This is a genomic window from Maccoyibacter intestinihominis (genome assembly GCF_040096355.1).
Lineage (GTDB): Bacteria > Bacillota > Clostridia > Lachnospirales > Lachnospiraceae > Maccoyibacter > Maccoyibacter intestinihominis.
Genome location: NZ_JBBMEX010000003.1, coordinates 1 through 115,343, shown reverse-complemented (window position 1 = coordinate 115,343; position 115,343 = coordinate 1). Strand labels below are relative to the sequence as shown.

Sequence of the window (115,343 nt, the reverse complement as noted above, 5' to 3'; positions counted from 1 at the left end):
GGAGCTGATGTGGACGATTACACCTATGAAGCCTTGAAGCTGTTCATGCTGGGGGCGATTACAAGGGCATTTAAGCCCGGAAGCAAGTTTGAAATCATGCTGTGTCTGGTAGGCGGTCAGGGGGCTGGCAAATCCACCTTCTTCCGGCTGCTGGCAGTCCGGGACGAGTGGTTTTCCGATGATTTGCGGAAGCTGGACGATGATAACGTGTACCGCAAGCTGCAAGGTCACTGGATAATTGAAATGTCGGAAATGATGGCAACCGCCAATGCCAAGAGCATTGAGGAAATCAAGTCCTTTCTAAGCCGCCAGAAAGAGGTTTACAAAATTCCCTATGAAACTCACCCGGCAGACCGCCCCCGTCAATGCGTGTTCGGCGGCACTTCCAACGCCCTTGACTTTCTCCCCCTTGACCGTTCCGGCAACCGCCGATTTATCCCGGTCATGGTGTACCCGGAGCAAGCCGAGGTTCACATTTTGGAGGACGAAGCCGCTTCCAGAGCCTATATCAGCCAGATGTGGGCGGAAGCAATGGAGATTTACCGAAGCGGCATGTTCAAGCTGTCATTCAGCCCAGCCATGCAGCGGTATCTCAAAGAACACCAGCGGGATTTTATGCCGGAGGACACCAAAGCCGGGATGATACAGGCTTACCTTGATAAGTACACCGGGGAAACGGTCTGCTCCAAGCAGCTCTACAAGGAAGCCTTAAACCACACCTTTGATGAGCCGAAGCAATGGGAAATCCGGGAAATCAACGAGATAATGAACCAGTGCATTACCGGGTGGAACTACTTTTCCAATCCGAGGATGTTTGCGGAATACGGCAGACAAAAGGGCTGGGAGCGTGAAATCCCGGCAACGGACACCGACAACCCGCCCGAAAAATCTATGGACGGTTTTGTGGAGGTCACAGAGCAGATGGAGCTTCCATTCTGAAAATGACAGCCCGTTGCCGACTTCGTTGCTATCCCGTTGCCGAGCCGGTTGCCGGGGAAAATCCCTTATTTCCGGGCTTTTTCCCTCTCTGACAACCAAAACAACAGAAAAATAAAAGAAAAGTATAAATAGTAATCAACGCCAGATTGAGATTGTTTGCAAGGTCTTTTGAAGCCCGTTGCCGGACTTCGTTGCCGACCGTTCTCTGTCTGGCTATTTTCATGTATGGAGGATAACTGCCTATGGCGAAAAATAAGACCAAGATTGAAGTGACAACCGTATTTGACGGGGAACTGGACGCCACCGATGTGTTCGTCAGCCTGATTTCCCAGAAATACGGCAAAACAAATACAAAAGAATATCTTGCTAAAAAGAAAGATTTGAAGTATAATGAAGATGAGGTTCAACAGAGCCAGATACCGTCTGGATTGTGTGGGTAAATGGCTATGATGAACGAAATGGAATACAGAACAATCGGTTCAGCACTTGCCGGGGGCTATCGTGCGGCGGTCTATTGCAGGCTGTCAAAGGACGATGACCTGCAAGGCGAAAGTGCCAGTATCGCAAACCAGCGTGATATGCTGGAAAAATACTGCGAAAAGCAGGGATGGGAGGTTGTGGCAGTCTATCAGGACGATGGCTTCACAGGTCTTAATATGGAGCGTCCTGATTTACAGAGAATGTTGAGAGCCATTGAGCGCAGGCAAATCAACCTTGTCATCACGAAAGACCTCAGCCGACTGGGGCGTAACTATCTGCAAACCGGGCATTTGATTGAGGACTTTTTCCCAAGAAACGGTGTCCGCTATATTGCCATGAATGACGGTATCGACACCCTGCGGGATAACAACGACATCGCCCCGTTCAAGAATATCCTGAATGAGATGTACAGCAAGGATATTTCCAAGAAAGTCCATTCCTCTTATCTTCTGAAAGCGCAGAAAGGACAGTTTACCGGGTGTCTTGCCCCGTTTGGGTATCGGAAAGACCCGGAGGACAAAAACCATCTGCTCATTGACGAGGAAACCGCCCCGATTGTGCGGCTGATTTTCGGATATGCCCTGAACGGTCATGGTCCGAACTATATCCGCAGACGGCTGGAGGAAGAAAAAATCCCCTGCCCCACATGGTGGAACCGGGAACGGGGGCTTCGCAACACCCGAACCAAATGGGAAAAGAAAGACCCGGAAAACGGGCGGTATATGTGGGACTTCTCCGTTATCAAAGACCTTTTGATGAATCCCGTCTACACCGGTGCGATTGCTTCCCAGAAAAAAGACTACCGTTTCAAAATCGGCACAATTGGGGAAAAGAAGCCGGAGGACTGGATTGTGGTGGAGGGACAGCATGAACCGCTGATTGACCGCATGAGCTTTGACATTGTGCAGAACAAGCTGAAATCCCGCCAGCGTCCGGGGCAGACCGATGAAATCAGCCTGTTTGCCGGATTGTTAAAATGCGGCGAGTGTGGGAAGTCGCTGACGGTACGCTACACAAACGCAAAACATCCCCAGCGGATTTATTCCTGCAAGACCTACAACGCCTTTGGAAAGAACCACTGCACCCAGCACCGGATTGACTATGACACCCTTTACAGCCATGTGCTGCGGAAAATCCGGGAATGTGCCAGAGCTGCCCTGATGGACGGGGAAGCGGTTGCCGACCGCCTGACCAATACCTGTGAAGCAGAGCAGCGGGAACAGCGGGAAGCAATGGAACGCTCCCTTACAAGGGACGAGGAACGGATTGAGGTTCTGGACAAAATGGTCATGCGGCTTTATGAGGATATGATTGCAGGGCGTATCAGTGAGCAGAATTTCAACACCATGCTGGAAAAGACACAGACCGAGCAGACGGAGCTTAAAGCAAAAGTGTCCGAGGGCAGAAAGCGGCTGTCTGATGAAGTCCAGCTTGCCAATGACGCAAAACAATGGGTGGAAGCCATTCAGGAATATGCCAACATCACAGAGCTGGACGCAGCCACCCTTAACCGCTTAATCAAAGAAATCGTCGTGCATGAACGCATTGACGAAGATAAAACAAGACACATTTCTATCGAAATTCATTTTAATCTCAAACCCATCCCGGAGGTGGAACAGGTCACTGCCTGACCTGTCCCGCCGGGACGGTTCTCTTAAAAACACCATATAGATTTTTTGTACGCCGCCGCCCGCCATCGAGCAGAGTTTTACACCTAATTGGGGATAAAACAGCTCATGGCAGGCGGCGGTGTCGTTCTGATCGGCCTTCAGCTTATCCCTCTGCTGTCCGGCCTGTTCAGCTAAGTGTCACCCGTTGTCCCTTTTTCCAGAAAAGGAGCTGATGTATGGACTTTATCATCGACGCAATCGTTGAATGGCTGAAAGGTCTGCTCGTCGATGGTATCATGGGAAATCTGGACGGCCTTTTCGATAACGTCAATCAGAGCGTTGGCGAGATCGCCACACAGGTAGGCACGACCCCGGCGGACTGGAACGCCGGGGTCTTTTCCATGATACGACAGATCTCCGAAACTGCCATTCTGCCAATCGCCGGGGTCATCCTCACTTTTGTTATGACCTATGAACTGATACAGATGCTCATAGAACGCAACAACCTCCATGAAGTTGACACATGGATGTTTTTTAAGTGGGTGTTCAAAACCTTTGTGGCTGTGATGATCCTGACGAATACCTTCAATATCGTGCTGGCGGTCTTTGATGTGAGCCAGCATGTGATACAGCAGTCAGCGGGCATTATCCAGAACGGGACAGAGATCACGCCGGATGTGCTGGACAGTCTGCGGACAGAGCTTGAAGCGATGGAGTTAGGCCCTCTGTTCGGACTCTGGCTACAATCCTTCCTGATCCAACTTACCATGATTGCCTTAAACATCGTGATCTTCGTCATCGTATATGGCCGTATGATTGAAATTTATTTACTCACAAGTTTAGCGCCTATCCCGTTTGCCACAGTCCCCAACAGGGAAGCCGGACACATGGGGCAGAACTATTTCCGCTCCCTCTTTGCTGTGGGCTTTCAAGGCCTATTGATCTTAGTCTGTGTCGCCATCTATGCGGTGCTGATCCAGAGTATCGCCACCGACGGCGACCCCATCGGGGCGATCTGGGGCTGCGTGGGATATACGGTGCTGCTGTGTTTTACCTTATTCAAAACAGGCAGTCTTGCAAAATCCATCTTCGGCTGCCATTAAGAGACTTCGGGCCATGCTGACCCGAAGCGGAAAGGAGGCGGTATGCCTCGGCGTTACAAACAGGGTGCGGACGGACAGCCGCACCCGGCTTTCTATGGAAAGCTCCCCGAAGAATTTTCTAAAGCAGACACCATGCGCTTTATGGTGGAAACCGATCTGAAACTGTCCGGGTGCGTATCGGCGGACACGCTGGCGGCACTCCGGGCGGAAGGCTATGACTACAAGGACGGGAACCTTGTTCCCGCCGGAAAGGAGAAAACCATGCAGGAAAAGGTTGCAAACACCACCCCGGCCGCACCGTTGAAGCTGGATGTAAGCGTGCGGGTCATCGAACCTGTGAAAAATCTGATGGGCTTTGCCAGCGTGAAATTCAATGACTGCTTTGTGGTGGAAAATCTGAAAATCGTACAGGGCAGCAAGGGCCTCTTTCTTGGGATGCCCAGCCAGCCGGACGGCAAAGGCGGCTATCGGGATATGGCCTACCCTGTCACAAAGGAGTTCCGGGAACAGCTCAATACTGCTGTTCTGCAAGCCTATGAGGCAAAGCTGGAACAGATGGCGGAGCGCGGCTCTGTGGGGCGTGCGTCCATCAGCGACCAGCTCAAAGCCGGAAAAGCGGCTGCCGAACAGGCAAAGGCAGAACGGCCTCCGAAGGAAAAGCCCAGCCGCAGCGCAGAGCGTTGACCTCGGGCCATGCTGGCCCGAAGCAGAAAGGAGGCGGAAACCATGCCACGCAAACGGACGGGCTATGACGCAGCCTGCTATTACGACGGAAAACTGCTGGGCCGCTGTACCAAAGCGGACAGCGATGCCTATACCCTGTTGATGAACGCCTGCGGCGGGGACGCCGCCCGTGTCCTGCGGGAATACGCCTACTTTTCCCCGGAGCTGAAGGCCATCTTGGAAAAGGCGGCTCTCATGCAGGCGGACCGGAACCGGACGGGCGGAATGTTCCATGCGCCGAAAAGCTCCCCGTGGGGCGAGGTGCAGAGCTGTGAAGTTCTCTGTCCGGGGGTGTTTCTGGTATCTACCGCCAGCCACGGCGGAACGATGGTGGCAAACGAGGTAGCCGCCGTTCTCTCCCCAGCGGCCAAAAAATGCGGCTTCAAGGACAAGGGCTATATCTGCTATGAGGAGGACGCACAGGAAAGCGTAGTGCTCCGGGAGCTGCTGGACAAAAAGCTGTGGAAAATCCCTGACCGCATTAAGGACAAAGGACAGTTTGAAGAAAAACTCAATCAGTCCATCCGGCAGTATCACCCCGAATACTGGCGGGCAAGGCAGAGCGGACGAGAGGCCGCCGAAGCTGCCCGCAGCACAGCCCCGGCCAAAGAGGCCGCAAGATAACCTCGGGCCATGCTGGCCCGAAGCAATAAAGGAGGTGTACCAAAATGGCCTATGTGCCAGTACCAAAAGACCTTTCCAAAATCAAGACAAAGCTGGCCTTCAACCTAACGAAGCGCCAGCTTGTTTGTTTTTCCAGCGCGGCGGCGGTGGGCCTCCCGGCTTACCTGTTTTCCCGTGGCAGTATCGGGAACAGTGCCGCCATGTTCCTGATGATCGGCCTCATGCTCCCGTTCTTCTTTCTGGCTATGTATGAGCGGGACGGCCTGCCGCTGGAAAAAGTGCTGAAAAACATCATCCGCACCCGGTTCCTCTATCCCCGGGTGCGGCCTTACAAAACCGAAAACTTCTATGCGCTGCTTAGCGCAAGAAAGGAGGCGCAGCCGATTGCGAAACAGCAGAAGGGCCGGAAAGCCCGCAGGCAGAAAGCCTGAAAAGCAGGGCCTTACCGGCCTGTTCACGAAAGGAAAGAACATTCCCACCACCGCCCAGCAGACCCTCCCTTACCGGGAAATGTACCGGGACGGAGTGTGCCGGGTAGCGGACCGCTATTACACCAAAACCATTGAATACGAGGACATCAACTACCAGCTCGCACAGTCCGAAGATCAGGCGGCCATCTTTGACGGGTGGAGCGCCTGCCTTAACTACTTTGACAGCAGCCTTCCGTTCCAGCTTTCCTTCCTCAACCACCGGAGCCGCCCGGGCAGCCGGTACAGCGTGAACATCCCCATGCAGGACGATGATTACAACAGCGTCCGGTGTGAGTATGTGGAAATGCTGGAAAACCAGATCGCCAAAAGCAACAACGGCATTGTCCGCACAAAGCTCCTGACCTTCGGCGTGAACGTGGACGACCTTCCCACCGCCAGGGCAAGGCTGGAACGTGTAGAGGCGGACATTTGCGGGAACTTCAAAAAGCTGGGCGTCAAGTGCCGCTCCCTTTCGGGGCTGGAACGGCTGGAGCTTCTTCACGGGCAGCTCCACCCCGGCAGCGGCTCCCCCTTCCGGTTTTCATGGGATATGATCCCCAAAACCGGGCTTTCCACCAAAGACTTTATCGCCCCGGACAGCTTCGACTTCCGTTTCAGCCGTCTGTTCCGGGTGGGGACGACTTGGGGCGCCGCCTCCTACTTGCAGATTTTGGCCTCGGAGCTCTCGGACAAGCTGCTGGCGGAGCTTTTGGAAATGGATGCGGAAATGACCATCACTCTCCATATCCAAACCGTCGATCAGGCCGCCGCCGTAAAATCCATCAAGGCCAAAGTCTCCGACATTGACAAGATGAAGGTGGAGGAACAAAAGAAGGCAGCCCGGTCAGGGTACGACATGGACATACTTCCGCCCGACCTCGTAACATACAGCAACGACGCAAAGACCCTTCTGGAAGATTTACAGAGCCGGAATGAAAGAATGTTCCTGCTGACCTTCCTTGTGGTAAACATGGCCCCGACCCGCCGGGAGCTGGACAATGACCTGTTCACGGTGTCCGGTATCGTCCAGAAATACAACTGCACCTTGAAGCGGCTGGACTTCCAGCAGGAGGATGGTTTTCTTTCCAGCCTTCCGCTGGGCCATAACGGCATTGAGATCAAGCGCGGCATGACGACAAGCTCCACGGCCATTTTCGTTCCCTTTATGACGCAGGAGCTCCGCATGGATGGCGAAGCCGTCTATTACGGGCTCAACGCACTTTCCCATAACGTCATCATGGCAAACCGGAAGAAGCTCAAAAATCCCAACGGCCTGTTCCTCGGCGTGCCGGGCTCCGGCAAATCCTTTGCCGCAAAGCGGGAGCTTGTGAACGTGTTCCTTGCCACCCGTGACCGGATCATTGTGGTTGATCCGATGGGCGAATATTCGCCCCTTATCAAGCGGCTGGGCGGACAGGTCATCGAGATCGCCCCGGACAGCCCCCACCACATCAACCCGATGGACATTGATTTGAGCTTCGACGAGGAAAACCCGATGGCGCTGAAAGCCGACTTTATTCTGTCGCTGATGGAGCTGATCGTTGGCGGCAAGGACGGCTTGCAGCCGGTGGAGCGTACCGTCATTGACCGCTGTGTACGCCAGATGTACCGGGAACACTTGCAGGACCCGGAAACAAGCAAAATGCCGACCCTCCAAACCCTGTATGACCTGCTCTGTTCCCAGCCGGAGGGCGAGGCGGTACGGCTGGCAACTGCCCTTGAAATTTATGTGTCGGGTTCTCTTAACGTGTTCAACCATGAAACCAATGTGGACTTGAACCGCCGTTTGGTATGCCTTGACTTAAAAAAGCTGGGGGCCGGGCTTCGGACGATTGCCATGCTCATTATGCAGGACTTGGTAAACTCGCAGGTGTCCATGAATTTCCTGCGTGGTATCGCTACATGGTGCTACTTCGACGAGTTCCATGTGCTGCTCCGTGACCGTCTGACGGCAAGCTATTGTGTGGCGATCTGGAAAATGCTGCGAAAAAAAGGGTGCGTTCCGAGTGCTTTAACGCAGAACGTAAAGGATTTTCTGGCAAGCCCAGAGATTGAGAACATCTTTGAAAACTCGGACTTCCTTGTGCTGCTCTCGCAGGCACAGGGGGACCGGCAGATTTTAGCTAAACAGCTTGGGATCAGCCCCCACCAGCTTTCCTATGTGACCCATACCAATTCCGGCGAAGGGTTGCTGTTCTTCGGGAATACCACCATCCCGTTTGTTGACCGCTTCCCGCAGAATACCGAGCTGTACGCCATTATGACCACCCGCCCGGAGGACAAAAAACAGGAAATGAACCGGGCATAACACACTTCGGGCCATGTTGGCCCGAGGTTTGGAAAGGAGGGATACGTCATCGGAAAGAAACCGGACAAACGGAATTTTCAGAGGCCGGGGCCGACGGAGGATACCGGGGGCAATCGCCCCGGACCGGCTGAACGGGAAGGACCTTCCCACGCACCATCCCGGCGTCTGCGGTTTGAGGACGAGGATACCGGACAGGACAGCCCTTCGGGCCATGATGGTCTGAAGTCCAAAAGCGGTAAGTTTCAAGAGGACAGCCGGAAAAGCCGTCCCTCTGACCGCATGAGGCAGGAGGATGAAGCGGACGGGCCGCAGGATACCGGCAAGGCACAGGAGCCGGAGGGCTCCGCCGAGAAGGTCGGGAGCAAAAAGGGCAAGTACCAGAAAGCACAGGCAAAAGCGGAACACACCGGGGAAAAGCTGGGAAAGGCCCGGGAGAAACTGGACAAGACCGAGGCAAAACGGGCAGCGAAGAAGCCGCCGGGGCTTGCAAAAAAGGCAGTCCGGGGAGCCCGTACAGAAGCGTGGTTCTATGTCCACAACAAGATACACGAGGTTGAGCATGAAAATGTGGGTGTGGAAGGAGCCCATAAATCCGAGCTGGCCGCAGAGGCCGGAGCCCGGAAACTGACCCGCTATGCCAAACGCCGCTGGCGGGAACACCCAGCCCGGAAGGTGGCAAAGTGGGAACGGAAGGACATAAAAGCCCGGGCCAATGTGGATTTTCAGAAGATGGCCTCCGAGCACCCGGAACTTGCCAGCAATCCGCTTTCCCGTGTGCAGCAGAAATGGAAACTGAAACGCCGGTATTCCAAAGAGGCAAAAGCGGCTGCAAAACAGGGCGCAAAGGCCGCAAAGAAAACCGCTGCCGCTTCGGGAACTGCGACCCGGCGGGCGGCGCAGTTTGTGACCCGTCATCCCGTGGCGGTGCTGGTCCTGCTCCTGCTGTTGCTGCTCTGTTTTCTTGTGTCGGCGGTAAGTTCCATTTTCCCCACGCTTGGCAGCGGCCTTGCCAATGCGTTATCCGGCACCTCCTACGCCTCGGAGGATACGGACCTGCTGGGGGTGGACGAGGACTATACAGCGTTGGAAAACGAGCTGGCGCAGACGGTGGCGAACATTGAAAGCACCCATCCCGGCTATGACGAGTACCGCTATTCCGTGGACGAGATCGGCCATAACCCCTATGAGCTGGCATCCTATTTCTCTGCAAAGTACCATGTCTATTTCCGGGAACAGGTGCAGGACGAACTGCGGGAGATTTTCGAGGCACAGTATGAGCTGACCTTGACGGAGGAAGTCGAGATACGCTACCGCACCGAAACCAGCACCGACCCGGAGACCGGGGAAACCACCACCGAGGAAGTCCCCTATGAGTATTACATTCTCAATGTGACCCTCACAAACAAGACGCTGCCTGCCGTGATCCTGCCGAGGCTTAACGAACAGCAGCGGGAAATCTACACCGTTATGCAGCAGCTCAAAGGCAACAAACCCTATCTGTGGGAAGGGATTTACAACGGCGGCGAAGATACCGGCCCCAGCTATGAGATACCCGGCGAGGCGCTGGATGACCCGGCTTTTGCGGCGCTCATGGAAGAAGCCACAAAGTACATCGGCTGGCCCTATGTGTGGGGCGGCTCCAGCCCGTCCACCTCCTTTGACTGTTCGGGCTTTGTCTGCTGGGTGTACACGGCCAGCGGCGTCCACAACCTGCCCCGTACCACGGCGCAGGGCATTTATAACCAGTGCGCTATCATTTCCCCCTCCGAGGCAAAGCCCGGCGACATTATCTTTTTCACGGGAACCTATGACAGCCCCGGCCCTGTGTCCCATGTGGGGATTTATGTGGGCGACGGGATGATGCTCCATTGTGGTTCGCCCATCCAATACGCAAACATCAATTCAAGCTACTGGCAGACACATTTCTATGCCTTCGGGCGTTTGTGAGCCAGAGGAAAGGAGTCCTTGCATGAACAAGATCGACAAGCTCGATAAGGAACTGGAAAAAGCCCGGGAGAAGGCTGCCGAGTGGCAGGCCAAAATCCGGGAGCTGGAAAAGCAGAAACAGGAGGAAGAAAACAGCCAGATCGTGCAGGCGGTGCGCTCCCTTAAACTGACGCCCGCCCAGCTGATGGCATTTCTGAATGACCCCAAAAACAGCCTTACCGCTTCGGGCCATACTGACCCGAAGCCGGAGGCACCCGAAAAGGAGGACACAGCCCATGAAGAAAACTAAATACCGCAGGCTGGCGGCGATGGCTGCCAGCCTTTTGTGTTGCCTGATCTTTACGGTCCCGGCCTACGCCCAGAGCAGCGAGCCACAGCCGGAGACAGCTCCCGCCCCGGCGGAAACCGAAGCGGAGCCGGAAACACAGAACCCCTTTACCCCGGACGGGACGGGAACCGTGGTGGACAACGCCACCGACGAGGACGGTAAAGAGTTTTACACCATTACCACAGCAGACGAGAGCGTGTTTTATCTGGTGATCGACAAACAGAAAACCAGCGAGAACGTCTATTTCCTCAATACCGTTACCACAGACGACCTTCTGCCTCTTGCCGAACAGGGTAAGGAACCGCCCAAAGAAGTGACCCCGGAGCCAGAGCCAAAGCCCACCGAACCGGTGGAGGAAGTACCGGAATCCGAGCCGGAGAAAAAGGACAGCCCCCTTCTCTCTCTGCTCCTGATCGGTGCGGTGGTGCTGGCCGGCGGTGGGATTGGTTACTATTTCAAGATTTACAAGCCGAAGCATGAAGCCCCGGATTTGGAAGATGATTACTGCGAATATGAGGACGGGGAGCTGGAGGAGATCTCAGAGGAACCCGATGACGAAGATACCCCGCCATGGGAGGAAGATACGGAGGAATGAGAATGAATTTTACAAGCAGCCCTTTTGAACGAATGATGAAGGAAGTACCGCACCCCGGCTGGAACAATGACGACCCTTGTAAGGGATGCCGTTATTACAAGGAGTGCAAAGGAAAGAAAAAACAGTGCCGGAAGAAGTTCCGGGCGCTGATCGTGGAGCCCCGCCCTTCGGGCCATCGTGGCCCGAAGTCTTAAATGGACGCCCGGGAGCTGACCCGTGACGAGAAGAAGAAAATCCGCACTCTGGTCACGGGGATGTGCGCCAACTATGACCGGGAAAGCGGCCTGTGCCTTCCTCTTGACTGTGCCTGCTATATGCTGCACAAGTGCTGGACAGGGGCGTACTGCCGTTACTTCCGTGAGGCTGTCCTGCCCCTTAACCCAGAGCTTCAAGCGGCGCTGACAACGGAAGGCATCTCCCCGGAGCTGCGGGCCTGTGCGGTCTGCGGAAAGGCATTTTTGCCCGAGGGGCGTCAAGCCTACTGCTCCGACGCCTGCAAGGCCGAAGGGAACCGACGGAAAAGCCGGGAACGCATGAGGAAAATGCGGGAGAAAAGGCCGGGCGGCTGTTACGATTTGCCGCCTCCAAAGGCTTGACATTCCGGGCTTTTTTGAGGGTGTTTCCGGGGTGGGAATATCTTATTACATTCCTCCCCGGTCTGCCCTCTTATTTCGTAACATCCAGCACTTCGGGTCATGTTGGCCCGAGGCACAGAAAGGAGGAATCTCTTGGAGACAGTACAAGGATATGTGATTTTGAAAGCTGCCACCTTTGAAACCGGACACGGCTTTGCGCTGGGGCATAATCCGGGAGCGCCGAGCCCCTTTGTGACCTGGCAGTTTACCGAGGGGGAAAACGGCCATCGGGATTACTACTGGGGCCGCTATGGAACCAGTCAGGCGTGGGCGCAGAGGGACTTTGACCGCCGGGTGGACGACTATCAGCAGTTTTACCATGCGGCGGTCAAGCATACCGAGCTGGGACCGGAGGGCGTTTACCGCTATTATTCCACCCAGCGGCCCGTGGACATAGGAACTTACCCGAAGCCGCCGGATAACCAGCCTCTTTCCATCGTCAACTACGATGATGACAGGCGGCGTCCTGTGGCAGACGGCAGGCTGATGGCATGGGGCGAACTGACCTACGCAAAGCCGCTGACCGAAAAGCAGATGGAGGATTATGAGCTGAAACCAGCACCGGGCAATCCTGACCGGGTGCGCCCATCCATTACTGCCCGGCTCAAAGATGAAACCAGAGGGCAGGAACCCCCGAAGGAACCCGGCCAGAAGCGAAACCATAAAAACCATGAGGAACGATAAAGGAGGATCGCCATGCACGAAAAAGACAACTATCTGAAAACCGCCGAGCTCTCCACAGAGCAGAACTGCAACATGATCGACGGCGTACCCAACAACACGCCCATCCCGCCCACGCCCCCGGAGTTGGACGCAAAACCGCTGGATAAGGTAAAGGAGCCCAAAGAACGCCGGAAAGGCCGGGAGCTGGAACGCTGATGGAGAACCGCAAGCGGAATGTCCATCTGCACGTCATGGTAACACCGGACGAGCTGGCGGCCATCCATGAGCGGATGGCCGAGGCGGGCATTTCCAACGCCGGGGCTTATGTACGGAAAATGGCTCTGAACGGGTATATCCTGCACATCGACCTTACGCCCGTAAAAGAGCTGATCTCTCTGCAACGGCGCTGTTCCAACAATCTCAATCAGGTCGCCGTACACGCACACACCTATGGCGTGTACCCGGAGGAAATCGACGGATTGAAGCGGGACTATGAAAAGCTGTGGGGCGAGGTGTCAAAGGTGTTGCGGGAGCTCTCCGAGCTGGTGGCAAAGTAAGACGAGGGCGGCAGGCTTCCGTTACGGGGCTTGCCGCCCTGCTCTTTTTTTACCACTTCGGGCCAGTATGAGCCGAAGGTTTGGGACAGGATTTACTAATCTTTCGCAACATTTATGTCCCCGGGCAGGCATGATAAAATAGAGGTAGGAAGGATAGATAAAGGAGGTTTTGAAGATGAAGATACTGCTGAAAATATTGGTTGCTCCCTTTGCTTTAGCGTTGTGCCTTCTGGCGGCTCTGCTGGTGTTCCTGTTTGATATTTGTGCCGTCCTGCTGACGATTGCCTCTGTGATCCTGACGGTGCTGGGTGTCGCTCTCTTTTTCACGCCGACGCCCATAGGCGGGATTGTATTTCTGTTTCTTGCCTTCCTTCTTTCGCCGTATGGACTGCAAGCGGCGGCGGGCTCCCTTCTTTGGGCGCTGGACGGAGGCAAATCCGCTCTGTACCGGTTTCTGGCAAGTTAAGCAGCCTCGGGCCATACTGGCCCGAAGTCGGGGCGGTCTGAATGGGCCGCCCCTTTCTCATGGAAAGGAGGAATGATTTTTGGCTACCACAACTTTGTTACAGCGCCATGCGGGCGAAGGCGAAACGATTGCTGAGGCTATCCGGGATTGTCTGGACTATGGCAAGGACCCGGAGAAAACAGAAAGCGGAAAGTATATCTCCGCTTATGAATGTGATCCGGCCACCGTGGCGGACGAGTTCCTTTTGGCAAAGGCCAGCTATGCCGCTATGACGGGCCGGGAACAGAAGAAAGAAAATAATGTGCTGTGCTATCAGATACGACAATCCTTCTATCCGGGCGAGATCACCCCGAAGGAGGCGAACCGTATCGGCTATGAGCTGGCTATGCGCTGGACAAAGGGGCGGCACGCTTTTATCGTTACCACGCACACCGATAAGCAGCACATCCATTGTCACATTTATTACAACTCCACCACCCTTGACTGCGCCCGGAAATTCCGAAACTTTTGGGGCTCCAGCTTCGCCCTTCGGCGGCTCTCTGACAGGCTGTGCCTTGAAAACGGGCTGTCCATTGTAGAGAACCCGAAGCCCCGGAGCAAGGGCAAGTATCGGAACTATGGAGAGTGGCAGAAAGACCGGAAAGGGCCGCTTTCCTATCAGGACAGGCTGCGCCTTGCCATTGATACTGCGTTGGCGGAACGCCCCGCTGATCTGGACGAATTTCTCAATTTGATGAAGCGGGCCGGGTATGAGGTCAAGACGGTTCGGGGCGGCGGTATCAGCTTCCGGCTGACCGGGCAGGGACAGGAACGCTTCACCCGTCTGCGTGCCTCCACGCTGGGGGACGGCTACGACTTGCAAGATGTTCTGTCCGCCATTGAGGGCAAAGAAAAACGCCCCGGGCGCTCGGAGCGGAAAATCAGTCTGGCGGTGGATATTCAAGCAAAGCTGGCTGCCGGTAAGGGGCCGGGATATGAACGCTGGGCGAAGGTATTTAACATTAAGCAGATGGCCGCCGCTCTTGCCTATATACAGGACAATAACCTGACCGATTATGAGCAGTTGGCACAGAAAGCCACCGAGGCGGCAGACCGTTTCCATGTTATTTCCGAACAGGTCAAGCAGACGGAGCAGGCCATGAAAACCAATGCCGGGCTAAAGGCCGCAACGGTTCAGTATGCCAAAACCCGCCCAGTCTTTGAGCAGTATAAGGCGACGAAGTACAGCCGGAAATTCCTTGCGGAGCATGAGGCCGCCCTTGAACTGTACCGGGCTGCACAAGCGGAAATGCGCTCTCTGCTGGGCGGGGCGAAGCTCCCTAAAATGGATGTGCTGAAGGAGGAAGGCCGCAAGCTCACAGCAAAGAAAAAACAGCTCTATGGAGAATACCAGAAGGCACGACGGGATATGCAGGAGATCGTCACGATCAAGGCGAACATTGACACTCTGATGGGCTACACCGAGCCGGGAAGAAAGCAGGAAAAGGAGCGTTAAGGTTATGAAAATAAGGAGCAAAGCGACGCTGACACTTCGGGCCATGTTGGCCCGAAGATACGGGTTTGGGGCGAGCCCCAACAAGCCGCCTTTGTGCCACTTGTGGCCACAGAGGCATTGCTTGCCACTTAGCGGCACCCCCGAAAATGGCGCAAAAAAACAGAGGCCCTTATTCTGGAACCTCCGTTTCTCTGGCTTTCTTAATGCCCTCGGCTGTGGCTTCTATTACAACAAGCTCTTTTTCATTCATAGAATTTAGGAGCACATCAATGTGCTTTCTGCAAGAGCTTGACCTTGCCCCTCCGTCCGCATGAATAAACTGGTCAACTGAAACGTCAAACATGGTAATGAGTTTAACAAAAAGGTCGAAACTGGGATACTGACCTTTGTTCTCAATATTCATAATGGTACGGGAGTCACGGTCTACTAATTCCGCAACATAGGCTTGTGTCCATCCCTTTTCTTCTCTGGCTCGTTTGAGAGCCGCCCCGAGGCCGTGAAAGTCAAACCTTCTTTCTTCTTGGTTCATTCTCATATCACCCTATATCATTGTACATTTCGGGTCTGGTTATGAGAATGTAATGAGATTTTACACAAAGTAGTATTTCATTTCATCAATATGCAGCCTCCAACTTGTACTGTTCGAGATAAAGAACTATAATGTACTCTGTGGAGGTGCGAAATGGACTATATGACATTGAAAGAGGCCGCCGAGAAGTGGGGCGTGACACCTCGTAGGGTAAATTATTATTGTGCTGGTGGGCGTATCCCCGGCGCTGTGAAAATGGCCGGTGTTTGGCTGCTCCCTAAAACTGCGGAGAAGCCGATTGATGGTCGAACAAAACAAGGAAAGGTAAAAAAGTATGAGTAATATATTACTTCTTGAAGATGATCTAAGCCTGATTAACGGGCTTTCTTTTGCTTTCAAAAAGCAGGGATTTGAATTAAATATCGCCAGAACGCTCAAAGAAGCGGAGGAATTGTGGACAGACGGAAAATATGATTTGTTGGTGTTGGACGTATCTCTGCCAGATGGGTCTGGCTTTGAATTTTGCAAAAGAGTTCGACTTACATCAAAGGTGCCAATTATTTTTCTGACGGCTTCGGATGAGGAAACAAGTATTATTATGGGGCTGGATATTGGAGGTGATGACTATATCACAAAACCGTTCAAACTGGGGGTTCTCGTTTCAAGGATTAACGCCTTACTTCGACGTGCAAATTCTTTTCAAACAGCAGACACAGAATTGCAGTCGAATGGCATCAAAGTTCTTTTGCTGCAAGGACAGGTTTTCAAAAATGGGGAGCTGTTGGATTTGACTGCCGCGGAATACAAGCTACTGTGCTTGTTTATGAGAAACCCAAGCATGGTGCTGACAAAGGGACAAATTTTAGATAAGCTATGGGATTGCGACGGGAATTATATCGACAGTAGTACCCTTACGGTCTATATGCGTCGGCTTCGTATGAAGATCGAGGATAATCCAAGTGAACCACAAATGCTCCTGACTGTTCGAGGTATGGGATATAAATGGAATATTATCGGGTGAGGTACAGAATGAAGATACTGGCAAATAAAGAAATCAAAAATCTATTTCTTTCGCTTTCACTGGTTTTTGGGGTTACATTTCTCTTAGCCGAGGTTTTTCTATGGCTGTCATATCGACGGCTTTCTCTGTTATTGCTAATCCTTTTTCTATTGGCTGGCGGTGCTGTATGGGCAGTCTGCTTTGTATATTTTAATCGGCAAAATCAGATCATGGAGCAGGCGATATTACAAATCAATGCGTATCTTGATGGTGATCGCAATGCCCGTATTGAATGTGACAATGAGGGCGAATTGTACCGACTGCTTCATTCCATCAATTCTTTAGCGGCAGTGTTAAATGCCCATGCAGATAACGAGTTACGAGAGAAAGAGTTTTTGAAAAATACAATCTCCGACATTTCACACCAACTGAAAACACCGCTGGCAGCACTCAATATTTATAACGGACTCCTTCAAGACGAGGATATAGAAGTGTCCTCCGTGAAAGAATTTGCGGGTTTGTCTGAGCAGGAACTTGACCGTATCGAAACACTGGTGCAAAGTCTGCTCAAGATTACAAGATTGGATGCCGGAGCCATTGTCTTGGAAAAGAACGCAGAAAATGTTGCAGATATGATGCGGGATATTGAACTGCATTTTGCATATAGAGCCAGACAGGAAAAGAAAGAAATCATTCTGTCTGGCTCGGATCATCTTTCTCTTTTTTGTGATCGTGATTGGTTGAATGAGGCAATCGACAATATTGTGAAAAATGCGTTTGACCATACAGAAAGTGGTGCAACAATTCGTGTTGCGTGGAACGAGTTGCCGTCTGGTGTCCAAATTGTGATAACGGATAATGGATGCGGCATCCACCCAGAGGATATACATCACATCTTCAAGCGGTTTTATCGCAGTCGTTTTTCTAAGGACAAGCAAGGGATTGGACTGGGATTACCTTTGGCAAAGGCAATCGTTGAAGCACATAACGGCACCATTGAGGTTGACAGCGAATTAGGTATCGGGACAACTTTCACAATGAATTTTCTGATTCCTACAAAATTGTAGGCTGGCTGTAGGCTTACAGTAAGATTCAGGTGCTATTCTCTCACACATAGGCAGGACAAACAAAGACAGCCTGCCTATATCGCAAAATCATTCAGAAAGAGGTGTTTACACTATGAACTTATTAGAAGTCAAAAATATCAGTAAGACCTATGGCAACGGAGAAACCGCTGTCAAGGCATTAAAGGATGTCAGCTTTTCTGTTCCAAAGGGCGAGTATGTGGCAATCGTCGGGGAATCCGGTTCTGGTAAAAGTACACTGCTGAATATGATCGGTGCTTTGGACACGCCAACATCTGGCAAGGTTCTGATTGACGGCAAGGACATTTTTGCCATGAACGATCGAAAGCTGACCGTTTTCCGCCGGAGGAATATCGGCTTTATCTTTCAGGCGTTTAACCTTATCCCGGAGTTGACGGTGGAACAAAATATTATTTTTCCGCTGTTGTTGGATTATCAAAAGCCGGATAAGAGATATTTGGAGGAACTGCTGACGGTTTTGAATTTGAAAGATCGTCGTAATCATTTACCCAGTCAGCTTTCCGGCGGTCAACAGCAGAGAGTGGCGATTGGCCGCGCATTGATTACCCGTCCTTCTCTGATTCTGGCAGACGAGCCAACAGGAAATTTGGACTCACAAAACAGCAGTGAGGTCATAGCATTGCTCAAAGAAACATCGAAAAAATACGAGCAGACCATCATTATGATTACCCATAACCGCAGTATTGCGCAAACGGCAGACCGGGTATTACAGGTATCGGATGGTACTTTGACTGATTTTGGGAGGTGCCGTGAATGAAAAGCTATCTTAGTCTTATTCCCATCTCCGCTAAAGTTCATCGCCGACAAAATCGTATGACGCTGCTTTGCATTGTATTTGCTGTGTTTATGGTAACAGCAGTATTCAGTATGGCAGAAATGGGTTTTCGGATGGAACAGGCCCGATTGGTTGGTAAGCATGGAAGTTTCTCTATTGGAGACTTGCTCGGCAGTTCCATGGGGCAAACCCTTCTTTCTGTTGCGGTTGTTCTGTTCCTGCTGATTTTGATTGCAGGCGTTTTGATGATTTCCAGCAGTATGAACAGTAGCGTTGCCCAGAGAACCAAATTTTTTGGAATGATGCGTTGCATTGGTATGAGTAAGCAGCAGATTATTCGGTTTGTTCGTCTGGAGGCATTGAACTGGTGCAAAACGGCTGTACCCATCGGTCTTATTTTAGGGGTTGTTACAACATGGGGGCTGTGTGCGGTACTGCGCTTTGTAGTCAGAGAAGAATTTTCTGATATTCCCCTCTTTGGTATCAGTATTTTTGGCATTGCCTGCGGTATCTTTGTTGGACTGATTACTGTACTGATCGCCGCAAATGCTCCGGCGAAACATGCCGCGAAGGTATCTCCTATCACAGCGGTGTCTGGAAATGCAGACCACGGAAAAACAATGCGTCATTCCCAGTATACAGGATTCGGAAAGATTGAAGCCCTTCTCGGTATCGGCCATGCGGTCTCCGGGAAGAAAAATTTATTCCTGATGACAGGTTCTTTTGCACTTAGCATCATCCTGTTTTTGAGCTTTTCTATTATGGTCGATTTTGTGGATTACCTGATTCCTCAGTCGGCTGCCACATCAGATATAGATATTGCAAGTGCTGACGGTAATACGATTCCTTGGGAACTGCTTACAACCATCCGCGAAATGGATGGAGTGAAGGAAGTTTACGGGCGTCGTAGTGTATTTGATGTTTCTGCCAAACTAAACGACGACACCAACTTTTCTGGCACAGTCGATTTGATTTCTTATGACGATTTTGATTTACAATGTCTGAAAAAAGACAGTGCTTTGAAAAGGGGGAGTGATCTGTCCAAAGTTTTTAGGGACAGCAATTTTGTTTTGGCAACATCCGATCAGGACAGCACATGGAAAATCGGTGACACTGTTCAGATTGGGGATGAAACCCTTACCATAGCCGGACTGTTAAAAAACGACCCATTTAGTGAGAATGGATTGACAAATGGAAAGCTCACATTGATTACCTCTGATGAAACATTTGTCCGTTTGACAGGAGAGGAAGGTTATTCTCTTGTGCTGATACAAACAACGGGAGATGTTACGGACGAAAATGTTCAGGCAATCCAGAATTCCGTAGATCAAACATATAGCTTTCAAGATAAACGCGACGAGCGCACTACGGGAACTTATATGGCTTTTGTTTTCTGTGTTTATGCGTTTTTGGCAATTATTGCACTGGTAACGGTAATGAACATTGTCAATAGCATTTCCATGAGTGTGTCTGCCAGAATGAAGCAATATGGAGCTATGCGGGCAGTAGGAATGGATGAACGGCAAATGACGAAAATGATTGCCTGTGAAGCATTCACCTATGCTGTTTTGGGGTGCGTTGTTGGTTGTGCTATTGGCTTGCCGCTTAGCAAATCGCTGTATGATTTCCTTATTGCAGGGCATTTTCCATCTGCTGTGTGGCAGTTCCCAATTATCTCTTTGGGCGTTATTCTTCTGTTTGTCTCGATTGCGGCAATCGCAGCTGTATATGCTCCGGCAAAACGAATTCGCAATATGTCGATTACTGCAACCATCAATGAATTATAGTTTCATATGTTAATCTGCCGGACGACGGCAAAAGAAAAAAAGCCGTCGTACAGCAGACACATTTTCACGCGCCTATGAAGCGGCGGCTTTGATTTTCAGAGCCGCCGTTTCTTTTCGTCTACCTTAAAATAACGACGACCTAACACCGTGTAAATCCACGGCGGCATATAAGGAGGATTGCCGCCGTGTCTATTTTTGCCTCTTTTCATAGTACCCATGACCTACATCAATTAAAAAAAGCATAGCGCCCCCTCCGGGACAGTCTGGTTATGAATGTGAAATCAGACAGTACATAAATGAATATGTAACTTCATGCGTTCGTGTGGCTTCATGCCGCCCGGGCGCTTTTGTGTTCTTATGGGGCTGCTTCGGGTCATGTTGGCCCGAAGTCATTCCCCGGTGCCGCTCCCCGCCGCCTTCGTTTCGGTCACTCGTCAACCAACAACCGAAACGGAGGTCAATATGGCTATTATCAATTTGCGGGACTATTACCCATTCTATACATCAGATTGCTTCATGGAAGTATCGGAAGAAGTTGCAGAAATGTTCAAAGAGTTTGATCGTAAAGAGGCTGCCTACCGGCTGCGTACATACCGCCACAAAGCCTACTATTCCCTTGATCGGGATGACGGGCTGGAGCATGAAGCTGTCTTTGTTGCCTTATCTCCCCATGAACTGTATGAGCGGAAAGTGACCATGCAGGAGCTTCACGCAGCGATTTCCAGTTTGCCGGACAAACAGGCAAAACGGATTTATGCTCATTTCATTCTCGGCATGACCAAACAGGACATTGCCCGGGCAGAGGGCGTCCATGAAAAAGTGGTTCGTGTCGCAATCGAGCGAGGTCTGCGGCGCTTAGAAAAAATTTTGAAAAATTCTTTGTAAGGCGTACCGATTTAGGCCGGAAAATGAAATGGCTTATGAGAGGCAAAACACTTCGGGTCACAATGGCCCGAGGTTCAGACAAGCCTCATGCAGATTGAAAATCGAATAAAAAGACACCCGGATACGAAGGGGAACGCGCTGTGTGACAGACCCGCCATGACCTCGGATTTCAGAGAATACAGTCTTTGTAAAACTGAGCGAGCGAACAGGTCCATGCCATAGGTGGGGCAAGGCTGGCTCCACCGGAACAGGCGCAGAACCCGGATACTTGCGTTTAGTCACAGTCCGAGCGTTGAAGCGGTCTTGCAAGCCGTGAGCCGTCGCAGGCAATGAGAACGCCTTGCCATCAGAATGGGGAGAGTTGAAATACTATGGGGCATGAAGCCTATGCCCGTCCGGTGTGTCTGAAATGAAGTGAAAACCTATGGGGAGCCCCCGGCAATGCTGTCTGATGATAGGCCAACCGATCCGGTGTGGCTCCCCATCTTTTCAAAAAAGGAGCATTTTATGGGAAATGCGTTTGGAATGATCCCCGGCTTGGAACCGGACGAATGGAGCAATGACGCCTGCCGTGGTTATGTCATTATGGCAATGGAGAACTGCGGATTTTCAAAGAAGGATATACGGCGTGTTGTGGGGCAGCTTTATGAAGTATTCGACCTCAACAGCGTGGAGGATGCCAAAGAAAAGTACCTTTCCAGTCCTTACTGACCTCGGACCACATTGACCCGAAGTGGAGAAAGCTCAAAGGGCGGCACCTGCTGGGTGCCGTCTTTTGACATTTCCCCACGGGACAAGTGGGAAAGGCTGGCATATACACGCACTTTCGCAAAGGAGGTTTTCAATGACGCAAGCTGTCACTTATGAACGAGAAACAAAGTCTGTCGCATTTCAAGGGAAGATCATTGTGCTGGAAAGCCTCACGCCGGTACTTCCCCCGAAGGAGAAAGCACAGCGCAAAAAAGAAATTGAGCGTTGTCTTTATGAGGTGTTCCGCAAATATGGAGACAGATTTCCCTAATCATTCGCAACATTGTTGTCCGGGGCTGCTGATGGTATAATATAGTTGTAAGGTTGGTAGCTCCATTCCAACAAGGAAAGGAGCCCAATATGGAATTTATCAGAGAAGATTGTATTTACGCAAGACAGTCAGTAGACCGCAAGGACAGTATCAGCATTGAAAGTCAGATCGACTTTTGCAAGTATGAATTGAAAGGTGGGAGCTGCCGGGTATTCAAGGACAAAGGCTATTCCGGTAAAAATACGGACAGGCCGGAGTTTCAAAAGCTGCTGGGCGAGATCCGCAAGGGAAAGGTCAGGCGGGTCATCGTGTATAAACTGGACCGTATAAGCCGCTCTATTCTGGACTTTGCAACGATGATGGAGCTGTTTCAAGAGTATGATGTGGAGTTTGTATCATCCACAGAAAAGTTTGATACTTCGACCCCGATGGGCCGGGCCATGCTGAATATCTGCATTGTATTCGCCCAGCTTGAACGTGAGACAATTCAGAAGCGTGTCACAGACGCCTACTATTCACGGTGCCTGAAAGGCTTTCACATGAGCGGACAGGCACCATACGGTTATCAGTTAGAGCCTACTGTGGTAGAGGGTATCCGCACAAAGAAAATGGTTGCCGACCCCGTAGCCGCCGACCATGTTCGGCTGATGTTTGAAATGTACGCTGAACCGGAAACCTCCTTCGGAGATATTACCCGATACTTCGAGGAACATGACATAAAAATTTATGGCAAATCCATGTTCCGTACATTTCTTTCCCAGCTTTTAAGAAACCCCGTTTACGCACAGGCCGATTTGGAGCTGTACGAATTTTTCAAGAGCCAGGGCGCAGCGATTGTCAATGACGCTTCCGACTTTGCCGGAACAAACGGCTGCTATCTCTATCAGGGGCGGGATGTGAAGGAGGACAAGGACAGGTGCTTAAAAGACCAGATACTTGTTATCGCTCCCCACGAAGCACTCATTTCCTCTGACACATGGCTTAAATGCCGGAAAAAACTTATGGCAAATACCACCTTCCAGCAGGGACGGAAACCGAAGAACACTTGGCTGGCCGGAAAAATCAAATGCGGGCATTGTGGGTATGCTCTGAAAGCCACCCATGTACCAAACAGCACTGGATATTTCCGCTGTACCAAACGGACGGAAAACAAAGGCTGTCCGGGCTGCGGGAAAATCCGCAAAGAAGAATTTGAGCAATTCATTTTCTCGGCCATGCAGGAGAAATTCAAAGACTTTCAGATACTCCACGGCAGAGAGGAAAAAGTCAATCCGAAACTGACCGCCTATCAAGTGGAGCTGGCACAGGTGGAGTCAGAAATTGAAAAGCTGCTGGATACGCTGACCGGAGCCAATGCGACCTTGCTTGCCTACGCTAACAAAAAAATTGAAGAACTGGACAACCGACGCCAGACCATTTCAAAGGCAATCGCTGAATTGAGCGTTGAAACCATATCTCCCCAGCAGATAAAGAAGTTATCCTATTATCTCGACAACTGGGACAGCATAGATTTTGACGACAAAAGAAAAGCCGCCGATGGTTTGATCTCTACGATCAAGGCCACCAGCGACCGTGTTCAGATAGAGTGGAAAATCTGACATTTCCGCTCTATCGCCCCTCATTTCTATTTTATCTTGTTTGTACCCCTTGTACACTGATGTTTGCAAATGTATTTGAAAAAAAAGATGTTTCATATCTAGATTTTACGATGACAGACTTAATAGATACTTGCTTAGAAATTATAACGAAATTGAATAGTAGTATGTCTTCAGTAAAGTTGATTAGAAAAATTGATGATGTGGCATTATATAAGGGTGAAAATTTTCCTTATTTTGTGGATGCGGTTAATATACTAATCAATAACGCATTGGAACATTCAGGTATAGCAGATTTAGCAGAACTAGAATTAACAATTAATATAGAGAAAGAGCAAGATGAAGATGTATTAACGTTGCTTAAAGAAGAATTTGATAAGAAGAAAATTCGAGTAGAAAGTCTTGATTTTTTAAGATTATCAATTTCCAATACTTTGAGTGAAGATATAGATTTACAGGAACTTCAAGGAAAAATTGCAGAAATATTTGACAAAACAAGGGATACTGAGACTGTAAAAAAATATTCGCAAAGTGAGGGAGGGACAGGACTATATAAACTTTATAAAACTTTTCAATACAATATTAATACAGCATATTCTATTTTATATAGCATAGAAAATCAAACATTTACGGTTACTATTTTATTTGGAGTTATGAATATTCTTGCTTGAAGAAAGGAGATATATGAAAATTTTATTTATCGAAGATGAGATTGTGAAACAGAATGATATTTTGAAATATTTGAATGAGGAATTATCACAAAATGAGGTGGAAGTAGCACATTCTTTAATGGGCGGGATGCTTGCACTTGGAAAATGTGAATTTGAAATGGTGCTACTTGATATGAGTTTGCCTTTGTATGACTTAAATGGTGAAGATGAAGGCATAAATGAATTTGAAGCTTTTGGTGGAATTGAGATTTTGGATGAAATAGAGAGGAAAGAATTATCTGTAGAAGTGTTAGTTATTACGGCTTTTGATGTGATTGAAGATGATACAAAGAAAATTCATTTAGCGCAGCTAGATCAACAAATGAAAAAGAATTATTCTAATATTTATTTAGGATGTATTCATTATGACCAATCTTCGCTAGAATGGAAGTCTGAACTAAAGAAATATGTAAAATAAGGAGAAAGAAAATGAAAATTTTATTTGTAGATGATGAGAGTAAAAAACTCAAGCGTTTATATTCTGCAATTAGTCAAATTGAAGGTATTAATCCAGAAGATTTAGAGAATGTGTTGGATCTTAAATCAGCAAAAGAAAAATTAGTAAGTTCTTTTTATGATTTAGTAGTTATGGATTTAAAAATTAGTGAATATATTGCAGAGTATGCCGAAGATGAATCTGAAATTGCGGGCTTAGAATTTATTGATGAAATATTAGGAACTGATGCAATAAGGACACCACAGGAAATAGTAATACTAACGGAACATGATGAACTTCAAAAAAAGTGTACAGAGCTGGGGAAGGATTTAGAGTTTCAGGTATTAAAATATGATGAGCAATCATTGGAATGGGAGAATATTATTAAGAGTAAAGTTAAATATCGCTTAAATTATGAAAATTCAAAGAAACACTTTTCCAATCGTTTATCATGTGATGTTGCTATAGTATGCGCAGTGGATGTAGAGATGAATGCAGTTAAAAAGACATTTAAGGATAAGCGTATAGAAAGAATAAGTTTCGATAATGATGCAAGCGACTATTACTATTTGGAACTTGATGGAAAGAATAGAAAAATAAGAGTGATAATAGCGCAACAAAGAGAAATGGGAATGGCAGCGGCAACCAATTTGACTCAAAGTATTATTTATCATTTTAAACCATTATATATAATCATGGTAGGTATTGCAGCAGGTATTGGCAATGGTAAAAATTTGGGAGATATCATTGCTGCAACGGAGGTATGGAATTATTCGAGTGGTAAGTATATAACCGATGAAAATGGTAAGCTTGCATTTTCACCTGATCCTAAGCATATTATTTTGCATCCTAATATGGAAAGTGTACTAAAAAGAGATTATTCAGAGGAGTTATATAATATAAGAAAGGGGTGGGATGATGATATTCCCACTGACCTAAAATTAGTATTAGGACCATTGGCATGTGGAGCGGCTGTAGTTGGTAATTCAGAGATTGTAGATGATATGATTAAACAACATTCTAGAAAAACCGTAGGATTAGATATGGAATCGTATGGCATGTTTTATGCAACAAATTATGGATTAGATAGTGGTACTATTCCAATTTGTTTAAAATCTATTAGTGATTTTGCTGATGAAAAAAAGGGAGATGGATATCAAAAATATGCGGCATATACAAGCGCAGGATTTGCAAGGTATTTGATAGAGTCTGTTTTACCTTACATAAATGGATAGTAGAAAAATCGCACCTGCTAAACTGCAGGTGCGATACTTTGGTTAATATTACGAGTCCTACGCAGCTCCAGGACGGAACAACATATGACTCTAGTAATATTATACACCATATTTGTATGAAGTCAAACAAAAAATTATTCAGATAAATCATTAGAAAATTCTTCGCTTAAAAGGTTTTCATCATTATCAGAAGTAGTAAATTTCTCGCTTACAGGATAGGAGAAGTTTTTGCCTATTTTCTGAAAGCCATATTCCAGATAATGTGATTTGGGGATGAAGTTATTTTCCGTAAGATTATGTAGTTTGGTGAAAAGCTCTACAAGCCATTCCTGAAATTCTGTTCCTGGTTCTTTTTGGTCAAGCTCATTTTCGTAATAGTGTCTCACAATACCAGCAAATATATCGGCAAACTGTACTGCAGGGGTTACAGCAGAGCTGACGAGACCGTTTCAAGTTTTGTGTAAACGTTAAAAACTGATATAAGATTTGTGAATAGTTACAAATGGGCAGAGCCGATTTTCCGGATTCTGCCCATATCTGCATTATACAGGAGTTTTTAGGCATGTCAATAAAACCTGCCTAAAATTGACTGTTTTACAGGTTCCGTCCTGCCAGACGTTCTTCAAAATAAATTTCAAGCTGGGAATGGATCTGTCCCCAGTCCTGCCTGTGACCGGTCCATTTTTTCGTGATATCCATGGTTGCCAGATACAGCATTTTCAAAAGGCTGTCATCCGACGGAAAAACCGTCTTGCTTTTGGTCACTTTCCGGAGCTGGCGGTTGAATCCTTCAATGGCATTTGTGGTATAAATCAGCCGTCTTACTGCCTCCGGATATTTGAAATAAGTGGACAGGGTTGTCCAGTTATCATTCCAGGATTTATAGATCTTCGGGTACTTGGAATCCCATTTATCTTTGAACAGCTCTAATTCATTTAAGGCTGTTTCTTCCGTGGGAGCCGCATATACAAGCTTCAGATCAGCCATCAGTTTTTTGATGTCTTTGTATGAAACAAACTTTGTTGAATTACGGATCTGATGGATGATACACTGCTGAATCTCTGTTTTTGGATAAACAGCCTCGATTGCCTGTGGAAATCCATTTAAACCATCCACGCATGCAATCAGGATATCCTCAACGCCTCTGTTTTTTCATCCATTCATGATAGAAAGCCAGAACTTTGCACTTTCGTTTTCTCCAACATACATTCCAAGAACATCTTTTTTCCCATTCATATCGATACCAAGGGCAATGTAAACCGCACGTTTTACAATACGTCCTTCACTGCGGACATGGTAGTGGATCGCATCCATAAATACTACCGCATACACTTCCTCCAGAGGACGTTCCTGCCATTCTTTTACAATAGGCAGGATCTTGTCCGTGATCCGGCTGATCGTGCTGTCAGAAATGTCAATATCGTATAATTCACGCATGTGGGATTCAATGTCTCCGGTTGTCATTCCTTTTGCATACATGGAAAGTATTTTTTCTTCCATGTCCTGAGTTACGGTATTCTGATATTTTCTGATCAGCTGCGGCTCATAGTCGCCACTACGGTCCCTTGGGATAGCTACATCCATATCTCCATAACTGGTGTGCATGGTTTTACTGGAATGTCCATTTCTACTATTGTCTGTCTCTTTGTTTCGGTAGTCATACTTGGAATATCCTAATTCCTCATTCAGTTCTTCATCCAAAGCACCTTCCAAAAGAACAGACATCATGTCACGCATGATACTGTTTACATCGGTACCATCTTTGATGCGGATATCATTATTTTTCAGATAGTCACGCATCATTTCTCTCATTGCTGCTTTTTGTGGGCTGTCTTTTCTTCTTGCCATAAAAATAACCTCCAAACTGAGTAATTTTATCTTACATCAGTTTGGAGGTTTACACAAACTTTGGGATACTCCCGCTACCGGAAAATGATAGTACTCTTTACTATTCATAAGCTCTGATTTTTATTCTTCTCCGGTTGTTCCTGTGCCGGATTGGGCTGTGTCCGTCCGAGATACTGATTGAGATTTTCCTGTTTCCGTTTCAGCTCACGCACTTCCTTTTCACAATCCTTATAGGTGGAAGTCAGTTCATTTTTCTGTTTCATTAGTTCCTGATATTCCGCTTTTAGCTTATCAACATTCAATCCTTTTAAGTTTATCCCAGTCTGCTCAAGTACACATCGTGCACCGCCATATAGAATGAGCTGGCTTTCGTATCGGCGGAAATATGCGTCTGGGTTCTTTGACTTTTTATAGGCGATGTGATAGGAGCGGTTGGTTTTGTACTGCTCGGCATATTTGATGATTTCTGCAAGGTCTTTCATGCGGTGTTCCAGTTTCACAACGCTCTGTTTGGCAGATTTTCCCGCTTCGGTTTTCACAGTAATCTGATGCTTCAGATCGGCGAGAGAACCAACTTCATTATAGCTTTGTGCAGCAATCTTCAAATTCTCGATAGTTGCCCATTGCTGAAGTCCGGGACTGCTTTGGAATTTTTCATCCGAGGTGTCAATGAGCCTGCGGGCAGAGTAGTCCCTTTTGGGGATTACTGCCTTTCGCTCCCGTTTCCTTTCGATGCGTTCCTTGATACGTTCTTTTGTGTATTCCTTACCCAAAGACCTTGTACTGCCACGGACAAAACGTTCTTTATCCAGAGGACGGAAAGAGATGTATTTGGCAGCACTTTCTTCAAAAGATTCCCCTTTAATTTCATATCCTTTGGCTCTCATTAAAAGTAAAAAATCTTCGTATGTGGAAGCTGACTTGATGCAAAAATTGATGTCCCTTCTAAGCTGGGTTTTCCAAGTAGAGCCATTCTGATCAGATTGCCATTCTTTGTACTTTTTACCACGTTCACCACCCGGAATGATGATGGAAAGATTATGCGCTTTGCATAGTTCATCACTTAGTTTCCGGATGTGGTAGTACGATTGTTTGCAGTCGTGATATTTGTTATGCTCGATGTTATCAGCAGCACAAAATATGATGTGATTATGAATATGTCCTTTATCAATGTGTGTGGTGAGAACATACGAATATTTCCCTTCTAAAACCTTGTCAGCAAGTTCTTTTCCAATGCGGTGAGCTTCCTCATAACTGACTTCTCCCGGAGCAAAAGCCTGTATCAGATGATAGGCTTTGTTAGGACTGTTCTCCCTGCAATGGTCAAGCGTATATTTAAAGTCAATCGCCGCAGTTTCGGGCGCACACGCATAAGACGAAACATAGATTTGTTCATCGGTTTTGTCCGGGTTACAGATATATTCTATGGCTTTATCAACGGTTGCTTTGATAGCATGGATTTTTGTGTATGCCATACCTCATTCATCAACTCCTTTACTTCGTCTATGTCCTCCTGATAAATGTTTCTGGTGCTGTTTACCCTCTTTGCAATTTGATTTAAACTGGAGCTGATTCGTCCAAGCTCTGTATTATAATTTCGCAGATAACTGTAATCGACATCATACACATATCCATATAAAACCAGCTTGCGTAAGAAAGCTGACATGCTTTTCATGCCGGATGCTTTGAATTTGGTAGTGAGAATGTACTGCTCATCATCACTGAGATAAAATTGCACCGGATTGGTGCGGTTTCGATTTGCCATTTCTGCCACTTCCTTTCTCTCTTTTGGGTACAAAAAAACTGCTGTAAAATGTTCGATTTTTACAACAGTTCGTTTCAGGTTTTATTCAGTTTTGGGCGCAATCACCCACAGCAGATTGTAGCAAAAGCGGCAGGAAAGGTCAAGGTATTCCACAGGAAAACCGAAGAAAAAATAAAAGAGGGTTAGGGACACTTCCCTACGGAAATTCATACGCACAGACGATAGGAAAGTGTGGGGAATTTCGCCTGTGTCATGACACAGGCAGTGCTTGCTAAGGTTGTTTTTGGCACTCCTGGAGGGTGTGCCGGATGTTTTATTAGTTTAGAAAAAGTAAATAAAGACTTGACGTTTAAATCTTACACGCGTAAGATATGAGGTGATATCAATTTCAAATTTTAAAATGGAATGGAGGAAGGCACATGAAAATACAGAGAAAAATATGGAACTATATATTGATACTTGTACTTGGTATGATGGGCATGATTACAATTATCTTCTTTTTAGTTGAGAAATTGCTGCTGGGGGACGGGAGATGTTATATACCGCAGAGAGCAATTATGATTGCTTTGATGTTATGCGTGTTTTGGCAGGTAGCATTGATAACAGTGGCATGTCTGTTAGGAAGGCGGATTAAAAAGATTTTTCATGGTGTAGTCAAAATGATGATGACGATAGTAACCGTTTCCGGTACTCTTTGTCTTGTTTTGTTTCTCGCATGGAATTGGTTGATATATAGTTTTAAGTTTGATGAAAAAGTAGAGCAATATGATGAACATATCGCTTTATATGTGAATAATACATTTGTAAGAACCAGATTTAGATATCCGCATTATATGTATGAAGAAAACTGGTTAATCATGAGAAGGTTAAGTGATGATGAATTGCAGGAGGCAGTTTTGAAATATGGTGATCCAGATGATTATTATAATTAACATAGGAAATTGGATAGAATTTATAGATTCAAATTTTTGAAATACAATGGGAAAAATTTTTGAATTGAAATCTTACAACCGTAAGAAAAGGAGATGCTATGACGAAAAAAAAGAAAAAAAGCAGGATATACATTATATGGATCGTGAATTTATGTTTGATTACAGCTGTGGTTGCCTTTTTTGTATGGTATGAAAGTGTACCTGATGTATCACCGGAGAAGGTTCTTAAAACATATATGGCTCATATTTCAAATCGAGAATATGAACAAATGTATGAAATGATTGATGCAGGAATATCTGGGAATATCAGTCAGGAAGATTTTGTGAAACGTAATTCTGCTATTTATGAGGGAATTGGTGTAGATAATATTAAAATTCATATTACATCTTATGATAAAGAACAAAAAGAGATATGTTATGAAACATCTATGGATACTGTTGCAGGAAATGTAACTTTTGAAAATAATGTATCATTTATACAAGAAAAAGGAACGTACAAATTGGTATGGAGCGATTCTTTAATATTCCCAGAGTTGGATTCTACGGATAAAGTCAAAGTATCTGTAACAAATGCTGAGAGGGGACAGATTTTAGACCGAAATGGACGTGTGCTTGCAGGCAAGGGGGTGGCTTCTTCTGTAGGTGTAGTTCCAGGTAAATTGGAGAATAGAGATGATGCTATTAGTCAGCTTGCAGACTTGTTGGAAATGAAGGTGGAAGATATAGAACGGAAATTATCAGCTAAATGGGTAAAAGAAGATTCATTTGTACCATTAAAAACAATACCAAAGGTTGATGAATTAAAATTACTGTCGCTTGAGCCAGATAAAGAAACACTAGCTGAAAAAGAAAGACATGAAAAATTATTAGAAATTCCGGGTGTGAAAATTTCAGATATCGGTATAAGGGAGTACCCGCTCGGTGAGGCTGCCGCACATTTAGTGGGATATGTTCAAAACGTTACAGCAGAAGATCTAGAAGAACATGACGGGGAAGGATATACATCGAACAGTGTTATTGGAAAAAGTGGAATGGAAGGATTATTTGAAAAAGAATTAAAGGGACAGAATGGGTGTTCTATTACTATTGTTGATTCAAATGGCAATAAGAAAAAAATCATAGTAAGCACGATTGTAGAAAATGGAAAAGATATAAAACTAACGATAGATTCGAATTTGCAAAAAGAATTATATGAACAATTTAAAGATGATAAGAGCTGTTCAGTTGCTATGAATCAGTATACGGGAGAAGTATTGGCTTTAGTCAGTACACCTTCATATGATAACAACGATTTTATTAGGGGCATGTCAAGTGAAAAGTGGAATGCGCTGAATGAAGATGAGAACAAACCTATGTATAATCGTTTTCGACAGGTCTGGTGTCCAGGCTCTACGTTTAAGCCAATCATAGCTGCTATTGGATTAACAACGGGGGCGATTGATCCTAACGAGGATTATGGAAATGAAGGTTTGAGCTGGCAGAAAGATTCATCATGGGGGTCTTATCATGTAACGACGCTTCATGCCTATGAGCCAGTTATTTTAAAAAATGCTTTGATATATTCAGACAATATTTATTTTGCCAAGGCGGCATTAAAAATTGGTGAAAGAGATATGGAAAGTTCATTGACAAAATTGGGATTCAATGAAGAACTTCCGTTTGATATTAAAGTGGCGAAATCGCAGTTTTCTAACACAGATAAAATTGAGAAAGAGATACAGTTGGCTGATAGTGGGTATGGACAAGGTCAGATTCTTGTAAATCCTTTGCATATGGCTTGTATATATTCTGCATTTTGCAATGAAGGAAATATGATAAAACCATATCTTACATATAAGAAAGATGCGATACCGAACGTTTGGATCACAGCGGCATTTACAAAGGATGCAGCACAGATGGTTTTGGAGGATACAAAAGAAGTCATAAACAATCCTCATGGTACTGGCTATGCAGCATGCAGAACGGATATTACATTGGCTGGAAAAACAGGAACTGCAGAAATCAAAGCGTCAAAAGAAGATACAACAGGAACGGAATTGGGATGGTTTTCTGTTTTTACAACGGATGAAAATATGGATCGTCCTATTATGATTATTAGTATGGTAGAAGATGTAAAGGGAAGAGGTGGAAGTGGTTATGTTGTCAAAAAAGATAGTCAGGTTCTTGAAAAGTGGTTGTCTGATAATTAGTATAGGATTTTTGATGGAAATTTCGGGATGTAAAGGGAATACAGAAGAACCAGTAGCTTCTGAATCTGTTGAAATTGTCGATGAGAGAAAAATAGATGACAATTTTATAAACATTCCGATAGATATTTATGTGGAAGCTGCAAAAAACAATGAACTAACGGATATGGAAACCGTATGTAAAGTCATAAAAAGATTCGGGGAATGTGGATATGCAGCGGTTGATTGTGAAAATCGAGTTGATATGACACAAATGCAAAGTGTGATGGATTTTTGTGATTCGGTAGAGAACCAGAAAGAAGCAGAAGTGACAATTATCCAAGTGAGTAGTTTGGGAGGATTTTCAGTCTATCATTTACAGACAGAAAATGGAGTGGTTCATGTGAAAAGATGTTACTACGGATATAAAGATGGAATTATGAAAAGTGAAGATGAGGGTGAATATCAAACCGATTATTGGAGATATACCGATGATGGATATCTGATGTTTTCTGGAACTTATTTTTCAGAAGAATTGTATGTATTAACATTAAGTTCTGCAGAAGAGCATGTAGCATTTCGTATACTGCCATTGGATGCAAAGTGTCGGGAATTAAATGAAAAATATCTTTTGCCAATAGGATATGAGTTAAATAATATGTTTTTAGTGGATTGGAATGAGGATGATTTTGGAGAACTGAATTTCTATGACATGTTTGATTTGTTGTATCCAAAGTTGCATAATGAAAAATTTCCATATGTAGCAGATGATAACTTAGGCATAGGTGCAGTTTATCATATTCCTAAAACAGAGTTTGAAAATGTAATTATGGAATATTTTAATATCGACAGTGATAAATTGCAGAAAAAAACTATTTACGATTATCAAACTCAAACATACGAATATAAACCAAGAGGATTTTATGAGATAGAGTATCCAGAATATCCATATTCCGAGGTGGTTGGGTATACGGAACATTCGGATGGAACGATTACGCTCAATGTTCATGTAGTATATCCGTATGCAGGAGATTCTGATGTATATATGCATGATGTTACGGTCAGACCGTTATCTGATGGTAGAGTACAGTATGTATCAAATTACATTGTTTCAGAGGAAGAAAATAACAACATTACATGGCATACGCCACGCTTAACCGAAGATGAATGGAATGATATATATGGAGGACAGTAATGGAAGATATAAAATGGTTTATAAAAAAGTTTGGAATCATTTTTGTTATCCTCTTGGTGATGATTGTAAGTGTAGGAATCTTTTTTGAGAAGAACGTGAGAAAATCATCAGCAGAGGAAACATGGGAAAAGCCAGTACAGATATCAGATATAGAGTTTTGGCAGGAGGAGTCTGATTACGAGAGTGAAAATGAAGATAATTCGCCGTATTGGATTATTCCTCAGTCAAAAAGTTTACTGTCTGAAGAAGAAAGCAAAAATATCCAAAATGAAGCACTAACTGCGGCAGAACTGGTGAAGGTGGTATATAAGGATATTGTAATTATAGATGATGTACCTGCCTATGCTTCTGGAATTGATGGTTTTACAAATGAACAGGGAGAACAGGTTATAAAAATACTTGGAAAAAGTGGATATGTATGCGTTAAAGAAAATGTAGAGATGCAAAATTATGATAAATTGCAAAATTTCTATAAAAGTTATCTGATTGGTCAGGATACATTGATAACAGTATTTGTGGTTCAAGCTGATGGATTGCTTGGCGCACAGACATTTGTCTATCGAAATGAAAAGTTGCAAAGTTACTATGTAGGTATTCGATGGAGAGAGGGCGGAGAACCAGAGATACTTGGAACTTCGGTAAGTGATTTGTCAGAAATTAAATTTACTGAAAAAGGATATTTTATTTATACGTTTGAAAATCCAGTTGCGCATGCAGGATTGAGAGAATATTGGAGAGTAAAGTTACTTCCAGAAAAATGCAGAGAACTTACAGAAAAATATATAGCTGGTCTTAGTTATGTAAATTATAATATGCTGGTTGTAAACTGGGATAGCAGCAATGTGGAAGATATATTGATGCCTTGCATGTTTGAGGATATTTATCGAATTTATACAGGGAAAAATTTAAAAACGGACAATGGGGAGATTCCAGCAGAAGAATACGAGAAAATAATGACTACATATTTCCCGGTATCCACGGAACAACTAAGAAAATATTGTAAATATAACGTAAAAAGTAATAGCTATGAATATGACATGATTTCTGCCAGCCCATATCCACCGTTTGGAGAAGTGGTTGATTATACGGAAAACTCTGATGGAACGATTACTCTGATTGTAGATGGAGTATGGGCAGATTATAATTCAGACTGCGCATTTACAAATCGAATTGTGGTTCAGCCATTTGAAGATGGAACTTTTAGATATTTAGCCAATTCTATTGAACAAAAAGAATTGGAATTGCCAGTCATAGCAAGAATGAATCCTTAATGTGGCTGGAAGGAAAGGACGATATTTATGAAAAAGCGTATTTGGTTCATTGTGCTGATCAGTTGTTTATTATGTGGATGTATAAGACGAGGTAGGACATTGGACAGTCAGTTGATGGATAGTAGAGAGGTTGATTTTTCGGAAGAAAATGAGAACAACAAAGAAGATATTACAGAACAGTGGGAAAAAGGTTATGACCTTCCAATAAATGAGACAGAAAGAAAAGAAGCAGAGGATGAGTGTAAAAAGGTTTTAGTGCTTATTTCTGATATTTATATTCTGGCAGATAAAGGGGATGCAGTCAATCCAGTTCTGGATGATAAGACAATCTATAAAATGCAGGATCGCATAAAAGAAAAAGGATATCCGGTTACAACGATGAAAGCATATGCAGCAATGGAAAATTATAAAAGAGTTGAAGCGTTTCTTAAAAACTGTCAGGACGAGAAGGCAGGTTCGGTAGTGCTTTATGAGTTACATTCGGACGGAGGCATTGGCAGAGATAAATTTATTTTTGATGGAAAAGATATGTATTTAATAAGTGCATGTGCTACATGGAACAGCAATGATACCTACGGAATGTCCTATATATCTTATGCAAGGATAAAAGAGTGGAAGTATACAGAGAAAGGATGGTTTGGGTATGAGTTATGTGTTCCAGAACCACCGGAAGTTACCGAGATTGTTGATGGAAGTTGTTTGGTAAGAATAAAACCAATGACTAAGGAACAAAGGGAAATGTCAGAAAAATGTGTACAAGGTCTGGGGTATCAGGGAAATAATCTTTTATGCTCGAATTGGGATACTGACCATATGGAAAAACTGGATTATAATGGAATGTATGAATATCTGTTTGCCATGAAATATCACAAGGCGTTTGATGCCGAGGATTATCCAAATGGAATACCAAAAGAAGAATTTGAGAGTTTGATCATGGAATATCTTCCGGTAACAGCAGAGCAAATTCAGGAATATGCGGTATTTGATGAAAAAAATCAGACTTATGTATGGGTACGACTAGGCTGCCTTAACTATGCACCAACTTTTTTCGGAACTTCGTTGCCGGAGGTTATTGATATCAAAGAAAATGAGGATGGAACAGTGACATTAACGGTGGATGCGGTGTGTGATATGGTCATTTGTGATGATGCGGTCATAACCCATGAACTTACGGTAAAGTTTGCTGATGATGGTAGCTTTCAATATTTGGGAAATGAAATCCTTAATGATGGGATTAAGGAGATACCAGATTATCAATATCGTATCAATGTGAATTAAGGAAGCAGAGTATGAAAAAAACAAAAATAGCGGGGATATGCTTGATTGTTTTGATACTTGCAGCATTTGTATCGGTTCCTGTTTACAATAATTACTGTGCATATAATGTAGAGAAAATGTTGTGTGAAACACCTTTGCCAGAACAGACAGAATTGATAGAAGCTATATCAAAGGCAGGAAAGCTGACGGGAAACGGAAATGGGATGCAATATTTCGGGGCAATTCTAATCAAGAGTGAATTGTCTTTGGAAGAATTGGATGCTTACTATTCAGAGTACAGGAGTAATGAATGGGAATATCTTGTGGAAGTTCAGGAAGGGCAGTCTGTTGAGATGCTTGAACACGGTGGACTACAATTTTCAGAAGAAATAAAGGGCAACAGTTATTATATTGTATATTCGTGGGGAAGTGGAAATTCTTTATTGAGGGAATTGGATATACGTGGACACTAAAATGGATTGGAGATGATACTGATTATGAAGAAATATTTCAAAGTTATTATTTGTTTTATAGGTTTAGTTTGTGCGATGATTTTAATTTTGGGGATATCCTTTTCTTATATTACAAATTATAAGAAGGTAACTATTGATACCTCCAATTCGCCAGATGGAAAACACGAATTAGTACTTCAAGCAATTGGAGAACCCAAATTCCCATTTGGTTCGGCAAGTGGAAGATTAGTTCTTATGGAAGAAAAAGATAAGATAGCTCAAGCCGATTTTGAATTGCGAAATGATGGTGGAAGTATCACAAGTAATTGTTGGATAGTTACATGGTATGAGAACTATGTAAAAGTGATTCTATCAGGAGAAGAACAATTTGATGAGCAGATTATTTTGAATTTTGATGGTACGGTAGATATGAAACCGTTGCCTAATACAGAAGTTTCAGAGCAAGAAAATGACACATCTGTTGAATATACCACGAAGCCTGAAAGCATTGATCTGGAAGAATCGAATCAAAAAAATATTACAGAGCAGGTAGATAAAGCAAAAAAAGCAGAAAGCTGGACAATGGATGAAAGTAATGGAACCATGTATTTCTTTTTGGATGAACAGAATGGATGGCGTTTAGTGGTAGTAGATGCGGCTGCTGGAAGTAGATTTTACGTTATGGAACGGACTGCTGATGGCGGTGATACTTGGGAGCGAATTAACGAAGATCCTTTTGATAATCAAGCAGGCGTTGCTGAAGGGGTGATGTTTTTGGATGATAATTTTGGAATTGCAGGACTTGCAGGTGCATCTCAGTCTCATTCTACACTATATATTACAAAAGATGGAGGAAGATCATTTGGTGAGATAAAATTGCCAATGAGTACGGTTACTGAATTACCAGAATCTGCAAAAGAATATGGATTTACAGTAGAGGATTATGATTATTTAAATATGCCTCAAATAGGTGCTACAACATTGATAATAATGGTTACAACAGATAAAGGGGATAACGATGGAATTGTATTTGAATCAGAAGATGGTGGAGACACATGGAAATATAGAGGGGTAACTCAAAATTAGTAGTATTATTATAAATTGGGTAAAGGTTCAGTGGTATTGGCCTTTACCCAATTTTTTCCATGATAATAGAAAGTTAGCTGTACAGGAGATACTTTATTGTGTCCAGATATTCATGTCAGATAATATAGACATGGTTATTTCAGCAGCATTACTTCCGGTAGCGTTGTTATCGGCTCCAATATTAGTAGCAAAGAAGTATATATTATTTACGATTTCGATATAGCCGATAAACCAGCCATTCACATCTTGTCCACCTACACGTCCGGTTCCTGTTTTTCCGTAGAATTTTCCAGTATTGGAAGAGGAAAGGCAGATGGAGTCTTTTACAGCATTGATATTTTCAGAAGAAAAACCTAAGCTATTGTTTTGCAGTTTCATCAAAAGTTCAACTTGCTCCACTGGGGAAATCTTTAAGGAGGATTCCAGCCAATAAGTGGAGAGATCGCCACTCACATTTTCATTTCCATATCCGATTTGCTGAATATAGTTGTAAATGTTAGTGGATGCAAGTTGTTCGTCTATTGATTGGAAATACCAGTTAACAGAGGATGTCATCGCAGACTGTAAGGTCTGATCAGCGTTCCATGCTTCAAACGGATAGTTTTCTCCATTCCATGCAATAAAGGAATCTTCTGGTGTAATGAAACCTTCTTCCAATCCAAATAAAGCATCATATATCTTGTAAGTGGAATCCGGCGCAACTCGTAGCGTAGCATGTTCTATATCATGTATGCTCCAGACATCATTTCTAAGATCGTATAAAACAAAGCTTCCTTCGTATTTTCCAAAGTATTTAGAAAAATCTACATATGAAATATTTTCTGAGTAAGATTTCCATTGGTAGCGACTTTCGTCCGCTGCATATGTAGAAATAAAAGGTGTAAGTCCCATTATTAGAACTGTGGTCAGTATAAAAGCAGTCATGCCTTTTAATTTCTTGCAAAACGTTGGTTTCTCATAAGAGGCAATGTTGATAATGCGCTGCTTCATTTGTTTCATGTTTCCGCTAAGGTTGGCGGCAAAAGGAAAAGGAGAAAAGGAGACCTTTTCTATAAAGTTGATCAGCGTATTTCCGTAATCCTCATAATCGTCCTCTTCAAGCATTTTTAGAACAGAAGTGTCACAGGCAATTTCTCTGTCATTACGCATTTCTCTTAGTGCAAACCAGACAAAGGGGTTAAACCAATAAAGCACTCCGGCAAAGTTCATAAGATAATTGGCAATGGCATCCTTATGTCTGTAGTGTTGCAGTTCATGCAATAGCATATATCTCATATCAGATTCATGATAATCTGAGATTAAATGAATTGGCAGATAAATACATGGCTTCAAAAATCCTACGATAATAGGTGATTTCAAAAAAGCGGTACTGTACACAGGAATATTCCTTGTTATTTTCATCTCATTCAAGCATTTGTTATACAGTCTGCGAACCTCTGGGTTCTGAAGGGGGAGCGCAGATCTCTTTATTGTGCGTAAACGAAGAGAAGATTTGATTACCAATTCATCATCGCAAGCATTCCCACAATCCATATACCTAATAAAATGTATCCGGTAACGGATGGCGTGTCTTTATTTACAGAAAGGGCAAAGTCATTCATCCAATTTGTAGTACCAGATAAACCGGTATCCATAACATTATTTGCACCAACATCGGCATGAGAAGCGGAAGAGTTTCTTACGCTACTGAGCCATGAGAAAATTTGCGGAAAACTAATTAGACGGAAGGGGATAAAAGGCACTGCTAAAAGTCCGAGTAACAGCAACCATAGATTATACTGCATCCGGCTGGACAAGTTGTTTCTGAAAACCCATTTGGCTATCAAAAGAATTCCAACGATACCGCTGATAAATACATTGCATAATAAAAAGCGTATCATGAAATTAGCCATGTTAATCGCCTCCTTTTTTGGAACTCTTGGAAAGAAGGGAGCGAAGTGTTTCAATTTCTGTTTCAGACAGTTTATCGTTTTCTATGTATGCAGATAGCATAGAGGTAATGTCACCATTATAGTAGCGATTCAAGAAAGAATTACTTTCTTGACTAATATATTCACACTCTTTTACTAACGGTGTGTAAACAAAAACACGACTTTGTTTTTCATAAGTGAGAACACCCTTGGTCACAAGACGCTTAATGAGCGTTTGGATAGTTTTGGGACTCCAGCTTGTTGTTTGTAGCAATTTTTCTGTTATTTCATTGGTGTTAATGGGGGCATATTTCCATACAATTTTCATAACTTCAAATTCTGCTTCCGAAATTTGTGGTAAATTCTTCATGTAAATCACTCCTTAAATCTTACGCCTGTAATAAAAATAGTATATTCTGTATTTGTTGAAATGTCAATTTTGGAAAAATAGTTGACTGTAAATCTTACTTATGTAATAATTTAATTATTACATAAGTAAGATTTGAGGAGGTGGAAAGTTATGGGGAAAATGTTGCTGTTGTCATTTGAAAATAGTGAAGATGATGTTATTAGCGAGATATTAAGCATATTAGAAAATAAGCAAATGAAAATATGTGAAAATAAGAACATAAAAAAATGCTTAGAATTTCAGGGATTAACAATAAATGCTGAAAGACGGTTGGCGGTAAAAGAAAACAAAGAAATAGAATTTACTTTTACGGAATTTGAAATTCTTTTACTGTTAGCGCAAAATGCTGGAATGGTATTTAGCAAGGAGACAATATATAATATTGTTTGGAAAGAGCCATATTTTGGTGATTATAATATTGTCATGAGCCATATCCGCAACCTGCGTGGAAAAATAGAAGATAATCCAAGTAAACTGATTTACATACAGACTGTATGGGGAGTAGGGTATCGTTTCAATAAAAATTTAAGCAGTGGTCTGTAAGTTATAGTCCAGATCACTGCTTATTTTTCTTTTTTAACACCCAAGAGATATTCACAAGATACATGAAAAAATTCTGCCAGAGCCACTACTTCATAATCCGGTACAAAGCGTGTCCCTTGTTCAATGCGTAATACAGTCAAATCACTAAATTCATATCCGGCAAGCTGGAGCTGTTCTGCTAATGCTTTTTGTGATATGTGTTTTTCAGTTCGTAATTCCCTTACTCGTTGCCCAATAAGGTTTTTGGAATTGTTTCCTTTATTCCAGTAAATCTTCATTCAAATACCAACTTTCTAAAGATGAAGTGCTACATGATTGATTTTACGGAATAATGTTGATAATATGCTTCTAAAGATGAAGTATAAGAAAATAAATTTATTTGATGTAATCTTGGGATTGATAATACTGACTGCAAAATGCAATACTTATATGGAAAGGTGGATACAAAATGAACGAAGTATTTGAAACAGTAGCAGAGGTATTGGAGGAACTTAGAAGCGAAGCAGAAGAACGAGAGTATTCTGTTCACACAAACGAATCGGAAAATGCAGATAAAGCATTGAAAAAGGCGAATCGGGAATATGAAACGGTGTTGGCTGAGCTTTCTGCAGAGCACAGAGAATTTTTCGAAAATTATATGGATATAGTGGATCACGCTCATTTTCAAGAAGAACAAAGAGCCTACTATCAGGGGATGGTAGATGTAATGCAGATATTTGACGGACTGGGGATTTTAAAGGAAAGAAACAAAGTGAAAGAAGTGCTTATGCATATCAAAAAATAGTTCAAACAGGGTGGATGGCTTACCAGGAAGCTGACCACCCTGTTTTTCTTCAGAATAATTCAGAAATAATCCAGAAAAAATCCAAATCTTTCTGCTATTCTGTTTCATGGGTCTTATATGTACGAAGATAGGCTTCTACCAGTGCAAGAATGGTGGTTATCTGATCGTTTGTACATTCTGAAAGATAAACCAACAGTCTTTGGTAATCCAGATTATCAGTTGGAGCTGCCTGATAAAAGAACGGATCAGCAGAGATGTGTAAAGCTCGAATGAGCTGACCGAGTTTTTCAAGGCTTGGAACATTACCATGATTTTCGATCTCTTTGATATATCTTGATGAAACACCGGATTTTTCGGATAATTCATCATAAGTCAGCTTTTGGTCTAATCTGGCTTTCTTCAGGCGAAAACCCATGTCTTTATCAATTTTCTTAGATTTAGCCATGTCATGCACCTCCGTATATAGTGTATAGTTCACCATTTAAAAAGAAAATGAACTAATAATGCACTATATCAGAGGGATATAATGCACTTGAATAAAATAAGTAACTTTGGATATTGCATATAAAAAAACGCAGTATTCAAAGGTTTTTTCTCATGTTTTTATCCTTTGAATGTGTTTGGGAGAGTTATGGATTCTGAACCGTTGAAAGGATATTTTTGTATTTGGGAAATATTATCCTGCCCATTGCGTGGAAGGACAGCTAAATAGGTCGCATTTTAAGTAATGCGGCAAATTCTACAATTGAAAGTGCATTATATACACTCGTAGAATGTGGAGAAAATTTAATATCAGATATAAACAGCGTCCTGTGGGTATATGCCCATAAGGGCGTTTTTTATATACAGAAAAATTTTCCTAAAAATTTTTCAATCCACCCGAACATCTCCCCGGTTTCATTTGGGAGATACACCGGAAGGGAAAAAGGCAAAAGCCTTGGCATTCGGAACGGGAGGAGGTGAACTCGTATGGGGCAACCTTCTTCTAAAGATGAAATGACTATCCGGCACCAATTTGACCGGTTATGCCAGATGGCATTAAAAGGCGAAGCTGTAAATTATTACAAACACATGGGCTATCGCAGGAAACACGAAGTTACATTCTCTGAACTGTCGGAAAAGGAGCTGAGTAAGTTATTTACTATGGATGAGTATGGAATAGAATATCATCATTTTGAAGTGCATGGCTATGACATTGAAGTAAAAACTACCCTGATTGCTGAAGCTTTGAAGGAACTTACAGAAAGAAAAAGGAATGTTATTTTACTTTCATATTTCATGGAAATGAGCGATGCGGATATTGCAAGAGAAATGAATCTGGTTCGCAGTACCATTCATGAACACAGGACACGCTCACTGGAAATTTTGAGAAAGATTATGGAAGGAATAGCAGATGAAAAAGATGTCTAAAACCAGAAATAAAGAAAATTTGTTGCCTTTCCATATTATAAAGGCAGCATCAGAGGGCGATGTAAGTGCCATCAATACAGTGTTAAAACACTATGAGGGATACATAATCAAATTGTCTACCAGAAAGTTATATGACGAAAGCGGACAGGTGCATTACTGCATTGATGAAACGCTGCGCCGCAGATTGGAAACCAAGCTGATTACAAAAATATTGGCTTTTGAAGTTGCATAGCATCCGGTCAGAAAATTCCCTTTCTATTCATTGATTGGAAATGATGCAGCGTTGTACCTTGACAACTGAATATTGATTTGCATACAGGACGTGAGGATATGTGGAGCCACTAGGTAGGTTCGCAAAGATGTACCTGCTCTTTTTAGGGTGAACGTGAAGAAATGTTGAAACATTACATTGAAGCAAAGGTATGGAGCGAGAAAAATCTGACAAAATGTGTGGCAGTAACACAGGGCGATGAAGCATATCTGTAATAATGATACTTCCGGATTGTAAAGAAATTTGCAGTCCGGTCAATTTGAATGACGGTGCAAGACCGATGTGGGCAGAGTAATGACCTGCCACCTGTATTGCATTTTTATCTGCCGATGAGAGCCTGCAATGGTGTGTGGGTTGTCATTGGCAGATAAAGTGCTGCCTATTTTAAAAATTTGGAGGTGTTCATAATAAATAATATAGAAGAAAGAGTAAAGGGCAAGATGGTTCCAATCTGGGAGAAGTATATGCTGACGGTTGACGAAGCAGTTCAATATTTTGGAATTGGTGAAAAGAAGATAAGGATGCTGATTTCTGAAAATACTGATACTGATTATTGTTTTACGGTGCAGGTTGGGAATAAATCGTTGATTAATCGGCATAAATTTGAAGAATTTCTTAATCAAACCACTTCCTTGTAGAAATGAAAAATACAAAACTTTATCACTTTAAAGTGGTAAATGCCACCCCGGTATGATATAATATAGTTGTCGTGCTAGGGCTTCTTCGTAGAAAGGAGCAAAGACGTTTGAGTGAAAGAAATCGCAATCAGAAAAGACGTGATAAAAAAGGACGTATTTTACGAAACGGAGAAAGCCAGCGAGCGGATGGAAGATATGCATTTGTTTATACAGACTGCTTTGGAAAACAGAAATTTCTTTACAGTTGGAAGTTGGAATCGACAGATCCTCTTCCGGCAGGAAGAAGACCTTGTCAGTCGCTTAGAGAGAAAGAAAAAGCCATTTTAAAAGATATAAATGATGGGATTACTCCATATGGTGACAATTTGACAGTTCTTGAGTTGGTAAAAAAGTATATCGGTCAAAAGACAGGTGTTCGTCATAATACAGAAGCGAATTATAACTTTGTTATCAACATTATTAAGAAAGAGGAATTTGGTGCCAAAAGGATTGATAAGGTAAAACTATCAGATGCAAAAGCATGGTTGATTAAGCTTCAGGCAGATGGTAGGGGATATAGCACCATTCATTCAGTCCGTGGAGTGGTAAGACCTGCTTTTCAAATGGCTGTAGACGATGATTTGATTCGTAAGAATCCGTTCGAGTTTCAACTATGTACAGTAGTTGTAAACGATAGTGTAACAAGAGAAGCCATAACCAGAAAACAAGAAAGAAAGTTCTTGGAATTTATTAAGAATGATGAGCATTACAAACGATACTATGATGGTATGTTTATCCTCTTTAAAACCGGACTTCGTATTTCAGAGTTCTGCGGATTGACACTTTCCGATATTGATTTCGAAGAAAAACAAATAAGTGTAAATCACCAGCTTCAAAGGACTAGAGGAATGAAGTATATTATTGAGGATACGAAAACATCAAGTGGAACCAGAATCATTCCTATGACTGAAGAAGTGTATGAATGTTTTAAGCGTATTGTTGAAAATCGAAAAAAACTCAAGAAGGAACCTGTGATTGATGGATATAAGGGATTTTTGTTTTTGGATAAGAAGGATATGCCGGAAGTTGCCTTACATTGGGAAAAACATTTTGAGTGGGCATTGGCAAAACATAATCGAATCTATAAAGAGCAATTACCGAAGATCACGCCCCATGTTTGCAGACATACCTATTGCAGCAACATGGCAAAAAGCGGAATGAATCCCAAGACACTTCAATATCTAATGGGGCATTCTGATATAGGAGTTACCCTGAATACATATACGCATCTGGGAGCAGAGGATGCCAAGGAAGAACTTGGCAAATATGAAAAAATGGCTTAAAATTTAAAAATAATGATACAACTAAAAGAAAACCTAAGTGGAAAAAATCTTTAGTAAAATGAGAAAATTAAGCTGTTTTACTAAGATTTTTACTAAATTTGGATGACAAGATATACGAATTTATGCCACGATATACGACGAAAACGAAGAAAACAATCTATCACAGCAAATCGTAGAAAGTGGTGTAAAATCAAGGAAAATCAGTATTTTCAAGGAGTTTTTAAGGCATGATAAAAATATTATTTGTTTGCCACGGTAACATCTGCCGCAGCCCCATGTGTCAAAGCATTTTCACCCACATGGTCAAAGAACAGAATTTAACAAACCACTTCAAAATCGATTCCGCAGCCACAAGCCGCGAAGAGATCGGAAATCCACCGCATTATGGAACAGCCGGAAAACTTCGCCAGGTCGGGATTCCGTTGATCCCGCATAGAGCGGAACAGATGACAAAAGCAGATTACGATGCATATGATTATCTGATCGGAATGGATTCTATGAATATCCGTAATATAATGCGTATTATTGGAAAAGATACACAAAAGAAAGTGTACAGGCTGTTGGATTTTTCGGATAGTCCAAGAGACATTGCAGATCCATGGTACACCGGGAATTTTGACCGGACCTATGAGGACAGTGTGGAGGGGTGCAGGGCCCTGTTAGAAAAAATCAAACAAGAATATGACCTTTAAGAGATAATTTATAACAGAAAAAACAGCAGAAAAGAAGGTTTCTTTAGTAAGTAAAAATAACCCCTTTTAAAAGCATAAAAATTGTGAAAATCAGTTGACGAACAGATGTCAGATAATTAAAATAGAAGTAAGAATTTATAGTTACAAAGAGTATGCTATGAGGGGAAAAATATGAAGAGTCTAAAGAGAAAACTGCGGGTGGTTACCTGCATTATCTGTATCGTTTGTCTGGGGATTACGGCAGCGATCAGTTACAACATCGCATCATCAAAAATGTCCCAGAAAGAAGAGGAAAAGGCAGAGCTGTCAGCCGAGAAAAATGCTCAGGAGATAGAGACATGGCTGAATGGATATGCGACATATTTAGAGGTGACGGCGGGGACGATGGAGGCTCAGAAGATGGCGGAGCCGGAAAACATTGCCCAATATCTGCAGGAACTTTTGCAGAACCAGAATGAAGACGGCATCATCTATGACATCTATTTTACGTCGGAAGATAACCGGATGACGGCGGGAAGCGGATATGAAGCGGACGGCAGCGTGGATTTTACAAAGCGCGACTGGTATCTTGCGGCAAAAGAAAAGGACGGAGTGCACTACGAATCTCCATATAAAGATGCTGATTCCGGCAGATATGTCATTACACTTTCAAAAAAAGTGGAGTGGGATGGAAAAGTTGTCGGAGTTTTAGCAGAGGACATTTTCATCGATCAGGTTGTAGAGATCGTAAACAAATGCGAATTAGAAGGAAACAGCTATGCGATGCTGGTGGATCAGAATGATGGTCTGATGGTACATCCGAATGAAAAATACGGATATGTGGATGATGAACCGGTCAGGTTAAATGATTTAGCAGGAAATCCTTATAAAAAATTATCCGAAAAACTGGAAGCGGATGGAAAAAAGGTGCAGAATATCTGGCTGAAAGATTACGATGGAGTCACAAGAGGATTTTTTGTTGGAAAAGTAAAAAGCTGTGACTGGCATGTGGTGATCGCATTAGAAAAAGAAGTGCTGTATCAGGATGTCAATTCCATGTTGCAGGGCTTTGTAATTGCAATGGCAATTTCACTGGTGGTAGGAATCGTGATCATTACGATCATGACGAAAAAAATCGTAGATCCGATCCGGCATTTAGAGCATACCGTAACTTCAAATGATCTGAACGAAAGTATTCAGGTGGAGTCCAAAGATGAGGTGGGCAGACTGGCAAAAGGCTTTAATAAAATGCTGGGTAACTTGCGCGGACTTCTTTCTACATCAGAAGAAGCGGCCGGGAACATCGAAGAATCTTCCATGCAGCTGCAAAATATCACGGACACGATCGTACAGGGGGCAAAACGTGTAAAACAGGAAATGGAAAATATCAACGATACGATGAATGTCCAATATGAAAATGTGCATCAGAGCGAAGAAGTACTGAGTAATTTTGAACGGGAAATCAGTCGTTTTGAAGGGCAGTTTTCCGATATGGGAAGTACTATTGTATTAGCCAATGCCAAATTAACAGAAAACATAGAAGTAGTAGAAAAACTTGGAAGTGCGACAATGGCAAATATGGAAAATATTAACACCCTGCAGGAAAGTGTTAATGTCCTGGAGCAGAAATCAGAAAATATCACCAATATTATTTCCACGATCACAGGAATTTCAGGACAGACCAATCTGCTCGCACTCAATGCATCGATCGAAGCAGCAAGAGCCGGAGAAGCAGGAAAAGGATTTGCCGTAGTCGCAGATGAGATACGACAGCTTTCCGAGCAGACAAAAGATGCCACAGAGGAAATCCGCGATTTAGTAACCGAAATACAGGAGCGGATTGAAAAAACAGTATCACGGATACAGGAGTATGGACAGTCCTTCCGTGTAAATGCAGAGATCGCAACACAGGTGCAGGAGGCATTTTCTGCCATTGAAAGTGCAATTAAGACACTGGGCGAAATGAATACGGATATGTCCGAAGAATTGCAGGCATTTACGAATGCCCAGAATGCGATCCGAACATCGTTTGACAGTGTAGATGCGAATACCTCATCCTGTGTGGAAAATACCAGAGCGGCATTAAAAGTTTCCAAAGAGCAGGCACAGGTGACCGGTGACTTAGCACAATGGGCAAAGCAGCTGCAGGAGCAGGCGGATGAGCTGAAAGAAAAGACGCAGAATTTTAAGAAAGTCCAGGAATAAAAAGCAAGTATAAGTTAGAAAGAAGACAAGAAGGAATCGTAAAATGAGAGTAGGCATGGGATATGATGTGCATAAATTGGTAGAGGAGCGAGAGTTGATTTTGGGTGGAGTGAACATACCACATACGCTGGGATTGTTGGGACATTCCGATGCAGATGTATTGCTTCACGCAATCATGGATGCACTGTTAGGAGCGGCAGCACTTGGAGACATAGGAAAACATTTTCCTGATACAGATGAGAAATATAAAGGGATTTCCAGCTTGAAATTGTTAGAGCATGTGGGAAAACTGATCGAACAGGAAGGATATGTCATTGAGAATATTGATGCAACCGTTATAGCACAAAAACCAAAGCTGCGTCCATATATAGAAGAAATGGAAGAGAATATTGCAAAGACACTGCATATAGAAAAAGAACAGATCAATGTCAAAGCAACGACAGAAGAACGGCTTGGTTTTACCGGAAGGGAAGAGGGCATTGCGGCACAGGCAATCTGCTCTTTAAACAGTATCTATGACGGAAGCTATGCCGTAGCAGATACCGGAGCCGGATGCAGTGGATGCACAGGATGCAGTGCAGGCAGGAGTCCGGAATAGAAAGTAATTGACAAAACGATCATTTTTGCATAAACTATAACAGGATATAAAAATAGTCTATAAAGGCAAAGAACGAAGAGAGTAGGAAATTACAGACCACAGAGAGAGACTGTCATCGGCTGTAAGCAGTCTTGGAAACTGGATTTTTGAAGTGCATTCGGGAGCTGATCCGGCGAAGGAAAAAAGGTAGTCGGATACGGATGACACACGTTAAGTGTTTTGAGTGAGAGCAGGATTGCTCTACTTAGAGTGGAACCGCGGATAACTTCGTCTCTAATATGAGACGGAGTTTTTTTATTTTTGTTATATAAGATTAATCCAAAAATCACGTTATAATTTTATAATATATAAAAAGGGAAGTGTAAATATGGGCTTTATACACCATGTCAAAGAAGAATTTCAGATCATACAGGAGAGAGACCCCTCAATCAAGTCACCGTGGGAAGTTCTGCTGTATCCGAGTTTTAAGGTAATGCTGACTTATCGAAGAGCACACAAGCTCTATGAAAAAGGACATTATTTTCGGGCAAGAAGATTGTCGCAAAAGGCAGCAAGAAAGACCGGGATTGAGATCCATCCGGGAGCCGTCATAGGAAAAGGATTTTTTATCGACCACGGAAGTGGAGTCATTATCGGAGAAACTACCATTATCGGCGATAACGTAACGCTTTATCAGGGAGTTACGTTAGGAGGAACCGGAAAAGAGACCGGAAAACGTCATCCGACGTTAGGAGATAATGTAATGGTAAGTGCCGGAGCAAAGATCATTGGCTCTTTTAAGATCGGAGAAAATTCCAAGATCGGAGCAGGCAGTGTAGTCATTGAAGAAGTACCGCCGAACTGTACCGTTGTCGGTGTGCCGGGCAGGATTGTCAAAAGAGACAATGAAAGAGTGCCGCGCAGTGACATGGATCAGGTACATCTTCCGGACCCGATCATGGAAGACATTACATGTCTCCAGCAGACTAATACCGTACTTTGCAATAAGATCATAGATTTAGAAAACGAAATGAAAATTTTAAAAGCAGAAAGGAAAAAACAGGAGAACGTATGAAGATCTACAATACTTTATCAAAACAAAAAGAAGAATTTCAGCCAATAGAGGAAGGAAAAGTCCGCATGTATGTCTGCGGACCGACGGTTTATAACTATATCCATATCGGAAATGCAAGACCAATGATCGTTTTTGATACCTTCCGCCGTTATATGGAGTACAAAGGCTACGATGTCAACTATGTGTCAAATTTTACAGATGTGGACGATAAGATCATCAAAAAAGCAATGGAAGAGGGCGTCAGTGCCGATGAAGTTGCAAAGCGCTATATTGCGGAATGTAAACAGGATATGGAATCCTTAAATGTCAAACCGGCAACGACACATCCGCTTGCAACCGAAGAGATTTCCGGTATGATCGAGATGATCCAGACCTTAATTGACAAAGGGCATGCGTATGCAGCGGAGGATGGAACGGTATATTACAGAACCAGAAGTTTTCCGGAATATGGAAAACTTTCCCATAAAAATATAGACGATTTAGAGGGTGGACACCGTGACATCAAAGTAACCGGAGATTATAAAGAAGATCCGTTGGATTTCGTACTTTGGAAACCGAAAAAAGAAGGAGAGCCATATTGGGAGTCACCGTGGTGTGACGGCAGACCGGGCTGGCATATCGAATGTTCTGTGATGAGCAAAAAATATTTAGGAGATGAGATCGACATCCATGCAGGCGGTGAAGATCTGATTTTCCCACATCATGAAAATGAGATCGCACAGTCAGAAGCAGCCAATGGCAAGACCTTTGCAAGATACTGGATGCACAACGGATTTTTAAATATTGATAATAAAAAAATGTCAAAGTCATTAGGCAACTTTTTTACCGTGCGTGAAGTTGCGGAAAAATATGATTTACAGGTACTTCGTTTCTTTATGCTGAGCGCACATTACAGAAGCCCGCTGAATTTCAGTGCAGATCTGATGGCAGCAGCGAAAAACGGATTGGACAGAATCTTAACAGCAGCAGAAAGACTGCATGATTTAGCGGATGCAGCCAAAGGAAGTATGACAGATGCAGAAAAAGAGAATTTTGCTGCAAGTAAAGAATATGTGGAAAAATTTGAGGCTGCCATGGAGGACGATGCAAATACAGCAGATGCCGTTTCAGCAGTGTTTGAGCTGGTAAAATTTATCAATGTCAACAGCAGTGAGCAGAACAGCAAAGAATATCTGCAGGCACTCTATCAGAGATTAGAGACCTTGTGTGATGTGCTTGGGATCATCATTGAGAAAAAAGAAGAGATTTTAGACAGCGATATTGAAGCACTGATCGCAGAACGTCAGGCAGCGAGAAAAGAAAAGAACTTTGCCCGTGCAGACGAGATCAGAGATATGTTGTTAGAACAGGGGATTATTTTAGAGGATACCAGAGAAGGAGTAAAATGGAAAAGGGCATAGACGCATATATCAAAGAGCAGTTTCATCTGCCACCGGTTGATATCCGCACCTATTCGCCGCTGACCTTAGCCTACATTGGGGACGGGATTTATGATCTGATCATCCGTTCCATTATCGTAGGAAAAGGCAATACCAAAGCCTCCAGACTGCATCAGGAGACCAGCAAACTGGTCCGCGCACAGGCACAGTCCGAGATGATAGATCTGCTGCTTCCGTATCTGAGTGAGGAGGAAACGGACATTTACCGCAGGGGAAGAAATGCCAAATCTCCGACCATGGCAAAAAATGCGACCATGACAGATTACCGGAAGGCAACCGGATTTGAGGCATTGATGGGTTATCTTTATCTAAAAGATGAATTTGAACGTATGGTAGAACTGATAAAAATTGCATTAGGCGAAGAGGAAGAAGGAAAGGAACAGACATTTTGAAAAGCGAACATATAGAATTAGAAGCATTGAAGATAGAGGGACGAAATGCCGTGTTAGAGGCATTTCGTTCCGGGAAACCGATAGACAAGCTCTTTGTCTTAGACGGCTGCATGGATGGCCCGGTCAGAACGATCTTAAGAGAGGCAAAAAAGCATGACACCGTGGTCAACTATGTGGAAAGAGAACGTTTAGACCAGCTCTCCGAGACAAAAAAGCATCAGGGTGTCATTGCCATGGCAGCAGCTTATGAATATGCTACCGTAGAGGAAATTTTAGCAAAGGCAGAGGAAAAAGGTGAGCCGCCGTTTGTGATCTTATTAGACGGGATTGAAGATCCGCACAACTTAGGTGCGATCATCCGTACGGCTAATTTAGCGGGAGCACATGGAGTTATCATCCCAAAACGTCGTGCCGTGGGTCTGACTGCGATCGTAGCAAAGACTTCTGCCGGTGCACTCAACTATACACCGGTTGCAAAGGTGACAAATTTAAAGCAGACGATGGAAGAGTTAAAGGAAAAAGGCATCTGGTTTGTAGGTGCAGATATGGGTGGCGAAACCATGTATGATCTGGACCTAAAAGGACCGATAGGGTTAGTCATTGGAAATGAAGGGGAAGGCATCTCAAAGCTGGTAAAGGAGCATTGCGATTTTATTGCATCAATTCCAATGAAGGGCGAGATCGATTCCCTGAATGCATCTGTGGCAGCCGGAGTGCTGGCATTTGAAATTGTAAGACAGCGGATGTCATAGGGAAGGCATCAACGAAATGAGGCAGGAAAAGAATGGATTCATACAATCGGAAAACCGATGAGGAACTGTTACGCAGGATGCACAATGGGGATAAAAAAGTGATAGACTATCTGATGGTCAAATATAAGAATTTAGTCAGAAAAAAAGCCAAAGCACTGTTTTTGATCGGAGCGGATAATGACGATCTGATACAGGAGGGCATGATCGGACTTTTTAAAGCCATACGGGATTATCAGGAGGAGAAAGATTCCTCCTTTTATCACTTTGCGGAAATTTGTATCAGTAGGCAGATGTATACCGCGATGGAGGCTTCACAGCGGAAAAAACATGCACCTTTGAACTCCTATGTTTCGCTGGATGAAGAGCCGGACAATGACGGTCAGATCCCGTTGACGGAGGTACTGCAGTCTTTGACGAACGGAAACCCGGAAGATATGGTCATCGATCAGGAGAATGTAGAAGCATTTCAGAAAAAAATTGAGAAGTGTCTCAGCAAAATGGAAAAAGAAGTCTTAGCCCTGACACTACAGGGGTTAGACTATCATCAGGTGGCACAGATCATGGATAAATCCCCGAAATCCATAGATAATGCATTGCAGAGGATCAAGGGAAAACTGCGCTAATATAAGGTTAAGATATTACAAAGAGACTTGATGAAAAACAAAAAAGATGTTATTTTCTACTCATTCAGACAGAAAGAGGTGAGATTAACATAGATACATATCAGCAAATATCAGAAAAACTCATAGAATAGGCGGCGTTTGTAAAGCAACTACAGACGGTGTCTTTTATTTATGTAAAAATAGTATATATGGAGGAAAAAATGCTCGGGGCATTTCTATTACAAATTATCTTAATTACATTAAATGCAGTATTTGCAAGTGCGGAAATCGCAGTGATTTCCTTAAACGAAACGAAATTAAAACAGGAAGCAAAGAATGGGGACGTAAGAGCCGAAAGACTGATGTCCTTAACAAAACAGCCAGCACGTTTTCTGGCTACGATTCAGGTCGCAATTACCCTTGCGGGGTTACTGGGCAGTGCGTTTGCAGCGGATAACTTTTCAGCACCGTTAGTAGCAGCCCTGACGGCTGCCGGTGTTCCGGTTTCGCCGAAGGTACTGAAAAATGTAGCATTAGTTGTCATCACACTGATTTTATCCTATTTCAGCTTAGTATTCGGAGAACTTGTTCCAAAGCGAATCGCCATGAAAAAATCAGAGGCACTGTCACTTGGAATGTCAGGAATGTTGTATGTGGTTGCGAAAATATTTGCACCACTGGTAGCCCTTTTGACAGTATCTACTAATTTTATCTTAAAACGAATCGGTCTGAATCCGGAAGAGGAGGAGGAACGGGTATCAGAAGAGGAAATCCGTATGATGCTTGAGGTCGGGAATGAGCAGGGAGTTATCAAAAATGAAGAACAGCAGATGATTCAGAATGTTTTTAAACTGGATGATATTCTGATAGGGCAGATCTGTACACACCGGATGGATATCGTCTGTCTGGAAATAGAAGATACAGTGGAGGAATGGGAAAAAGTATTTTTTGAAAGCCGTCATTCTTTTTATCCGATTTGTGAGGAAACAAAAGATGAGATTATTGGAATCCTTGATGTGAAAGATTTTTTTCGGAGAAAAGAAAAAGACAAATACCAGATTTTAGAATATGATGCGGATGCACCATACTTTGTTCCGGAGACAATGAGAGCAGATGTCCTGCTTCGCAACATGAAGCAGCAGAAACAATATTTTGCAGTTGTCATAGACGAGTACGGTGGTGTGACCGGAATTATTACATTGCATGACCTGATAGAAGAACTGGTCGGAGAAATTGATGAGGAAGAGGAGAACAGTGCACCGGATATAGAACAGATAGGTGAGAATCAGTGGAAAATTTCCGGTTCTGCGAGTCTGGAAAAAGTCGCGGAGTCTCTGCAACTGGATATTCCGTTCAGGGAATATGAGACCTATGGTGGTTTTTTATGCAGTGTGATCGGGAGAATCCCAAATGATGGGGAGCAATTTGAATGTGAGATTGGGGAAAAAGCGAGCGTAAAAGTGAATACCGTAAAAAATCATAGAATTACAGATACCCTGCTGACCTATAAACTGTAACCGTTGAAATTACAACGGATTTCTGATATGATGAATACGAAAAAGAGGTGTAAAAAAATGCAGATTTCCAGTAGATTTACTATGGCAATTCATATGTTTGCCTGTATAGATACATTTTCAGACCAGAAGATGACAAGTGATTTTATGGCAGCCAGTATAGGTACGAATCCGGTGATTATACGAAAGCTGTTGCAGCAGTTAAAAGCAGCAGGTTTAATTAAAGTTTCAAGAGGAACAGGTGGAGTCACCATTACCAGACCGCTTGATCAGATTACATTTCTTGATATCTATAAGGCAGTCGAATGTACTCCGGATGAGGAGCTGTTTCATTTTCATGAGAACCCAAATTCAAATTGTCCGGTAGGAAGAAATATTCACCGTGTGTTGGATGGCAGATTATTGCAGGTGCAGAAGGCGATGGAGGACAAACTTGCGGGAATGACTCTGGCAGATGTGAAAAAAGATGTTTCCCTGTGTATAGAGGAAGAGTGAAACATCTGCCTTTCTGATGTCGGATAGGTATGTCATGGTTTTAAATATTTCCTTGATGTAACTATTGACATTACAACAAAAGCATGATATAGTACGGCCATAAGATGTAACGGCGATTGTTACAAAGAAAAAAGGAGGTACTTTTTCATGAAAAAAGTAGTAGAATTTTTACAGAAAAACCCAGTTCAGTATTTAGCAACCGTAGGACGTGACGGAAAGGCAAAATGCCGTCCGTTTATGTTCTGTTTTGAGCAGGATGGAAAGCTTTGGTTCTGTACAAACAACACGAAGGATGTCTATAAGGATATGCTTGAGAATCCGGAAATTGAGGTATCGGTTTCGTCTCCTGAGTATGCATGGATTCGTCTTCATGGCAAAGCAGTCTTTGAGAACAACATGAGTGTAAAAGAAGGATGTATGAACAATCCTATCGTGAAGGGACAGTATCAGACCGCAGATAATCCGATTTTTGAGGTATTCTATCTTGAGAATCCACATGGTGTCATTGCTGATTTCTCCGGTAATCCGCCTTATGAATTCTAAAATGACAAAAACAGATTATCTAAAACTGCTCGTTGATGAAATTCATTCTACAACGGTAGCAACAATCGGAGCCGACGGGCATCCTCAGACTAGAATTATCGATATGATGTATTATGATAAGGAAGGTATTTACTTTCTCACTGCAAAAGGGAAAGAATTTTATGCGCAGCTGATGGAACAACAGTATGTAGCTATTTCAGCGACGAAAGAAAAAATTGCGATATCACTTCGTGGAAAAGTACAAAATATCGGGAAGAAGAATCTGGATATTATGTTTGAAAAGTAATAGGTGGCGGAAGGGAAATCAGGACGGGATACTTTGCGGAAGAGGGATGTATAGGGTGTAAGCTGTGTTATTCGGTCTGTCCGCAAAAGTGTATTGAGATATCCTCAATTCCGGTTGTGATAAATCAGAAGCATTGTCTTCACTGCGGAAGATGTGCACAAACCTGTCCTAAGCAGTGTATTAAGAAAAGAGGTTAATTATGGTTTTTAAGAAAATCAGAAAGAGTCATGTTGACTGGAGAGATTTTCTGTGTGGTACTCCTGCAAGTGATTACATATTTCAAAAAGACGCATATGAAGAGCAGATAGAAAATGCTGTAAATTTTATAAAGGATGCAGATGCTGTTATCATAGGTGCCGGTGCAGGTGCTTCAACGGCGGCAGGACTCGAATATGGTGGAAAGAGATTTACCGATCATTTTGCCGAATTTATAGAAAAATATGGCGGTCACTATATGACAGATATGTATGCCGCAGGATTTTATCCATTTCCATCGGAGGAAGCCAGATGGGGATACTGGTCGAAACATGCACTGCTCAACAGATTTGATCCTCCTGCACTGCCGCTTTATCAGGAATTGTATTCTATTGTTAAGGACAAAGACTATTTTGTGCTCACAACCAATGTGGATCACCAATTTTATAAAGCAGGATTTTCAGCAGAAAAAATATTTGCGACACAGGGTGATTACGGAGAGATTCAGTGTCAGAGAGGATGCCATCCAAAGACTTATGACGCAGAAGAACTATTCCGAAAGATGGATGCCCGGAGAAGGGACTGTCTGATACCATCGGAGCTTGTGCCAAAATGTCCTGTATGCGGTGGAAACATGACAATGCACCTTAGATGCGATAATTATTTTGTGGAGGATGAACAGTGGCATGAAGCTGCCGACAGATATGCAGATTTTCTTGACCGGAATCAATCCAAAAAAGTTGTCCTGATAGAGCTTGGAGTTGGATTTAATACACCGATTATTATTCGATTCCCATTTGAAAAATTAGTACGGGAACATGCAACATACCGATTGCTTCGCCTGAATATGGACGAAGCAGTGGTACCTGAAGGCTTTGGCAACCGGGCAATCGGAATCAGTGGAGATATGGCAGGAGCAATCACAGATATAGGGAGGCTGATAGGATGACACAGAGTGAAAGACGGGAATATTTAATCCAATATCTTTTAAAAGAGGAACGCAGACTTTATGGGAAAAAGATGCCTGCTGATAAGCAGGGGCAGGAGAATCTGCTTCGCTCCTTGATGAATGTCAGACTTCCAAAACCAATAAGCGGGGATTTTTTAAAGATTCAGGACGAATATCTCAAAGAAAGAAATTTTGAACGGGGCATTACAGATATTGCAGATTTAAAACCGGTTGTATCAGACACAGGACTTTATCTCTGGCAGGGAGATATCACAACATTAAAATGTGATGCCATTGTCAATGCGTGTAACTCACAGATGCTTGGCTGTTTTTCACCAATGCATGCGTGCATTGATAATTTTATTCATACCTATGCAGGAATAGAACTTCGCCTTAAAATGCATGAAATCATGACAAAGCAGGGACATGAGGAAGCAACAGGTCAGGCAAAGATCACACCCGGATATAATTTACCGTGTAACTATGTGCTGCATACCGTTGGACCTATTGTACAGGGCAGATTACAAAGGAAACATGAGGAGCTTTTAGCCTCATGCTATCGTTCCTGTCTGGAACTCGCAGAGAAATATGAAGTGAAAAGTATTGCTTTTTGCTGTATTTCTACAGGAGTATTCATGTTCCCAAATGAACGTGCGGCTGAAATAGCAGTCCGGACTGTTAAGAAATATTATGAGGATACAGGAAGCCGGATGAAGGTTGTATTCAATGTATTCAAGGACGAAGACCTTGTTATTTATAGAACATTACTGTATCATCAATAAGATAGGCAATTTTTCAGAATACCAAAAACCTCCGGTAATATCAGTATCACTGATATTACCGGAGGTTTCCCGTAAAGCTGATGACGGGACTCGGACCCGTGACCTCCTCACTACCAATGAGGTGCGCTACCACCTGTGCCACATCAGCTTGTCGATTGTCTCAACGAATGATAGTATACTATATGACAACCGTAGTTGTCAATAAAAAACAGATAGAAAATGCAATCAAAAAAATAATGTTCAAAAATTGACTATACATTAGGAGTCTGAGTCAGCAGATTGACAATCGCAGGATTGTAGCTGACATTCTGGAAAGAATAAAGACTCCGTGCTGAAGTTTCGTCCTCATGTCCGGAAGAATAGCCGGTTGTTGCATCCTTATTTGCAGTCATCTGCTCTAAAAACAGTTCTAAGAAACGCATATAGTCCTCATAGGAAAAAATCTGCTCTAAGAGACTCTGCACGCGTTCATCATAATCATTATTGTCAAGAGCTGATAAAAAATCAGCAGAAGAAATCTGATTATTCGTCTCATCAATGGTAAGATTTTCATTCATATAAGCCGTAACCTTAGCCACATAGTTCTGTGTTTCTTTAAAAGGCGGAACCCCACCGTATTTTGCAACATTTCCCATGCCGGCATTGTAGGCAGCTAAAGCTAATGTCGTGTCGCCATCGTATTTGTCTAAAAGCTGGCTGATGTATTTTGCACCGCCCATAATGTTTTGCTCCGGGTCATAGGCATTGGTTACACCTAAGGACGCAGCCGTGGCAGGCATGAGCTGCATCACACCCTGTGCGCCGCTCGAAGAAGTGGCATTCGGATCGAAGTTGGATTCCTGCTTTGCCATCGCTTTTAACAGGGCAACCGGTACGTTATAAGTCTCAGAAGCCTTGTTAAAAATGTCATCCATCGTCGTGGTGGATGCATTCAGATAAGAAGCAAAATCCTCGTTTGTATTTTCAACATTTTCAGTCTGGTTTGTTACATTTACATCAGATACGGAAGAAATTCCTAAAATTTCAGCAATGTTCATTGGTAAATCTCCTTCTATAATGATGAATATTTATCATTATTCTACCATATCTGCAAAAAAATGTCTTGCCTTTATTGACATTTTTTTAAAGAAACAGTATAGTGTCCCTATGAAGAACTACTAAAAGAGGGATAAGAATATGGCAAATGTAGGTTTAACAGAGTATTTAATGGAATTTGGGCTGACAAGACAGGAAGCAACCATCTATCTGAATCTGATGGAGCGTGGAATGCAGACAGGCTATGAAGTATCCAAGCAGACAGGCATTTCGCGTTCTAACGTATATCGTGCGTTAGCAGGTCTGGTAGAAAAAGGAGCTGCTTATACATCGGAAGAAAATGCCACCAAGTACATGGGAATCGATGTAGAGGAATTTTGCAGTAACAAAATCCGCAGAATGGAGCAGTACAAAGAGATTTTAGCAGTGAATATGCCAAAGGAACATGAAGAGACAGAAGGGTATCTTACCGTCAGTGGAGATGAGCAGATTCAGCATAAAATAAAAAATATGCTGCTTTCAGCGAATAAGCGGGTGTATCTGTCAATGTCTGCAAAAAATCTCAAGAAATTTCTACCGGAGATTTCACAGCTTTTAGAGCAGAAGGTCAAGGTTGTGGTTCTTTCTAATAAAGCACCGGAGCTTTTAGGTATTAAATTTTATCTGACAGAAAATAAGGAGCAGCAGGTCGGAGTCATTACGGATTCCCGCAATGTGCTGACCGGAGAACTCGGAAACGGGGAACACAGCACCTGCCTTTATTCAGGGCAGAGCAACCTCGTTCGTGTTTTCAAAGATTCTTTAAAAAATGAAATAAAATTAATAGAACTGACAGGAGGAGTTAAGTAATGAGCAAGAAGCCATTTGTAACAAAGGAAAAATTAGAGGAGATCATCAAAGAATATCCGACACCGTTTCACCTCTATGATGAAAAAGGCATTCGTGAAAATGCAAAAGCCGTACAGGAGGCATTTGCATGGAATCCGGGATTTCGTGAGTATTTTGCGGTAAAGGCAACACCAAATCCGTTTTTGATCAATATATTAAAAGAATATGGCTGTGGCTGTGACTGCTCCTCCATGACAGAACTGATGATGGCAGATGCGTTAGGTTTTCAGGGAGAAGAGATCATGTTTTCTTCGAATGATACACCGGCAGAAGAGTTTGCCTTTGCGGCAAAGATCGGGGCAACCATCAACTTAGATGATTTTACACATATTGACTATTTAGAAAAGACGATCGGCTATATACCGGAAACCATCAGCTGCCGTTACAATCCGGGCGGTGTGTTTAAGATCAGCAACAGCATTATGGACAATCCGGGTGATGCAAAATACGGATTTACCCATGATCAGATTTTAGAGGGATATAAGATCTTAAAAGAAAAAGGAGCAAAACGTTTTGGAATCCATGCGTTTTTAGCAAGTAACACCGTAACCAATGACTATTATCCGACACTGGCAAAAACCCTGTTTGAGACAGTAGTAGAGATCAAAGAAAAGACAGGCGTTAAGATGGACTTTATCAATCTCTCCGGTGGTGTGGGAATCCCATACAGACCGGGTGAGGAAGGCAATGACATTCGTGCGATCGGAGAAGGCGTATGCCGTGTCTATGAAGAGGTATTAGTCCCGGCAGGAATGGGAGATGTGGCAATTTATACCGAGATGGGACGTTTTATGATGGGACCGTATGGCTGTCTGGTAACCACGGCAATCCATGAAAAACATACCCATAAAGAATACATCGGAGTGGATGCCTGTGCGGTCAACCTGATGCGTCCGGCAATGTATGGCGCATATCATCATATTACCGTCATGGGAAAAGAGGATGCACCGTGCGACCATACCTACGATGTGACCGGTTCTCTTTGTGAAAATAATGACAAATTTGCGATCGACAGACAGCTTCCAAAGATTGATATGGGAGACCTTTTAGTACTCCATGACACCGGAGCACATGGATTTGCCATGGGATATAACTACAATGGTAAATTAAAATCCGCAGAGATCCTGTTAAAAGAAAATGGGGATTTTGAACTGATCCGCCGTGCAGAGACGCCAAAGGATTATTTTGCAACCTTTGATTGCTTTGATATTTTAAAGGACATGAAAGATCCTTATCAGAAATAATAAGAGAAGCAGATAGAAAAGGGAAACAAAAGAAAGATAAACGAAAAATAGGAATAAACCAAGAATAAGAACAAGGCAGACCGCAAATATCTGTGCCAAATGGTAAATGTGGTCTGTTTTTCTATAGAAAAGATACCAGATACCAAAAAGTAGTAGATATCAAAAAGTAGTGTTGCATTTTAGAAACACTTATGATATGATATCAATTGTTCGGGTTTTCAAAGAACATATGCCGGTGTGTCGGAATTGGCAGACGAGGCAGACTCAAAATCTGTTTGTGGCAACGCAGTGTGGGTTCAAGTCCCACCACCGGCATTATTGATAAGAGGACAAGATGAAAAAGCAGGAAATCATTACGGTTTCCTGCTTTTTTCTATATAGGTTTCTATATAGGATTAGGGTGTCAAAAGGCGGTTTTCAGTTTTTTGATTGGCAACTTGCACAAAGCCGGGTCTATTTTGTTCCGTTGTACGAAAATAAGAAAATCTAAGTCTGCCTGAGTCGGGCCTTGATGGAGTGACGTGTACGTCTTAAACGCCCCGTCCATGGGGCGCTAAGACTTTTGCTGCCGTCCGTGGCAGCAAAACACTATACAATAACAGCCAGACTAAGATTTACTAATTTTCTCCCAAAGTCACAAAAGCAGTCCCGGTTTTGTGCAAGTTGCCAGCTGCTAAGCTGTGAATTTTTGCATAGCAGAGCAACAAGATATTATCATAAAAAAAAAAGGAGGATGTTCCATATTGGAGCATCCTCAAGGGGGAAAGAGATAAATCTATAATAAATTTTGCTTGTTGTTAGGCGAAGCGCAGCAATCATACATAGGTTCCTATACATAACTGCCGTCCTCTGTAATTGATGATTTTAGTATAAAGGGAATCTGTGAAAGAATCGTGACGAAATTGCGAAGAAAGTATAAAGAATTTCTATATAGAAAATGAAGTGCATTTGTGCTAAAATAAATCATAGGTTTTTGTGCAGAATGACAGAAAGGAATGTTATGCAGCAACAGGCATACTTTGTATATGAAAAAAAAGAACAGGGGATATGTATTCTTCGGTGTTATGCGAAAGAGAGCAGAGTGGTAGTGCCGGAGGAGATCGAAGGGCTTCCGGTTACGGAAATCGCACCATATGCGTTTGCAGCCGATATGGAAAAAGAGCCAAAAAATCCAGGAGAACTGCCATGTATCTGTGGAGAACTGCTAGAAGAGCTGGTGTTACCCGGAACGGTAGAGCGTATCGGGAGATATGTGTTTTATAACTGCAGATATTTTCGGGAATTTACATTTGGAGCAAATATCCGTTATATGGGAGCGGGGGCATTTACCGGATGCAAACGTCTGTCAAAACTGCATGTACGAGATATGGGACAGGAAAAGTCCTGTTTAAGAGAAGTTTTAGTCGATCTGAACCAGACTGTGACAGTAGAGTGGCTGGGAAAAGATGGGTTTCAGGTATTGTATCCGGCATTTTTTGAAGAGGCAGTCGAGAATACTCCGGCACGGATCATAGAGACGCATACGCATGGTGTAGGGATACAGTACCGGAATGCATTTCGTAATACACAGATCGACTGGGAGGAATATGACAGGCTGTTTGAGATCGGCAGGCATAACATGGAGCCGGAAGAAGCGATATATGCATCTGCCTACCGTCTGAAAAGTCCGCTTGGATTAAAAGAAGAGGCAGCGCAGTCCTATGAGAATTTTTTAAGAGAGCATATGGAAAGGGCAGCGGAGTTATTTCAAAGAGAAGGCGAGACGGAACTGCTTCGTTGGCTGGCAGAAGAATTTGTGCATGAAAAGAGTGAACTCGAACTATTGATGAAAGCAGTGTCCGGCGATGCGGCAGCAGTCAGTATGCTTATGGATATATCAAAACGCAGATTTTCTATAGGAAAGAAAAAGGGATTTTCCCTGTAAGGCAGAATAGATCGTAGAGTATGTTTGAAGAGGAATTATTAGAAAAAACAGCAGTCTGTACAGAGATATTACAGGATGCGAAAAATGAATTATATCTGAATATGAGATTTTTAGATGTGGCATTGAACAGTCTTTCCCTGCAGCCGACGTTTGAGGTGTCGGATTATGCAGTGGATGGAGCAGTCTTTTATTATGAAATCCCACATCTGATCGAACAGTATAAAATAGGAAATGTCATGGTGAACCGTGCGTATCTGCACAGTATGTTCCACTGCCTGTTTGCCCATGTCTTTAAGGAAAAACGGGAAGAGAAAATGCTTTGGGATTTAGCATGTGACATTGCAGTGGAATCCGTCATTGACAGCCTGCCGGTGCGGTGTTTGAGAATGCCCTCAAGACCTTACCGCAGGGCAGTTTATAATGGATTACAGGAAAAAATCCGTGTTCTTACCGCAGAGGGGATTTATAAATTGTTAGCAGAAAACGATATGGACCCCCGCATGATCGCGCGGCTGGTATTGGAATTTCGTGTGGATGACCACCGATACTGGAAAAGCGACAGCGAAAAAAAGCGAAACGGAATGCCAAATGAAAACCGTTGGCAGGACATTCGGGAAAAGATGGAGACCGAATTATCGACATTTTCAAAAGAGGCGGCAGAAGATTCCAAAGGATTGTGTGAACAGCTTGCCGTAGAGAACAGGGAGCGGTACGATTACCGCAGTTTTTTGAAAAAATTCTGTGTCTTAAAAGAAGAGATGCAGGTGGACATCGACAGTTTTGATTACATATTTTATCATTACGGGATGGAAATGTATGGCAATATGCCGCTGATCGAGCCGCAGGAGACAAAAGAGGTCAACCGGATCGAAAATTTTGTCATAGCGATCGATACGTCCATGTCCTGTAAAAGAGAACTGGTACAGAAGTTTTTAGAAGAGACCTATTCCGTCCTCAGTCAGTCCGAATCATTTTACCGGAAATTCCGCGTACATATCATCCAGTGTGATGAACGTGTACAATCAGATGTAGTGGTTACGAATGCCAAAGAACTGCAGGACTATATGGATCATTTTACGATCCGTGGTCTGGGTGGAACGGACTTCCGTCCGGTGTTTAATTATGTCAACCGTCTTTTGGCAGAAAAGAAGTTTACAAAGTTAAAAGGACTGCTTTATTTTACAGACGGATATGGACGCTATCCATTGAAAAAACCGCCTTATGATACCGCATTTGTATTTTTAAAAGAGGATTATCTGGATGTGGATGTCCCGCCGTGGGCGATCAAACTGGTCTTAGGAGAAGAAGATTTAGAAGAACAACAGTAGGAGTAAAATAGAATGAATATCAAACGAGCAAAACAGGAGATCAAAGATACGATAGAAGCGTATTTTTTGAAAAATGAGTGGGGCGAATATGAAATACCGGCGATCCGGCAAAGACCGATCCTGCTCTTAGGTTCTCCGGGAATCGGAAAGACACAGATCATGGAGCAGATCGCAAAGGAATGTCAGATAGGGCTGGTGGCTTATACGATCACACACCATACCAGACAGAGTGCCATCGGACTTCCGTTTATTTCAAAACATACCTTTGATGGAAAAGAGCAGGCAGTCACGGAATATACCATGAGCGAGATCGTGGCATCCATTTATGAAAAAATTGAAAGAACCGGCTTAAAGGAGGGAATCCTTTTTATCGATGAGATCAACTGTGTTTCCGAGACCTTGGCTCCGGCGATGCTGCAGTTTTTACAGTGTAAGACCTTTGGAAACCATAAGATACCGGACGGCTGGCTGATCGTTGCGGCAGGAAACCCACCGGAGTATAACAAATCCGTGCGTGAGTTCGATGTGGTTACGATGGACAGGATCCGTAAGATCGAAGTGGAAGCGGATTTTCAGGTCTGGAAAGAGTATGCATATGCCAACGGACTGCATCCGGCGGTTATTTCCTATCTGAACACGAAAAAACAGAATTTTTATCAGATGGAGACTACTGTAGACGGACGCTGTTTTGCAACGCCAAGAGGCTGGGAAGATCTGTCCACGATGATCGGGATTTATGAAAAGATCGACAAGACCATCGACCGGGAAGTGGTGGCACAGTACATCCAGCATCCGAAGATCGCAAAAGATTTTGCAAACTACTTAGAACTGTTTTATAAATACCGTACCGATTATCAGATCGAAGAGATATTTAAAGGCAATCCGGATGAAATTTTAATGAAAAAGGTAAGTCACGCTTCCTTTGATGAACGATTAGCAGTGTTAGGACTTCTGATTTCTAAAGTCAACGAGCGTATCCGGTTTGCAGTCGAAAAAGAAGAGGAAATGGAGCTGCTGCAGGGAACGCTGATCCGCTATAAAGAGTCGGGACAGGCAGAAGTATCAAAGGATGCATTAGAATTGTTAGAAGAAGTGACGGCAGGCCTGCTTTTTGAGGAAAAACAGAAAAAAGAGGCAGAGCTTTTAAGCCGCAGACAGGAGCAGAACTATCGAAGGGCAGGAACTTTATTAGAGACGTATCTGCAAAGATTGAGATTAGAAGGCAGCATGGATTTTGAAACTGCATTTGCAAAAATAAAAGAGTGGTTTGAAGAAGAAAATCAGAAATATCTGCAAATGGGTCAGACTGCGGAACAGTATTTAGAATATGCCTTTGACTTTTTAGAAGGTACCGGACTGACCGGACAGGAAATGGTGATCTTTATTACAGAACTGAACTCAAATGCCCGGAGTGTGGCATTTTTACAGGAATGTGAGTCAGAACGGTATTTCCGTTACAATAAGGAATTGCTTTTTTCTGAAAAACGTGAGAAAATTTTAGAAAAGCTAAATTAGTATAAATCGTAAAAATATAGAAATGAGGACAATTATGGGAAAAGTGTTACAGGCAATCACAGGCAGCACAAAGCGGATCGTGGGTATTATGGCGCATGATTTTCAAAGAGTCTTTACCAATCCGGTTGCAGCTATTATTGCAGTTGGTGTTATGGTGCTTCCGTCGCTGTATGCCTGGTTTAATATACAGGCAAGCTGGGACCCGTATGGAAGTACGGACAATATATCCGTAGCGGTTTCTAATGTAGATGAGGGAACTGTGGTACAGGGCATGGAACTCAATGTCGGTAAGAGCATCGTTGAAAGTCTGGCGGAAAACGAACAGATTGGCTGGAAGTTTGTTAATAAGGAAAAGGCATTAGCCGGAGTCCGCAGTGGAAAATACTATGCAGCCGTGGTCATTCCGGAGGATTTCAGTAAAAATATGACCAGTGTGCTGACACCGGATATTGAGCGTCCAAAGATCGAGTATTATGTCAATGAGAAGAAGAATGCCATTGCACCAAAGATTACCGATAAGGGTGTCGGAGTTATCCAGCAGATGGTCAATAAAACATTTATTTCAGAAAGTGTGACAGTCATCGGAGATGTGGTCTTAGGTATGTCCGAAAAGGATAAGGCACTGAACCGGAAATTAGTACAGGACATTTCTTTAGACAAAGAAAAAGAGCAGGTAGATACAGCCATTGAGTCTTTACAGGATTTAGAAGAGGGCATGGATAACCTGACTGACACCGTAGAGGCATTTCAGGCTACCATGGATGCTTTAGAAGAGTTGTCTAAGACCATAAATACTTCTTTTGGAATCCTGAAAGATTCCGTAAAAGAGGTACAGGATCAGTCCTCTAATACAATACAGATGGATGCGTTAAAAAATTTAGCATCTGATACACCGGATAGTATCGGAAATACGATAGGTGCGATCACTACCAGCTTAAACAGCATCTATCAGTCATTAGATTCGATCGAAAGACTGGTACAGGGAAATAACCCGGCAGAGGCAATCCCGACGTTAAATGCAACTAAGACACAGTTGCAGGAGCTGGTAAATACAAATAACGAACTGATCGATATCTTAAAGAACAATACCATTTTCTATCAGACACCGGTTGGAAGTGACTGTGTGGCAAGATTAGAACATGCAAACAGTTCTTTAAATGGAGGCATAGAGACCTTAGATAAGATCATTGAGAACCTGCAGACATCGACTTCCCGGGATGATGCACTAAAAGCGATCAGTCAGCTTAAGGAGACGGTAACTACCTGCAAAGAGCAGATCGCAGATATAGGAACACAGATCGAGACAACGATGAATGAGCAGGTGTCCGCAGCAGCAGATGAAGCAGTCGGCAATGTAGATGCAGTGCGAAAAGCAGCGGAATCCTTTGGCGGGGCAGTTCCATCGGCACAGGCGACCATGGACAGTGTCAGCAAGGCGATGAGTTCCCTTGGAACTTCACTGACATCTATGACAAAGGTACTGCAGGGCTCTAAGGATGCCATTGGAAAAGGCATTACCGAATTAGAGGGTATGAAAGAGATCTTAGAGGAGATTGAAAAGCAAAAGAATATGAATATCTCCCAGGCGATCCAGAACTTTGTACTAGAGAAGTTCGGGGTAGATTTAAATGATTATAAGAACAGTCCGGAGACCATTGGTGAGTTCCTCTCAGCACCGGTAGAGTTAGAGACACATAAGATTTTCCCGGTAGCAAACTATGGTTCTGCACTGGCACCATTCTATTCTATTTTAGCAATGTGGGTAGGCGGACTGATCCTGGTATCGATCTTCAAATGTCGTGCATCCACGAACAAATATTTAGATATCAGTCAATATCGGCCGTTTGAACTTTATATAGGAAGATATCTGATATTTATGAATTTTGGTATTATCCAGAGTGTTATTATCTGTTTAGGAGACCTGTATCTGTTAAAGATACAGTGTCTGTATCCGGGAAGATTTATTTTTGTAGGAGTTGTGGCAGGCATAGTTTTTTCTAATATTATATATACTCTGACAATTACTTTTGACGACGTAGGAAAGGCAATCGCAGTTATTATGCTGGTACTTCAGGTAGCAGGAGCAGGTGGAACTTTCCCGATAGAGGTTACACCGGGATTTTTCAATATGATCAATCCATTCTTACCGTTTACACATGGCATGAATGCGATGCGAGATGCAGTTGCGGGACTGTACGGACATAATTATGCGATCAGCCTGTTAAAACTATTTGTATACTTCCCGATCTTCTATATCTTCGGTACTGTATTCCGTACACCGCTCATCAAGCTGAATGAATTCTTTGCTGAGCATGTGGAAAATACGGGTATTATGTAATATTAATTTATAAAGGAGGCAACGTATATGCAGGATACAAGAATTGCACCCTACGAACAACAGAAACCAAGAAAAATCAAACCTTATGAACATAAGGCACACTATTATGAGACCGACAAGATGGGGATTGTTCATCATTCCAATCACATCCGTTGGATGGAAGAGGCAAGGATGGATCTCTTAGAGCAGCTCGGTTACAGCTTTCAGCAGTTAGAGGAAGCCGAGGTCATCAGTCCGGTCGTAGCGATGGAATGTAAGTACACCAGTATGGTACATTTCCATGATACCGTGGTCATAGAAACAAAAATTTCCGATTATGACGGGGCAAAAATGACCATACAGTACCGCATGACAGATAAAAAGAGCGGGGAACTGCGAGCATTGGCAAAGAGTGAGCACTGCTTCTTAAATGCAGCGGGAATACCGATTTCTTTAAAACGTTCCTATCCGGAACTGGACACAAAATTTTTTGAAATGGTGGATGACGAAGAATGATACAGGAAAGATTAAAAGAACTCCGTGCACAGATGCAGGAGCGTGGAATAGATATTTATATTGTGCCGACCAGCGACTTTCATCAGTCCGAGTATGTCGGTGAATATTTCAAAGCCAGAAAATATATGACCGGATTTACCGGATCTGCCGGAACAGCAGTCATCACAAAAGAAGAGGCAGGACTGTGGACAGACGGACGTTATTTTATCCAGGCAGAAAAACAGTTAGAAGGCAGTACCGTCAAGCTCTTTAAGATGGGCGAGGAAGGGGTGCCAAAAGTAGAAGAGTATGTCAAAGACCATTTGACAGAAGGCTCCTGCATCGGATTTGACGGAAGGGTCATGGATGCAAAGAGTGGAGAAAAATATGCAAAAATGGCAGAGGAGAAAAAGGCAGCTCTCTATGTCAAAGAGGACTTAGTCGGAAATATCTGGAAGGACAGACCGCAACTTCCGGCAAACAAAGTCTGGATCTTAGAGGATGCCTATGCAGGAAGAAGCATGGCAGATAAGATTGCCGATGTCCGCACACAGATGCAAAAAGAAGGAGCCGACATCCATATTTTATCAAGCCTGTATGATATTGCATGGCTGTTAAATCTGCGTGGCGGAGATATTGACCATGTGCCGGTATTTTTATCCTTTGTCAGCATTGAAAAAGAGCAGATACTCCTTTTTGTCAATCCACAGATCTTAGACAAAGAGGTACAGGACTATTTAGAGAAGAACCATGTGACGATTCGCCCATATGAAGACATCTATACTTATGCACAGAATCTTCAGAAGGTCAAAGTGCTGATCAGTGCGGAAGAGACGAATTACCGGATCGCAGAGTGTATCAGAGAGCATGCAGAAGTATTAGAGGGCGAAAATCCGAGTCTGATGCTAAAAGCGGTTAAAAATGAGACAGAATTGAAAAATACCAGAGAAGCTCATTTAAAAGATGCCGTAGCCGTCACAAAATTCATGTACTGGTTAAAGACAAACATCGGTAAGGTGGAGATCAGTGAGATCTCTGCATCGGACTATTTAGAGGAACGCAGAAAAGAGCAGGAGCACTACTTAGATCTGAGCTTTGATACGATCAGTGCCTATGGACCACACGGAGCGATGATGCACTATTCTGCTACAAAGGAAAGTAATGCAGTGTTAAAGCCTGAGGGATTCTTATTAGTAGATTCCGGCGGACACTATTTAGAGGGAACGACAGATATTACAAGAACTTTTGCGCTCGGAGCACTGACCGACGAAGAAAAGCAGCATTTTACGGCAGTCTGCCGTTCTAATATGAACCTTGCAAATGCAAAATTTCTGTATGGATGCTGTGGGATCAATCTTGATATCTTAGCACGCGGACCGCTCTGGGATTTAGGCATTGATTACCGATGCGGAACCGGACATGGAGTCGGACATATCTTAAATGTGCATGAAGGACCAAATGGTTTCCGTTGGAAAATCGTGCCTGAAAGAAATGACAGCGGCAAGTTAGAAGAAGGCATGATTACCACCGATGAACCAGGGGTATATATCGAAGGAAAATACGGTATTCGTACCGAAAATGAATTAATCTGTGTAAAAGATGAGAAGAATGAGTATGGACAGTTTATGCGGTTTGAGAATATTACCTATGTTCCGATTGATTTAGATGCCATTCTCCCGGAGGAGATGAGTGCAAAAGAACGCAGAGAACTGAACGAATATCATCAGATGGTCTATGAAAAAGTGTCGCCATATCTACGCGAAGAAGAAAGAGAATGGCTAAAGACCTATACAAGACCAATATAAAAAAATGAAAAAGGGCAGGGAATGCTGCCCTTAGAAAGAGAGCATCATGGACGGAAAGTTAGTATTAGTAGACGGACACAGCATATTGAACCGGGCATTTTTTGGAATCCCGGATCTGACCAATTCCGAAGGACTTCATACCAATGCGGTCTATGGATTTTTAAATATTTTATTTAAGATTTTAGATGAGGAACAGCCGGATTATTTAACGGTTGCTTTTGACGTGCATGCACCGACTTTCCGTCATAAGATGTATGATGCCTATAAAGGTACAAGAAAGCCGATGGCAGATGAACTCAGACAGCAGGTGCCTTTGATGAAGGAGATGCTGACTGCCATGGGAGTTACGATTGTAGAAAAAGAAGGCTATGAAGCCGACGATTTGCTCGGTACGATTGCAAAACAGAGCGAAGAGCAGGGCTTAGAGGTTTCCATAGTATCGGGAGACCGTGATTTGCTCCAGTTAGCAAGTGACCATATCAAAATCCGTATTCCGAAGACTAAACGTACCGGAACGGAGATTGAGGATTATTTAGCAAAAGATGTGGTGGAAAAATATCAGGTTACACCGTTGCAGTTCATAGATGTCAAAGCACTCATGGGAGATTCTGCGGATAATATACCGGGAGTGCCGGGAATTGGTGAAAAAACGGCAACTGCCCTGATTACAGCGTATGGCAGTATTGAAAATGCCCATGACCATTTAGAGGAGATCAAACCGAACCGGGCAAAACAGAATCTGTCAGAGCATTATGACATGGCACAGATGAGCAAAGAATTAGCAACGATTGAGATCCATGCACCAATTGAGTATTCCTTAGAAGACGCAAAGTTAGGCAATCTGTTTACCGAGGAAGCCTATTTGATGTGTAAACGTTTAGAATTTAAAAATATGTTGTCAAGGTTTGATATTGATGCACCAAAGAATCTTGCAGAAGAGCATTTTACCTTTGTAACGGACAAGAAGCAGATTTCAGATATTTTTAAAAAGGCAAAAAAAGCAGGACATATCGGATGCTGTTTATTACCGGGAGAAGGCATCATCACAGAGCAGTTAAGCCTTTTTGAACAGCCAAAAGAACAGCAGGTCATTGAAGGAATGTCCATTGCCTTTTCCGAAGAAGATATCTATTATCTGTCTGCGGGAACAGAAGTAAGTGCCGAAGAACTATTAGAGGAAATACGGGAATTATCCGGTGGACAGACAAAAGTATCCGTAATGGACTTAAAAGAGACCTTAAAGACACTGCCGTTACCGGGAAATGACCGCTATTTTGATGCTTCCGTAGCAGCCTATCTGTTAAATCCATTGAAAAACGACTATCCTTATGAGGATTTGGCAAAAGATTATGCTGGTCTGATGATTCCATCGAGAACAGACCTCTTAGGAAAAGAAAGTCCGGTCAAGGCAAAGCAGGCAAAGCCGGAAGCATTCTTAAAATATATCTGTTATATGGCATATATTCCGTGGAAGACCAGAGACAGACTGTTAGAAGAACTGAACAATACAGGAATGCAGACGCTCTACGATACGATAGAACTGCCACTGGTATATACACTTTCCGATATGGAAAAAGAGGGTGTTCATGTCGATGCAGAAGAGTTGAAACGATATGGCGAAGAATTAGCTGCCCAGATCGCAGTCTTAGAAAAAGAAATCTATGAGGGAGCGGGAGAGACCTTTAACATCAACTCCCCAAAACAGTTAGGTCATATTCTGTTTGAAAAATTAGAGATGCCATATGGAAAAAAGACAAAGACCGGTTACTCCACGGCAGCGGATGTCTTAGAAAAATTAGCAGTGGAATATCCATTAGTGTCTAAAATTTTAGAATATCGCCAGCTTGCAAAATTAAAGTCCACCTATGCAGACGGACTTGCGAATTTTATAGAAGAGGACGGAAGGATTCATACGAATTTCCAGCAGACCGTCACAGCAACCGGAAGATTGAGCAGTACAGATCCGAACTTACAGAACATTCCGATCCGAATGGAATTAGGACGGATGATCCGTAAGGTATTTTTACCAAAAGACGGATATGTCTTTGTCGATGCCGATTATTCCCAGATCGAGCTTCGTATCTTAGCCCATATGTCAGGAGATGAAATGCTGATACAGGCATATCGGGAGGCACAGGATATCCACCGCATGACCGCATCGCAGGTATTCCATACCCCATTTGAGGAAGTAACGGATTTACAGAGAAGAAATGCAAAGGCAGTCAACTTTGGGATCGTTTATGGAATCAGCTCCTTTGGCTTAAGTCAGGATTTAAGCATCAGTAAAAAAGAAGCACAGGAATATATCGAAAGATATTTTGAAAGCTATCCGAAGATCAAAGAATTTTTAGACGGATGTGTGGAAAAGGCAAAAAAAGACGGATATTCCGTCACGATGTTTGGCAGAAGGCGGCCGTTGCCGGAAATCTCATCCTCGAACTTTATGCAGCGTTCCTTTGGAGAGAGGATTGCCATGAATGCTCCGATCCAGGGAACCGCAGCCGATATCATTAAAATTGCCATGAACCGTGTGCATAGAAGATTGATCGACGAAGGATTAAAATCCAGACTGTTGTTACAGGTGCATGATGAGTTACTGATCGAGGCGGCACCGGATGAAGTGGACGAAGTAAAGAAGATTTTAGATGAAGAAATGAAGGGTGCAGCAGATCTGTCAGTAGAACTTGAGATCGACACCCACACAGGAAAGAACTGGTACGAGGCAAAATAGGATGAAATTTATTGGAATTACAGGCGGTGTCGGAGCTGGGAAATCCGCAATATTAGGATATATCGCAGAACATTATAATGCAAAAGTAATGCTTGCAGATGAGATTGCCCATGATTTGATGATGCCGGGAACAAAATGTTATGATACAATAAAGGAAGTATTTGGAGCAGAGGATATTTTTTTACAGGATGGAAGTTTTGACCGTCTGAAGATGGCACAGGTCATTTTTTCGGATGAAACAAAGAGAGAGCAGATGAACGGGATCGTACATCCTGCAGTCCGGGAATATATCTTAGAAGTCTATGAAGCGGAAAAGACAAAAGGGGCACTGGATTTTCTGATCTTAGAGGCAGCCCTTTTAATTGAAGAGCATTATGATGAAATCTGTGATGAGTTATGGTATATTTATACCAGTGAAGAAAATCGTAGGGAGCGGCTTCGCGAAAACCGCGGATATTCCGATGAAAAAATAGATGGGATATTTGCAAGCCAGCTCACTGAGGAGGAATACCGCCGACATTGTGTGAAAGTCATTGATAACAATGGAAGCGTAGAAGATACAAATTTACAACTTGTAAAGATTTTTAATGAGGAGAAATAAGATGGAACCATTGGTATTTGGATTGGATATCGGAACGAGAAATGTTGTTGGAACCGTCGGATACAAAGAGGGTACAGAATTTATCGTAGTTGCACAGTACATGAAAGAACATGAGACGCGTGCGATGTTAGACGGTCAGATTCACGATATTGGAAGAGTTGCAAAAACAATTGAAACCGTAAAGCAGCAGTTAGAAGAACAGATTGGCACACCGCTTACGGAAGTCTGTATTGCTGCCGCAGGTCGTGTGTTAAAAACAGTGACCACAACGGTAGAGTATGAGTATGACGAAGAGACCGTTGTGACAAGGGAAGATATACATACGCTGGATCTGTTGGGAATTGAAAAAGCATCCGGCATTTTAAAGGAAGAGAATGATACAAAGTTCAAGTTCTACTGTGTCGGTTATTCCGTTGTAAAATATTACTTGAATGATGATATTTTTTCTAATTTAGAGGGGCATAAAGCAGACCGGATTTCCGAGGATATTATCGTAACATTTTTACCGGAAGACGTTGTGGACGGACTTTATTCTGCATGCAATTTAGCAGGATTGGAAGTTGCCAATATGACCTTAGAGCCTATCGCGGCAATTAATGTAGCGATTCCTGAGGCATTCCGTATGCTGAATATTGCGTTAGTCGATGTGGGTGCGGGAACGTCCGATATTTCCATTACCAGAGACGGAAGCATTATTGCTTATGGAATGATCCCGTTTGCAGGTGATGAGATTACGGAAATGTTAGTACAGCATTATCTGGTGGATTTCAAGACCGCAGAACATATTAAGTTAGGCTCCGGTTCTGAAAAAGAGATAGAATTTAAGGATATCATGAGTATTTCTCATACGATCCCGGCAAAGGAGGTATGGGATATCACAGAGGAATTAGTAGACCGGATCACAACCTCTGTCGCAGAGAAGATCAAGGCATTAAACGGTGATAAATCGGTCAGTGCGACCTTTGTAGTCGGCGGTGGCGGAAAAATCCACGGTTTTACGGAAATGTTAGCGGATAAATTAGGACTTCCGCATGAGCGTGTGGCACTTCGTGGAGAAGAGGTATTGCAGGAAGTACATTTTGAGCAGACGGATATTCAGAAAGATCCGTTGTTAGTAACACCGATCGGTATCTGCCTGAATTATTATGATCAGAAAAATAACTTTATTATGATTCATTTTAATGGGGAACGCATGAAACTCTATGACAACAGCAAGCTGACGGTTGTGGATGCGGCAATGCAGGCAGGATTCCCAAATGACCAGCTTTTCCCAAGAAGAGGAAAAGAAGTGAATTTCATGGTCAATGGAAGACCAAGGATTCTAAGAGGACAGAGCGGAGAATCTGCCGTTGTACGGATGAATGGAAAGGTTGTCAATATCAATACTCCGTTAGAGGCAAACTGTGAGATCGTCATTGAACCGTCTACGATCGGAGAAGATGCAGCAGGTACGGTAGAACAGTTAGAAGAATATACAGAGTCTACGATCGTATTTGAGGTCAATAAAAAGACTGTAATCTGCCCACGGTTTGTAGAGGTCAACGGTGTCTTAGAGCCGCCATCTTACCGGATACAGGAGGGTGACAGGATCGAGCTGCGCAATTATTATACGATAGGACAGCTTGTGGAGTTCATGGATGTGGAACTGGATTTAGATCAGGAGATTTTAGTAAATAACCGGGATGCAGATATGGCAACGTTAGTCTATGAGAATTTTTCCGTAGAGTGGACGGTGGTAGAGACCAGAACACATATTGAGGATCTTGCACAGGACGAGGCTGCACCGGAGGAACCGGCAGTTTCTGAAAGCGGAAAAGAAATAGAAGCAGCATCCGAGGGAGCACAGACAGAAAGTGAACCGGCAGCCACACCGGAAGAGCCGGTAAAGGAAGAGAAAGAAGAACCGGCAGGCATTCAGGTCATCGTAAATAAAGAGCCAATCTTTATGAGTGGAAAAGCAGAATACATTTATGTAGATGTATTTGACTATATAGAGTTTAATCTGAATGATTCGAGAGGACGGAATATCGTCACACATCTGAACGGACAGAACACAGAGTATACGGCACCACTAAAAGATGGCGATGTCGTAGATATTTATTGGGAAGAGAATAACTGATGGAAATATGTAGTATAGCAAGTGGCAGCAGTGGCAACTGTATCTGTGCGGGAACGCAGAATTGTCATTTGATGATCGATGCCGGAATTAGTGGAAAGAGAATTGAAGCGGGGCTGAACTCCGTGGGATTGAAAACAGCAGAGATGGAAGGAATCCTGATCACGCATGAACATTCTGACCACATCAGTGGTTTAGGAGTCATTGCAAGAAGATATGGACTTCCGATCTATGGGACGAAGGGAACGTTAGAGGCGATTGCCAATACGCCTTCTGTTGGGAAGATAGACCCGTCTTTGTACCGTGTCTTAGAGCCGGATATGGATATTACGATCGGAGAGATCGTCGTGCATCCGGTACGCATTTCGCACGATGCGGCAGATCCGGTTGCCTATATTTTAAAAAATGAAAATCATAAGATCGCCATTATCACGGATTTAGGCATCTACGATGATTATTTGATTGAAAAATTACAGGGGCTGGACATTTTACTGTTAGAGGCAAATCACGATGTGCGCATGTTAGAAGCCGGGAGCTATCCTTATCCGTTAAAACGAAGGATATTAGGCGAGCGGGGGCATCTTTCGAATGAAGTGTCCGGGCAGCTTTTAGGAGAACTGCTCCATGATGATATGAAAGCCGTAATTTTAGGGCATTTAAGTAAAGAAAATAATTATGCAGAGCTGGCATATGAGACCGTGCGTCAGGAAGTCACATTAGGAGAAAATCCATATAAGGGAAATGATTTCCCGATATATGTGGCAAAACGCAATGAACCAATGCCGATGCTTTGTGTATAAAAACAGACTGTATCAGCAGTCAGGAAGAATAAAACAGAGAGGAAATCAAAAATGGAAACATCAGCAAATAAGACAATTATCACAGTAGTAGGAAAAGACACCGTAGGTATTATTGCAAAAGTCTGCACCTATCTTGCAAACAACCGTGTAAACGTTATGGATATCTCACAGACCATCGTGCAGGGATTTTTTAACATGATGATGATCGTAGATCTGAGTGGAACAGAAAAACCATTTGCCGACATCTCAAAAGAGTTAGCACAGATTGGCGAAGAGATTGGCGTTGATATCAAATGCCAGAGAGAAGAAATTTTTGAAAAAATGCACAGAATCTAAGGAGAGATACCATGATTAATATATGGGAAGTAAATGAAACAAATAAGATGATCGAGCATGAGAATTTAGACGTGCGTACCATTACGTTAGGTATCAGTCTGCTCGATTGTATTGATACGGATTTAGCAAAGGTCAATGAAAATATCTACCGCAAGATCACAACGGTTGCAAAAGACCTTGTGAAAGTAGGAAAAGAGATTGAAAACAAATACTGTATTCCGATCGTAAATAAAAGAATCTCGATCACACCGATTTCTTTGATCGGTGCTTCTGCGTGTAAGACACCGGAAGACTATGTGACGATCGCAAAAACACTCGATGATGCAGCCCGCGAGGTAGGAGTAAACTTCATCGGCGGTTATTCTGCATTGGTTTCTAAAGGAATGACAAAAAGTGATGAGCTGTTGATCCGTTCTATCCCACAGGCACTTGCCGAGACAGAATATATCTGCAGTTCCGTCAATGTCGGTTCCACAAAGACCGGGATCAACATGGATGCCGTCAGACTGATGGGAGATGTCATTTTACAGGCAGCAGAATATACGAAGGAGAATGATTCCTTAGGATGTGCCAAATTAGTAGTGCTTTGCAATGCACCTGATGATAACCCGTTTATGGCAGGAGCATTCCATGGAGTGACCGAGGCAGACGCGATCATCAATGTCGGTGTATCAGGACCTGGAGTTGTTAAGACGGCATTAGAAAAAGTGCGTGGCGAGAATTTTGAAGTGCTTTGTGAGACGATCAAAAAGACAGCATTCAAAGTTACCAGAGTCGGCCAGCTTGTAGCACAGGAGGCTTCCAGAAAATTAGGAATCCCGTTTGGAATTATCGATCTGTCCTTAGCACCGACACCGGCAATCGGAGATTCCGTTGCAGAGATCTTAGAGGAGATCGGTTTAGAGTATGCAGGAGCACCGGGAACGACAGCGGCACTTGCACTTTTGAATGACCAGGTAAAAAAGGGTGGTGTCATGGCATCCTCTTACGTTGGAGGCTTAAGCGGTGCGTTTATTCCGGTCAGCGAGGATCAGGGAATGATCGACGCGGTAACGGCAGGAGCGTTATCCTTAGAAAAATTAGAGGCAATGACCTGCGTATGTTCCGTAGGACTTGATATGATCGCAATTCCGGGAGATACCAGGGCAACGACAATTTCAGGAATTATTGCAGATGAAATGGCAATCGGTATGATCAACCAGAAGACAACGGCAGTCCGTATTATTCCTGTTATCGGAAAAGGGGTTGGCGAAACCGTGGAATTTGGCGGATTGTTAGGTTATGCACCGATCATGCCGGTCAATAAATATTCCTGTGATGCATTTGTAAACCGTGGCGGAAGAATTCCGGCTCCGATCCACAGCTTTAAGAACTAACATGATCAAAGCAGTTATTTTTGATATGGATGGTGTGTTGATCGACACCGAAAAATATTATATACAGCTTGGGATGGACATCACAAAAGAGATGGGCTATGAGATTCCAAGAGAAGTCTTTTTATCCATGCGAAGCCTGAACCGGAAATTTTCCAAGCCGATGCTGTTAGAAAAGTACGGAGAGGACTTTGACTTTGAATATTTTCATGCAGAGCGTAGAAAGCGGCTTCGTGCAATTTTAGAAAGCCGTGGCATAGAGAAAAAGCCGGGCGTGGATGAAGTGTTAAGTATTTTAAAAAGAGAAGGTTTGCAGACGGCAGTTGCAACGGCAACGGATATGGAACGTGCAAGTTCTTATCTGTCACAGATTGGCGTTTTAGAAAAATTTGACCGGATTTTAAGTGTGTCGAATGTCAAAAACGGCAAACCGATGCCGGATGTCTATTTAGAGGCGTGCAGGCAGTTAGAAAAAGAACCGTCCGAGTGTATTGCGGTCGAGGATTCTCCAGTCGGGGTACGGTCTGCTTATGCGGCAGGGCTGAGGGTGGTTATGGTGCCGGATTTAACGCAGCCGGAGGAAGAGATTCAGCCATTTTTGTCGGGTGTGGCACAGAGACTTCCGGAGGTGGCAGAGTACGCAAAGATTTTATAAAATTTATTTATAAGAGTGACTAATAGAATTAAGTAAATAATTTAATACTACTAATAAGGCTCCTTTCATTGAAAAGGGGTCTTATTTCATGTTAATATAGAAAAAGTTAGAGCATCTAAATGCCACGCTTTGTGGGCAATCATAAGTAGGAGGATTATATTCATGGAAATGAGATCAATCGAAAAAGAATTACAGAACAATTCTTATCCTGGACGTGGGATTATTATCGGTAAGTCACCAAATGGAAAATATGCAGTGACGGCTTATTTTATTATGGGAAGAAGCGAGAACAGCCGTAACCGTGTCTTTGTGACAGAAGGAGAAGGCATCCGTACAGAAGCATTTGACCCATCGAAGCTGAGTGATCCAAGCCTGATCATCTATGCACCGGTGCGTGTATTAGGAAATAAGACCATTGTCACAAACGGAGATCAGACTGATACGATCTATGAATTAATGGATAAACAGCAGACATTTGAGCAGGCACTCAGAACCAGAGAGTTTGAGCCGGATGCACCGAACTATACACCTCGTATTTCCGGTATTATGCATGTGGACAAGGGTTCTTACAACTATGCAATGTCTATTTTAAAAAGCAACAACGGTGACCCTTCTTCCTGCAATCGTTATACCTTTGCATATGAAAATCCAAAGAGCGGCGAAGGACATTTTATACATACCTATATGGGGGATGGCAATCCGCTGCCAAGTTTTGAGGGAGAACCGGAACTGATCGCCGTTTCAGATGATATCGAAGAGTATACCAATCTGCTCTGGAACAGCTTAAATGAGGACAACAAAGTATCTTTATTTGTAAGATATATTGATATTGAAAATGGAACTTACGAGACAAAGATTGTAAATAAGAATCAGAGATAGAGGAGAAACCATGAGAGAATTAGAATTAAAATACGGATGCAATCCAAATCAGAAACCTTCAAGGATCTACATGGAAGAGGGAGAACTTCCAATTAAGGTTTTAAACGGAAAACCGGGATATATCAACTTTTTAGATGCATTTAACGGCTGGCAGTTAGTCAAGGAATTAAAAAAAGCAACCGGACTTCCGGCAGCAACTTCTTTTAAACATGTATCACCGGCAGGCGCAGCAGTCGGACTCCCGATGAGTGATGTGGAAAAGAAAATTTACTGGGTAGACGATATGGATATGGAGTTTACTCCACTTGCAAATGCCTATGCAAGAGCCAGAGGAGCTGATCGTATGTCCTCTTTTGGAGATTTTATCTCCTTATCAGATGTCTGCGATGTTGCAACCGCAAAGATCATCAAAAGAGAAGTGTCCGATGGTGTGATCGCACCGGGATATGAGCCGGAAGCTCTTGAGATTTTAAAAGCTAAGAAAAAAGGCAATTACAACGTTATTGAAATTGATGAGAACTATGTTCCAAAGGAACTTGAGAGAAAAGAAGTCTTTGGTATTACGTTTGAGCAGGGAAGAAATGAATTAAAGATTGATGAGAATTTCTTCTCTGATATCGTAACCGAGAACAAGGAAATTCCGGAATCTGCAAAGATTGATTTGGCAATTTCCATGATTACATTAAAGTATACACAGTCCAATTCCGTATGTTATGCAAAAGGTGGACAGGCAATCGGAATCGGTGCAGGACAGCAGTCCCGTATCCACTGTACGCGCCTTGCAGGAAGCAAAGCGGATAACTGGTGGCTCCGTCAGTCTCCACAGGTTTTAGGTTTACAGTTTGTGGACGGCATCGGAAGAGCAGACCGTGACAATTCCATCGACTTATATATCGGTGAAGATTACAGGGATGTCTTAGCAGATGGTGCATGGGAAAAAATCTTCAAAGTAAAACCGGAGGTATTTACGAGAGAAGAAAAACGTGCATGGTTAGATCAGTTAGAAGACGTGGCACTTGGCTCCGATGCATTCTTCCCATTCGGAGATAACATCGAACGTGCTCATAAGAGCGGTGTAAAATATGTGGCTGAGCCGGGCGGTTCTATCCGTGATGACAATGTCATTGAAACCTGTAATAAATATGGAATGGCGATGGCATTTACCGGAATTCGTCTGTTTCATCATTAAAAATTCATCATATCGGCAAAAGGCGGAGCGAATGCTCCGTCTTTTGTTGTCATCACAGGTTTTACAATATAAAGACCATAAAATAAACACATTTACTTATAAAATAGTACTATTTGAAACTCATACAAAACAGTAGAATATAAATAAGGTAAAAATAGAAAGAAAGAGGAAAAGAAAAGTCATGATTGAAAATGAATGGGACAAACTCTTAAAAATCCATACCACAGGAAGGGATGACTCTAATGCAGATCAATATCGCTATCCTTATGAGCCGACCCCGTATTCGGTGTTAGAGCGATTGGGAAATTCAGGCTGGATCCGAAAGGAGAATACACTTCTTGATTATGGATGCGGCAAAGGGCGGGTAGATTTTTTTCTGTCCTATCAGACACGTTGTCGTTCTATTGGTATTGAATATAATGAACGGATTTATGCAAAGGCAGTAGAAAATAAAGAGACTGCCATATCAGCGGAACGGGTAAATTTTATCGTGGTAAATGCGGAGCAGTTTTCTTTGCCGGTGGAAGTGGACTGCATTTATTTTTTCAATCCTTTTTCTTTGGAAATTTTACGGAAAGTGATGGCGCGTATCCGGGAATCCTATTATGAAAAACCGAGACGGATGCAACTGTATTTTTATTATCCGTCAGAGGAATATATGGCATATCTTATGACCGTGGAGGAACTGACATTTTTAGATGAAATTGACTGTAGGGATTTATTTTCAGGAGATAATCCGAGAGAGCGGATTGTCATTTTTGAATTATAAAAATATTCATATGGAAGTCAAAATAAAATATCAGTTGAAGATAATCTGTGTTCTATCTCGTTATAGCAAACAGAGAAATATAATATGGAAAGTATTGACAAATACGTTTGGATACACCATTGTACTAATTAAATAATACAGAAGTGCAAAAAAGGAGGATGTTGTGGAACCATTAATCAGAGTACAGAACTTAATGAAGATATACAATCCGGGTGAAAATGAAGTAAGGGCTTTGGATGATGTGTCTTTGGATATCGGACAGGGAGAATTTGTGGCAATTATCGGACAGTCAGGCTCCGGAAAATCCACCTTTATGAATATGTTAGGTTGTCTGGATGTTCCGACTTCCGGTCACTATTTTCTGAATGGAAAAGATGTGTCCTCCCTGAGTGATGATGAGTTATCCGAAATCCGAAATCAGGAAATAGGATTCATTTTTCAGGGTTTTAACCTGATCCAGAATCTGACAGCATTAGAAAATGTAGAACTGCCGCTGATTTATCGGAATGTTCCGGCGGCGGAGCGCAGAAGACTTTCGGAGGAATCCTTAAAGCGGGTCGGATTAGAAAAACGTATGGATCACAAACCTACGGAAATGTCAGGAGGGCAGCAGCAAAGAGTTGCCATAGCCAGAGCGTTAGCGGCGGCACCGCCCCTGATCCTAGCGGATGAGCCAACGGGAAATCTGGATTCTAAATCGAGCCGTGAAATCATGGATATTTTAAGAAAATTGCACACCGAAGGAAGAACCGTCATTTTAATTACACATGATGACAAGATTGCGCAGTCAGCAAAGCGGATCATCCGGATTATGGATGGAAAAATCGAGTCGGACAGTGGCATGGCAGACCCAAAGAGCATGGAGGAAGAAAATGGAGAAAAATAATAAGAAGAAAAAGAAGTGGAAAATTATTTTGCCGGTTGCAGTAGTAGTGATTCTTGTCATTGTATTCGTGCAGAAAGGGAAAGGCAGTTCTGAAGCAGTGCAGGAAGTTGAGACAGCAAAGGCAGAAAAAGGAAATATTACAGCAGAATTAGAGACAAGCGGAACGATTGGCAGTGAAGATGTGCGTACTTATTCCTCACCGGTCAATGCAGAAATTGCAACTGCCAATTTACAGGTGGGAAAACCGGTAAAAAAAGGAGAGCCCCTGATAACATTTCAGACAGGTTCCTTAGAAAAAAGTTATAACATTTCACAATTACAGAACAAAGCAAGTGATGCGGCAAATCAGAAATCTTTAGAAATGAGTGCTAAGGGAAGTGAGCAGGCAGCACAGGCAGATTCTAAGATCCAATCGATTGATGATCAATTAAATAGTTTGAATGGTCAGATTTCAGAGTTGACGGCGCAGATGGAGCAGAGTAAAAATGCTGCAACAGAAGCAGGTAATTTAGACAAAGAGATCACAGAGTTAGACAAGCGGTCAGAGGAACTGAAAAATAAGAAGGATCTGACCAAAGAAGAGCAGAAAGAATTAGAAAAGATACAGAAAGAAAAAAATAAAAAACAGGAACAGAGAAAAGCCTATGGCGATGTGACGGCAAAAGTCAGTGAGTTAGAGAACCAGTTGAAAAGCATGCAGTCGCAGGCAGAAAGTTTACAGGGAAGCAAAGCAGAGGAACAGTCTAAAAAGGCAGCCGGAGAAGCCTCGGTTTTAACAGATGCGGAAAAACAGGGAATCGCTTCCTCGCAACAGGCGGCAAAGTTGACCTTATCACAGTCAGCAGATTCATTAGAAGAAGCCAAAGCAGGAATTCAGGCAGAATTTGATGGGATCGTTACTTCAACAGAGGTAGCAGCAGGAAGTGCCGTACAGGAAGGTGCACCGATGTTTTCGATTGCAGATGCATCCAAAATGTGTGTGGATTTTAAAGTGTCTAAATACAATCTGACCAGTTTACAAGTAGGACAGAAAGTAACCATTACTTCCTTAGACCGAAAGTATCAGGGAAGTGTTACGAATATAGGAAAGGTAGCAGAAAAAACAGAGCAGGGTGCAGCAATGGCAACCGCCAGAGTGCATATTGACAATCCGGATGATAATCTGATTATTGGCTTGGATGCAAAGTTAAAAATCGAACTTGGGAAAAAGACAGATGTTTTAAAAGTGCCGATTGCAGCAGTAAATAGTGACTCAAAGGGTGATTTTGTCTATGTACTCAGTCAGGAGAAACTTCAGAAAAAATATGTAAAGACAGGAATTTCTTCTAAAAAGAATATTGAGATTATCGAAGGACTCAAAGAGGGAGAAAAGGTAGTGACAACAATTGACACCACGATTGAGGATGGAATGAAAGCGGCAGAGAAGAAATAGGAGGCAGGAATGTCACAGTTTTTAGAATATTTGAAAATGGCAGTTGCCAATATCAGAGCAAATAAAATGCGTTCGCTGTTGACAATGCTTGGAATTATCATAGGAATCTCATCTGTGATATTGATTATGTCTGTAGGTAACGGAGCAAAAAATATCATTACGGATGAAATGGCAGACATCGGAATTAACCAGATTGCTATTTATTCCTATGATGATACAAATTCCTATGATATTACACAGGAAGATATCGATGCATTATACGATGGGGTAAAAGGTATCCGTGCAATTTCGGCAGGATATGGTGCAGAAGGAAGCGTGATGACGCAAAAAGGCGAGTTCAAAGCAAATATCAATGGAAAAATGCCGGATTACCAGTATTTTTCTAAAAATGGAATGTTAAAAGGCAGATATTTTACAAAAAAAGAGTATCTCGCGGGTCAGCCGCTTGCAATCATTGGTGAAAAAGATGCGGTCAGGATCTTCGGTTCCACGGATATTGTAGGAAAAGAACTGGATGTCACATTATATGGAAAAGAAATGGGACTGACGATCATTGGTGTGGAAAAGGCTTCCGAGGACTCTATGTTTTCCTTTACTTATGAAAACTCACCAATTGAGCTTCAGATCCCGCTGATAACATTTTCAACCATGTATGGCATGGATACAGAGAGTTTTTGGCAGATCATGATTTTAACGGAAGAGGGAGAAGATACCTATCGTATTGCTTCGGAAGCGTCGAATCTGTTAGAACGCAGACATCAGTGCAGTGGAGAAGATATTTATCAGGTGGAAAATTTTAGTGATTACATGACCACAGTCGATAAGGTTATCGGTATTGTGACAACGTTAGTATCTTTTGTGGCGGCAATTTCTTTGTTAGTCGGTGGTATTGGTGTCATGAATATCATGCTGGTATCCGTAACAGAACGTACGAGAGAGATTGGAATCCGAAAAGCACTTGGCGCAAAGACGAAGTCGATCATGCTCCAGTTTCTGTCTGAGTCTGCCATCATTACACTGATCGGTGGAGTTGTGGGAATTTTGTTAGGGATCGGCGGGGCATTTGGCGTTGCAAAAGTGATCGCCATGATACAGCCGGCATTTGCATTTACGCCATCGGTCAGTCCGGCAGCCGTGCTAGTTACAACGCTGTTTTCCATTGGAATCGGAATCTTCTTTGGAATCTATCCGGCAAAGAAAGCGGCAGGGCTCAGCCCGATTGAAGCGTTGCGGAGAAATTAGGTATCTCTATAATTTCCAAATATTTTTGTTTGTCCTTATTTGTGAGAGTACGAAAAGCATTGAGCAGTGGTAAAAACTAACGTATATACGTTATACAAAATGACACATATAACGAAAAACTATTAATATATATTGCAAAACTAACGCTAAAACGTTATGCTAAAAACCAAGTATGAATGAACAAAGAGAATGGAGAGGAAACGAACGAAAAAGAAGTATATCGTCATTCCGGCTGCCGCACTCGATTTATTAGGGATCGGTACCGGAGCAGTTCTTGCAAATGATAAGATCAAACTCATAGATGACAAGGTAGTCATCAAAGCGGGAACAAAGATGGATTTAGATATCAGCAAATATGTGGATGTACCAAAGAGTAAATTAAAAAAGCTGAAGATTGACACAAGCAAAGTAGATACCTCCAAAGTCGGAGAGTATGAAATGACCGTTACATACAAAGAACAGGTGCTGACATTAAAAGTCAAGGTCACAGATACCTTAGCACCGGTGATCGAGAAACCGAAGAAAGCATTAAAAGCAAAGGTCGGAGAAGAAGTATTTATCGAAAAAATGGCACTTTCCGTAAAAGAGGCATCGGATTACACACTGACTTTTGAAGATGGAAAAAACATGACGGTGTTTGACACCCCCGGAAAAGTCAAAAAGAAAGTCATCGCGACCGATATCTATAACAATACCAGTGAGATAGAACTGACCTTTAAAGTAGCGGATGAGAATGCACCGGTCTTTGAAGGCTATGGAACCAAGGACAGAACGGTATATTTAGAGAACGGTGTCGACCTGATGGACGGAGTCTTTGCGAAAGATGCCGAGGACGGAGACCTCACGGATAAGATCAAAGTAAGCAAAGTCGATACCTCCACCTTGGGAGAAAAAGAAGTGACTTATACGGTAGAGGACAGTACGGGAAATGTAAGTACCCTGACGATCAAACTGACGATCGAGAGTGTATTAGAGGAACTGGATCAGACCATGTATGCAACCACGGCAGTGAGCATCCGCAGCACTTCCAGTGCCGAGGGCGAAAAATTAGGGGACTTATCCTTCGCACAGGAAGTCCATGTAATCGGACGGGATAAGAATACCGGCTGGTACCGGATCGAGCATGAAGGCGGTTCCGCGTGGGTATCCGACTCGTATTTATCCGATAGCAAACCGACAGTCCGGACACCATCGAACAACCAGCAGAGTGCAAGTGCAGGCAAAAGTAAAGCGGCAGCGGCAGACAGTAACTGTGCAGCAGATTGTAATTGTGACTGTGGTTCGGACTGCGATTGTGCAACAGATTGTCAGGCTGATTGTGTTTGTGCAGATTGTGACTGTTCTGCTTGTGAGCCAGCAACTGATTGTTTAAATTGTGATGATTCTGTTACTTTTTGTGACTGTGGAGATTGTTGGATAGGTTTTTAATTATTTTGTAACTGGATAGACAGTATTCATGCATCTTAGTACAAAGTGATTAAGATGCATTTTTCATAAAGGAGTTTTGGTATGTTTAGTTTAAGTCCGTGGATTTTTGCAACAGAGAATTGTAATTTAAGATGTCCCTATTGTTTTGAAGGTCATGTTAATAAGAACATGAGTAAAGAAGTCTGGAGTGCAACATCGGAGCATTTTATTCAGTTAGTACAGGATCATGTGATCCGCCGTACCCATTGGAGGATCTCAGGAGGAGAACCGTTCATGGTTTTTGATACCTGGAGAGAATTTCCACTATATATGAAAAAAGTATTAGGGGGCAACTTTAACGCAGGTATCATATCCAATTTTACACTGCTGAATGATGAGATCGTAAGATATCTTGTGGAAAATAATATTGGCTGCGGGGTATCACTGGATGGCACGATCCACTCTAAGGTTGATATCAACGGTAATTCTACATCTAAAAAAGTAATGGAGAATCTCGAATGGTTTTTAGATGAGGGTGGCCGCTGCAATATTCTTACCGTGTTGACAGATACCAATGTGGAAACAGGTGAGATTTTAGACCTTGCAAAATTTGTAGTAAAACATGATCTGCCATGGCAGGTAAATTCAGATATTTTTGTAATGTTAGGCAATGATTACATTGAGCAGATGTATCAGGATGTCATTGAAGCGATCGAGTACCTGACAAAGTCGGGTTATAATATGAAAAAGTTTAGTTTTCAGTTCTTAAGACCATGTTCTTCCTGTACGGATGGCTGCCAGGCAGGCCGGAGGCTGTTAAGCATCCATACAGATGGAAGCATTTATCCGTGCCAGACCTGCGAGGGAGATCCGATCGCAAATATCATGACCTGTGATAATATCGTCAATGCATTAAAAAGACAGACGGCTTACCCGATCGGCTACAACTATGAAAGACCGGAGGCATGCCACCCGGATCGCTGTACGGCTTCCTTTCATTGTAAGGGCTCCTGCAAGTTAAACATGGCTCCGGGAGATGAGAATCCGAAATGCCAGTTGATCCGGAGAATCCATCAGTATTTTGTAAGTAATGGGTATTATGCACATTAGGGGTGGGGAGTTGGGGGTGAAAGGAGAAATTGAAAATTTACTTTACGATTTTTCTTTACAACCAGAATAAGAAATAAAACAACAAATTATAATGAAAATAAATTGGAAAATAATCTGGTAATAATATTGATTTTTTTTACCTCTTCTGCATATACTATAAGTAGAATAAAGTACCGGAGGTGTTTATTATGGCACTTGCAACAGATTTTTTACAAAGCCTGGTTCCTATTTCACAATTTAATAAAGGTCAGGCAGCAAAGATATTTGATCGACTTCACTCTGAGAAAGAGTTAATTGTTTTAAAGAATAATCAACCCTCAGCAGTCATATTATCACTGGAAGAATATACCAGATTAACGGAGATAGAAGAGGATTATTTTCTTCTATTGGAGGCAAACAGGCGTATAGAAGAAAATGGGGATAAGAAGACTGTTTCATTGGATTCTGTGATGGATCATCTTGGAATCAGTAAAGAAGAACTATTGGATGCGGAGGATGCAGATATCGAATGACGTGGGAGATTGAGTTTTTAGAAGAAGCAGAAAAATGAAGAGATAGACATGGGTTGTAATCGGTATCAAAAGAGGAAAAATTATGGGAATTTTTATTGAAATTATGAAAATTGTGCTTCCAACTATTGTTGGAGGTATTTTTACTTTTCTTATAACGAAATATACATATAACAAAAATGTACCCTTAGATAAATTGGAAATTGCTTATAATCGAATTTATTGTCCACTTTATCAATTATTATATGGTAAAAAGTTAGAAGAAGCAAAATTGGATATAACAAAAATTTCCTTTTATCTTCAAAAGTACAATAAATACGTTGATAGAACCACATTGAAAGCATTTGATTTATTTTGTAAATGTAAAGATGAAGAAACATTATTAAACTTTAAAAACAATATATATAATAAAAATACTTACCTTCGTAGAAGACTTGGGTATTTAGAACCAGGAATCTGGCAAATGTATGCATATTCTCCAAAATCAGAGAAATCAACCATTAGAATTGGAGTGGAACTTTTAACATGTTATATATTTGTTATTTTAGTAAGCGTTACAAGAGGCTTTTTTCAAGCAATAGGACTAATAAGCGTTATTGTTCTGTTGCTAATTATTATAATAGAAATGATATGCAAGTTTTTCCGTTATCTTCGTTATAGAAAAAGAGAACGAAGTCGTAGATCTTAATATAAAATGACTGTCAATATAGTTTGGCAGTCATTTTATGTTGTAGTAGCTTTATTAGTTAATAGAGAGTGCAGTCGAAGTTGGATTTTAAGAGCGGTTTCGAAAGTGTAAAAATTTTAAAGTTTCGAAAGTGGTGAGCAGATGAAGACAATTATTCGAAAAAGATATTTAGAAAGGATGAAGGCATTAAAAGATACTCCTGAATAAGAAAAATTATCTGTTTGTTGATGAAGTGCAGTTGTGTCCTAAATTTGAATTGGCAATTAACAGTCTGTATTCAAAAAATAAATATGATATTTATGTGACTGGATCAAATGCATTCTTACTTAGTGCCGATCTGGATCGAACAACATATATCAAAGAGGTATATGAAACGATCGTGAATAGAGATCTGGTACAAAAATATAATTTGCCGGATACACAGGTTCTGCGTCAATTAAGTGAGTTTTTGATGGATAATATCAGTAATCTTACATCGCCCAATAAAATAAGTGATATTTTAAAAGCACATGATGTAGCAACCAATCATGTGACCATAGGAAAATATATTAAATACTTATATTCAAGTGAGTGACAATATTTCTGCTCAGGCGACTTTTGAAAGAGAGTATTCGCCATTACTACAGATAAGGGATGTTTTTCCAAAGATGATCATAGCGCGAACAAAACATCCGAAATACACCTATGAAGGAATTGAGGTGTGCGATATTGTGGAGTGGCTGTTAGACGAATCATAAAAATTGAAATATTAATATGAAGAACAAGAATGGTAGTGTGTATATAGATAAGTAATATACAGCACCATTATTTTTATGATAGAATAAATAGGAATTAAAAAATCACACATATGAGGAGAATTTATTTATGGCAGTTACTTTAAAAGGTATTACAGAGGATAATTTTATTGATGCATTCAATTTAAAATTGAAAAAAGATCAGGAAGAATTTGTTTCTCATCCTATCCGTAGTCTTGCACAGGCGTATGTTTATCGTGATCAGTGTCAGCCGTTTGGAATTTATGAGGATGACCGGATGGTCGGATATATGATGGTGATCTATGACTATGATGTTCCGGAATATGATATCTGGCACATGATGATAGATGAGACACAGCAGGGCAAAGGCTATGGAAAAGCAGCATTGAAACTGATATTGGATTATATTGAAGAGAAGCCTTTTGGTAATTCTGACAGGGTCGTTCTTACCTGCAATAAAAACAATACCTATGCGCTTAATATGTATAAATCCTTGGGATTTGAAATGACAGGGAATGAGGACGAGGATGAATTGGAACTTGCATTAACGGTATAGTGGTTCATACATCCTGGAGTTTACTTAGGAGCCTAATTGATGTATGCGAGGACGTACGTTGTAATAAACATTACGAAGGAATTCACAAATGCTAAACATTGACAGAAAGAACAGCTTTTTTGTCGATGTTTTTTGTATATTAAAAAATGTCATTGTAGACTGTTGTAAGTCATTTTAATACAATAAAAATATGGTTAAAATATTAGCGGAAAAGAAGTACAATGATTATTTGAACATATAAATAAGTCTATATCGGTTGAGAAACTTAAGTTGTGACGAAGCATGCGATAGACTGAAACAATCGATTGAGATTATATTAGTTTATTATATGTTCCGTCATTGTATTGTGATGATTGGAGTGTTATAATATGTGTGAGGAAAAGAAAGAGGAGGAATCTGATATGAGCGCAACAATGAATATTGAAAGACCATGTACGATATTGGAATCATTAGAAAAATCATGCCAGGAAGTAAAAATGATGCGTGAAGGTAAGATTCCAAAACGCAGTTGGAATGACTTGAAAAATCGCATGAAAAAAGAAGTAACAGAGGATGAATAATAAATGCAATTTGAGATTATACCGACAAAACAATTTGAAGATGATCTACGTTATTATTTGAAAAAGAAAAAGTTCAAACACATATTGGAGGATGTGGATGATATAGTAAAAGAACTAGAAAAGGGAAATCTTCTTGGCGATGCAATTCCGGGATTGGTTTTTGATGATAATGAAACGGTAAAAGTTCGCATTGCTAATACAGATACAAGAGTTGGGAAGTCTAATGGGTATCGAATGATTTACTATGTTGTTAAAAATGATTATGAGATTTACTTGTTGACCATATATTATAAGAAAGAAGATAATAAAATTCCAAGTAATAAGGAGATTGAAGCGTTAGTAAAGGAATACTGTTTATAGGAGTTGAGTTTTAAATCATATCTTGGGATAAATACAAAATCTCAATAAACATATTGTATCTCACAAAAGCATAGAGTACAATAATATAGGAAAAAGAGCAGGCACCAATGGAAAACATTGTTTTCTACTGGTGCTCCTTTCACGTTTTAAAAGTAGTATATTAAGGGATGATCAGAAAATGGAACAAAAGAAAAGTTATGAGATTGACATGTGTAACGGTCCGATCTTAAGCAAAATGCTGCTGTTTACGATACCGTTGATGTGTTCTAGTATGCTGCAGCTATTGTTTAATGCAGCGGATATTGTTGTGGTGGGCAGATATGCGGGCGATAATTCGTTAGCAGCAGTGGGGTCTAACACGTCATTGATCGGATTGCTGACGAACTTATTTTTAGGACTGTCCATTGGTGCAAACGTTTTGGTGGCACGTTATTATGGAGCAAAAAGAGAGGAAGAGTTAAAACAGACAGTACATACTGCAATATTGTTAAGTATTTATAGTGGAATTATCTTAACGGTGCTTGGCTGTTTTGGTGCAAAACAGATTTTGATATGGATGCAGACACCAAAAGAGGTGCTGCATTTAGCGGCACTCTATTTGCGGATTTATTTTCTGGGGATGACGGCAACCATGGTCTACAATTTTGGCAGTGCGATCCTGCGTGCAGTGGGCGACACTAAACGGCCACTGTATTATCTGTTTGGAGCGGGAGTAGTCAATGTTATCTTAAATCTGCTCTTTGTCATCGGATTTCACTTGGATGTGGCAGGAGTTGCCATGGCAACCGTGATTTCACAGTGCATTTCCGCAGGTCTGGTGCTTCGGTGTCTGATCAAAGAAAAAGGAGTAATCCGCTTAGAAATCAGACAGCTTCACATTCATAAGGACAAATTTTTAGGAATCTTAAAAATCGGACTGCCGGCAGGAGTACAGGGAATTATTTTCTCGTTATCCAATGTTGTGATACAGTCCTCCATTAATTCCTTTGGAGCCGTTACGGTTGCCGGTAATTCAGTGGCGGCCAATATTGAGAGTTTTGTCTACTTTGCCATGAACGCATTTCATCAGGCAACCATCTCATTTACCGGTCAGAATATGGGAGCAGGAAATTATAAGCGGATCAATAAGATTGTGATCACGGGAGAAATCTGTGTGACCGTGGTAGGGCTGGTGTTAGGAAATCTGGTGGTATTTTTCGGACATCCACTGCTTAGCATTTATTCTTCCAGCAGTAAAGTCATTGCAGCGGGGATGGTCCGCTTAAAAGTAGTTTCCGTGACCTATGCATTATGCGGAATGATGGATGTGATGGTCGGTGCATTGCGTGGGATCGGTTACTCGATCATGCCGATGATCGTGTCTATGATCGGCGCATGCGGTTTACGACTGGTTTGGCTTGCAACGATTTTTCAAATACCAAAGTATCATACAGTCCACATGATTTATGTATCGTATCCGATTACCTGGGCGATCACGTTTTTTGCACATATCTGCTGTTTTATCTGGGCAAAACGATGTGTGGAGAAAAAAGCGGGAGTCTTAAAATAGATAACAAAATAGGATAAAAGAAGAAAATCCTGTTACATCCATCCGTAAGGGAGGAAAAACAGGATTTTTTACAAAGTAAAACGATAAGTGTGAAGTCTGCTACGCAGATTCATCCGGTTTAAACCGGGTACTGAATTTGTCTTCACCGCAGCAGTGACGTTCGCCGCCTTCTTCATAGATAATGTAATCGCCTTCACGAATAAAGATCACACCACGGCGGTTTTTGATAAATGGGCATACAAGCTGACCATTTTCACGTTCCAGTTTTACGAGTCCTTCGGTAATGATCCAGCCGGCTGTAACGACCTTTGTCCAAGGTTCAAAGCCATCTTCCATGTTTTTACCCGGCTCGTATTTTTCTGCTTCAACAGAGAAAGAACTACGCAGATATTTTTTTCTCAAAGAAATCACCTCCTGTAAAAAAACTATTTTTTTACATTATATTACATTTTTGTCAGAAAGAAAAGGAAAATGTAAGACTTCCTTATTGAAAAAAAGAAGTACAATACTACAGAAAAATGAAAGAAAGAGAGTAGGACATGAATTACTATTTTGCACCCATGGAAGGGGTTACCGGATATGTTTACCGCAATGCACATCATGCCATATTTCCGGGAATTGATAAATATTTTACGCCTTTTGTGTCACCGAACCAGAACCGCTGTTTTACACCAAGGGAGAAACGGGATATTTTACCGGAAAATAATCGTGGGATCTGTGTCGTGCCACAGATATTGACCAATCGTTCCGATTATTTTTTGCGTACGATGAAGGAACTTGCCGCTTTTGGATATCAAGAGGTAAACCTGAACTTAGGATGTCCGTCGGGAACCGTTGTTTCTAAGGGCAGGGGAGCGGGTTTTTTAGAGGATGCGGATAAGCTGGATGCTTTTTTTGACGAGGTGTTTCAAAAAGCGGATTTAGAAAAAATGAAGATCTCTGTGAAAACCAGGATCGGAATAGAGGATGCAGAAGAATTTGAAGATTTACAGAAGGTATTCAATCGTTATCCGTTTGCCGAGGTCATCATCCATCCCCGTGTCCGCAGTGATTTTTATAAAAATCAGCCAAATCGTCAGGTCTTTGGAGAGTTTTTGAAAGAAAGCGTAAATCCGGTCTGCTACAATGGAGATATTTTTACGGTATCGGATGCAGCAGAGTTAAAAGCAGAATTTCCGGAATTAGAAAGCATCATGTGCGGAAGAGGGCTGTTAAGCAATCCGGCACTGGTGCGTGAGCTGCAGGGTGGAGAAACGCTGAAAAAAGAAGAACTGCATAGATTTCATGATACTCTTTATGAAAGTTATCGGACATTGTTTGCGCCGGATGAGCGGAGCGTATTGTTTAAGATGAAAGAGCTGTGGGGATATTTTATCACAGCATTTCAGGGTGCAGAACGTGATGTGAAAAAGATAAAAAAGGCACAGCATTTTGCAGAATATGAGGCGGCGGTAAGTCATATTTTTGAAAACCATGAGGTAGGATTATTGACAGAATAGAAATGACCCACATCGGAGCGTACCGGTATGGGTCTTTTTTCTCTATGGGATCATCTTTGCATTTCCGGGATACGAAGAATCTGACCGATATAGATCAGATCAGGGTCCGCAATACCATTGAGGGCGGTAATGGCAGGTACGGTCGTTTCGTAGCGTCTTGCAATCTGCCAGAGTGTATCGCCGGGTCTTACAATGTATTCTACAGTGTTGTCTTTTTCAGAAGAGGAATCAGAATCGGATAGTGAGATTAAAATGCCATCCCGGAATTTATTCAAATCTACGTTGCCGGAAATCCCCGGAACCGTACCGGTATTTGAATACTGAAATCCCGTCCAGCTCTCCCAGACGGTAATATCAGGCGGGAATTCATCGCGTTCACTGTAATCGGCAAGCCACAGCGGATATTTTGAAAATGCATCACTCCAGATCGTTTTCGCAGAGGAAGCGTCGGTATAGATCATCGGCGTGATTTTCGTCAAACGTTCTAATTCTTCTAAAAAAGTCAGTCCGATCTCATTGATATCTTCCCGTTCCATACCGGAGAAATCTTCAAAGTCCATAGCCGGTCTTGCATTAAAGGAGGTAGCACGGATCAGGTTAAAAAAGTCATTTGCCTGTGCTTTTGCTTCACTTGTATTTTTGGCGGTCACATAGTAGTAGGCACCAAAGATCAATCCGGCTCTGGCTGCCTTTAAGTAGTTTTGTTTAAAATATGGATCGGTGATCTGACCGCCTTCCCCGGCTTTGATATAAACGACATCGATCCCGGAGGCTTTTACACGGTTAAAATCAATGGTACCCTGATAGCTGCTGACATCAATACCGTCAAAAAGTTTATTCTCCTGTGCAATAGAAATGGTTTTGTTTGACATAAAAAATCTCCTTTCTCACTATCCCTAGTATATGAAAAGAAATTTTGGGAGTGACATTTGGGTCAAAGATTTTTCTTAGAAAAGGACTTGACTTTTTTTCAAAAGATGCTATTATAATGATAACAGTAACAATTACTAATATCGAAAAGGAGAAAACAATATGAATTTAAAAGGTACGAAGACAGAAGCAAACTTACAGACAGCATTCGCAGGAGAATCCATGGCAAGAAATAAATATACTTATTTCGCATCTAAGGCAAAGAAGGATGGATATGTTCAGATTGCCAATATTTTTGAAGAGACAGCAGCAAATGAGAAAGAGCATGCAAAGATGTGGTATAAGCTGTTAAACGGCGGTGCAGTCGGAAGTACTATCGAGAACTTAAAGGCTGCAGCTGAGGGCGAGAACTATGAGTGGACAGATATGTATGACCAGTTTGCAAAAGAGGCAAGAGAAGAGGGCTTTGATGATATTGCAACGTTATTTGAAGGTGTTGCAGCAATAGAGAAAGAGCATGAGGAGAGATATCGCAAGCTGTTAGCAAATATCGAAGGAGATCTGGTATTTTCTAAAGACGGCGATGTAATCTGGCAGTGTTCTAACTGTGGACATATCTGTGTTGGTAAAAAAGCACCGGAAGTATGTCCGGTATGTAACCATCCACAGGCTTACTTCCAGGTAAAGGCAGAGAATTATTAAACTATCATTCGTCCATTGTGCCGGATGAGAATATAGGATATAAGATGAGATAGCATAGGAAAACCCCGATACATGATTGGTGTATCGGGATTTTTTCTGTTTTTCCGGTAGATATGAGGAAACATCTAAGCTATAATAAAAACAATGGGATAAAAACAGGAAAGGCGCAGAGGTAGAACATGTCATTACAATTTGTATTTGGACCGTCCGGGGGCGGAAAGTCCTATTATTTATATGAAAAAATTATAGAAGAGGCAAAAAAAGACCGGACAAAGGACTTTTTACTGATCGTACCGGAACAGTTCACGATGCAGACGCAAAAAGAACTGGTAGAACGCAGTAAAAATCACGCGATCATGAATATTGACGTGTTAAGTTTTGAACGTCTGGCATTTCGTGTTTTTGATGAATTGGGAATGTATCAGATACGGATTTTAGAAGAGACCGGAAAAAATCTGATCTTACGCCGTTTAACGGAAGAATATGGGGACAGCATGAGCGTCCTTGGAAGTAATTTAAAAAAGATGGGGTATGTCAGTGAAATAAAATCATTGATCTCGGAGTTTATGCAGTATCAGATCACACCGGAGGATATAGAGGCATGGTGTGAGGATGAGGATAATGCATGGTCTTTCCGCCTGAAAATGAAAGATATTTTAGTGATCTACCGAAAGTTTTTAGAGTATTTAGAGGGCAGTTATATCACTTCGGAAGAAGTGTTAGAGGAATGTGCAAAGACAGCAGGACGTTCGGTCATGTTAAAGGACTGCAATCTGATTTTTGACGGATTTACAGGATTTACACCGGTACAGGTCAATCTGTTAAAAACACTGTTTCCGATGACAGACCGGGTGTGGGCGGCTGTCACGTTAGATAAAAGGGTAGACCCTTTTTGTGTGACCGGAATACAGGAACTTTTCCATATGAGCCAGAAAATGGTCAGAACGCTGTTAGAACTTGCCGATGAGGCAAAGTGCGAAGTGTTAGAGCCGATATGGGTAGAAGACGGCAGACAATACCGTTATGGGAACGCAAAAGCATTGCTGCATTTAGAGGAAAATCTGTTCCGCAGCAGTTTAAAAGCCTATCCGAAAGAACAGGATGAGATACAGATCCAAAGCTGTCAGAACCGGAAGGAAGAGTTAGAATTTGCGGCAGCGACGATCAGCCGGATGGTAAGGGAAGAAGATTACCGTTACCGCGATTTTGCCATTGTATCGGGAGCAGCGGCGGATTATGCCAATTATGTCAAAGAAATCTTTGAAGCCTATGGGATCCCTTATTTTATTGATGAGAAAAAGACCATCCTGTTTCATCCGTTTATTGAATTTTTACGGGCATCGTTAGAAATGGTAGAAGAGGATTTCTCGTATGAGAGCGTGATGCGGTATTTCCGCAGCGGACTCAGCAGGCAGAGCACTGAGGAAATAGATCGGTTAGAGAACTACATACTTGCAACGGGCATCTGGGGGTATCGGAAGTGGAATCATGTATTTGAAAAATGTCCGGCAGGATATTGCGAGGAGACATTAGAAGAATTAAATCAGATCCGCAGTAATTTTATGGAATGTGCAGGGGTTTTCCGGGAAGTGCTTGCAAAGAAAAAGACCACGGTAAAGGAAAAGACAACCGCACTGTATCAGTTTCTCACTGCTCATGAAGTGGAAGAAAAACTGCGAAAGATGCAGTTGGAATTTGAAGAAGAAAGGGATTTTGCGGCAGCAAAGGAATATGAGCAGATTTATGGGATCGTGATGGATCTGTTAGATAAGATCGTAGATCTGCTTGGAGACGAGCAGTTTGATATTACGGAATATGCAGATGTCTTAGATGCCGGATTTGAAGCGGCAAAGGTAGGTGTGATCCCGCCGGGATATGACTGCGTGGTATTAGGTGATATCGAAAGAACAAGATTAGATGATATCCGTGTGCTCTTTTTTGCCGGAGTGAATGATGGGATTATCCCGAAAGCGGCAGCGGCGGGCGGTATCCTGTCAGGTTTTGACAGGGAACATCTTTTAGAAAAGGATATCCAGCTTGCACCGACACCAAGAGAGCGGGCGTTTATCCAAAAGTTCTATCTGTATTTAAATATGACAAAGCCAAAAGAACATTTAATTCTAAGTTATTCCCGCGTGGATTCGGAAGGAAAAGCGATACGTCCATCTTATCTGATCGGACAGATCAAAAAAATGTATCCACAGATCAAAGTACAGGAAGCATTTGACCGCAGTATGACCATTGCAACGCCAAAGAGCAGTATGTCCTATTTTTTACAGGGACTCTTAGCACAAAGGGAACAGCATGGACTTCACATGGAAGAGACGGCAGGAAAGGACTGGGAGGCTTTAGCGCACTGGTATTTAGAAAACAAAGATTGGGCAGAACCGATTTATCATCTGATCGATGCTTCTTATATGCAGTACCATGCGAAAAAGTTGCCGGGAGATCTGATACATGAGATTTATGGAAAAGTGCTTGAGAGCAGTGTCACAAGGTTAGAGCGTTATGCCGCCTGTGCCTGCGCGCATTATCTGCAATATGGCTTAGGGCTCAGCGAACGCCAGATGCAGGATTTTACACCGGCAGATTTCGGTAATGTATTCCACTTTGCAATTGAATCTTTTTCAAAAAGCCTGCGAAAAGAAGGGCTGACCTGGAAAGATTTAGAGGAAGAGGACAGCAGAAGGTTAGAAGAACATTCTTTTGAGGAATCTTTAGAAAGAAACAGGCTCTTAGAAGAATATGATACAAAAAAAAGTCAGTTTATGATCGGACAGATGAAGCGTGTCTACCATCGCACCATTGAGACACTGCGGGAACAGGTAAAGCGTGGAAAATTCCGCCCGGAAGGCTATGAGCTGGTCTTTTCAGCAGCAAATCATTTAGACGCGGCACAGTTCGTCTTAAACGAAGAAGAACGGATGCATCTGCGTGGAAGGATTGACCGGATGGACACTTATACGACCAATGAAAAGGTCTATGTAAAGATCATCGATTACAAGACCGGAAATACGAGTTTTCAGCTTTTAAATCTCTATCATGGTTTACAGTTACAGCTTGTGGTATATCTGAACGCGGCATTGGAGGTAACGGCGAAGAAATATCCACAGAAAACGACAGTGCCTGCGGGAATCTTCTATTATCATGTAGATGACCCTTATGCAGAGGGCAGAGCCGAAATGAGCGAGGAAGAAATTGGAGAGGAAATCCTACAGCGTCTGAAGTTAGATGGTATTGTCAACAGTGAGGAAGATGTCTGGCGGGCAATGGATACAGAGATGGAGAGCGAGTCGCATGTCATCCCGGTAAAATTAAAAAAAGACGGAACGATTTCTGCAACATCTAAGACACTCTCAGAAACAGCTTTTTCTAATGTCGGAGCATTTGCAACAGAAAAGATTAAGGAGCTTGGCAATGGAATGTTAGGAGGAAATATTGCAGCAGAGCCATATCTGTTAGACTCGAAAAGCGGCTGTGACTATTGTGCGTATCGGAGTATCTGTGGATTTGATGCAAAGATTCCGGGATATCATTATCATGAGTTAGAAAAAAATTTAAAGGACAATGATATTCTTAAAAAAATAAGTGAAGACTTAACAAATAAAGGGGGCGGCGAGTAATGGCTGTGGAATGGACAAAAGAACAGAGACAGGTAATTGAATTACGGGATCGCAATATCTTAGTATCCGCGGCAGCCGGTTCTGGAAAGACCGCCGTCTTAGTAGAGAGGATCATAAAAAGGATTACCGATGAACAGCATCCGGTGGATGTGGACCGGCTCTTAGTGGTAACCTTTACCAATGCGGCAGCTTCAGAGATGCGCGAAAGAATTGGTGATGCCATTGAAGCGGCATTAGAAAGGGAACCGGAAAATCATCATCTGCAAAGACAACAGTCGTTGATCCATAATGCCCAGATCACGACGATTGACAGTTTTTGTCTCTATATCGTGCGAAATTATTTCCATACGATTGATTTAGAACCGGGGTTTCGGATTGCAGATGAGGGAGAATTAGCACTGTTAAAAGAGCAGGTATTAGATGAAGTTTTAGAGAGTTTTTATGAAAAATCAAATGAAGATTTTACGTCCTTTATGGAGGCTTTTGCAACGGCAAAAAGCGACCGGAATGTCCGTGGTATGATATTAGAACTCTTTACTACGGCACAGTCGAATCCATGGCAGTCCGAGTGGCTTGATAAGTTAGATGAAGATTACAAAAAAGCATGTGAATCCCCGGATGACTCCGTCTGGATGCAGCTTGCATTTTCTGATTACCGGAACAGTATGGAAGATGTTTTGCGAGAATTGCAAAAGGCATGGAATCTGACACAGGAGTTTGACGGACCGCAGATGTATGCAGGCACTATTAAAAGCGACTTAGAACTGGTGGAAACTTTGTGTACAAAGGATACCTATGTAGATATTGTACAGGCATTGACAGAGATTCCTGCCTATGCACGACTTGCGGCGGCACGGGGCTATGATGGAAGTCTGCAAAAACAGGCACAGGTCAAAGCGGCAAGAGAACAGATGAAAGATACGATCCAGAAGCTGCGTGAAAAAATATTCTTTCAAAGCCAGTCTGATCTGAAGGCTTCTCTTTGCAGACAGCAGCCGATGGTACATGTCTTACTCGAATTAGTCCGCGCGTTTACAGAGGCTTATGACAAGGCAAAACGGAAAAAGAGTCTGGTGGATTTTTCAGATATCGAGCATTTTGCATTGGATATTTTAGTGAATGCTAAGACGAAGGAGCCGACACCTGTTGCAGAGGAGTTCCGGAATTTTTTTGAAGAAGTCATGATTGATGAGTATCAGGACAGCAACTATTTGCAGGAGGCAATCTTAAGTGCCGTATCGAAGATACAGTCAGGAGAGCCAAATATGTTTATGGTTGGGGATGTGAAGCAGAGTATCTATCGTTTCCGTTTGGCAAGACCGGAACTTTTTATGGAAAAATATGAGACTTATACGAAAGAGGACAGTCCGTATCAGAAGATCGAACTGCATAAGAATTTCCGAAGCAGGGAAGGAGTCTTAGCGGCGGTCAATGACATCTTTTATAAGATCATGGGAAAAGATTTAGGCAGGGTTCATTATGATGAGGATGCAGCCCTTTATCCGGGAGCAGATTATCCGGTATTGAAAGGAGAACAGGAATCTTCTGAAGTCATTGTGGTGGAACAGGACAGCAGCACAGAGCGGAGCATTTTAGAAGCAGGGACGATCGGAAGAAAGATCCGGCAGTTAAAGGAAAACGGATGGATCACGGATAAAAAAAGCGGAGAGTTACGAAGACCGGGATATTCGGATATGGTCATCCTTTTGCGAAGTCCCGGAGGAGATGCCGATGTGATGGCAGCTGAACTTGGGAAAATGGGGATTCCGGCACATGCGATCTCGAGAACCGGATATTTTTCCACACAGGAAATCCAGGTGCTTTTGAATTATCTGGCAATTTTGGATAATCCAAGACAGGATATTCCATTAGCATCCGTTCTGACTTCGTGGTTTGGCGGACTTGGCGAAGAGGAGTTAGGCTATCTTCGGGCAGTGGATAAAGAAAAACCATTTTATGAAAATGTGCTGGCATGGATGCCGGAATCCGAAGAGATATCGGAAAGCATCAGCGAGGAATTGCGTCAGAAACTGCCAGAGGAGATACAGGAAAAATTAGCACGTTTTCATCAGACATATCAGAAGCTACGAAAAAAGAGCCGTTATCTGCCAATCCATGAACTGCTCTATGAGATTTTTGCAATGACCGGATATTTAGATTATGTTACGGCACTGCCGGCAGGCGGACAGCGCAGGGCAAATGTGGAAATGCTGATAGAAAAGGCAATTGCATTTGAAAACAGCAGTTACCGTGGCCTGTTCCATTTTATCCGATATATTGAAAAATTACAGAAATATGACGTGGATTTTGGCGAAGCAGAGATTGTCAGTGAAAATGATGAAGCGGTGCGTATTATGAGTATCCATAAGAGCAAGGGTCTCGAATTTCCAATCTGCTTTGTGGCAGGATTGGGAAAACGTTTTAATATGTCGGACAGTTATGGAAAAATCGTCGTACATCCGCAGTTTGGGATCGGTGTGGAAGAGTATGATACGAAAAGGCGGATCAAGTCGCAGTCCTTTGTGAAGCAGATTTTAGCAGAGCAGATCCGTTTGGAAAACTTAGGCGAGGAGCTTCGTGTTCTCTATGTGGCACTGACGAGAGCAAAAGAAAAACTGATTTTAGTCGGAACCCTAAAAAAACCGGGAGAAAAATTAGAAAGCTATCAAAGCAGTGCCGGTACCGGGATGCTTTCCTATGGATGCAGGAGTAATGCGGGAAGCTATTTTGACTGGATTTTGCCGGCAATCTATTCCTATGGTGAAAGATATCCGGTGTATGTGGATAGTGATAGCAAAGAGCAGAGTGAATTCGCAGAGGAATTTCAAAAGGGCTGGGAGAAAGAACAGCTTTTAGAGCATATCCGCGAAGCAGATACAAAGGAGTTAACAGAGCGGCTTTCCTATTGTTATCCGAAAATGGAAGAGGTTTCCTTAAAGACAAAGATATCCGTTTCAGAATTAAAACACAGGGATATGGTATTTGAACCGGAGGAGGAGCAGACGGTACGCTGGTTTGAAGAAGAAGTACCGCTGCCGTATGTGCCGGAATTTGTAAAAGCGCGTGAGGAAAATCAGGGAGCAAAAAGAGGTACAGCAGTACACCGTGCCATGGAGTGCATTGATTTTTCACGGATGGAGGAGCAGATCCAAAGTGCAGGCGTACAGACAGACCGGGCAGGCATTGCAGGCATTGTAAAAAAACGATTGTCAGAGCTTTTAGAAGAGCATAAAATAGATGAGCAGATGTATGAACTGATCCTGCCGGATAAGATTGCCGGATTTTTTATGGATGAAACAGCAATCCGCATGAGTAATGCACAGCGGGCAGGCAGATTATTTTTAGAAAAACCGTTTGTATTAGGAAAAGAAGCGGGTGAGATCTATCCGGAAATGGAGAGTACGGAGCGGGTATTGATCCAGGGAATCGTGGATGTCTTTTTTATTGAGGACGGTAAAGTACATGTGTTAGATTATAAGACTGACCGGGTAAACAAAGGCGAGCAGTTGATCGGAAGATATAAAACCCAGATTGAACTTTATGCGGAGGCATTGGCAAAGGCATTAGAGGTAGAAGTCGGCGAGAAACTGATCTATTCCTTTGCATTAGAAAAAATCGTAAAACTTTAGGAGGAAGATATGAGATTCATTTTAGCATCGGCATCGCCGCGAAGAAAAGAATTGTTAGAACAGATCGGAGTAAAATTCGATATCCTGCCGGCAACCGGCGAAGAGGTGATCACAAAAGAGCTTCCGGGCGAAGAGGTGATGGAATTGGCAAAACAGAAAGCAGAAGAGGTTGCAAAGACAGCAGGAGCAGATGCTTTGGTATTAGGAGCGGATACCGTGGTTGCATATGAAGGAAAAATATTAGGAAAACCAAAGGATGAAGCGGATGCTTTAAGAATGCTTACCATGCTTTCGGGAAAAGAACATGAGGTTTACACCGGAGTGGCATTGATAGATAACCGGGATCAAAGCATGGAGAATTTTTTTGAAAGAACAAAAGTGACGATGTATCCGGTTTCAGAAGAAGAGATCAGAGATTATATTGCCGGTGGCGAACCGATGGATAAAGCGGGTGCCTATGCCATTCAAGGGCTCGGAGCAAAATTCATTCAGAAGATCGAGGGGGACTACAACAATGTTGTAGGACTTCCTATCGGCAGAATTTATCAGGAAATAAAGCGAAAATCCATTGAAATCCCGACGCGTTTTTGATACGATACTATGGGTGTGAAAAAAACGTATTGGGAGAGAGTTATTTAGGAGGAATATCTGGTATGAATGAATATGATGAAGAGTGTCTGCAGGTTTTCTTAGAGAAACAGCTTCAGTTATTTCAGGAAGAGGTAGCAACGACACCGGAGGAGGCAGAGGAATTTTTATCAGACTGCATGGCAGTGATCTGTAAAGATTTAAAAGATGTGAAAGATTACTTTGATGAGGAAGGTGTGGATATTTCCGGACTGTCTTTGGATAACTTAGAGGAATTAGAAGAAGTATTTGCACTTCCGAGTGGAAGATACTTAATTGTAGAAGGATAAAAGAAAGGAAGTTTTTAAATGTTAAATTATGATATTATTATTATAGGAGCAGGACCTTCCGGAATCTTTTGTGCATATGAGTTATTAGAGCATAAAAAAGATTTAAAGGTACTGATGATTGAAAAAGGAAGAAGGATCGAGAACCGCCAGTGTCCGAAACGTAAGACAAAGGTCTGCGTAGGATGTCAGCCATGTTCCATTACGACCGGATTTGCAGGAGCAGGAGCATTTTCTGATGGAAAACTCTCCTTATCCCCGGATGTCGGTGGAAATCTTCCGGAGATTTTAGGCTATGAGGCAGCCAAAGAACTGATCCATGAATCCGATGAAATCTATCTGAAATTCGGTGCAGATACGAGTATTTACGGCGTGGACAAAGAAAAAGAGATCCGTGAGATCAGAAGAAAAGCGATCAATGCCAACTTAAAGCTGATCGAATGTCCGATCCGTCATTTAGGAACTGAAGAGGGATATAAGATTTACTCCAGACTTCAGGAACATCTTTTAGAAGCAGGCGTGGAAATCCGTTTTGATACTATGGTCAAAGACCTCATCATTGAAGGCGGAAGAGCCGTTGGAGTCCTGACCGAAAAAGGCGAAGAATTCCGTGCAAAAGAGATCGTCTCAGCAGTCGGACGTGAAGGAGCAGACTGGTTTGCACATATCTGTAAAGAGCACGAAGTTGAGACAGAGGTAGGAACGGTAGATGTTGGTGTGCGTGTGGAAGTGCGTGATGAAGTTATGGACGTACTGAACCGCAATCTCTATGAGGCAAAACTTGTTTATCATACACCGACCTTTGATGATAAGGTGCGTACCTTCTGTACCAATCCTTCCGGAGAGGTGGCAACCGAGTACTATGATGACGGTCTTGCCGTAGTCAATGGACACGCTTATAAGTCAAAAGATTTAAAGACAAACAATACGAACTTTGCACTGTTGGTATCTAAGAACTTTACAAAACCGTTCAAGACACCGATCGAATATGGAAAACAGATTGCACAGCTTTCCAATATGCTCTGTGCCGGAAAAATCTTAGTACAGACTTTTGGAGATTTTAAACGTGGAAGAAGAACAACCGAGGAGCGTCTGTGCCGTAACAACCTGATCCCGACTTTGAAGGATGCGGTTCCGGGAGATCTGTCTTTGGTATTCCCACATCGTATCATGGTGGATATTGAGGAAATGATCGAGGCACTCGATAAAGTAACACCGGGTATTGCAAGTGATGAAACACTTCTCTATGGTGTAGAGGTAAAATTCTATTCTAACAAAGTTGTAGTCAATAAGGATTTTGAAACCAGTATTCCGGGACTTCGTGCGATCGGAGACGGAGCATCTGTGACAAGAGGACTTCAGCAGGCATCTGCAAACGGATTGTCTGTAGCGAGAAGTATCTTAAAGACAATGGAGTAGGAGATGAGATCACACAGAAGAATCAGGAGTATGGCATGTCTGCTGCTTGTGGCGTTGCTGCTGAGCGGCTGTCAGATCGGAAATACAAAAGTGGTGTTCTTAAAGCCTGTCGGCTATCATCAGGTGTTTAAGATCGACAAAGAGGTTTGCAAGAAAAAAGAGGCAAAGGTCTATCTGACCAATTATATGAATATCTACGGTAATGCCTATGGGGTCAGCCTGAGAAAGCAGAAATCCGTACAGGAAGATTTAGAGCAGTATGTGAAAGAGTTGACAATATCACAGCTTTCTAAGATCAAATGTATGAATGGTATTGCAAAAGAGCAGAAGATCGAGCTGACAAAGGAAGAAGAGCAGATTGCAGAGGCTGCGGCAAAAGAGTACTATGAATCCCTTTCCAAAGAAGAGCGAAAATATATGGGTGCCAGTCAGTCGCTGATCACGAAAATGTATAGCGAGTATTTGTTAGCATCGAAGGTATATCAGTCGTTGATCGGAAGTGTGGATGAGGAAGTCAGTGATGATGAAGCGCGCATTATAGAAGGGATGCAGATTTTTGTCAAGGATTCCGGAAAAGCGGATGAGGTAAAAAAACGCCTGAAAAGAGGCGAAGATTTTGCTTCGGTGGCAGCAAGCTGCAATGAGGAAACCAGAACAGATATTAAATTTGGCAGGGAGGATATGCCAAAGGAAGTTGTGAAAGAAGCATTTGAGTTAGAAAACGAAGAAATCTCAGGAAAGATCAAAACAAAAGAGGGATATTATTTCATCAAGTGCATCAACAAATACAACAAAGAGCTGACAGACAAGAATAAAAAAGTCATTTTAGAGGAACGCAAGGAAAAAGCATTCCATACCGTATATGACAAATATGTTGAAAACAGCTCTACGGTTTTGAATACAAAAATGTGGGATAAACTTCAGGTAAATCTGCCAAAGGATGTTAAGACCGATTCCTTTTTTGAAGTCATAGATCGACATATGGAAGAAAAGTAACAGACAACCTCTCCGGGGACGGAGGGGTTGTTTTAAAATATTGACACATTATGCATAAAAACGGAACTATATGTTACAAAACAGGTATGGTATCTTAAAGAAAGCACAGAGCAAATGAAATGGATTGTTGCAATAGAAAAAAGCAGAATAAAAAGTAATTTCACGAGAAGAAACAGCAGAGGAGTGAGCGTATGAATCAAAAAATCGCAAAAACAGGAGCTATAATAGTCACAGTTCGGTATTAGTATTTGCTGTCTGTATGTTGATATCCTTTCATTTTGGCAGCACCTTGTATGCATGTTGTTACCAATCGGATACATTATGAGATATACAAAAGAGAACGAATATCAGGTAAAGGGACTCGCAAGAGAGAGTTCTATGGATGGAATATTGGATGTTTCATGTTATGAGACATTATGAAAAAGCCCACCGGAGGTTTGTGACTTCCGATGGGCTTTTGTCGTAGACAGTATTTTGTGGTATTTTATATAATAAATATTTGACAATTATTACGAAATAAATTACAATATCGATATAAATGTAAAACAGGGGGGATTCAATGAAAATTAACGAGACGATATTAAAAGTAATAAAAAGTAATAATAATATGATAACTACGGCTCAGGCGGTTGAGTTGGGATTTACACGTTCTCTTCTTTCCTGGTATGTAAAAGAAGGGTTATTAGAACGTGGTTGCAGAGGGGTTTATATTCTGCCTGATTCTGTTTGCGATGACATGTATACACTGATGCTGCGGTCAGATAAAATGATATGTTCGCATGATACGGCATTATTTTTAAATGGGTTATCAGAGAGAACACCATTTATGCATTCTGTAACAATTCCGAGTAATACGAAACTTTCGAATCCTCTGCAGAAGGAATGTGTGTGTTACTATATAAAACCGGAGTTGCATCAGTTAGGTGTTATTACCCGGAAAACCACGTTGGGAAATGAAGTGCGATGTTATAATGCGGAGCGTACGATTTGTGATTTATTACGTTCACGAAATAGACTTGACGAAGAAACGGTTATCAGTGGCATAAAGAATTATGCTGCTTCATCAGAAAAAGATCTTGATCGGTTAGCCACATATGCTTCAAAGCTTGGCGTTGAGAAAAACTTAAAGAGATATATGGAGGTTTTGCTATGAGTGCAAAAGCAATGAGCCTCAAAGAGAAGATTAAGAATTACGCTAAAAGCAACAAAATAGCAGCACAGGTAGTGTTACAGAATTATATGTTTGAACGTTTTTTAGAAAGATTGTCCGTATCAGAATATAGTGAAAAGTTTGTCGTGAAAGGCGGGATGTTAATAGCGGCCATTGTAGGATTGGATACCAGATCAACCATGGATTTAGATACTACTTTAAAAAATTTACCATTGAAAGAAGAACAGATATTGACAGCACTTACTTCTATATGTGAAATAGATTTAGAAGATGATGTTTCATTTGAAATCAAATCGGTGTCTATGATCCGTAAGGGGGATATATATGGTGGGTATTGTGCAAGGATAGATGCAGTTTACGATACAATTATTACACCATTATCGATAGATGTGTCCACCGGAGATGTGATTACACCCTGTGCCATAAAATATGAATTTGAAGGCATTTTTGATGAGGACGTTAAAATCACTTTATGGGGATATAACATTGAAACCGTTATGGCAGAAAAAGTAGAAACTATTTTGAGCCGGGGCATATTTACCACCAGACCGAGAGACTTTTATGATGTATATATTTTAGGAAATACACAAAAATATGATAAGAGAATATTCAGGGAGGCATTAAACGCAACAGCAATTCACAGGGGCTCATTGGAAAAAATAGCTGATAGGAATAAAATTATAGATCATATTTCGGCGGATGAAGATTTGAAAAATATGTGGAAAAAGTATCAAAAGAAATTTTCATATGCTAACGATATATCTTATGAGCAGGTGATAGCTCTGTTAAGAGAGGTTGTCTTAGAAGAATAACGCTATAATGAAAATTTAAGATAAGATGTATTCGTTTTTTGATCACATAAAAATGCGTAACAGATTCAATACCTGTTACGCATTAAAATTTTATTTATCCCGTTAATGATTACTTCGCAAGCAGCATCATAATTTCATTGCTTCTTGCAATAAATGCAGCCATTTCATCAGCAGGAAGCGGCTGGTTTGCGATCATAGCAAGGTCATAGAGCTGTTTACAGAAGGTCGGTACATGCTCGGAATCCTTGTGTTCAAAGATATATTGAACCAAAGCATTGTTTGCATTCAGTACCAGAGTCTCGGAACCGCCAAACATAGAAGGATCCATGCCCATACCGTGCATGCTGTACATTTTCATCATATCCTGCATACGGCGTGTGTCCTCGGAAAGAGTGATCATAGAGGAAATATTTTCATCCTTTAATTTTTCTACTTTGACATCTAAGTTGTCTTTTCCAAGAGCATTTTTGAATACCTCAGTCAGAGTATCTGTGGTTTTTTTTAATTCTTCTTCCGAAACATCTTCTTTTAAGGAATCCGTTACGTCTGCATCAATGCGGGCGAAACGATACTGTTCGTTGCGGGCTTCTAACTGTGAAATGAAAGAAGTATCAATGTTGTGGTCTAAAATGACAGCGTCCATACCCTGTTCTTTGAACATACGGATGTACTGGCTCTGCTGAACCTTGTCGGTAACATAGTAGACAACCTTGCGGGTATCTTTTTCGGTATCAGCAGCAGTATCGGTATCCTGATTTTCCCCGGTATCAGTATCAGCTTCGTCCTTTTTCAGGATTTCAGGTAAGGTCAGGTACTTGTCATCTAAGTTCTTGAACAGGATATAATCATTCATCTTGTCGCAGAATTTTTCATCCTTTAAGCAACCGAACTTAATGAATGGGCTGATGTCATCCCAGTATTTTTCATAGGACTCTTTGTCTGTTTTGCAAAGACCGGCAAGTTTATCTGCAACCTTTTTTGTAATATAATCAGAAATTTTCTTGACAAAACCATCGTTCTGTAAAGCACTTCTGGAAACATTTAAAGGCAGGTCAGGGCAGTCGATGACACCTTTTAAGAGCATCAGGAATTCCGGGATCACCTCTTTGATGTTGTCGGCAATAAATACCTGATTGTTGTAAAGTTTGATCACACCTTCAATGGATTCGTATTCCATGTTGATCTTTGGGAAGTAGAGAATACCCTTTAAATTAAACGGGTAATCCATATTCAGATGGATCCAGAATAAAGGCTCCTTGTAATCCTGGAATACCTTGCGGTAAAAAGCAATATATTCTTCATCGGTGCATTCATTTGGATGTTTTGCCCAAAGCGGGTTCGTGTCATTCAAAGCAACCGGACGTTTTACGATCTTTGCTTTTTCCATTCGAGGGGAGACTTCTACCTGTTCCTTTGTACCGTCTTCGTTTTCTTTTTCTTCATATTTTGCTTCTTCCACGATGTTTTCCACGACAGTGTCCTTTTCGGTTACTTCATCTGCCGGAATAGTTTCGTATTCGGTTTCTGCATTTTCCTTTTCTAAGAAAATCGGGGTAGGCATGAAAGAGCAGTATTTTTCAATGACTTCTCTTGCACGATACTCGTTGGCAAACTCAAGGCAGTCCTCGTTTAAGAAAAGAGTGATCTCTGTACCGACGCCTTCTTTTGTTCCATCATTCATATCAAACTCTGTACCGCCGTCACATTCCCAGTGAACAGCCGTAGCGCCATCCTTATAGGAAAGGGTATCAATATGCACTTCGTCTGCTACCATAAAAGCAGAGTAGAAGCCGAGACCGAAATGTCCGATGATCTGGTCTTCGTTTGCCTTGTCCTTGTATTTTTCTAAAAAGTCAGTGGCACCGGAAAAAGCAATCTGATTGATGTATTCCTCAACCTCGTCAGCAGTCATACCAAGACCGTTATCGATAAATTTCAAAGTTTTTTCTTCCGGGTTCAAAACTACGCGGATTTTTGCTTCGTAGTCATCCGGGAGGCTGTATTCACCCATCATATCCAGTTTTTTCAATTTGGTAATGGCATCACAACCGTTCGAGATCAATTCACGGTAAAAAATGTCGTGGTCAGAATATAACCATTTCTTTATAATAGGAAAAATATTGTCACTGTTAATGGAAAGGCTTCCATGTCTGTTACTCATAGTCATACACTCCTTCTTGTGTTTTGCTTTCAAATGTTTTGATGCTAGTACATATTTTAGTATTAGAAAATGACAATGTCAATAGAAAATTAGCACTCGATAAAAATGAGTGCTAACAGATACGGCAAAAACATTGAAAACATGGACTTAATGAGAATTTATTAAAAAAATATAAACAATCAGAGAAATAAAAAATCTCCAAATAAAGAAAATGACGAAAAAGACGAAAAAACAGAGAAATACAAATAAAAAATGCACAACAAATTGTACTTGGATTTGTGCATTTTAGAAAAAATGCATAGAAAACGTAAAGATTATTGAGAAAAATTGTTCATTTTCATTGCGTTAATATTTTAACGATGATATAATAAATTAAAATGAGTTAACATGTCTATATGCCACGCTGCGCGGGCAAGAAATAAGGAGCACCCACAGGGCATCTATATGCCACGCTGCGCGGGCAAGAAATAAGGAGGATATATATTGAAAAAAGAAGAGAAAAAACAATTGGATGACATCCTGAAGGCTCATGATTACAACAAGACATCCGTCATTGCGATCATGCAGGATATCCAGAAAATCTATCATTACCTTCCACAGAAGGTACTCACTTACATCGCAGGTGAATTGGGATTGAGTGAAGCAAAAGTGTATGGTGTAGCAACCTTTTATGAGAATTTTTCCTTAGAGCCAAAGGGAAAATATGTGATCAAGATCTGTGACGGTACCGCCTGTCATGTGCGGAATTCTACCGCAATCTTAAATGAAATCCGTTCTGTTTTGGGTGTATCACAGGAGCATCCGACCACAGAGGATATGATGTTTACGGTTGAGACGGTTTCCTGTCTGGGAGCCTGTGGATTAGCACCGGTCTGTACAGTCAATGACAAAGTACATCCGGCAATGACCCCTGAAAAGGCAAGAGCTTTAATAGAAGAATTAAAGGAGGAAGCTGCAAATGAAAATTAAGACAAGACAGGAATTAGAAGCAAAAAGAGCGGAGTACGCAGCTTCTTTAAAGACACAGAAAAAGCAGATCTTAATCTGTGCAGGAACCGGATGTGTTGCCGGAGGTTCTTTAAACATCTATGCAAGATTGCAGGAAATTTTAAAAGAACGCGGCATCAAATGTTCTCTGGTATTGGAAAAAGAACCGCATGAAGAGAGTGTGGGACTGAAAAAGAGTGGATGCCATGGATTTTGTGAAATGGGACCATTGCTTAGAATTGAACCGGCAGGACTTCTTTATATCAAAGTAAAGGTAGAAGATTGTGAAGAAATTATCGAAGAGAGTATCATCAATGACCGCGTGATCGAGCGTCTGGTATATCATGACCAGGAGGGCAAGGCTTATGAGAAACAGGAGGAAATCCCATTCTATAAGCAGCAGACCCGTGTGGCATTAGAGGATTGTGGACGTATTAATGCAGAGTCCATCAAAGAATACATAGCAGTCGGCGGTTACAGTGCCGTAGCAAAAGCACTGTTTGATATGACACCACAGCAGATTGTCGATGAGATTTCCGAAGCATCCTTACGAGGACGTGGAGGCGGCGGTTTCCCGACCGGAAGAAAATGGGCACAGGTATTAGCACAGGATTCCGAAATTAAATATGTGGTATGTAATGGTGATGAGGGAGATCCGGGAGCATTCATGGATCGAAGCATGATGGAGGGAGATCCGCATCGTGTGATTGAAGGAATGCTGATTGCAGGTATTGCAACCGGAGCACATTACGGATATATCTATGTGCGTGCAGAGTATCCGCTTGCCGTAGAACGTCTTCAGACAGCAATTCAGAAGGCAGAAGAAAAAGGTCTGTTAGGAAAAAATATCTTAAATTCAGGTTTTGACTTTGACTTAAAGATCAGTCAGGGTGCCGGAGCATTCGTTTGTGGTGAGGGTTCCGCACTGACCGCTTCCATCGAGGGAAATCGTGGTATGCCGCGTGTAAAACCGCCTCGTACCGTAGAAAAAGGATTGTTTGAAAAACCAACCGTTTTAAATAACGTAGAGACCTACTGTAACGTTCCGCCGATCATCAATAAAGGGGCAGACTGGTATAAGACGATCGGACCGGATAAGAACCATGGAACAAAAGCGTTTGCCTTAACAGGAAACGTTATGAATACAGGACTGATCGAGGTTCCGATGGGAACACCGCTTCGCAAAGTTATTTTTGATATCGGAGGCGGTGTCAAAGGTGGAGAGTTTAAGGCAGTCCAGATCGGAGGACCATCCGGTGGATGTCTCTGTATCAATCCGAGTGAAGACCACCTGAATTTACAGTTGGATTTTGACTCCCTGAAAAAAGTAGGAGCCATGATCGGAAGTGGTGGACTTGTTGTTATGAACGACAAGAGCTGTATGGTAGAAGTGGCAAGATTCTTCATGAACTTTACACAGAACGAATCCTGTGGAAAATGTATTCCGTGCCGCGAGGGAACCAAGCGTATGTTAGAGCTGTTAACCGATATCTGCGAAGGACGCGGAACGATGCAGCATATTACATTATTAGAGGAACTGTCCGAGACCATTTCCGCAACAGCACTCTGTGGACTTGGAAAGACAGCAGCATCTCCGGTTGTCAGCACGATGAAATACTTCCGTGATGAATATATTGCCCATGTGGTAGATAAGAAGTGTCCGGCAGGACAGTGTAAAGCCTTAGTAACCCTTCAGATCGATCCGGAACTTTGTAAAGGATGCTCAAAATGTTCAAGAGTCTGTCCGGTTGGAGCAATTTCCGGCGAGATCAAGAAACCGTTTAAGATTGATACCACGAAGTGTATCAAGTGTGGAGCCTGCAAGGAAGGTTGTCCTTTCCATGCAGTAAAAGAAGTATAGGAGGGACTGGCATGGAAAAATATATGATCATAGACGGAGAACGCGTGTCGTTCACCGATGAAAAAAATATACTTGCGGTAATCCGCAAAGCCGGAATTATTTTACCGACATTTTGTTATTACTCAGATTTATCCATCTATGGTGCATGCCGTATGTGTGTCGTAGAAGACAAGTGGGGTGGCATTGTGGCATCCTGTTCTACACCGCCAAAGCATGAGATGGAGATCTATACGAATACACCACAGCTTTATTATCACAGAAAACGTATCTTAGAGCTGTTATTAGCAGCACATTGCAGAGACTGTACAACCTGTGAGAAGAATGGAAAATGTAAACTGCAGGAATTAGCCAAACGTTTCGGAATTCCGGGAGTGCGTTTTGAGAACACCAATCCGATCCGTCCGATAGACCGTTCTTCAAAAGCGATCGTAAAAGACCCGAATAAATGTATCCTCTGTGGTGACTGTGTCCGTGTCTGCAACGAGATTCAGCATGTCGGAGCGATCGATTTTGCAAACCGTGGCTCTAAAATGATCATTTCCACAGCATTCGGACGTGATCTTGCGGATACAAACTGTGTCAACTGTGGACAGTGTGCAGCAGTCTGTCCGACCGGAGCGATTACGATCAAAAACGATACCCATGACGTATGGGAAGCAATCCATGATCCGAAAAAACGTGTGGTAATGCAGATTGCACCGGCAGTCCGTGTTGCGATCGGTGAGGCATTCGGTTATGAACCGGGTGAGAATACAATTGGAAAATTAATTGCATCCTTAAGAAAATTAGGTGTAGATGCAATCTTTGATACCTCCGTGGGAGCAGACCTTACCATTATGGAAGAGTCTGCGGAGTTAGTAGAGACACTTTCCGAAGAAGGACGGAAATACCCACTCTTTACTTCCTGTTGTCCGGGCTGGATCCGTTTTGTAGAGACAAAATATCCGCACCTGATGAAATATGTATCTACTTCAAAATCCCCGATGGAGATGTTTGGAGCGGTCATCAAAGAATATTATAAGAAATTAGACAAAGAAGAAGGAAAAGAGACCGTATCCGTTGCGATTATGCCATGTACGGCAAAGAAATATGAGGCATCCAGAGAAGAGTTTGTACGCAACAGCAGACCGGATGTGGATTATGTTCTGACTTCCGAAGAAGTAATTGGAATGTTTAAAGAGATCGGTATCCGCTTTGACCGTTTAGAGCCGGAAGCATATGATATGCCATTCTCAATCTATTCCGGAGCCGGTGTGATCTTTGGAGCAACCGGTGGTGTGACCGAAGCAGCAGTCAGACGTGTCGTAGCCGATAAGAGTCCGAAAGCATTAAAAGACATTGAGTTCATCGGAACACGAGGAATGGCAGGCACCAAGATCTGTGAATTGGATTTAGGAGAGCGTACCGTCCGTATCGGCATCGTCAGCGGACTTGGTAATGCAGAGGAGCTGATCAAGAAGATCGAAAGCGGTGAAGAGCATTTTGACTTCGTAGAAGTGATGGCATGTCCGGGAGGATGTGTTGCCGGTGCAGGTCAGCCGTTTGCACGTTCCACAGAAAAACGTCTGCGTGCAGAGGGACTTTACAAAAACGATAAGGCACTTCAGATTAAACGAAGTGAGAACAACCCAATTGTGAAGAATCTCTACGATGATCTCTTAAAGAACAGAGAGCACGAACTGCTTCATGTTCACTATCCGGGGCATAAGGCAGATGCATAGGGAGTAGAGGAGACTGCTATAAGGAATATATAGAAGATATACATATATAATATGCAAAAAAAAAGAATCAGAACTTATTGTTCTGGTTCTCAGACTGTAGACAAAGCGCTCCGAGAAATCATGTTTCTCGGAGCCTTTTTCTATCACTATAAAGATGTTTGGGTTTA

The 115,343-nt window shown here is 42.5% G+C and carries 111 protein-coding genes, 2 tRNA genes, 4 pseudogenes and 1 other annotated feature (1 of these 118 running past the window's edge); of the genes and pseudogenes, 103 read left to right on the top strand and 14 right to left on the bottom strand.

Annotated elements, in window-relative coordinates; all coding sequences use genetic code 11:
• From WMO43_RS04295 to WMO43_RS04205, 19 genes and pseudogenes are all read left to right on the top strand, one after another.
• Positions 1 to 939, top strand: the 3' portion of a protein-coding gene (locus tag WMO43_RS04295; protein WP_008394605.1) for a virulence-associated E family protein. 399 nt of this gene lie to the left of the window's left edge; 939 of the gene's 1,338 nt are visible here — the last part of the coding sequence; the start codon falls outside the window, past its left edge; the stop codon is at positions 937 to 939.
• A gap of 242 nt (positions 940 to 1,181) precedes the next feature.
• Complete coding sequence (locus WMO43_RS04290; RefSeq protein WP_002595176.1) at positions 1,182 to 1,379, top strand: hypothetical protein; 198 nt, start codon at positions 1,182 to 1,184, stop codon at positions 1,377 to 1,379.
• A complete protein-coding gene (locus tag WMO43_RS04285; protein ID WP_055262334.1) occupies positions 1,380 to 3,050 on the top strand; it encodes a recombinase family protein in 1,671 nt (556 codons plus the stop codon).
• A 90-nt stretch (positions 3,051 to 3,140) separates the two neighbouring features.
• Positions 3,141 to 3,224 (top strand): annotated as a pseudogene (locus WMO43_RS04280) (Maff2 family mobile element protein); the annotation flags it as partial.
• Positions 3,225 to 3,265: 41 nt separating this feature from the next.
• The gene (locus WMO43_RS04275; protein WP_270188265.1) at positions 3,266 to 4,132 is read left to right on the top strand and encodes a VirB6/TrbL-like conjugal transfer protein, CD1112 family; all 867 of its coding nucleotides are present in this window, start codon (positions 3,266 to 3,268) and stop codon (positions 4,130 to 4,132) included.
• A 42-nt stretch (positions 4,133 to 4,174) separates the two neighbouring features.
• Positions 4,175 to 4,816, top strand: coding sequence for a septation protein SpoVG family protein (locus tag WMO43_RS04270; RefSeq protein ID WP_195380126.1), 642 nt, complete (start codon positions 4,175 to 4,177; stop codon positions 4,814 to 4,816).
• A gap of 9 nt (positions 4,817 to 4,825) precedes the next feature.
• Complete coding sequence (locus WMO43_RS04265; protein ID WP_055246811.1) at positions 4,826 to 5,479, top strand: DUF7007 domain-containing protein; 654 nt, start codon at positions 4,826 to 4,828, stop codon at positions 5,477 to 5,479.
• Between the two features lie 44 nt (positions 5,480 to 5,523).
• Complete coding sequence (locus tag WMO43_RS04260) at positions 5,524 to 5,910, top strand: PrgI family protein (protein ID WP_003500106.1); 387 nt, start codon at positions 5,524 to 5,526, stop codon at positions 5,908 to 5,910.
• On the top strand, positions 5,828 to 8,257 hold the full coding sequence (locus WMO43_RS04255) for a VirB4-like conjugal transfer ATPase, CD1110 family (protein ID WP_371316253.1): 2,430 nt from the start codon (positions 5,828 to 5,830) through the stop codon (positions 8,255 to 8,257). Before WMO43_RS04260 ends, WMO43_RS04255 begins: the two co-directional genes overlap by 83 nt.
• 279 nt (positions 8,258 to 8,536) lie before the next feature.
• Positions 8,537 to 10,204 carry a C40 family peptidase gene (locus WMO43_RS04250; protein ID WP_055246813.1) on the top strand — a complete coding sequence of 556 codons (1,668 nt, stop codon included), beginning with the start codon at positions 8,537 to 8,539 and terminating at the stop codon, positions 10,202 to 10,204.
• Between the two features lie 22 nt (positions 10,205 to 10,226).
• Positions 10,227 to 10,493, top strand: coding sequence for a DUF4315 family protein (locus WMO43_RS04245; RefSeq protein WP_005927622.1), 267 nt, complete (start codon positions 10,227 to 10,229; stop codon positions 10,491 to 10,493).
• The gene (locus WMO43_RS04240) at positions 10,480 to 11,127 is read left to right on the top strand and encodes a DUF4366 domain-containing protein (RefSeq protein WP_012741676.1); all 648 of its coding nucleotides are present in this window, start codon (positions 10,480 to 10,482) and stop codon (positions 11,125 to 11,127) included. The genes WMO43_RS04245 and WMO43_RS04240 overlap by 14 nt, the downstream gene beginning before the upstream one ends.
• A gap of 2 nt (positions 11,128 to 11,129) precedes the next feature.
• Complete coding sequence (locus WMO43_RS04235) at positions 11,130 to 11,321, top strand: hypothetical protein (protein WP_330413212.1); 192 nt, start codon at positions 11,130 to 11,132, stop codon at positions 11,319 to 11,321.
• Positions 11,322 to 11,723 carry a cysteine-rich VLP protein gene (locus WMO43_RS04230; RefSeq protein ID WP_055650129.1) on the top strand — a complete coding sequence of 134 codons (402 nt, stop codon included), beginning with the start codon at positions 11,322 to 11,324 and terminating at the stop codon, positions 11,721 to 11,723.
• Between the two features lie 132 nt (positions 11,724 to 11,855).
• On the top strand, positions 11,856 to 12,446 hold the full coding sequence (locus WMO43_RS04225; RefSeq protein WP_202615304.1) for a defense against restriction DarA-related protein: 591 nt from the start codon (positions 11,856 to 11,858) through the stop codon (positions 12,444 to 12,446).
• A 12-nt stretch (positions 12,447 to 12,458) separates the two neighbouring features.
• Entirely contained in the window at positions 12,459 to 12,641 is a 183-nt protein-coding gene (locus WMO43_RS04220) for a DUF4316 domain-containing protein (RefSeq protein ID WP_003500078.1), read from the top strand.
• On the top strand, positions 12,641 to 12,982 hold the full coding sequence (locus tag WMO43_RS04215; protein ID WP_005927607.1) for a plasmid mobilization protein: 342 nt from the start codon (positions 12,641 to 12,643) through the stop codon (positions 12,980 to 12,982). The genes WMO43_RS04220 and WMO43_RS04215 overlap by 1 nt, the downstream gene beginning before the upstream one ends.
• 175 nt (positions 12,983 to 13,157) lie before the next feature.
• On the top strand, positions 13,158 to 13,448 hold the full coding sequence (locus WMO43_RS04210; protein WP_154252646.1) for a CD1845 family protein: 291 nt from the start codon (positions 13,158 to 13,160) through the stop codon (positions 13,446 to 13,448).
• Between the two features lie 79 nt (positions 13,449 to 13,527).
• The gene (locus WMO43_RS04205; RefSeq protein ID WP_353530171.1) at positions 13,528 to 14,943 is read left to right on the top strand and encodes a relaxase/mobilization nuclease domain-containing protein; all 1,416 of its coding nucleotides are present in this window, start codon (positions 13,528 to 13,530) and stop codon (positions 14,941 to 14,943) included.
• Between the two features lie 169 nt (positions 14,944 to 15,112).
• Here the strand turns inward: WMO43_RS04205 and WMO43_RS04200 are convergent, their stop codons facing one another.
• Positions 15,113 to 15,472 (bottom strand): helix-turn-helix transcriptional regulator, encoded by a 360-nt coding sequence (locus WMO43_RS04200; RefSeq protein ID WP_055650131.1) that lies wholly within the window; start codon positions 15,470 to 15,472, stop codon positions 15,113 to 15,115.
• 153 nt (positions 15,473 to 15,625) lie between these two features.
• Here WMO43_RS04200 and WMO43_RS04195 point away from each other — a divergent pair, with 153 nt between their 5' ends.
• The 12 genes from WMO43_RS04195 (at position 15,626) to WMO43_RS04140 (ending at position 26,022) form a co-directional block, all read left to right on the top strand.
• Positions 15,626 to 15,814 carry a helix-turn-helix domain-containing protein gene (locus tag WMO43_RS04195; RefSeq protein ID WP_110435694.1) on the top strand — a complete coding sequence of 63 codons (189 nt, stop codon included), beginning with the start codon at positions 15,626 to 15,628 and terminating at the stop codon, positions 15,812 to 15,814.
• Positions 15,807 to 16,493, top strand: coding sequence for a response regulator transcription factor (locus tag WMO43_RS04190; protein WP_113993195.1), 687 nt, complete (start codon positions 15,807 to 15,809; stop codon positions 16,491 to 16,493). Before WMO43_RS04195 ends, WMO43_RS04190 begins: the two co-directional genes overlap by 8 nt.
• Positions 16,494 to 16,501: 8 nt before the next feature.
• Positions 16,502 to 17,539 carry a sensor histidine kinase gene (locus WMO43_RS04185; protein WP_113993194.1) on the top strand — a complete coding sequence of 346 codons (1,038 nt, stop codon included), beginning with the start codon at positions 16,502 to 16,504 and terminating at the stop codon, positions 17,537 to 17,539.
• A 112-nt stretch (positions 17,540 to 17,651) separates the two neighbouring features.
• Positions 17,652 to 18,335, top strand: a complete 684-nt coding sequence (locus tag WMO43_RS04180) for an ABC transporter ATP-binding protein (RefSeq protein ID WP_008705963.1) — start codon at positions 17,652 to 17,654, stop codon at positions 18,333 to 18,335.
• Entirely contained in the window at positions 18,332 to 20,140 is a 1,809-nt protein-coding gene (locus tag WMO43_RS04175; RefSeq protein ID WP_113993193.1) for an ABC transporter permease, read from the top strand. The genes WMO43_RS04180 and WMO43_RS04175 overlap by 4 nt, the downstream gene beginning before the upstream one ends.
• A 462-nt stretch (positions 20,141 to 20,602) precedes the next feature.
• Complete coding sequence (locus tag WMO43_RS04170; RefSeq protein WP_004064265.1) at positions 20,603 to 21,025, top strand: RNA polymerase sigma factor; 423 nt, start codon at positions 20,603 to 20,605, stop codon at positions 21,023 to 21,025.
• A gap of 507 nt (positions 21,026 to 21,532) precedes the next feature.
• Entirely contained in the window at positions 21,533 to 21,736 is a 204-nt protein-coding gene (locus WMO43_RS04165) for a hypothetical protein (RefSeq protein ID WP_118440659.1), read from the top strand.
• Between the two features lie 133 nt (positions 21,737 to 21,869).
• A complete protein-coding gene (locus WMO43_RS04160) occupies positions 21,870 to 22,046 on the top strand; it encodes a hypothetical protein (protein ID WP_165483719.1) in 177 nt (58 codons plus the stop codon).
• A gap of 89 nt (positions 22,047 to 22,135) precedes the next feature.
• A complete protein-coding gene (locus tag WMO43_RS04155) occupies positions 22,136 to 23,644 on the top strand; it encodes a recombinase family protein (RefSeq protein WP_113993191.1) in 1,509 nt (502 codons plus the stop codon).
• Positions 23,632 to 24,312: a hypothetical protein gene (locus WMO43_RS04150; RefSeq protein ID WP_353530169.1), complete on the top strand. Its 681-nt coding sequence runs from the start codon at positions 23,632 to 23,634 to the stop codon at positions 24,310 to 24,312. Before WMO43_RS04155 ends, WMO43_RS04150 begins: the two co-directional genes overlap by 13 nt.
• Positions 24,313 to 24,325: 13 nt before the next feature.
• Positions 24,326 to 24,769: a DNA-binding transcriptional response regulator gene (locus WMO43_RS04145; protein ID WP_353530168.1), complete on the top strand. Its 444-nt coding sequence runs from the start codon at positions 24,326 to 24,328 to the stop codon at positions 24,767 to 24,769.
• 11 nt (positions 24,770 to 24,780) lie between these two features.
• Complete coding sequence (locus WMO43_RS04140; RefSeq protein ID WP_353530167.1) at positions 24,781 to 26,022, top strand: phosphorylase family protein; 1,242 nt, start codon at positions 24,781 to 24,783, stop codon at positions 26,020 to 26,022.
• Positions 26,023 to 26,156: 134 nt separating this feature from the next.
• Here WMO43_RS04140 and WMO43_RS04135 read toward each other — a convergent pair whose 3' ends face one another.
• The 4 genes and pseudogenes from WMO43_RS04135 to WMO43_RS04120 all read right to left on the bottom strand — a co-directional run bounded on the left by WMO43_RS04135 (position 26,157) and on the right by WMO43_RS04120 (position 29,635).
• Complete coding sequence (locus WMO43_RS04135) at positions 26,157 to 26,408, bottom strand: hypothetical protein (RefSeq protein WP_353530166.1); 252 nt, start codon at positions 26,406 to 26,408, stop codon at positions 26,157 to 26,159.
• A 208-nt stretch (positions 26,409 to 26,616) separates the two neighbouring features.
• Positions 26,617 to 27,834: pseudogene (locus WMO43_RS04130) on the bottom strand (IS256 family transposase).
• Positions 27,835 to 27,974: 140 nt separating this feature from the next.
• Positions 27,975 to 29,345, bottom strand: coding sequence for a relaxase/mobilization nuclease domain-containing protein (locus WMO43_RS04125; RefSeq protein ID WP_353530165.1), 1,371 nt, complete (start codon positions 29,343 to 29,345; stop codon positions 27,975 to 27,977).
• Complete coding sequence (locus WMO43_RS04120; RefSeq protein WP_353530163.1) at positions 29,294 to 29,635, bottom strand: MobC family plasmid mobilization relaxosome protein; 342 nt, start codon at positions 29,633 to 29,635, stop codon at positions 29,294 to 29,296. Before WMO43_RS04120 ends, WMO43_RS04125 begins: the two co-directional genes overlap by 52 nt.
• Before the next feature lie 419 nt (positions 29,636 to 30,054).
• Here WMO43_RS04120 and WMO43_RS04115 point away from each other — a divergent pair, with 419 nt between their 5' ends.
• The 7 genes from WMO43_RS04115 to WMO43_RS04085 all read left to right on the top strand — a co-directional run bounded on the left by WMO43_RS04115 (position 30,055) and on the right by WMO43_RS04085 (position 37,993).
• Complete coding sequence (locus WMO43_RS04115) at positions 30,055 to 30,567, top strand: hypothetical protein (RefSeq protein WP_353530162.1); 513 nt, start codon at positions 30,055 to 30,057, stop codon at positions 30,565 to 30,567.
• 98 nt (positions 30,568 to 30,665) lie between these two features.
• Positions 30,666 to 32,756, top strand: a complete 2,091-nt coding sequence (locus WMO43_RS04110; protein WP_353530160.1) for a penicillin-binding transpeptidase domain-containing protein — start codon at positions 30,666 to 30,668, stop codon at positions 32,754 to 32,756.
• A gap of 13 nt (positions 32,757 to 32,769) precedes the next feature.
• Positions 32,770 to 33,927 (top strand): DUF6070 family protein, encoded by a 1,158-nt coding sequence (locus tag WMO43_RS04105; RefSeq protein ID WP_353530159.1) that lies wholly within the window; start codon positions 32,770 to 32,772, stop codon positions 33,925 to 33,927.
• Complete coding sequence (locus tag WMO43_RS04100; protein ID WP_353530158.1) at positions 33,927 to 35,198, top strand: DUF6070 family protein; 1,272 nt, start codon at positions 33,927 to 33,929, stop codon at positions 35,196 to 35,198. The genes WMO43_RS04105 and WMO43_RS04100 overlap by 1 nt, the downstream gene beginning before the upstream one ends.
• A 27-nt stretch (positions 35,199 to 35,225) precedes the next feature.
• Positions 35,226 to 36,476, top strand: coding sequence for a DUF6070 family protein (locus WMO43_RS04095; protein WP_353530157.1), 1,251 nt, complete (start codon positions 35,226 to 35,228; stop codon positions 36,474 to 36,476).
• Positions 36,477 to 36,487: 11 nt separating this feature from the next.
• Complete coding sequence (locus tag WMO43_RS04090) at positions 36,488 to 36,928, top strand: hypothetical protein (RefSeq protein WP_353530156.1); 441 nt, start codon at positions 36,488 to 36,490, stop codon at positions 36,926 to 36,928.
• A gap of 24 nt (positions 36,929 to 36,952) precedes the next feature.
• Complete coding sequence (locus tag WMO43_RS04085) at positions 36,953 to 37,993, top strand: WD40/YVTN/BNR-like repeat-containing protein (protein WP_353530155.1); 1,041 nt, start codon at positions 36,953 to 36,955, stop codon at positions 37,991 to 37,993.
• 93 nt (positions 37,994 to 38,086) lie between these two features.
• Here WMO43_RS04085 and WMO43_RS04080 read toward each other — a convergent pair.
• A pseudogene (locus tag WMO43_RS04080) lies at positions 38,087 to 39,885 on the bottom strand (BlaR1 family beta-lactam sensor/signal transducer).
• Between the two features lies 1 nt (position 39,886).
• On the bottom strand, positions 39,887 to 40,273 hold the full coding sequence (locus tag WMO43_RS04075) for a BlaI/MecI/CopY family transcriptional regulator (protein WP_186900558.1): 387 nt from the start codon (positions 40,271 to 40,273) through the stop codon (positions 39,887 to 39,889).
• Positions 40,274 to 40,423: 150 nt separating this feature from the next.
• Here WMO43_RS04075 and WMO43_RS04070 point away from each other — a divergent pair, with 150 nt between their 5' ends.
• Entirely contained in the window at positions 40,424 to 40,855 is a 432-nt protein-coding gene (locus WMO43_RS04070) for a winged helix-turn-helix domain-containing protein (protein WP_353530154.1), read from the top strand.
• Positions 40,856 to 40,875: 20 nt separating this feature from the next.
• Here WMO43_RS04070 and WMO43_RS04065 read toward each other — a convergent pair whose 3' ends face one another.
• The gene (locus WMO43_RS04065; protein ID WP_353530152.1) at positions 40,876 to 41,133 is read right to left on the bottom strand and encodes a helix-turn-helix domain-containing protein; all 258 of its coding nucleotides are present in this window, start codon (positions 41,131 to 41,133) and stop codon (positions 40,876 to 40,878) included.
• A gap of 170 nt (positions 41,134 to 41,303) precedes the next feature.
• On the opposite strand from WMO43_RS04065, the gene WMO43_RS04060 reads away from it, so the two are divergent.
• Complete coding sequence (locus WMO43_RS04060) at positions 41,304 to 41,639, top strand: hypothetical protein (protein ID WP_055061318.1); 336 nt, start codon at positions 41,304 to 41,306, stop codon at positions 41,637 to 41,639.
• Positions 41,640 to 41,733: 94 nt separating this feature from the next.
• On the opposite strand, the gene WMO43_RS04055 is transcribed toward WMO43_RS04060, so the two are convergent.
• Positions 41,734 to 42,084, bottom strand: coding sequence for a helix-turn-helix domain-containing protein (locus WMO43_RS04055; RefSeq protein ID WP_353530150.1), 351 nt, complete (start codon positions 42,082 to 42,084; stop codon positions 41,734 to 41,736).
• Between the two features lie 524 nt (positions 42,085 to 42,608).
• Here WMO43_RS04055 and WMO43_RS04050 point away from each other — a divergent pair.
• The 19 genes from WMO43_RS04050 (at position 42,609) to WMO43_RS03960 (ending at position 57,757) form a co-directional block, all read left to right on the top strand.
• On the top strand, positions 42,609 to 43,049 hold the full coding sequence (locus tag WMO43_RS04050; protein WP_353530148.1) for a sigma factor-like helix-turn-helix DNA-binding protein: 441 nt from the start codon (positions 42,609 to 42,611) through the stop codon (positions 43,047 to 43,049).
• A complete protein-coding gene (locus WMO43_RS04045; protein ID WP_227700699.1) occupies positions 43,033 to 43,281 on the top strand; it encodes a helix-turn-helix domain-containing protein in 249 nt (82 codons plus the stop codon). The genes WMO43_RS04050 and WMO43_RS04045 overlap by 17 nt, the downstream gene beginning before the upstream one ends.
• Positions 43,282 to 43,760: 479 nt before the next feature.
• Positions 43,761 to 43,958, top strand: a complete 198-nt coding sequence (locus WMO43_RS04040; protein WP_118489410.1) for an excisionase — start codon at positions 43,761 to 43,763, stop codon at positions 43,956 to 43,958.
• Between the two features lie 107 nt (positions 43,959 to 44,065).
• A complete protein-coding gene (locus WMO43_RS04035) occupies positions 44,066 to 45,280 on the top strand; it encodes a site-specific integrase (protein ID WP_353530147.1) in 1,215 nt (404 codons plus the stop codon).
• 227 nt (positions 45,281 to 45,507) lie between these two features.
• The gene (locus WMO43_RS04030; protein WP_353530146.1) at positions 45,508 to 45,972 is read left to right on the top strand and encodes a low molecular weight protein-tyrosine-phosphatase; all 465 of its coding nucleotides are present in this window, start codon (positions 45,508 to 45,510) and stop codon (positions 45,970 to 45,972) included.
• 171 nt (positions 45,973 to 46,143) lie between these two features.
• Positions 46,144 to 48,156, top strand: coding sequence for a methyl-accepting chemotaxis protein (locus tag WMO43_RS04025; RefSeq protein ID WP_353530143.1), 2,013 nt, complete (start codon positions 46,144 to 46,146; stop codon positions 48,154 to 48,156).
• Between the two features lie 43 nt (positions 48,157 to 48,199).
• Positions 48,200 to 48,754, top strand: coding sequence for a 2-C-methyl-D-erythritol 2,4-cyclodiphosphate synthase (gene ispF / locus WMO43_RS04020; RefSeq protein WP_353530142.1), 555 nt, complete (start codon positions 48,200 to 48,202; stop codon positions 48,752 to 48,754).
• A 59-nt stretch (positions 48,755 to 48,813) separates the two neighbouring features.
• Positions 48,814 to 49,032, top strand: a binding site (T-box leader).
• Positions 49,033 to 49,121: 89 nt separating this feature from the next.
• Positions 49,122 to 49,808, top strand: coding sequence for a serine O-acetyltransferase EpsC (gene epsC, locus WMO43_RS04015; RefSeq protein WP_177962590.1), 687 nt, complete (start codon positions 49,122 to 49,124; stop codon positions 49,806 to 49,808).
• Positions 49,805 to 51,208, top strand: coding sequence for a cysteine--tRNA ligase (gene cysS / locus WMO43_RS04010; RefSeq protein ID WP_353530141.1), 1,404 nt, complete (start codon positions 49,805 to 49,807; stop codon positions 51,206 to 51,208). Before epsC ends, cysS begins: the two co-directional genes overlap by 4 nt.
• On the top strand, positions 51,193 to 51,639 hold the full coding sequence (locus tag WMO43_RS04005) for a Mini-ribonuclease 3 (protein WP_177962592.1): 447 nt from the start codon (positions 51,193 to 51,195) through the stop codon (positions 51,637 to 51,639). Before cysS ends, WMO43_RS04005 begins: the two co-directional genes overlap by 16 nt.
• 11 nt (positions 51,640 to 51,650) lie before the next feature.
• Entirely contained in the window at positions 51,651 to 52,391 is a 741-nt protein-coding gene (gene rlmB, locus WMO43_RS04000) for a 23S rRNA (guanosine(2251)-2'-O)-methyltransferase RlmB (protein WP_177962614.1), read from the top strand.
• Positions 52,392 to 52,423: 32 nt separating this feature from the next.
• Complete coding sequence (gene sigH / locus WMO43_RS03995) at positions 52,424 to 53,014, top strand: RNA polymerase sporulation sigma factor SigH (RefSeq protein WP_177962593.1); 591 nt, start codon at positions 52,424 to 52,426, stop codon at positions 53,012 to 53,014.
• 200 nt (positions 53,015 to 53,214) lie between these two features.
• Entirely contained in the window at positions 53,215 to 54,510 is a 1,296-nt protein-coding gene (locus tag WMO43_RS03990) for a hemolysin family protein (RefSeq protein WP_353530140.1), read from the top strand.
• Positions 54,511 to 54,567: 57 nt separating this feature from the next.
• Positions 54,568 to 55,002 carry an Rrf2 family transcriptional regulator gene (locus WMO43_RS03985; RefSeq protein WP_353530139.1) on the top strand — a complete coding sequence of 145 codons (435 nt, stop codon included), beginning with the start codon at positions 54,568 to 54,570 and terminating at the stop codon, positions 55,000 to 55,002.
• Positions 55,003 to 55,149: 147 nt separating this feature from the next.
• The gene (locus tag WMO43_RS03980) at positions 55,150 to 55,545 is read left to right on the top strand and encodes a pyridoxamine 5'-phosphate oxidase family protein (RefSeq protein WP_353530138.1); all 396 of its coding nucleotides are present in this window, start codon (positions 55,150 to 55,152) and stop codon (positions 55,543 to 55,545) included.
• Position 55,546: 1 nt separating this feature from the next.
• Positions 55,547 to 55,831 (top strand): pyridoxamine 5'-phosphate oxidase family protein, encoded by a 285-nt coding sequence (locus tag WMO43_RS03975; RefSeq protein ID WP_353530136.1) that lies wholly within the window; start codon positions 55,547 to 55,549, stop codon positions 55,829 to 55,831.
• Complete coding sequence (locus WMO43_RS03970) at positions 55,831 to 56,028, top strand: ferredoxin family protein (RefSeq protein WP_353530272.1); 198 nt, start codon at positions 55,831 to 55,833, stop codon at positions 56,026 to 56,028. Before WMO43_RS03975 ends, WMO43_RS03970 begins: the two co-directional genes overlap by 1 nt.
• 2 nt (positions 56,029 to 56,030) lie before the next feature.
• Complete coding sequence (locus WMO43_RS03965) at positions 56,031 to 56,975, top strand: SIR2 family NAD-dependent protein deacylase (protein WP_353530134.1); 945 nt, start codon at positions 56,031 to 56,033, stop codon at positions 56,973 to 56,975.
• On the top strand, positions 56,972 to 57,757 hold the full coding sequence (locus WMO43_RS03960; protein WP_353530133.1) for a protein-ADP-ribose hydrolase: 786 nt from the start codon (positions 56,972 to 56,974) through the stop codon (positions 57,755 to 57,757). The genes WMO43_RS03965 and WMO43_RS03960 overlap by 4 nt, the downstream gene beginning before the upstream one ends.
• Positions 57,758 to 57,832: 75 nt before the next feature.
• Here WMO43_RS03960 and WMO43_RS03955 read toward each other — a convergent pair.
• Together WMO43_RS03955 and WMO43_RS03950 are read right to left on the bottom strand one after the other, a co-directional pair.
• Positions 57,833 to 57,905: transfer RNA gene (locus WMO43_RS03955), tRNA-Thr, on the bottom strand.
• A gap of 103 nt (positions 57,906 to 58,008) precedes the next feature.
• Complete coding sequence (locus WMO43_RS03950) at positions 58,009 to 58,794, bottom strand: lytic transglycosylase domain-containing protein (RefSeq protein WP_353530131.1); 786 nt, start codon at positions 58,792 to 58,794, stop codon at positions 58,009 to 58,011.
• A 139-nt stretch (positions 58,795 to 58,933) separates the two neighbouring features.
• On the opposite strand from WMO43_RS03950, the gene WMO43_RS03945 reads away from it, so the two are divergent.
• The 31 genes and pseudogenes from WMO43_RS03945 (at position 58,934) to WMO43_RS03795 (ending at position 92,811) form a co-directional block, all read left to right on the top strand.
• Positions 58,934 to 59,641 carry a TrmB family transcriptional regulator gene (locus tag WMO43_RS03945; protein ID WP_353530130.1) on the top strand — a complete coding sequence of 236 codons (708 nt, stop codon included), beginning with the start codon at positions 58,934 to 58,936 and terminating at the stop codon, positions 59,639 to 59,641.
• On the top strand, positions 59,641 to 60,924 hold the full coding sequence (locus WMO43_RS03940) for a diaminopimelate decarboxylase (protein WP_353530129.1): 1,284 nt from the start codon (positions 59,641 to 59,643) through the stop codon (positions 60,922 to 60,924). Before WMO43_RS03945 ends, WMO43_RS03940 begins: the two co-directional genes overlap by 1 nt.
• Before the next feature lie 231 nt (positions 60,925 to 61,155).
• A tRNA-Leu gene (locus tag WMO43_RS03935) sits at positions 61,156 to 61,239 on the top strand.
• Between the two features lie 685 nt (positions 61,240 to 61,924).
• Complete coding sequence (locus WMO43_RS03930) at positions 61,925 to 62,848, top strand: leucine-rich repeat protein (RefSeq protein ID WP_353530127.1); 924 nt, start codon at positions 61,925 to 61,927, stop codon at positions 62,846 to 62,848.
• Between the two features lie 20 nt (positions 62,849 to 62,868).
• On the top strand, positions 62,869 to 64,176 hold the full coding sequence (locus tag WMO43_RS03925) for a vWA domain-containing protein (protein WP_353530125.1): 1,308 nt from the start codon (positions 62,869 to 62,871) through the stop codon (positions 64,174 to 64,176).
• 12 nt (positions 64,177 to 64,188) lie between these two features.
• Positions 64,189 to 65,691, top strand: a complete 1,503-nt coding sequence (locus WMO43_RS03920; protein WP_177962602.1) for an ATP-binding protein — start codon at positions 64,189 to 64,191, stop codon at positions 65,689 to 65,691.
• A gap of 34 nt (positions 65,692 to 65,725) precedes the next feature.
• Entirely contained in the window at positions 65,726 to 68,029 is a 2,304-nt protein-coding gene (locus WMO43_RS03915; RefSeq protein WP_353530124.1) for a YhgE/Pip domain-containing protein, read from the top strand.
• Between the two features lie 27 nt (positions 68,030 to 68,056).
• The gene (locus tag WMO43_RS03910; RefSeq protein ID WP_353530123.1) at positions 68,057 to 68,524 is read left to right on the top strand and encodes an acyl-CoA thioesterase; all 468 of its coding nucleotides are present in this window, start codon (positions 68,057 to 68,059) and stop codon (positions 68,522 to 68,524) included.
• Positions 68,521 to 70,308 (top strand): aminopeptidase P family protein, encoded by a 1,788-nt coding sequence (locus WMO43_RS03905; protein ID WP_353530122.1) that lies wholly within the window; start codon positions 68,521 to 68,523, stop codon positions 70,306 to 70,308. Before WMO43_RS03910 ends, WMO43_RS03905 begins: the two co-directional genes overlap by 4 nt.
• Before the next feature lie 46 nt (positions 70,309 to 70,354).
• Positions 70,355 to 73,039 (top strand): DNA polymerase I, encoded by a 2,685-nt coding sequence (polA, locus tag WMO43_RS03900; RefSeq protein ID WP_353530120.1) that lies wholly within the window; start codon positions 70,355 to 70,357, stop codon positions 73,037 to 73,039.
• Between the two features lies 1 nt (position 73,040).
• A complete protein-coding gene (gene coaE / locus WMO43_RS03895) occupies positions 73,041 to 73,640 on the top strand; it encodes a dephospho-CoA kinase (protein ID WP_353530118.1) in 600 nt (199 codons plus the stop codon).
• 1 nt (position 73,641) lies between these two features.
• Positions 73,642 to 75,759 carry a cell division FtsA domain-containing protein gene (locus WMO43_RS03890; protein WP_353530117.1) on the top strand — a complete coding sequence of 706 codons (2,118 nt, stop codon included), beginning with the start codon at positions 73,642 to 73,644 and terminating at the stop codon, positions 75,757 to 75,759.
• On the top strand, positions 75,759 to 76,556 hold the full coding sequence (locus tag WMO43_RS03885) for an MBL fold metallo-hydrolase (RefSeq protein WP_353530116.1): 798 nt from the start codon (positions 75,759 to 75,761) through the stop codon (positions 76,554 to 76,556). The genes WMO43_RS03890 and WMO43_RS03885 overlap by 1 nt, the downstream gene beginning before the upstream one ends.
• Positions 76,557 to 76,607: 51 nt before the next feature.
• Positions 76,608 to 76,892 (top strand): ACT domain-containing protein, encoded by a 285-nt coding sequence (locus WMO43_RS03880; protein WP_177962610.1) that lies wholly within the window; start codon positions 76,608 to 76,610, stop codon positions 76,890 to 76,892.
• An 11-nt stretch (positions 76,893 to 76,903) separates the two neighbouring features.
• Complete coding sequence (locus WMO43_RS03875) at positions 76,904 to 78,268, top strand: PFL family protein (RefSeq protein WP_353530113.1); 1,365 nt, start codon at positions 76,904 to 76,906, stop codon at positions 78,266 to 78,268.
• Between the two features lies 1 nt (position 78,269).
• Positions 78,270 to 78,920 carry an HAD family hydrolase gene (locus WMO43_RS03870; protein WP_353530112.1) on the top strand — a complete coding sequence of 217 codons (651 nt, stop codon included), beginning with the start codon at positions 78,270 to 78,272 and terminating at the stop codon, positions 78,918 to 78,920.
• Positions 78,921 to 79,082: 162 nt separating this feature from the next.
• The gene (locus WMO43_RS03865) at positions 79,083 to 79,799 is read left to right on the top strand and encodes an IMP cyclohydrolase (RefSeq protein ID WP_353530110.1); all 717 of its coding nucleotides are present in this window, start codon (positions 79,083 to 79,085) and stop codon (positions 79,797 to 79,799) included.
• Between the two features lie 10 nt (positions 79,800 to 79,809).
• Entirely contained in the window at positions 79,810 to 80,988 is a 1,179-nt protein-coding gene (locus WMO43_RS03860; protein ID WP_353530107.1) for a phosphoribosylaminoimidazolecarboxamide formyltransferase, read from the top strand.
• A gap of 181 nt (positions 80,989 to 81,169) precedes the next feature.
• Positions 81,170 to 81,757, top strand: a complete 588-nt coding sequence (locus WMO43_RS03855; protein WP_353530105.1) for a class I SAM-dependent methyltransferase — start codon at positions 81,170 to 81,172, stop codon at positions 81,755 to 81,757.
• A 163-nt stretch (positions 81,758 to 81,920) separates the two neighbouring features.
• Positions 81,921 to 82,643, top strand: coding sequence for an ABC transporter ATP-binding protein (locus WMO43_RS03850; RefSeq protein WP_353530102.1), 723 nt, complete (start codon positions 81,921 to 81,923; stop codon positions 82,641 to 82,643).
• Positions 82,630 to 84,075 carry an efflux RND transporter periplasmic adaptor subunit gene (locus WMO43_RS03845; RefSeq protein WP_353530101.1) on the top strand — a complete coding sequence of 482 codons (1,446 nt, stop codon included), beginning with the start codon at positions 82,630 to 82,632 and terminating at the stop codon, positions 84,073 to 84,075. The genes WMO43_RS03850 and WMO43_RS03845 overlap by 14 nt, the downstream gene beginning before the upstream one ends.
• Positions 84,076 to 84,084: 9 nt before the next feature.
• Positions 84,085 to 85,317, top strand: coding sequence for an ABC transporter permease (locus WMO43_RS03840; protein WP_177962444.1), 1,233 nt, complete (start codon positions 84,085 to 84,087; stop codon positions 85,315 to 85,317).
• Between the two features lie 189 nt (positions 85,318 to 85,506).
• Complete coding sequence (locus WMO43_RS03835) at positions 85,507 to 86,745, top strand: immunoglobulin-like domain-containing protein (RefSeq protein ID WP_353530100.1); 1,239 nt, start codon at positions 85,507 to 85,509, stop codon at positions 86,743 to 86,745.
• An 81-nt stretch (positions 86,746 to 86,826) separates the two neighbouring features.
• Entirely contained in the window at positions 86,827 to 87,834 is a 1,008-nt protein-coding gene (locus WMO43_RS03830; RefSeq protein WP_353530098.1) for a radical SAM protein, read from the top strand.
• Between the two features lie 188 nt (positions 87,835 to 88,022).
• Entirely contained in the window at positions 88,023 to 88,346 is a 324-nt protein-coding gene (locus WMO43_RS03825) for a type II toxin-antitoxin system Phd/YefM family antitoxin (protein ID WP_353530096.1), read from the top strand.
• An 82-nt stretch (positions 88,347 to 88,428) separates the two neighbouring features.
• Positions 88,429 to 89,031, top strand: coding sequence for a hypothetical protein (locus WMO43_RS03820; RefSeq protein WP_353530095.1), 603 nt, complete (start codon positions 88,429 to 88,431; stop codon positions 89,029 to 89,031).
• Between the two features lie 205 nt (positions 89,032 to 89,236).
• Positions 89,237 to 89,768 (top strand): annotated as a pseudogene (locus tag WMO43_RS03815) (AAA family ATPase); the annotation flags it as partial.
• A gap of 127 nt (positions 89,769 to 89,895) precedes the next feature.
• On the top strand, positions 89,896 to 90,342 hold the full coding sequence (locus WMO43_RS03810) for a GNAT family N-acetyltransferase (protein WP_353530093.1): 447 nt from the start codon (positions 89,896 to 89,898) through the stop codon (positions 90,340 to 90,342).
• 401 nt (positions 90,343 to 90,743) lie between these two features.
• Positions 90,744 to 90,902: a hypothetical protein gene (locus WMO43_RS03805; protein ID WP_353530092.1), complete on the top strand. Its 159-nt coding sequence runs from the start codon at positions 90,744 to 90,746 to the stop codon at positions 90,900 to 90,902.
• 3 nt (positions 90,903 to 90,905) lie between these two features.
• The gene (locus WMO43_RS03800; protein ID WP_353530090.1) at positions 90,906 to 91,262 is read left to right on the top strand and encodes a hypothetical protein; all 357 of its coding nucleotides are present in this window, start codon (positions 90,906 to 90,908) and stop codon (positions 91,260 to 91,262) included.
• A gap of 178 nt (positions 91,263 to 91,440) precedes the next feature.
• Positions 91,441 to 92,811 carry an MATE family efflux transporter gene (locus tag WMO43_RS03795; RefSeq protein WP_353530088.1) on the top strand — a complete coding sequence of 457 codons (1,371 nt, stop codon included), beginning with the start codon at positions 91,441 to 91,443 and terminating at the stop codon, positions 92,809 to 92,811.
• Positions 92,812 to 92,910: 99 nt separating this feature from the next.
• On the opposite strand, the gene WMO43_RS03790 is transcribed toward WMO43_RS03795, so the two are convergent.
• Positions 92,911 to 93,213 carry a hypothetical protein gene (locus tag WMO43_RS03790; RefSeq protein ID WP_177963215.1) on the bottom strand — a complete coding sequence of 101 codons (303 nt, stop codon included), beginning with the start codon at positions 93,211 to 93,213 and terminating at the stop codon, positions 92,911 to 92,913.
• 137 nt (positions 93,214 to 93,350) lie between these two features.
• On the opposite strand from WMO43_RS03790, the gene WMO43_RS03785 reads away from it, so the two are divergent.
• A complete protein-coding gene (locus WMO43_RS03785) occupies positions 93,351 to 94,310 on the top strand; it encodes a tRNA dihydrouridine synthase (protein ID WP_353530086.1) in 960 nt (319 codons plus the stop codon).
• A gap of 50 nt (positions 94,311 to 94,360) precedes the next feature.
• Here the strand turns inward: WMO43_RS03785 and WMO43_RS03780 are convergent, their stop codons facing one another.
• Complete coding sequence (locus WMO43_RS03780; RefSeq protein WP_353530084.1) at positions 94,361 to 95,182, bottom strand: GH25 family lysozyme; 822 nt, start codon at positions 95,180 to 95,182, stop codon at positions 94,361 to 94,363.
• Between the two features lie 160 nt (positions 95,183 to 95,342).
• On the opposite strand from WMO43_RS03780, the gene rbr reads away from it, so the two are divergent.
• From rbr to WMO43_RS03735, 9 genes are all read left to right on the top strand, one after another.
• Complete coding sequence (gene rbr / locus WMO43_RS03775) at positions 95,343 to 95,882, top strand: rubrerythrin (protein ID WP_353530082.1); 540 nt, start codon at positions 95,343 to 95,345, stop codon at positions 95,880 to 95,882.
• A gap of 179 nt (positions 95,883 to 96,061) precedes the next feature.
• Positions 96,062 to 99,505 (top strand): helicase-exonuclease AddAB subunit AddB, encoded by a 3,444-nt coding sequence (addB, locus tag WMO43_RS03770; protein WP_353530079.1) that lies wholly within the window; start codon positions 96,062 to 96,064, stop codon positions 99,503 to 99,505.
• Positions 99,505 to 103,134, top strand: a complete 3,630-nt coding sequence (gene addA / locus WMO43_RS03765; protein WP_353530078.1) for a helicase-exonuclease AddAB subunit AddA — start codon at positions 99,505 to 99,507, stop codon at positions 103,132 to 103,134. The genes addB and addA overlap by 1 nt, the downstream gene beginning before the upstream one ends.
• 9 nt (positions 103,135 to 103,143) lie before the next feature.
• A complete protein-coding gene (locus tag WMO43_RS03760; protein WP_353530077.1) occupies positions 103,144 to 103,725 on the top strand; it encodes a Maf family protein in 582 nt (193 codons plus the stop codon).
• 62 nt (positions 103,726 to 103,787) lie between these two features.
• Positions 103,788 to 104,051 (top strand): glyoxalase, encoded by a 264-nt coding sequence (locus WMO43_RS03755; RefSeq protein WP_353530075.1) that lies wholly within the window; start codon positions 103,788 to 103,790, stop codon positions 104,049 to 104,051.
• A gap of 18 nt (positions 104,052 to 104,069) precedes the next feature.
• On the top strand, positions 104,070 to 105,467 hold the full coding sequence (locus tag WMO43_RS03750) for an NAD(P)/FAD-dependent oxidoreductase (RefSeq protein ID WP_353530073.1): 1,398 nt from the start codon (positions 104,070 to 104,072) through the stop codon (positions 105,465 to 105,467).
• Between the two features lie 30 nt (positions 105,468 to 105,497).
• Positions 105,498 to 106,463 carry a peptidylprolyl isomerase gene (locus WMO43_RS03745; RefSeq protein ID WP_353530071.1) on the top strand — a complete coding sequence of 322 codons (966 nt, stop codon included), beginning with the start codon at positions 105,498 to 105,500 and terminating at the stop codon, positions 106,461 to 106,463.
• 559 nt (positions 106,464 to 107,022) lie between these two features.
• Complete coding sequence (locus WMO43_RS03740) at positions 107,023 to 107,616, top strand: type IV toxin-antitoxin system AbiEi family antitoxin domain-containing protein (RefSeq protein ID WP_353530068.1); 594 nt, start codon at positions 107,023 to 107,025, stop codon at positions 107,614 to 107,616.
• Positions 107,613 to 108,446 carry a nucleotidyl transferase AbiEii/AbiGii toxin family protein gene (locus tag WMO43_RS03735; RefSeq protein ID WP_353530066.1) on the top strand — a complete coding sequence of 278 codons (834 nt, stop codon included), beginning with the start codon at positions 107,613 to 107,615 and terminating at the stop codon, positions 108,444 to 108,446. The genes WMO43_RS03740 and WMO43_RS03735 overlap by 4 nt, the downstream gene beginning before the upstream one ends.
• A 109-nt stretch (positions 108,447 to 108,555) precedes the next feature.
• On the opposite strand, the gene htpG is transcribed toward WMO43_RS03735, so the two are convergent.
• A complete protein-coding gene (htpG, locus tag WMO43_RS03730; protein WP_353530064.1) occupies positions 108,556 to 110,607 on the bottom strand; it encodes a molecular chaperone HtpG in 2,052 nt (683 codons plus the stop codon).
• A 480-nt stretch (positions 110,608 to 111,087) separates the two neighbouring features.
• Between htpG and WMO43_RS03725 the strand changes: the two genes are divergently transcribed.
• From WMO43_RS03725 to WMO43_RS03715, 3 genes are read left to right on the top strand one after another with little or no spacing between them, the layout of a single operon-like run.
• Positions 111,088 to 111,576, top strand: coding sequence for an NADH-quinone oxidoreductase subunit NuoE family protein (locus tag WMO43_RS03725; protein WP_353530271.1), 489 nt, complete (start codon positions 111,088 to 111,090; stop codon positions 111,574 to 111,576).
• The gene (locus tag WMO43_RS03720) at positions 111,566 to 113,455 is read left to right on the top strand and encodes an NADH-ubiquinone oxidoreductase-F iron-sulfur binding region domain-containing protein (RefSeq protein WP_353530062.1); all 1,890 of its coding nucleotides are present in this window, start codon (positions 111,566 to 111,568) and stop codon (positions 113,453 to 113,455) included. Before WMO43_RS03725 ends, WMO43_RS03720 begins: the two co-directional genes overlap by 11 nt.
• An 11-nt stretch (positions 113,456 to 113,466) precedes the next feature.
• Positions 113,467 to 115,176 carry a [FeFe] hydrogenase, group A gene (locus WMO43_RS03715; RefSeq protein WP_353530059.1) on the top strand — a complete coding sequence of 570 codons (1,710 nt, stop codon included), beginning with the start codon at positions 113,467 to 113,469 and terminating at the stop codon, positions 115,174 to 115,176.
• Positions 115,177 to 115,343 lie beyond the last annotated feature (167 nt).

Coding starts and splice junctions, on each gene's coding strand:
- WMO43_RS04290 (WP_002595176.1), top strand. CDS start 1,182: ATGGCGAAAAATAAGACCAAGATTGAAGTGACAACCGTATTTGACGGG.
- WMO43_RS04285 (WP_055262334.1), top strand. CDS start 1,380: ATGGCTATGATGAACGAAATGGAATACAGAACAATCGGTTCAGCACTT.
- WMO43_RS04275 (WP_270188265.1), top strand. CDS start 3,266: ATGGACTTTATCATCGACGCAATCGTTGAATGGCTGAAAGGTCTGCTC.
- WMO43_RS04270 (WP_195380126.1), top strand. CDS start 4,175: ATGCCTCGGCGTTACAAACAGGGTGCGGACGGACAGCCGCACCCGGCT.
- WMO43_RS04265 (WP_055246811.1), top strand. CDS start 4,826: ATGCTGGCCCGAAGCAGAAAGGAGGCGGAAACCATGCCACGCAAACGG.
- WMO43_RS04260 (WP_003500106.1), top strand. CDS start 5,524: ATGGCCTATGTGCCAGTACCAAAAGACCTTTCCAAAATCAAGACAAAG.
- WMO43_RS04255 (WP_371316253.1), top strand. CDS start 5,828: ATGCGCTGCTTAGCGCAAGAAAGGAGGCGCAGCCGATTGCGAAACAGC.
- WMO43_RS04250 (WP_055246813.1), top strand. CDS start 8,537: ATGAGGCAGGAGGATGAAGCGGACGGGCCGCAGGATACCGGCAAGGCA.
- WMO43_RS04245 (WP_005927622.1), top strand. CDS start 10,227: ATGAACAAGATCGACAAGCTCGATAAGGAACTGGAAAAAGCCCGGGAG.
- WMO43_RS04240 (WP_012741676.1), top strand. CDS start 10,480: ATGAAGAAAACTAAATACCGCAGGCTGGCGGCGATGGCTGCCAGCCTT.
- WMO43_RS04235 (WP_330413212.1), top strand. CDS start 11,130: ATGAATTTTACAAGCAGCCCTTTTGAACGAATGATGAAGGAAGTACCG.
- WMO43_RS04230 (WP_055650129.1), top strand. CDS start 11,322: ATGGACGCCCGGGAGCTGACCCGTGACGAGAAGAAGAAAATCCGCACT.
- WMO43_RS04220 (WP_003500078.1), top strand. CDS start 12,459: ATGCACGAAAAAGACAACTATCTGAAAACCGCCGAGCTCTCCACAGAG.
- WMO43_RS04215 (WP_005927607.1), top strand. CDS start 12,641: ATGGAGAACCGCAAGCGGAATGTCCATCTGCACGTCATGGTAACACCG.
- WMO43_RS04210 (WP_154252646.1), top strand. CDS start 13,158: ATGAAGATACTGCTGAAAATATTGGTTGCTCCCTTTGCTTTAGCGTTG.
- WMO43_RS04200 (WP_055650131.1), bottom strand. CDS start 15,472: ATGAACCAAGAAGAAAGAAGGTTTGACTTTCACGGCCTCGGGGCGGCT.
- WMO43_RS04195 (WP_110435694.1), top strand. CDS start 15,626: ATGGACTATATGACATTGAAAGAGGCCGCCGAGAAGTGGGGCGTGACA.
- WMO43_RS04190 (WP_113993195.1), top strand. CDS start 15,807: ATGAGTAATATATTACTTCTTGAAGATGATCTAAGCCTGATTAACGGG.
- WMO43_RS04185 (WP_113993194.1), top strand. CDS start 16,502: ATGAAGATACTGGCAAATAAAGAAATCAAAAATCTATTTCTTTCGCTT.
- WMO43_RS04180 (WP_008705963.1), top strand. CDS start 17,652: ATGAACTTATTAGAAGTCAAAAATATCAGTAAGACCTATGGCAACGGA.
- WMO43_RS04175 (WP_113993193.1), top strand. CDS start 18,332: ATGAAAAGCTATCTTAGTCTTATTCCCATCTCCGCTAAAGTTCATCGC.
- WMO43_RS04170 (WP_004064265.1), top strand. CDS start 20,603: ATGGCTATTATCAATTTGCGGGACTATTACCCATTCTATACATCAGAT.
- WMO43_RS04165 (WP_118440659.1), top strand. CDS start 21,533: ATGGGAAATGCGTTTGGAATGATCCCCGGCTTGGAACCGGACGAATGG.
- WMO43_RS04160 (WP_165483719.1), top strand. CDS start 21,870: ATGACGCAAGCTGTCACTTATGAACGAGAAACAAAGTCTGTCGCATTT.
- WMO43_RS04155 (WP_113993191.1), top strand. CDS start 22,136: ATGGAATTTATCAGAGAAGATTGTATTTACGCAAGACAGTCAGTAGAC.
- WMO43_RS04145 (WP_353530168.1), top strand. CDS start 24,326: ATGAAAATTTTATTTATCGAAGATGAGATTGTGAAACAGAATGATATT.
- WMO43_RS04140 (WP_353530167.1), top strand. CDS start 24,781: ATGAAAATTTTATTTGTAGATGATGAGAGTAAAAAACTCAAGCGTTTA.
- WMO43_RS04125 (WP_353530165.1), bottom strand. CDS start 29,345: ATGGCATACACAAAAATCCATGCTATCAAAGCAACCGTTGATAAAGCC.
- WMO43_RS04120 (WP_353530163.1), bottom strand. CDS start 29,635: ATGGCAAATCGAAACCGCACCAATCCGGTGCAATTTTATCTCAGTGAT.
- WMO43_RS04115 (WP_353530162.1), top strand. CDS start 30,055: ATGAAAATACAGAGAAAAATATGGAACTATATATTGATACTTGTACTT.
- WMO43_RS04110 (WP_353530160.1), top strand. CDS start 30,666: ATGACGAAAAAAAAGAAAAAAAGCAGGATATACATTATATGGATCGTG.
- WMO43_RS04105 (WP_353530159.1), top strand. CDS start 32,770: ATGGAAATTTCGGGATGTAAAGGGAATACAGAAGAACCAGTAGCTTCT.
- WMO43_RS04100 (WP_353530158.1), top strand. CDS start 33,927: ATGGAAGATATAAAATGGTTTATAAAAAAGTTTGGAATCATTTTTGTT.
- WMO43_RS04095 (WP_353530157.1), top strand. CDS start 35,226: ATGAAAAAGCGTATTTGGTTCATTGTGCTGATCAGTTGTTTATTATGT.
- WMO43_RS04090 (WP_353530156.1), top strand. CDS start 36,488: ATGAAAAAAACAAAAATAGCGGGGATATGCTTGATTGTTTTGATACTT.
- WMO43_RS04085 (WP_353530155.1), top strand. CDS start 36,953: ATGAAGAAATATTTCAAAGTTATTATTTGTTTTATAGGTTTAGTTTGT.
- WMO43_RS04075 (WP_186900558.1), bottom strand. CDS start 40,273: ATGAAGAATTTACCACAAATTTCGGAAGCAGAATTTGAAGTTATGAAA.
- WMO43_RS04070 (WP_353530154.1), top strand. CDS start 40,424: ATGGGGAAAATGTTGCTGTTGTCATTTGAAAATAGTGAAGATGATGTT.
- WMO43_RS04065 (WP_353530152.1), bottom strand. CDS start 41,133: ATGAAGATTTACTGGAATAAAGGAAACAATTCCAAAAACCTTATTGGG.
- WMO43_RS04060 (WP_055061318.1), top strand. CDS start 41,304: ATGAACGAAGTATTTGAAACAGTAGCAGAGGTATTGGAGGAACTTAGA.
- WMO43_RS04055 (WP_353530150.1), bottom strand. CDS start 42,084: ATGGCTAAATCTAAGAAAATTGATAAAGACATGGGTTTTCGCCTGAAG.
- WMO43_RS04050 (WP_353530148.1), top strand. CDS start 42,609: ATGGGGCAACCTTCTTCTAAAGATGAAATGACTATCCGGCACCAATTT.
- WMO43_RS04045 (WP_227700699.1), top strand. CDS start 43,033: ATGAAAAAGATGTCTAAAACCAGAAATAAAGAAAATTTGTTGCCTTTC.
- WMO43_RS04040 (WP_118489410.1), top strand. CDS start 43,761: ATGGTTCCAATCTGGGAGAAGTATATGCTGACGGTTGACGAAGCAGTT.
- WMO43_RS04030 (WP_353530146.1), top strand. CDS start 45,508: ATGATAAAAATATTATTTGTTTGCCACGGTAACATCTGCCGCAGCCCC.
- WMO43_RS04025 (WP_353530143.1), top strand. CDS start 46,144: ATGAAGAGTCTAAAGAGAAAACTGCGGGTGGTTACCTGCATTATCTGT.
- ispF (WP_353530142.1), top strand. CDS start 48,200: ATGAGAGTAGGCATGGGATATGATGTGCATAAATTGGTAGAGGAGCGA.
- epsC (WP_177962590.1), top strand. CDS start 49,122: ATGGGCTTTATACACCATGTCAAAGAAGAATTTCAGATCATACAGGAG.
- cysS (WP_353530141.1), top strand. CDS start 49,805: ATGAAGATCTACAATACTTTATCAAAACAAAAAGAAGAATTTCAGCCA.
- WMO43_RS04005 (WP_177962592.1), top strand. CDS start 51,193: ATGGAAAAGGGCATAGACGCATATATCAAAGAGCAGTTTCATCTGCCA.
- sigH (WP_177962593.1), top strand. CDS start 52,424: ATGGATTCATACAATCGGAAAACCGATGAGGAACTGTTACGCAGGATG.
- WMO43_RS03990 (WP_353530140.1), top strand. CDS start 53,215: ATGCTCGGGGCATTTCTATTACAAATTATCTTAATTACATTAAATGCA.
- WMO43_RS03985 (WP_353530139.1), top strand. CDS start 54,568: ATGCAGATTTCCAGTAGATTTACTATGGCAATTCATATGTTTGCCTGT.
- WMO43_RS03980 (WP_353530138.1), top strand. CDS start 55,150: ATGAAAAAAGTAGTAGAATTTTTACAGAAAAACCCAGTTCAGTATTTA.
- WMO43_RS03975 (WP_353530136.1), top strand. CDS start 55,547: ATGACAAAAACAGATTATCTAAAACTGCTCGTTGATGAAATTCATTCT.
- WMO43_RS03965 (WP_353530134.1), top strand. CDS start 56,031: ATGGTTTTTAAGAAAATCAGAAAGAGTCATGTTGACTGGAGAGATTTT.
- WMO43_RS03960 (WP_353530133.1), top strand. CDS start 56,972: ATGACACAGAGTGAAAGACGGGAATATTTAATCCAATATCTTTTAAAA.
- WMO43_RS03950 (WP_353530131.1), bottom strand. CDS start 58,794: ATGAACATTGCTGAAATTTTAGGAATTTCTTCCGTATCTGATGTAAAT.
- WMO43_RS03945 (WP_353530130.1), top strand. CDS start 58,934: ATGGCAAATGTAGGTTTAACAGAGTATTTAATGGAATTTGGGCTGACA.
- WMO43_RS03940 (WP_353530129.1), top strand. CDS start 59,641: ATGAGCAAGAAGCCATTTGTAACAAAGGAAAAATTAGAGGAGATCATC.
- WMO43_RS03930 (WP_353530127.1), top strand. CDS start 61,925: ATGCAGCAACAGGCATACTTTGTATATGAAAAAAAAGAACAGGGGATA.
- WMO43_RS03925 (WP_353530125.1), top strand. CDS start 62,869: ATGTTTGAAGAGGAATTATTAGAAAAAACAGCAGTCTGTACAGAGATA.
- WMO43_RS03920 (WP_177962602.1), top strand. CDS start 64,189: ATGAATATCAAACGAGCAAAACAGGAGATCAAAGATACGATAGAAGCG.
- WMO43_RS03915 (WP_353530124.1), top strand. CDS start 65,726: ATGGGAAAAGTGTTACAGGCAATCACAGGCAGCACAAAGCGGATCGTG.
- WMO43_RS03910 (WP_353530123.1), top strand. CDS start 68,057: ATGCAGGATACAAGAATTGCACCCTACGAACAACAGAAACCAAGAAAA.
- WMO43_RS03905 (WP_353530122.1), top strand. CDS start 68,521: ATGATACAGGAAAGATTAAAAGAACTCCGTGCACAGATGCAGGAGCGT.
- polA (WP_353530120.1), top strand. CDS start 70,355: ATGGACGGAAAGTTAGTATTAGTAGACGGACACAGCATATTGAACCGG.
- coaE (WP_353530118.1), top strand. CDS start 73,041: ATGAAATTTATTGGAATTACAGGCGGTGTCGGAGCTGGGAAATCCGCA.
- WMO43_RS03890 (WP_353530117.1), top strand. CDS start 73,642: ATGGAACCATTGGTATTTGGATTGGATATCGGAACGAGAAATGTTGTT.
- WMO43_RS03885 (WP_353530116.1), top strand. CDS start 75,759: ATGGAAATATGTAGTATAGCAAGTGGCAGCAGTGGCAACTGTATCTGT.
- WMO43_RS03880 (WP_177962610.1), top strand. CDS start 76,608: ATGGAAACATCAGCAAATAAGACAATTATCACAGTAGTAGGAAAAGAC.
- WMO43_RS03875 (WP_353530113.1), top strand. CDS start 76,904: ATGATTAATATATGGGAAGTAAATGAAACAAATAAGATGATCGAGCAT.
- WMO43_RS03870 (WP_353530112.1), top strand. CDS start 78,270: ATGATCAAAGCAGTTATTTTTGATATGGATGGTGTGTTGATCGACACC.
- WMO43_RS03865 (WP_353530110.1), top strand. CDS start 79,083: ATGGAAATGAGATCAATCGAAAAAGAATTACAGAACAATTCTTATCCT.
- WMO43_RS03860 (WP_353530107.1), top strand. CDS start 79,810: ATGAGAGAATTAGAATTAAAATACGGATGCAATCCAAATCAGAAACCT.
- WMO43_RS03855 (WP_353530105.1), top strand. CDS start 81,170: ATGATTGAAAATGAATGGGACAAACTCTTAAAAATCCATACCACAGGA.
- WMO43_RS03845 (WP_353530101.1), top strand. CDS start 82,630: ATGGAGAAAAATAATAAGAAGAAAAAGAAGTGGAAAATTATTTTGCCG.
- WMO43_RS03840 (WP_177962444.1), top strand. CDS start 84,085: ATGTCACAGTTTTTAGAATATTTGAAAATGGCAGTTGCCAATATCAGA.
- WMO43_RS03835 (WP_353530100.1), top strand. CDS start 85,507: ATGGAGAGGAAACGAACGAAAAAGAAGTATATCGTCATTCCGGCTGCC.
- WMO43_RS03830 (WP_353530098.1), top strand. CDS start 86,827: ATGTTTAGTTTAAGTCCGTGGATTTTTGCAACAGAGAATTGTAATTTA.
- WMO43_RS03825 (WP_353530096.1), top strand. CDS start 88,023: ATGGCACTTGCAACAGATTTTTTACAAAGCCTGGTTCCTATTTCACAA.
- WMO43_RS03820 (WP_353530095.1), top strand. CDS start 88,429: ATGGGAATTTTTATTGAAATTATGAAAATTGTGCTTCCAACTATTGTT.
- WMO43_RS03810 (WP_353530093.1), top strand. CDS start 89,896: ATGGCAGTTACTTTAAAAGGTATTACAGAGGATAATTTTATTGATGCA.
- WMO43_RS03805 (WP_353530092.1), top strand. CDS start 90,744: ATGAGCGCAACAATGAATATTGAAAGACCATGTACGATATTGGAATCA.
- WMO43_RS03800 (WP_353530090.1), top strand. CDS start 90,906: ATGCAATTTGAGATTATACCGACAAAACAATTTGAAGATGATCTACGT.
- WMO43_RS03795 (WP_353530088.1), top strand. CDS start 91,441: ATGGAACAAAAGAAAAGTTATGAGATTGACATGTGTAACGGTCCGATC.
- WMO43_RS03785 (WP_353530086.1), top strand. CDS start 93,351: ATGAATTACTATTTTGCACCCATGGAAGGGGTTACCGGATATGTTTAC.
- WMO43_RS03780 (WP_353530084.1), bottom strand. CDS start 95,182: ATGTCAAACAAAACCATTTCTATTGCACAGGAGAATAAACTTTTTGAC.
- rbr (WP_353530082.1), top strand. CDS start 95,343: ATGAATTTAAAAGGTACGAAGACAGAAGCAAACTTACAGACAGCATTC.
- addB (WP_353530079.1), top strand. CDS start 96,062: ATGTCATTACAATTTGTATTTGGACCGTCCGGGGGCGGAAAGTCCTAT.
- addA (WP_353530078.1), top strand. CDS start 99,505: ATGGCTGTGGAATGGACAAAAGAACAGAGACAGGTAATTGAATTACGG.
- WMO43_RS03760 (WP_353530077.1), top strand. CDS start 103,144: ATGAGATTCATTTTAGCATCGGCATCGCCGCGAAGAAAAGAATTGTTA.
- WMO43_RS03755 (WP_353530075.1), top strand. CDS start 103,788: ATGAATGAATATGATGAAGAGTGTCTGCAGGTTTTCTTAGAGAAACAG.
- WMO43_RS03750 (WP_353530073.1), top strand. CDS start 104,070: ATGTTAAATTATGATATTATTATTATAGGAGCAGGACCTTCCGGAATC.
- WMO43_RS03745 (WP_353530071.1), top strand. CDS start 105,498: ATGGCATGTCTGCTGCTTGTGGCGTTGCTGCTGAGCGGCTGTCAGATC.
- WMO43_RS03740 (WP_353530068.1), top strand. CDS start 107,023: ATGAAAATTAACGAGACGATATTAAAAGTAATAAAAAGTAATAATAAT.
- WMO43_RS03735 (WP_353530066.1), top strand. CDS start 107,613: ATGAGTGCAAAAGCAATGAGCCTCAAAGAGAAGATTAAGAATTACGCT.
- htpG (WP_353530064.1), bottom strand. CDS start 110,607: ATGAGTAACAGACATGGAAGCCTTTCCATTAACAGTGACAATATTTTT.
- WMO43_RS03720 (WP_353530062.1), top strand. CDS start 111,566: ATGAAAATTAAGACAAGACAGGAATTAGAAGCAAAAAGAGCGGAGTAC.
- WMO43_RS03715 (WP_353530059.1), top strand. CDS start 113,467: ATGGAAAAATATATGATCATAGACGGAGAACGCGTGTCGTTCACCGAT.